This window comes from Colwellia sp. 5_MG-2023 (assembly GCF_030547795.1).
In the GTDB taxonomy this organism is placed as follows: domain Bacteria; phylum Pseudomonadota; class Gammaproteobacteria; order Enterobacterales; family Alteromonadaceae; genus Colwellia.
This window is the reverse complement of record NZ_JAUOPW010000005.1, coordinates 57,672-173,014: the sequence shown is the minus strand read 5'-3', so window position 1 is coordinate 173,014 and position 115,343 is coordinate 57,672. Positions and strand designations below refer to the sequence as shown.

The following is a 115,343-nucleotide window of genomic DNA, read 5'->3' as shown; positions in this document are numbered from 1 at the left end:
ATAAATTTAGCTGTTGTCTCTAGCTTTTCAATTGCTAATGGTGACCAAACCACTTTCAAGATTTGAAACTCTTTAAAACTTGCGCACGTGCATCAGAGTTGGAAATGCCAAGTCCTGTGGAAAGCTGAGCAAAAGCCAACTGTTATTTGTGATGAAATTGATATCAAAAACTAAAAATTTCTTATGAAATAATTTGCTAGGTGAATACTTATAATAAAACGCATTACTATAAGTATTCTTGTAGAATCTCTTTGTTCTCTTTTATTACAAGCTTGTTAATAGGTATTGTGCTTAACGGGGATACTCAGCTCAATGAGCCCTGCTCTTTCAAATTTAAATTGAACAGTTATTTGCTTATCTTGACTAAAATCATCAGGATTAATATTTATAAACATTAAATGATATGGCATAGGTGCTCACACTAGTTCAGAATACGCTTTAATCACACTATTTGACACATGAGTCATGGTTGCCATGCCCGCAGTAATTTGTGTTATATGCAAATGTAAAAAGTCACAATCAACAATACACGCGACTCTGTGGTTACTTAAAAGATTGCAAAAGTTGCCCACTGCAACAGCAATGTATTAAAATTAACGAGGACACTCGCTTATAAAACAATAATTGAAAAGTCTGTATATTCCATTAAAGACTGTTCGCCAGTGGAATATGAACCGTAGGCAGCGTGAAAAAACGTGTCCATTTTAACGGGGTAAAATCATAAAAACTCAAATTATTGAATTAAATGTAACGCAATAAAACCTAATGCCTTATATTTAAAGTATAAAAATTTGAGTGACTGTCCTTTATAATTATTTTTAGGACAACAAATCATACAAAGGATTTATTTTTGAAAAAGTTATTAACAATCATGATCATGTTCACTGTAGGTTTTACTCACGCAGAATCATATATTTCTTTAAAAAGTGACCAAGGAGAATTCATTGGTTCTGGGCAAGAGCATGAATTAACAGGTGACTTTAGTGTTTCCATTGGAGAAAGTCAGATATCAATAAACCATTCAAGTGGGTTTAACTTTTTATTTATTCCTCCAATTGATCGAGATTTAGAACGAGGTGTTTATCTATCAGCAGAAAGAGCCCCTTTTAGAGGGCCTTTAAACCCAAGGATGTCTGTAGGCTCATCAGGTAGAGTTTGTAATACAATTGCAGGTGAGTTTTATATTTATGAGTTGGATTACAGCGGTGATACCCAAATACTTGCAATGGACTTTATCCAATATTGTGATTCTAATTCAGTAAAACTAACGGGTAGCATACGCATAAATTCGGATATTCAAACCCCATATCCGCTACCATTTCCTATTATTTCCAGCAATTCAACTTCTGTCCTTGAAGGAAATAGTTTTGTAATAACAGGCGAAAAATCGGTCTCTAAAGCAAGTAAAATTGAAAGTTACTATTGGGAACAGGTAAGTGGTCCAAAAATCAACATCGCTAGCGTTGTTAACGAAAGCACTGAGGTCGAGGTATTAAATGGCATCGAGCTTGGTGGAGAAGAAATTGTTTTAAAGCTAACCGTGAACAATAATCTGGGGCAATCTGAGTCTATTAAACATACCATTAATGCTAAGAGTAAAAGTGATCCTCGCACATATTTTACTATGGACAGTGAAGCTGGAGACTACATCGGTGCTGATCAAGATTGGTTTTATGATCTTTCAACAAGCTCAATTACAATGTCGAAAAATTATGACAACGGTATCTCTGTTTCAATATCTGGCAGCGAACATTGGTCAGCTGAGTTTGCTGCTCCTGACGAAGTACAATTACAAGTTGGAGAGTATGACTATGCTGAAAGGTTTCCTTTTCAAGATGCTGGTGCTGCAGGTCTAACTATTTCAGGTAACGGCAGAGGGTGTAATAGAAATTACGGCCGCTTCAACGTCACCAAATTAGTGTGGGAAAACGATCAGCCCAAAGCATTCAAAGCGAGCTTTGAGCAGCACTGTGAACAAATGTCGGCACCTTTGTTGTCTGGTGAAGTAGCCGTGAATGCGGTACATGATAGTGTTCCTTATGCAAATGCAGGTGTTGATATTGAAATAAATGAACACGAAGTCGTTAACCTTAATGGATCTGATTCTTTCGACCCTTTAGGTAATATAGTCATTTATAAGTGGAGTACAGCCAATGAAACTGTGACTATAAATAATCATGGGGAATCACGCGCTAATTTCATAGCTCCTTCATTACCAGATAAAGCTGAAAGTAACGATGTACAAGTATCGTTATTGGTGACAGATGATGAAGGATACAAAGCCATTGATAGTGTTAATGTAAGAGTATTGGCTAACAATAGCTCACCTGTAAGCGTCGATGATTATTTTGAAGTGTTGATTGGTGGAATTGTGCAATTAACACCATTAAATAATGATGATGATAGCGACGGTCAAATAATAATTGATTCCATAGAAGTGATTCAAGAGCCTGCACATGGAACTTTAATTATTAATTCTCAAGGGATTATTGAATATTCACATACAGGAAGTTCTACTACCGAAGATACTATTACGTATTCGGTAAAAGACAATGATGGTGCTATTTCAAATGAAGCTACGATAAAAATACAAATCAAAGAGCAAATCAATGTTCCTGAGCCAGAAGCAAAACAATCATCAGGTGGAGGAACCATGAATTTCTGGCTAATTCTATTTATTTTTGTCTCTTTTGGATATAGGCTAAAGGCGAATCGAATGTTGTCTTAACAAGTCATCAAAGCAGGACAAAAAACAGTTGGTTTTACTTCTTCGTCGTTTATTTTAACCAACTATTATTTGCCTCTTAGCAAGGTATTAGGTTTCTTTTCAGAATGGAGTTATAAATAACATAGAAGCAAATATCAAAATCAGTACCATTATGCGTATTTTAGGAGGGTTAGTTTCAACACTATTTTTAGTCATGGTGCTATTTTCATTCTTTTCTAATGAACCAATACCTATAGATGTTGTAATTTCAGTTTTTTTTTATTTTATTTGTTGCTCCTATATGCATTTATGGTTACATATCAGGTAAAGCCCTAGATAAGTTACCAACTATCTTAGTAAGTGCTATTAAAGGCCAATCTCTAAAAGGTTAGGAGTCTCAAACCTAATAAGAAATTCAACAGGGCTAAAAAAGCGAGCTGTTCGCTTTGCTCCATTTTAGCCCTCTATTTTTAACCTGTTAATAGGGCCATTAAGGGTTAAAAGCTCAACTCCACATAATACAAATCGTTATAACACTGAATTATCAGACATTAATCCACTATTTCGTTAAGTTAACGATGTAAGAATAAAATCGCCAAAACGTAAACGTTTTTGATTGTTAAAAAAAACAATCCGGTTAGAGTATTTTGATTAATAAATAATATGAAAACGAGTTATTCTACAAGCTCGTTATTCCTTCCCACTTAATTATGTCTAGCAGTGCCCCATCGCTTTTCTGCTCGTCATTTGTAGAATCCCGAAAAGACCAACCATGACAGCAACAGCGCTAGCTACCAAAACCCCACCGATGGTCGTAATCCATACTCCTGAGATAATTAGCCCTACTGATCCTATTACCCAAATATAATCGCCTGTTGAAAAATACAATATCAATTCTTTTTGTGGCAGAGGAACCCTTGACGCCCAAAGCAGATGAAGGCCATTCAGTATCAATAGAATGCCCAAAATCAGAATGTATGATTGAGGGGCTGGTGACGCGCCACCTAAGTAATTTGCCACTAGGATGGGTTGTAGAGCAAAGAGCATCCCAAAAACTATACAGCTAGTAGCGTTTGCACGCATAATATTTTTTAAACTTAACATAATAGGCCCTCCTATGTATAATTGGTTGACATAGAGCATAAGTGGTGAGGATTTAAATGTCAACTAGGTTTACACATAAAGGAATTCCAATGGTTGAATCTCAGTCGTTGCAGCTCATCCAAAGTGCCCAAAGGCTAAACGATGTGATTACCCAATATATCTCTCAGCGCCTAGTAGAAAAGGGTTATAAGTCGCTAACGCCCTCCCTCCTTTCTTTTCTCAGTGTTCTCGAATGCGGTGTGAACTATGGTTCAGAAATAGCAAGAAATTTGAACGTGACGAGACAGATGGTCGCGAAAACAGTGAAACAGCTCTGCCAGTTAGGATATCTTGAGCAAATAAATGGCGCTGGGAAGCAGAAAGAAATTTGCTTTACAGGGACTGGAGAATACCTAATGTCAGATGCCAGACAATTACTAGCAGAGTTGGATGAAATCCTATTTAAGAATACAAATACTAAAACGCCACAAGCAATTATAGGCGAGCTTAATATAATGATTTGTGCAGTTAATGATCGCCAACACACATAACAAGTTACTGCACTCGGAAAATAAATGACCAAGGAAGAAAATAAAAAAGAAAACACTCTGGCTGACTCTGTGGCAGCAGTCTGCGCTGCTGGATTGACTATTGTGGCAATGGCATTTTTAGGATTATCTAATCCACCCGAGGAAACAGGCTTTTTTCTTCCTCAGGCGCTACTTTACGGGTGCATTTTTACGGTTTTCAATTTCTTTACTTCTAGATTTTTCAAATGGCTATATTCTTAATTTGTTAGGCTAAGAGTTTGATAGAATAATGACACATAACAAGCCAAGTCAGCGGGCATTTTACTCGCTGAAAAACACTCATAAAATCCCCTTCTTGGGGCGTTATATTACTAAAAAAAGTAGAGTTTATTGCAATCATGAAAGTTAAACTATTTACTAAATCATTAAAACCAAAATTAAACTTTTGGATGAAACCTATTGGAAATCAAGATGGTGGATTAGAAGTAAAAATTAACCTTTGGCTTGCATCAAATCCTGATATTGAAATAAAAAATATTACTCAAACTCAAAGTGGCGGTTCATGGATGCCAGCGACAGTTGTGGTAACTGTTTGGTACCAGTAGTAACATAACAAGCTAATAAACAAGGGCAAAAAACAGTTTGCTATTTTTTGCCCTTGTTTATTATGGGGTTAAGTCTCTTAAGGAGTTTCGTGTCAACGGAAATAGAATTCCTAAATGATGACTTTGATAGGGCTGATTACCTTCAGAGTATAGTTTTAACAAAAGCTACAGGTGGTAAGCTTGAAAAACAGCATTATAGTCAAATGCGTAATCACTTTATGGTTAACCCTACTTATTCAAAATTGATACACAAGTTTAAAATTTAAAAATAGTAACAGAAAGATTAACAAGGAAATATGACTAAAGAGACGCTTGCAATGAGTGATTGAATTCAATAAAGGATAATGATGACGATAACTTGCACGCCAACAGAATAAGAGCTAAAGCTATTTTTAGTTAATTACAAACGCAAACAACTGATAGCGCCTACACAAAAAATGATCATAGTTATTTGAGCTGTTATTTACTTTTTATGATTTTATAGCCACGTTTATCACTATAAGTTAGTTTGAATACCTGTTTAACAGGATCATTATATTGAATATGACTAGCAACAATTTCATAACCTGATTTTTTACAGTTTATTTCCTCCATGAACCAGTTATCATCGAGCAATTCCGTGATAAGAATTTCTCCGTTGATACTTAACTCATGAATTATATGCTTAAAACCTTTTGCCTCAAGCACCAAATGATAATTGAGGTACTTACAATCAAACTTACTTGTTGAAGCCGAAGAATAAAAAGAAATGAATAATAACGTAAATAATAAAATAAACTGTAAAATTTTCACGCAAACTCCAATCCTATAAGATTTTATTAAGAAGTAATAAATGGTTGATTAAATGAATAATACAACTACAAAAATCAACCATTTATTGTTTGTTAAAGTGACGAGTTAACTCTTTAGCATTAATATGCCACTTTAGCCTTATTCTTTAGCTTATCTTTAAAAACAGGATAAAGGTTATAAGTTGGATAAAATTCAACTGTAAAGGCTTTCCAAGCGCTTTGCTCTACTGCCAAGTTAACGTCTCTAAGCTTGTGTGCAGGTACTTCTAATGTAACTACCTGGCCAATTCCCATCATCACATACCAGCTTACAACAGTTACGCCTTCTGGCGGGAATTTATCAAAGAATTTCTGCTCTTCTAAAATTTTTTGATACTCTTCAAAACTATTGCTTTGGTCATGTTTTAACAAAACGGTAAGGAGTATTGAGTCTTCCGGCTGTGTCTCAGCTACAGGCGCAGCGATAGACATCAGGCTAGTTAAAAGCAGTACAAAAACTATATATAATTTAAACATAAAATTTCCCAATTGTTAGGCGAATTAACACTTAACAACTTACGATGGTGATTTATTTATAACATCCATGCATTCATAGACCTTATTTAAAATAACTTTTCTATGACGGTACTAATCCGCCATACGTTTTTCCAAGCCACTGACAAATAGCTCGTCCGTCATTAATATAAGCTCTGTTAGTCTTTGCTGATAAGTTAATATTCTGCGGTCGTTCACCCTCAGAAAATATTAGAGCTGGACTATTCTGTAGATCTTCGCCAAGTAGTTTAACCAAGTCATGGCGTGGTCTATCGAAGTCAATTAATTTAATATCAACATGCTCACGCATTTGCGGCTGATAATCAAAGTATCCCATTACCAAAGCACAGTCAGGACAGAATTGATCAGCAGCTTTACCATAGCCTGGTTTTAGTAAAAATAGTTGTGGTTTTTTCATGTTATTCATCCCAATTTTATATAATTATTATTTTAAAATTCAAAAGATTACGGCCTAAATAAAAAACAATTAAGACAACTAAATCAATGTTTAATACTAAGCTGATTTTACTTATATTCATCAGTCTATAATACAAAAACACATCAGCATAATATACCACTTTGGATTACTCTGGCATAGAAACTGTAATTGAATAATTATAACCAATACAATATTGTTAACTTTACTTATCCAAAGTCATTTTTTTTATATAAAATATTTAGACAAACTTGAACAAGCATAATGAATAGAGCTATTAAATTGACTTTAATTAATAATACGCTGGTTTTATAAAAACCAGCGTATATCACTCATTTTAGAAGCTAGCTTTAAGACCAGTGAAGATATATCTACCTTGTGCATCGTAGATTTGTGGATAAGTATTTCCTCGACCAGATGTTTCTGAACCGCCAAAACCTGCAATAGAAGTTAATGGTGGATCTTGATCAAGAATATTGTTTATACCAAACCTTAATTCAATATTATCGTTAATTCTGTAGTTTGCAGATAAATCAACGTAACTTGTTGCATCTAACTCATCAATAATCGGACTTGTATTGTTACCATATTGTAGTGGACAAATTAACTATGCCACGACACTTCACCCGATATTCATTTTTTACAGAAGTATCTCGTTTAATTTTTGTCATTATAAAACACCTGCTCCGCAACTAATTGCAGAATTGATAAAACCTCGTAATTTAAAGATCAAAACTTAGATAAAAAAAAATAAAAATCGATTTTACTTTATTTTCTATTAACCCTTAGGTATATGCTTTATTCTTTTCATCAATTATTAATCCTTATAACAACCAAATTTATGCCAGTTTGAAAACACGACTCATTAAGGATATGTGTATTAATGTAAAAAAGTTATACGTTGGATAATTTTGATACTTTTCAAAATTATTGTTTTGGTTATGCTTTAATAAAATAGTAAGAAGTATTGCGTTTTCCGGATGTGTCTCATTTAACCAAGAAACTCGTTTATAAAACATCTTAAAATAATAATATAAGTTAAATTGTGATTAAAATAAGTACGATAATAACTTATCTACCTGATTCAAATCATTTACGAAGTAATTAATTTAAAAGAAGAGGTGTTTTATATGTGCAAAGTATTAACTATGGTAGTAAGTATATATTCACGATAAAAAATAGCCTAACTTATTATCGTGAATGAGAAAAGTGATATCGATTAATCACTAATAATATTTAAGCTCACAACCGATTTATCACTGCTTTTAGCCTGTGAACGTTTAATTAAATCATATAAATTATGCTGCGAACTTAACATACAATAAATAGCTTTAAAGTAATCTCTTTTATACAGCTCTTGTACTTGTTCTGGTTGAAGGTTATTCAATACATCTTCATTAATCGCATATATACCTCCTGCCTGATGTTTTTCACCTGTAGCAAAGACAAACTCAAATTTTATCGCTTTAATCAAGTTTTGCTGCGTAATAAAGTCAATAAAACTCACCGTTGCTGCTTTTTGTTGTGAATTACTAACTAATTCTTTCGTGATGGTATTAAATAGTTCGCTCGGTTTACCTAATGTGAATAATGAATCGCCTTTAGTTTCACTTAAGTAATCACTTGTTGTATCCGCTGCTACATGCCACTTTTTTTTCTCTGGATCAGTAGCAACTAATGAGAAAGGCCAAGTTCTCATCGCTAAAGGAACATAAGAAGCTTGCCACTCTTGGGGGGAATAATACAAATTTTCATTTTGTATCAAACCAAACAATGCAATAGAAAACAATTGACCATTATTTTTATTTTTTATAAAGAATAATGGAAAACAACTACTTGCAGCAGGGAATTCATGCATATTAATCGGTACTAATTGTTCAGATTGAACATGAGGAAAGTGATGGTTTTTTATTTTTTTAAAATCACCATGTACTTCAATAGTTAACTTTTCGATAGATGTGTTCATCTTAAATCCTTGAAAATCCATATTGCTTAATGCGGTTAATCAATGCGCGATGTTGAGGTAAATTAGCACATAAATTGTATTGTTCTTTCATTTTCATTGCTATCACTTTATCTGCTCTACTTTTCTCATTATACAAATGACCACTATTCGAGAAATCAGTATGAAAGCCCATACCATATAGTACATATTGATAGCTCGCTGCGCGAAAAACGTCAAATTGACTTGGGAAATCATAGTCAGACGGTGCTTCATATTGCCACGCTTCAAGCCGATTTTTAAGTGATGTTGACATAGAGTTTGGATCGCGATTATCAACCCAAAAAGGTTCATCCCTTTTACTTAATACATAATGTAATTTTATAAAGTCGATCACGCCGTTCCAGCGTTCAATAAATGCGTTGTTAAAACGTTGAGCCGTATTTTTTATTGCATTATTATTTGCAGGAAATTGATCCGCTAACATTGCTGCCGATGTTTCAATAAACATTAATGCTGAAGCTTCTAATGGCTCAATAAAGCCCGCAGCTAGACCTATGGCAACACAATTTTTTTTCCAAAAAATTTCTCTGTGTCCGGTTTTAAACGTAATTTTTCTTGGTGTTAATTTTTCAGACTGCTCACCTAAATAATGGTTTAACGTTTTTTCTGCTATATAGTCCGTTGTATGGTGGCTAGAAAATACATAACCAATACCACGTCTATTAGATAAACCGATATCCCAAATCCAACCACTTTCTTGAGCAGTAGATTGCGTATAACAAGGAATAGGACTATCTGGATCAGAATAAGGTTTTTGTAACACTAAGGCACTATCACAAAATATTTGATTACTTTTATCTACAAAATCAACATCCATAGCTTTACCCAGTAAAAGGCTATTGAAACCACTACAATCAACAAAAAAATCACCTTTAATTTCACCTGACTCATAACACAGTAAACTTTGAATATTACCCGTATTATCTTTAATAACGTCTTTCATATCATCTTGAATATACCGAACGTTCAAATTTTCAGTACAGTGTTTTTTTAGCAAAGCACAGAATTTTTTTGCATCGAGGTGATAACCATAATTGGCTATATCTTTGTATTCGGCTGTATTTAATGTTTTTGGCGCGAGTCCATGCTCACATACAGCCTCTTGACAGCTTACAGTAGATGAAAATGATTTTTCACTCCACTTTTCTGACTGCCAGTAAGGAGCTAAATTAATGTGGGGGTAAGCTTTTGGTGTGTTAAATGGGTGGTAATAGAAATCTTGGTTTGAATTATTTGTCCAAGAAACAAATTTGCTAGCTTGCTTAAATGTAGCATCACATTGGGTAATAAGATCGTTTTCACTTATCCCTATTTTCTTCAAGGTTGCCCGCATAGTTGGCCATGTGCCTTCACCTACGCCTATGGTGCCAACCGCTTTTGATTCAATAAGCGTTATAGTGTTACTTGTCGATGATGGACTAAGTTTATTTGCTAATACCCCTGCACTTATCCACCCCGCGGCACCGCCACCAAGAATCACTATATCTTTAATAGCTTTTGGCATTTGTTGTTCCCCACTTACTTCGCTATTAATAGTTAACCTCAACTCAATTTATTTAAACTCAGTTCAACTAATGTAAGCTTTAATAAGTTTATTCTTGAAAATTGAGTTGAGGTTGGTTAGCTTCAAAGCGCACATCACGCTTTGAAGCTATGCCCACTAAAACGTATAACGAGCGCCAAATTTAATGGTACGGCCATAAATTTGAATTGAACCTGGTAAATCACTACGACCTTGGAAAGTGCGATTTTGCTCATTTAACAGGTTATTACCTTCAAGGAACAATTGAGCATTGTCACTTAGGTTATAATTAAACGATGCAGTTACCATAGAAACGGCTTCTCCAGTCGTTTGATAATCATCACCTAATGGACTATAAGGGTCAACAACATAATCACCCGTATAATCTAGTGCAATTTGTGTACTAATTTTGTCTTTTTCATAAATTAATGATAATGAATAAGACGTATCAGCAACACCCGTTAATGGACCCGCTTTTTCACCGTTAACAATAGTACTCGAATCAGTGTACGCATAACTTGCGGTAACACCAAAACCATTCTCGAAGAATTTTTGTATTGCTATCTCAATCCCTTCCACTTCTGCTGAATCACCATTAATTGGCTGTGTAACAGTAAAAGATTCACCTGCGATTGTGACATTGGTCGTATTTGATGTAATAAAACCATCTAAATCTTTTCTAAATGCTGATGCACTCAATAAACTATTTTCGGCAAAGTACCACTCGATCGCGATATCAAACTGATCAGCAAAAACAGGTTCTATATTAGCATTACCACTTATGTCCATTGTAAATAGACCTGATTGCGCATTATCAGTAGTAAGTGGAGCCATTTGATCCAGTGTTGGACGAGACAATGATTGCCCAGCACCAAGCCTCAACAGTAAGTCTTCTTGAAGGTAGATACCAAAGTTGGCAGCTGGCAATAATTTACTATAATCACCTTTAGCTAATTGAGCTGCACTATCTGAATACTCAACATCCCATGAAGGGTTAGCTGCATTTGGATCCACGATTTGAATAGATAATATTTCGTTATATGAATAACCCGCTGATACATCAGTACTTATATACCTAACACCAACATTACCAAACCAACCTTCGCCTTCAAAGTTAGCTTGGAAGTAAGCTGCGGTTGTGTTTTCTTCAATATCATATGAATTTACAGGATTAATTACTGGCTCCCATAATGCAGATTCATTCTCACCAAAGGTTCGTGTGTTACCAGCATAATCAGTAATCGTTTGACCGTCAGATGCAGCTAAACCAGCAGCATAATCAGGGATACTAAAAATAGGGAAAGAGCGTGGTATATCAGCACTGTCACCTTCAAAAAAATTATCAAAAGGAAAATCTCGTACTACATCAGCCCCTACCTCACCAAATGTGAAAGGATAACCACAATAGTTACAAGCACCTGTTTCATAGTTATTATATGCTGTGTTAGTTTTATTTCTGCTGGTGTAAGCTGCACCAAAATCAACACTAGTCAGGTACTCACCATCGAGTTCCCATTCAGCATCCATAGTATAACCAGTTACGGTATCTTCAATGTCACTACCGTCACGAGCAGCCCAATGTGGAGAAAAGTCGTCATTACCAAAATCATCAGAAGTACGACCTTCTGTCCAATTTGGAATATAATCTGGTAGTCCTCCTTCATTTAATTGATATCGTCCTGAATGAGCCCCTGGTGAACCCGCTACCACGAATGTATTTTTACCACCTGAATCACGAGAGGAGTTTGAACGATATACATCGGCTTTTATCGTCAATTCATCTGTTAACAGGTATTCTGCATTTAACGCATACATACTAGTATCTACGGTACGATGCTCATCTAATGTAACGACTTCCATGGTTACATCAGCAATATCCATCCCTGTTACTACATTGCCATCTAATGTGATATTAGATAAGCGATCTTGTGCTTCACTCTCATCAACCATATAAAATGATTGAGCAAAACCCGTTTTATCAGCTTCTAACTTTGTAATTAAAATATCAGCTGTTAACGATAAACGATCGGTTGGTCGCCATTGTAGAGTAGAAGTAATACCATTACGTTTAAAGTCAGTTTCATATGCACCTATGCCATAGGAGCCTGGCATAACCAAATTTTGTTCATTTTCTGTAATAACACCATCTTCATTAACATCGTATTCAATACCATCGTTAACACCGAAAATATAATTATCAAACATATCATCAGATCTTTCTGTGCCTGAAGACGAACTGAAGCCAACAATAAAGCCAAAGGTTTCATCATCGTTGGTATTACTGAACACGCCATTAAATTTTTTACCAATCTCTTCTGAAAAATCGTTATAATCTCCAGTAATAGATACCGCACCATGCATGCCTGGGTTAGTAAACGGTCGTGCTGACTTAAGGTTAACAGCGCCACCAATACTACCTTCAAGGTTCTTACCTTGAACTGTCTTCCATACATCGGCACCACTTATCATTTCAGATGGGATAACATCAAAAGCAAAGTTTCTGCCTCCATCATCTGTTGCCAGAATACGGTTATTTAAAGTAACGATAGTAAACTCAGGGCCTAAACCTCGAATATTAACATATTGAGCTTCCCCACCTCTTGTTCTACTAACCGTAATACCTGGAATATGCGATAAAGAATCAGCTACGTTATCATCAGGAAAACGACCTAATTCTTCCGCAGCAATTGAATCAACAAGTGAATTTGCATCTTTTTTATTAGCCAGTGATTCAGCTAAACTACTTCTTACACCGGTAACAACAATAACTTCAGATTCTTCATCTGCAGTTTCTTGTGCACTAACATTAGCTGTCGCAAGTATTGCTGCGACAGCTATAGACAGCGTTGTTTTAGTAAATTGATTTTCTTTTTTATTTTTCATGACGTGTACCTTCCCTACTATTATGTTTTTTTTATAGTTCACTTAATGTTAATTCCGCCCTAACACCGAAGCAAAACGAAATCAACATCAAAGCTTACAAAAACAATACTGAAGTAAAATGAAACCACTGTCAAGCATGAATATGCACAATAAGAAAGGTAATGAAAGCAATCAAAGATAAATATTCGTAATAATAAGTCAGTGACTATTATTATGTGATATAGATTAAGTAATGAAGCAGAAAACTTGCGGTAATTGAATTAACGAAATGATATGGCTTTGCCATTAATTTAGAATAATAAATCAATAGCAAAGCCAGTAATAAGACCCCTACTCCAGTTATACATTTTATGTTCAGAAAATACAGCTCTGCTGTAGACGCATGAACTTGGTACAACTTATTCTGCCTTAGAATAAAAATTAAATCATGATTTACGCAATCAGTTACCCTTACAACACTAACAGCAGTTACGAAAGTGGATTTTCATGAAGTATCGACGGTTAATATTCACCACTCTTTATAAAACTAACAATTCGTTGCTATTCTATTTTTAGCTGTATTTAAATTTTGATAAATAACCTTTTGATATACATCCAGTAACAGATCCCCCAAAGTACAGCCCATACTAATGCACTCGTAAGCACCTCGGTAGTAAACTGACCTGTCCAAGAAAATAATGCGTAAGTAAATGGATGCAGTATACTCTCAATAAGATCCGCCCCACCTACATGTGCAAAAAGATAAATAAAAATAGAATTCATACTCACAACGCCAAAGAACAGCGGCCATCGCTTGTTAAACTTTTTAATATCAACAATCCAGTATAAAAAAGCCAATGTTAGTATTGACCACCCCCCACTTACGATAACGAACGAAGACGTTGCTATTCGTTTGATAATAGGCGTAATTGGATTTAATAAATACCCTAATATTACAAGCGCACCTCCAATAACAATCATCTTTATAAGCTTATTAGTAGCGGATTTATCTTCCATCAATAACTTACCAATGACCACTCCCCAAACAGTATGAGCAGAAGTAGGTATCATATTAAAAGACACCCAACCACCATTAGAGTCACCACCATAAAGTTGATCTAACCATGACCCAAAATTTTGATTCATCACAAAAGCATGGTTATATCCTTCAACAGAAAAAAATCGATATAAAGCTTCAGTCAGTAATAAAAGACTTATAGAAAAAAGCACTTGGAACCTAATAGAGCGATTTAAAACAAGGTAGGCTATAGAATATGCCCCACCAATTTGTACTAACACATTTTGAAAATAGAAAGTAATTTCACCTGAAGGTATGCAATACAGTACCCATCCCATCACAACGAGTGTTAACGCTCGCTGATGAGTATGCCTTGCAATTCTCTGACTTGTATCTCCCTTCTTTATACGGCTTTGAATCGCATAAGGCAGAGAAAGACCAACAATAAACATAAAGTAAGGCTGAATAAGATCCCAGAAACGTAAGCCATGCCATGGATGATGATGAAATTGGATATTAATTGCAGTGACGAGGTCATTACCAAAAACTTCAGGGGTGAAGTAATTGTATATATTAACAAACTCACCAAGCAGCAAAAACATTGTTAACCCACGAAATATATCTATTGATAATATTCTATCTACGGACTTATTTTCAGCTTGCATTCCACACCTCAACTTCAATCACTATTAATGAGTAGCTCAACTTTATAAAGATTGCTTATTCCAATGACGAACCTTATGCCCTTTCAATGCATAAAATAAAATAAATAAATAACAAGGCAGCATTACCATATATGAACTTTGGGAATTACTCGTCGCTTCAGTTAAAGCACCATAAGCCAAAGGTAATATTGCTCCCCCCGAAATCCCCATAATCAATAGAGCTGAGCCTGTTTCTATATGCTTACCTAAACCACTTAAAGCCATTGGCCAGACTGCCGGCCAAACTAATGCATTAGCAAAACCGAGCAAAGCAACATATAAAACTACATCAGGCAAATAACCTACTTCTTGCCAAAAAATTAAACTAGACCAAACAACTGCACTATCTTTTGGTGTAATCATAATGAGAAAAGTGAGTAGCAAACCTAATACGGCTGACAGCATTAGAGCTGATTCCTGTTTTATAAATCGAGGAATACTGAACATACCAACAATGTAAGCGAGTACCATAAATGCCATGGTATATGAGGTAAGTTGACCAAAATTTTCAACACCAAGTTCTTGACCAAATAAACCGATAGTATCACCAGCGATAACTTCAACACCGACATATAAAAATAATGTAACAACACCTAAAATAAGTTGCGGATAAGCAAAGATAGAATCATTATCATTGTCTTGTTTGCCATCTTGTTTTTTTTCTGTTGAATTCATTGCAGGCAAAGGTGATAGTTTGATAAAAATAGCTAATACAATAAGCGTTGCTGCCATAATCAAATAAGGGTCTGCTAATCGCTGGGCAAGCTCATTTAATTGAATATTGCGCTCAATATCATTGAGTGCTGCTAATTGGTTTTCATCAAATTGCCCCATATTACCTAAAATAAAAGCGGTAAAAATAATCGGTGCAACAACACCCGCACCTTTATTTAGCAAGCCCATAATACTAATTCTAACCGCAGCCGACTCCTCTGGTCCTAAAAGTACAATGTAAGGGTTAGCAGCTGTTTGTAAAATAGTTAGTCCTGTACCCAACATAAACAAACCAAATAAGAATATGCTAAACATGCGTTCATTAGCTGCAGGAATAAATATTAGTGAACCAATTGCCATCACTAATAAACCTAACATCATGCCATTTTTATAACCAGTACGCTTCAATACAAAAGCCATGGGTAATGCCATTACGGTGTAAGCGATATAAAAAGCCATGGTAACAAAGTAAGCCTCCATATGATTTAGCTCACAAGCAATTTTTAAAAACGGAATTAAAGAGCCGTTTAACCATGTAACAAAGCCAAAAACAAAGAATAACGTTCCTATAATGAACATTGGTATCACACTAACACTTTGTCGTATATTTGAATGATTAGTAGCATCCATATTGATTTACCTTATCAAGTTGTATTAATTTCATTGTTACACAAAAAAAAACACTTTGAAAGACCATGAAAACATTTGAAATTGAATACAACAAAAAAAACAGGTAAGAAAGCAATAGTAAGGAGGTGCATCAGTATATGCGTAGAAATGAAAAATAATATAAACATGCAAAACCTTCCTAGGTAACTAAATACTTCGTTAGAACGTTAAACAAGGACACTAAATCAATGGTGAAATGTTGTTAATTGCTATTGAGAAAATTTATAGCCGAAACGATAAATGATAAATGATAAATGATAAATTAAGGTGGAAATCTCAAACAAAATATTCTCATCATCACGGTTTTAATGGCTTGATCTCGAAATTACCAACAGAGTTACTGGCTTATTATCTTTAGAAAAATAAGCCAGTTCTTACTATTAATAATGCACAGAAGGACTATATATGTTGTGCTTAATTGCTTTTAAGTTGCTTCATCATGCTCAATAATTACTTTCTTAAACATGATCACCAATCATTCTTGCTTTAGTAAGCTTAATGAGTATCCGATTGGTGCTAGATGAGCGAATTAAATTAGTATACTTGCTTGCCTGAAATCCATGTTTGTTCAACTGACAAAGAATTGCTCAAAACAACAAAATCAGCCTGACAACCTTCAAATAATCGACCTCTGATAGATTGTTGATTTACATAATTTGCAGGGTAAGCGGTAGCCATATTAATTGCTTCACCTAACTCTATATTAAGAATTTGATGAGTGTTTTTTATCGCAGTAGCCATATCTAAAACTGAACCCGCAAGCCCACCAGTTGGTGAAGTTAACTTACCTCCGTCAAGAATAACTTTCCGGTCAAATAACATAAACTCTTTATCATCGGTACCTAGAGGGGGCATAGCATCAGTAACAAGAAATAGTTTACCTTGAGGTTTCGTTTTAATAGCTAATAGACATGATGCAAAATCAACATGATGACCATCGACGATTAAGCCACAACTGGCCTTATCATTAAGCAGTGCAGAGCCCACGACTCCTGGCTCTCTTCCTTGTAATGGAGACATAGCATTAAATAAGTGAGTAAAACCGTCAGCACCAGCATCAATGGCTTTTTGCGCAGTTTCAAAGTCAGCATTAGTATGACCCAGACAAACTTTAATTCCCATATCAACCATACGTTTAATATCTTCAACGGAAACATTTTCAGGAGCTAAAGTGACTAATATTTGCCCTATGTCTTTACGGCTCAATACTTGCCATTCTTCATCAGTGATTTTTCTAATATATTCCTCACTGTGAGCACCTTTTTTAGCAACTGACAAATGCGGACCTTCAAAGTGTATACCGATAATTCCTATCACATTATTATTAATAGCTTCAGCAATAGCATCTGCTGCTTGCTGCATTACCGATACTTTGTCAGTAATTAATGTCGGTAACATTGCTGTTGTGCCAAACTTTATATGAGCCTGCATTATTTTTTCAATGCCAGCGGCTGTTGGCGTGCTATTCAATAAAACGCCTCCCCCACCATTAACCTGCAAGTCAATGAAACCAGGAACCACCAGACCCGACAGGACCTCATCACTTTTTGATATGTCGTTATCAATTGCTACAATTTTTCCTTTTGAAAGTGTAAAGACTTTATTTTCAATAAAATTTTCACCATCAAAATATTTTTCTACATGTAAACGTTTATTAGTCATTTCAATACCTTCAATAAAATATTAATTAATAGGGTCGATAAAACAGCGACAAGTGTCATAATGCTTATTTTTCAAACTCATGGTTTTTTCCTAAAATAGCAGCACCACGTACACCACTAGAATCGCCAAAAACAGCGCGTGAAATAATAGGAGATTCGATCCCTGTAAATAAATGTTTATTAATCGCAGCTGGAAGCCCCTCAATGATCTCATCGATTTTAGACAAACCACCGCCAACAACGATCATATCTGGATCATAAGATAAAACTAACGTGCTGAATGCTGAACCTAAAAACTCCATATAACAATCAAATGTTTTAATCGCTATTGGATTATTATCACGTAAATCAGTGACAAACTGAGTCGTGCTATTACTATCGCTACCAAAATGTTGATACAACCAACCTAACCCTGGGCCTGCAATATAAGTTTCACTGCAGCCAATTAAGCCACAACCACATTGTCGTGGTTTTATATTATATTTATTTAACAAAGCACCTGATGCCGGTAAATGTCCATACTCACCAGCAGTATTATTTGTACTTTTATACAACTCACCATCGATGCATAAACCGCCTCCAGCACCAGTGCCAATAATTGCCCCATAAACAATAGGCAAATTACGACCTGCTCCTTGATTACTTTCTGACAATGCAAATAATCGACAATCATTAGCAACAGCGACATTTCGTCCTAAAATATTCTCTAAATCTTCTACAATTAACTTACCTGTTGCACAACGGATGTTCGCTGATTTAACCCGTTTATTTTTATCGATAATACCAGGCATCCCAATACCAATACTACCTTGTTGACCTGTACGTTTATCTGCTTCATTAATCAATGTTGTAATTGTATAAAGAAATTCATGATAATTTTCAGTTGGCGTTGGCACTCGCCAACTATCAATCATTTTCATTTCATGATCGAAAAGTCCAATTTCAATTTTGGTCCCTCCAATATCCAAACCATAGGCTATGTTGTTTATAGCTGACATAATATCGTTTTATTTTCCTGAAAATGGGTAGGAAATAGCTATTTCCACCACTAAATTAAGTGAGTTTACTAAGTGTGAATCAAATGGTAACTTTTCTTAAGGTAAGTAATCAATAAGGTGATTAACACTGCTTTCAATTTGGTTTTATTTACTTTTTTTGTACATTAAAAAAAGTGCTTTTATTTCTATTAAAGAGCGAAGAGATCACCTTCAATAAAAAGTAAAAGCACGTAAATATCTATTAGGTCATAATTTAGCTGACAATACCTAACGGTTTAGCTACTTTCCACATACCACGAGTAAAATCAGGTATATCTTTACTGTTGCTACGATCGGCAACAGAAGCCATGCTTTGTGGAAAAATAGATGACCATGCCGCTGCGTCATACACATCTTGATCTAAAGGCTCACCATTACGTAAACAATAAACAATACGATACATCATTAAGAAATCCATACCTCCATGACCACCATTTCGTTTAGCTTCCGCTCCCATACGAACATATAGAGGGTGCTCATATGACTCATACCATTTACTCATATCTTTATCCCAATGATGGAAGCTTGCTTTAGTCGGCTCTTCGCCTTTTTTACCTCCAGCTTTCCATTTGGCTAAATTGTCTTGATATTCTTTTTCATAAATAGCAGCAATAGCTTCAGGCGGTTTTTCTAAGGCAATACGATCAGGGAAACCACCAAAAGTACCATTGGTACCTTGAATCAAATTATGACGTGTATAAGGACGAGGACTTGTTGTATCGTGCTGTACCATGATAGTACGGCCTTTTACTGTTTTTATGATGCTGGTGTTCATGTCCCCAGCAATAAAATTTAATTTATTACGCGCATGATCTTTTGGAAATTCTCGTTGGGCATAAGCAGCACGACCAAGTGCAGGAGAGCTAACAGAAGTAACATAATCAAACCTATCACCACGATTAATATTCATATATTGAGATACAGGACCTAAACCGTGTGTTGGGTACAAATTACCATTATGAGTTGTATGCCAAAGTGTACGCCAAGATCCTGTTTTGCGATCTATTTCTTTCATTTGCCAACGTAGATCGTGAATATAGGCTGCTTCACCATGGAGTAAATCGCCAAAAACACCTTGGCGAACCATGTTCAAGACCATCAGCTCTTCTCGGCCATAGTTAACATTTTCCATCATCATACAGTTTTTTTGTGTACGCTCGGCGGTATTAACTAATTGCCAACATTCTTCTAAACTGGTTGCTGCAGGTACTTCAACAAAAGCATGCTTACCGCTTTCCATCGTTTCAACAGACATAGGTGTGTGCCATTCCCATGGTGTTGAAATAATAACAATATCAATATCATTTCGAGCAAGTAGTTCGCGGTAGCTATACTTAGATCCAGTATAAACATCAGGTGCTTTAAAACCTTGTTGAGTTACATAATCAACAGAAGGACCAATGACAACAGGATCGGTATCACAGATAGCTTTAATTTCAACACCATCTAAATGACAATAATGTTTAACGTGGCCAGCACCTCGTTGACCAATACCAATAAAACCAACTCGAACAACATCCATTTTAGGCGTAACTAAACCTATTACAGATTTACCTTGTGCTTTTGGTGATGATAATTGACTCGCGTCTGCCGCACAGGCAGAAATAACTGCAGTAGAGCCTAAAATAGCAACAGATTGTGCTGCAGTTTTGAGAAAATCACGACGTTTTAAATCTTTCATTAACTGTTCTAACCTTCATTATTGTATTTCATTTGCTTACACTTTACCCATAATTAAACATAAAAACAATAATAAAAATAAAAGAAGTGTAAGCTTTATTAATATACACTTCTTTAAATATCTATCTAAACTAATAATAAAGGCCATATAAGAGACTTCATGAATGTAAATATATCGTCAATAGAAAACCAATAAAAAAAGGTAGTGAAAGAGATAAAGTAAATAGCTGAAGATTATGTATTGCCAAAGCAATATAAAAGGGATTATTCAATAATTATAAAGGTTAGTCTCAAGCAATATTCGTAAAGAAAACCTAAGATGCACATAATATACTTTAAACAACTGATATTACTGCAATAATTTATACTTTTTTCAATTTACTTATACTAAAAATGACAATAAATACATATTCATTCACAAAATAGTTATATAAATAACTAGCAACTAAAAATTAGTCAGCTGTACAATGGTAAGATGAAAATAAACTTTATTAATAATATAAATAAAATCAGCCCAGAACATTGGCAAAAATTAAATAGTTCATCTTGCCCTTTTCTTGATTATGATTTTTTTAATGCACTTGAAGAAAGTCAATGTGTTAATAGCACACAAGGTTGGCAGCCTCATCATTTAGTTTCAACAACGAGCAATGATCTAGCTGCTATTATGCCAATGTATTTAAAAAACCACTCTTGGGGTGAATACGTTTTTGATTGGGATTGGGCTGAAGCTTTTAAACGTTATAACCTAGATTACTATCCTAAACTGGTAGCGACAATTCCTTTTACCCCTGTTACTAGCGATAAGTTACTTACTTCAACTCACCAAATAAGCGATTTCTTTACGCCATTAATAGAGCATTGCCACGAAGAAGACATTAATAGCTGGCACATTTTATACTGCGATAAAGTAACAACAGAATTACCAGACGATGTTTACCAACGTAATACGGTACAATTTCATTGGTTTAACCGAGATTACAAGACTTTTGATGATTTTATCAATACATTCTCTTCACGTAAAAGAAAGAATACACGTAAAGAAAGGTTGTCTATTATTGAGCAAGGTATTGATATACGTTTACTAAAAAAAAATGAAATTACATCAAAAGATCTCGATTTTTTTTATTTAACTTATCAACTTACTTATTTAAAGCGTGGCCACCAGCCTCACTTAAACATTGAGTTTTTTAAGCAAGTAATATCTAAAAAATCCGATAATGTGTTACTAGTTATTGCTAGCCATGAACAAGAAGATATTGCTTGTGCGTTATTCTTTTATGATGATTATCAATTATATGGAAGGTATTGGGGCTGCACTAAACAAGTTAATAATTTGCATTTTGAGCTCTGTTACTACCAAGGTATCGAGTTTTGTCTTAAACATAACCTACAAATGTTCAATCCGGGCACGCAAGGCGAGCACAAAATACAAAGAGGCTTCGAGCCAGTGTTAACATACTCTTATCACTGGATAAAACATCCTGCTTTTAAAGAGATAATTAAAAACTTTTGTCAACAAGAGCGATCGCATATGCTAACTTACCAAAAGCAATGTCAGCAGATGCTACCCTTTAGAAAATCAAATTAATGAGTTAAAAATACAATGAATAAACCTTTTTCACAAGCATCCGAAAACAATAAACAGCCTATTTTAGCTATTTTAACAAATGTACTTTCAAATAATACGCATGTTTTAGAGATTGGCTCTGGTACTGGACAACATGCTACTTACTTTGGACAGCATCTACCACATTTAACCTGGCAAACCAGTGACTTACCTGTTAATCATCCAGGTATTCACTCATGGTTAGATGAAGCAGCATTAACGAATGTATTAAAGCCTATCGTGATTGATTTAAATGAAAATTGGCCAATAAGTGATACAACTATAGATGCAATTTACACAGCAAATACATTACATATAATAAGCTGGGCACTTGTCGTTAAGTTTTTTGAAGGTATTGCTAATAATTTAAAATCTGGCGCTAATGTTTGTATCTATGGTCCATTTAATTACCAAGGAAAGTTTACTAGCGAAAGTAATGCTAACTTTGATTTATGGTTAAAAGAAAGAGATAAAAATAGTGGTATAAGAGATATTGAAGCAATATTAGCGTTAGCCAGCTCAGCAGGCCTTAACTTAGTAGACGATCATACGATGCCAGCGAATAATCGTCTACTAGTGTTCAAAAAACAGTAAAATATTTTTAATCTGAAGGTAGTAACGTAACATTTAGCGCTTTTAAAGACTTAGCAATATCTTCTGCAGCAGTAGCAGGCTTAACATTTTCATCTATTTTTAATATTTTTCCTTCTTTAGATATATAGAAGGTCACTCGGCTTGCTACTTTAAAAACATTAAGTACATCATACGCTTTAGCCGTTGCTTTTGTTGGATCGCTTAACATAGGGAAGTCTGCCGAAGTTTTCTTAGCAAAGTCTAAATTATCATTTAATGGATCAACACTAGCCATAACATAGCGCACATCGTATTCTCTAATGAGATGGCCTTGTTCTACTAAAGATTTACATTCAATTGTACACCCACGAGTATTCGCCATTGGGTACCAAGCTAAAACCACCGCTTGTTTACCTTGATAATCGCTGAGTTGAAAGTATCCCCCTGTAGTAGCTTGTAATCTAAAATTTGGCGCTTGCTCACCAACTTGTAAACTTGTGGCGAATAAATTAAAACTCAATAAAACAGCAATACAAGCACTTATTATTTTTGACAATTTTTTCATAAAACTCCCTCTTTTATATTTACGTCAACAAAAAATTAAACATGATATATATTTTTTATTTTTTATTTTCAAATACAGCTAATACGGTTAACGCCTCATTAAGCAATATTAATGAGTTATCATCAAGTTGATAAAAAACAGTATCATTTAAAACATTAAAGTAGGTTTGTTCATTTATTTCAACATTCATGCAAGCCATTTTTGTTGAGGCTATGTTATTAAATTTTAGTTTACCAAGCCCATTAACCAAATCTTCAGCAACAAAGCGTCCAAAAAAACGATTACACCCAGCAAAACCAGTTACACTATTATCGTTAATATGCAGAGTCATACTTTTTACTGGCATTTCATTTTGCGCTATATTTTCTTTCACGCCATTAAGCTCCCCTAACGTCCAATTTGTAGAAGTAAGCGCAATAGCTGACATAGTGACCTGCTCCATACTTTTTAAATCCTTGTTGTATTGACACCCCATCAATACAACAAGTGAAACGATAAAAGTTAGCACTAATTTTTTCATTGTTATTTTCCTAGTAAATGAATCACCATATTGACATATATAGTGAAATAAAACGATCAAATATTAAGCAGCTTGATAGAGCTCTAATTAATTAGCAATAAAGATTACTTCATAATACTGTTAACAATACGTGATTTTTATAAAGCCGATTTAAAAACAGATAATACCAACCTCACTAACTATGTGATCATTTCTACTTGTTAAAATCACCAACTACATCGTTATTTATTTAATAACTAGTTGTTCACTTAATTAATGAAACTGGTATAAAAATGACTCTGAAAGGCTTTATCAAATATATAAGTGTCTATTGATAATTTACAATAAAAAAAGGGTGAATAATTTAATATTCACCCTTTTTTCATCAACTTTCTTTACAAGGAAAGTAGCTTGAAGCTTAACTTTTAAAAAGTTACTTCTTAGCCAATTTCTCTTTGATACGTGCAGATTTACCTGAACGTTCACGAAGATAGTAAAGTTTCGCTTGACGAACGTCACCGCGACGTTTCACTTCAATTGAATCAACAATTGGGCTATGTGTCTGGAATACACGCTCTACACCAACACCGTTCGAGATTTTACGAACAGTGAACGCAGAATGTAAGCCACGGTTTTTAACAGCAATAACAACACCTTCAAATGCTTGAAGACGTGATTTATCACCTTCAGTAACTTTTACTTGAACTACAACAGTATCGCCTGGAGCGTAATCTGGTAGGTCTTTTTTTAATTGCTCTTGTTCGAGCATTTCAATAATTTTACTCATAATACCTTCTTCCTAGTATGCACAGTCTAAGTGGAACTTATGCGTTTCTTAATAGAAACTAACATTTTATCCTGCTCATCTGTCAGAGCTAGGTTAGTTAATAATTCTGGTCTTCTGGTCCATGTTCTCAATAGAGACTGTTCTTGGCGCCATAAGCGTATGTGTTCATGATTACCACTTAACAAAACTTTTGGTACTGACATTTCATCCCCCGAAGCGGTAGTCAGTACTTCTGGCCTAGTATAATGAGGACAATCTAATAAACCGTTAGAGAAGGAGTCCTGCTCTGCTGATTCTTTATGTCCCAATACACCAGGCACTAATCGTGCTACAGCATCAATTACATTCATCGCAGGCAGTTCCCCACCACTTAAAATGTAATCGCCAACCGACCATTCTTCGTCAATATCTGACGCTAATAATCGCTCGTCTATGCCTTCATAACGACCTGCTATAAATATCAGGCAGTCATCTTGTGCTAATTCACTTACACCTGCTTGGTCCAGTTTTCGTCCCTGCGGCGACAAATAAATAACCTTCGCTTTTCTACCATTTTCTTCTGCTGCTTTACGCGCAAAATTAATAGCATCACGTAGTGGTTGTACCATCATCAACATACCTGGACCACCGCCATAAGGACGATCATCAACGGTACGATGTCGATCATGGGTAAAGTCTCTTGGGTTCCATTTATGAAACTCAATTAACCCACCACGTATCGCTCGGCCTGTCACCCCATACTCAGTGATAGCGTCAAACATTTCGGGAAAAAGGCTTATCACCCCTATCCACATTTTGCTTTTCTTCAATGAAGAATCAACACTAGTCACAAGCTAGAAACCTGGGTCCCAGTCAACACAAATTTGTTTATTTTCAATGCTTACCGATTCAACTACTTGTTCAAAAAGATAAGGGATTAACCGCTCTTTTTTACTAAAGCCATCGTTAAGGTTCGCTTTCACAACCAGTACATCATTAGCGCCAGTTTCCAACATGTCAGATACCACACCAAGATCGTAACCTTGAGTAGTAACAACAGACATGCCGATTAAGTCACGCCAGTAATAATCACCTTGCGATAATTCTGGCAATGAACTCTCATTGATTAATATCTCAGAACCGACCAATGCTTGCGCATCATCTCTGTCATCAATACCAGCAACTTTTACGACTAAGCCTTTGTTGTGCTTGCGCCAATCAGTAATATCTACTGTTCGCGTATTATTTCCTAATTTTAATGACCAAGGAAAATAGTCAAGTATGGCATCGCTTTCATCTGTGAATGAATGAATTCTCAACCAACCTTTGATACCGTAAACAGCGCCTACTTTACCTAAGGTAATTTGATCTTGTGTACTCATAACAACTCACTAATTTCTACTATTGCCTACTAAGTTTGCTATTAAGCTGCTACTTGAGCATCTTTAACTAACTTAGCCACACGATCAGATAAACCAGCACCTTGACCAACCCAATGGTTGATACGGTCTAGGTCTAAGCGTAATTTTTCAGCTTGACCTTGTGCTGTTGGGTTGAAGAAACCAACTTTCTCGATGAAACGACCATCGCGAGAGTTACGGCTATCTGCAACAACAACCTGATAGAATGGACGCTTTTTAGCGCCACCACGAGCTAAACGAATGGTAACCATATCGCCCTCTTATATTTTAGTGTTAAAACGGATTTTCCAGACACTTCCTGTCTATAGGCGACAGAAAAGCTCGCGTATTATACGCTTTTGAGGATAAAAGACAATCCTTATTTGAGTAACAAGCAAAGCTTATAGTAAGTATTACCTTACATTCTTCGCTTTTTCATTAAGTTTATGAGCTAACAATACGGCAATGAATAAATCAAGGCAAGTCGCTCAGTTGAGCAATAGCGGGCTATTAGTATTAAGAGCACCACGCTGTAAAACATTTTAATTAGTTCAAGTAAGTAATAACTGAATAAAACGAGTATTAATATAAGAACAAATATTAATATAAAAATAAAAAATTATTTTCTCCTCACATTTTCTTCACATTCTCTATGGTGTAATTACTCTATCTTTTAAACACGATAAGAAACAACCATGAAAAAAACTTACCTATACCTACTTGCCTTATGTACGCCACTTACTACCTTAGCTAATACTTACATTGGTGCAGGTATTCAAACGAATAACCCAAGCATTCAAGATAATGCGATGAAATCTACGTCGGTGAATAACGTAACACTCAATTTACAAAAAGAAGGTACAAGCAGCGACTTTCATATATTTGCTGGATATAAGTTTGATAACAATTGGGGAGTAGAGCTTGCTTTTACAGCATTTGAACAAAGTACAGAGCTTGAAACAGTCATTGATTATACACAGGAAGAAGAATGGGAAGCTGATGCTGACTATACGCAAATATCAATAGCAGCAACCTATTTATATCCTCTTAACGATAATTTAAAATTAGTTGGTGCTGTTGGTATTTTACATCATGATGCAGACTTTAATGCGAGTTATAAAATTGACGTTGAAAATGGACCTGACATTAATCACATTAATGTTCAACAAAGTGATACCAGTATTGGTGGTCTTGCAGCGATAGGCCTTCAGTATCAAGTCTATAAAAATATTGACATAACAGCTAAAGCTCAATATGCGAGATCAAGCTTAGTAGGTAATGCCTCGTTAATGCTTAGTGCAAGCTATACCTTTTAACTTAATACTATCATTAGGAAAGATCACATGAAAAAAGTAATAATGTTAATCCCCTTAGGCCTTTTATTCTTAACAACGTTAAAACCTGTATTTGCTGAAAGTTTTGGTTATAACCTACATGTAAATACTGATATTGCTTCTATTTTAGAAGACCCTGTTGATGATCAAGATGTAAAGTTAACCGGTTACTTAATAAAAAAAGTCAGTAGTGATAAATACATTTTTAAAAGCGGTGATAAACAAATACGTGTAGAAATAGACAATCATGTGTTTCCTAAACAGCAATTTGATGAAAACACGCTCATTACAATATTAGGTGAAGTAGAAAAAGATTTCTTACAATCACCCGAAATAGACGTAGATGTGATTGAAATTACTAATCCCTAATCAATACGAGTACACTTCAAGCGTAGAATGATGCTTGAAGTGTACCGATTATTTTTAATTTTGAGATATGAATGAAAATACTGATTGTAGAAGACGACATAGCGATAATGGAAACCATTGTTGACTACTTAGATTTGCATGGTCATATTGTTGATTGCGCATACAACGGTGTAGCGGCAATCAGTCAAATAAAAACACAATCATTTGATGTTATTATTATGGACATCATGATGCCAAAGTTAAACGGTATAGCGACTGTTGAACGTTTACGAAATGAGTATTTAATTAATACCCCTATTCTCTTTTTAACAGCCAGAGATAGTTTAGAAGATAAAAGAAAGGCATTTAATGTCGGGGGCGATGATTACTTAGTTAAGCCATTTGCCTTAGAAGAGCTTTTGCTTCGTATTGACTCACTTGGAAAACGTGGACAAAGTGGCAATAAGCAAGCATTAACGGTAGGCGATTTATATTATAATTTACAAACAAATTCACTCTATAGAAATAATGAACCAATTAAACTGAGTAAAATACAGCATCAAATGATGCGTTTATTAATGCAAAAATTTCCAACGGTTGTATCTAGGCAACAAATGATTGAACAAATATGGGGAGATGAAGAGCCACCAAGCGATGCGCTTCGCAGTCACATCTATGCATTACGCAAAGTTCTTAATAAAGGCATCAATACCAACAGTGTAGAAACCTTACACGGTCAAGGATTTAAACTTGTCAACTAAGCCTAAATTATTTAATCGCTTAATTTTAATTTACAGCGCAACAGCCGCCCTTTTTATTGCATTATTTAGCCTAATTATTATTGTGGCTGAAGATCAAATGGAAATAATTAGTTTACAGCATTGGTTGGATGCCGAAGCTAACGTTTATATTCAAAGTGTTAAATCTCTTCATGCCCTCCCTAATAACTCTACGCCGAATATGCCCGTGTTACCTAATCAATATGAATTTGATTTTTATGACAAGGTCGAAAATCTTCCAGAATGGCTAACCTCGTATCAACACCCTGGGTTTTATGAACATCATTTAGGACCGGAAGATAAGCACTTTTTAGTGAGAGAGCACCCTAACGGGAAAGACTTATTTTATATTGTATTTAAAGACAATGCTGATGATTATTTAGATGAATATGAAACTAAACTACTTATATTTTCACTCATATTTGGTACCGCATTACTTGCTGTAATGATAGCTTTAGGTTTTTACTTGGTGAGGCTAATCGCAGTTCCCCTCGTTAAGGTTCAACAAAAAATAGCCCAAATGGCACCCGCTAACCCGCTGTTTGACGTTGATGCTGATTATCAAGAAATAGCGATTATTGAACAAGCACTATTAGATAGTAAGGTACGCATTGCTCAATTTTTTAAACGTGAACAAGAATTTAGCCACTTTGCGGCACATGAAATAAGAACACCACTTATGGTGTTGAAAGGATCTGGCGAAATGCTAACAAGCATTGAATTTAATAATCAATTAGCCACCAAAGCTACACAACGTATTATTCAAGCAAGCAACGACATTAGTTTATTAACAAATACCTTTCTACTGTTGGGAAAAGAACAAATAGACAAACATCACTTTGAAGATATTTCACTTGATCAATTACTTCAGCAAAAAATAGAACAGTTACAGGTACAACTTCTTCGACGAGAATTAACGTTAGGCATTGAAATTGAAAACGATATACATATATTTGCACCACTAGATATGGTGCAAGTGGTGATCAATAATTTATTTAAAAATGCACTTAATTACTCACTCAGTCCAGTAACAGAAAATATTTCTAACATTGATAATGACGTTAAAGCTAATAATAACGTTAAAACTGCAGATCAGATGACAAGTATCAACGTTAAGCTTACAGCTAATAAACTAACGCTATCAAATTTATATGATGCTTCGGATATTGAACCAGGTTTTGGTTATGGTCTTGTCATTATTGAACGTATTTGTGAGCATTTAAACTGGCAACTATGTGTTGATAAAAGCACAACTGTTTTTAACGTTTCCGTCATATTTAATACAGCCAAATGATGGATGATAGGTGATAAATAATAGGATATAAAAAAACCGCTGTAATTGACGATACAACTACAACGGCTTTAGTATTTTATTGCTAAGCTAATCTCAGTGCTAAGCTAAGTTAGGGCTAAAGTTAAATTTTAGGCTAACTAAACTTCAACTCTTTTTTTAAACTTAGTTGCATGCACTATAGCAAGTCCAATTAAAACAATAATAGCGGTAACAGCCCCAATTGGCTTACCAAAATCACTTGATATGTTGAAACCTATTGACGCTGTCATAATATACGACAAGGTCACTGCTGTTGCGATTACTGCTGGTATACTAGCAATCCAATGGAATGTGCCACGGTCGAATAAATATTTGGTTGCAAGCCACAAAACACTGGTAGAAAGCAGCATATTTGAGAAGGCAAAATAACGCCAAATAAGCGAAAAGTCTAGCTTAGTCATAAAGTAGGCAATTGTTAAAATAGGCACAGCAAGCAATAATCTGTTACGTAAACTTTGTGGAATATTAAAAGCATCAACAACCGTTAAACGTAATGAACGGAATGCCGTATCACCAGAAGTAATAGGGAAAACAGCTACAGCAACTATTGCCATAATACCGCCAAATACACCAAGATAACTGTTTGCTACATGGTTAACCACTAAACCAGGACCACCTTGATCAAGCAATACTTTTAAACCTGCATAACCTTCTGGAAATGCAGCAATACCGGCTAAAGCCCATACACAACCAACTATACCTTCACATACCATTGCACCATAATAAACTGGACGAACGTGCTTTTCGTTCGTCAAACAGCGAGCAATAATTGGCGCTTGAGTAGAATGAAAGCCACTAATAGCACCGCAAGTAATGGTAATAAACAGCAATGGCCAAGTAGGTAAACCATCCGGATTTGGCTCTAAAAAGTCATGAGCATGATCAGCTTCAAAGTATGCTAAAAAGTCACCAGCTACCGGTAAGTGCGGCGCGTTAATTAATAATGCGATAGCAACACATGTTGTCATTACAATCATTAATAATCCAAAAAATGGATAAAATTTAGTAATTATTTTATCAATAGGTAATAAGGTTGCAAAAAAGTAATACGCTAAAATAGTTAATACCCAAAAAGTATTATTGGCTAAAATAGTGCCCTCAAAAAAATCTAAATTACTCAGTAAACCTGCCGGGCTCATAATAAAGACTACGCCAACAAAAAATAGTAACATGGCAGTAAATAACAGCATAAAGCCTTTAAACACCACGTTATAATATTTTCCGGCTATCTCAGGTAAACTTTTACCATCTTCTTTTATACTCATAACGCCTGAGAAAAAATCGTGTACCGCCCCACCTAATACATTACCTAAGACAATCCATACTAAGGCAACAGGACCATATAAAGCCCCGAGTATTGGACCAAAAATGGGGCCAACTCCAGCGATATTTAGAAATTGAATTAAAAAAGCACGTACCGGATGAATAGCAACATAGTCAACACCTTCACTAAAGCGTTTTTGTGGTGTATCAATGGTTGAGTCCAAGCCAGCTTGCTTTTCTACAAAAGGACTATAAAACTTGTAGCCCAATATTAGAATAGTAAGACAGATAAAAAAGATGATCATAAAGTACGTTTCTCTTTGTGTATTTGAATATAGAACTGAACGAAAAGGAACGAGGAAATAATTACCGTTCATTTTCAATTTGGAATTAAGCGGCGGACTCTAACAAAAGCAAACTAGCTAAACAATAAGACCTTTAGCTAAGGTTTTGTTTAATAATAAACCACTTCATAATAATAGTTGGCTAATACTGAAGTAACGGCTATTAGCCCTATTAGGTAAGGCCCCACCTACTAATGGCTTTGATAACAGTTATTTAAATTATTAGTAGCTCTATTTTACTAATAACTGCGACTTTAAATCGATAGTCGTCTGAAAGATCCTAGCATCATTAATCTTTTCCATCATGGCCGGATCAGGTAAACAATCTTCATCAACATAATCCGCAAAGTCGCTATCAGGATCAAATACGAGAATATCTAAGGCTAACCTATCCATACCATATAGACCACGATGTATCATATCGGCAGAAAACACTAATAAATCGCCAGCGGCTAATTTAATTTTTTTACCTAATGAAAGTTCATCGCTACTGACTTTCCCTTGCTCTTCTTGTCGAACATTAAACTCTTCATCATTATCCCACCGTCTATGCGTTTCAGGAACAAGCTCAATGCCTAATTCATCAAACAAAGGCACTCTAAGGTGTACTACTTGGGTATTTTTGATAGCTTGCTTTTGCCCTTCAATATCATGATCATATTGACAATCTCTATGCCAAAAGTCTTTTTGTGCTGGATTGACCGGATTGAAAAATAATTGAGTATTCATAAAGGCAGGACTAATAGGGATCAACGATTCCACCATCGCCATAACTTTAGGTGAGCTAATAAAGTTAAACAGTAATACCCTATCGTCAAATGATAAATATTGACTACCGGTAATTAACGAAGAGTTAAACGCCTCTTCTTGATAGAATGTTTCGTTGTCTTTTTTCCATAATTCATGAAACGTTAAAATGGTTTCTCTTAATTGCGAAATTTCAATATCACTAAAGTAATTTCGAATAACAAAATAACCTTTATCGTTATATTTATCTTTTAATTGGCTTTGATTAACAAGCATTAATAACTATTACCTTGCTTAACTACAAAAAAAATCCCCGCTAGCAATAACGAGGATTTCTCTTCTTAATTTATGAAAGCTAACTTATGAGAGTTAACCTATAAAAATCAACTTATAAAATATTTACTTAAAAGATCCTGGCCATTCAGCAGCGATATAAGTAAACACAGTCCATGCCGCTACATTTTGACGCATATGCTCAGGATTCACTTTATCAAAAGTATCATCAGGTGTGTGATGTAAATCAAAATAATCAGTACCATCTTGCATTAATTTTAATGCTGGAACACCGAGCTTAGACAATGGAATCATATCTGGACCACCAGTGGTATCGCCACTACGACGACTAACACCTAAAGTCCCCATTAAACTAGCCATGGTATCAATTACATGTAATGCGTTATCAGAAACATTACTAGACGACTGAAGTCCATAGATAGGACCAGCACCAAAATCAGATTCAGAGCCAATCACATGGTTAACAATAGTGCCATCTTCTTGTCTAGCTTTGGCATAAGCACGCGCGCCAATTAATCCAAGCTCTTCTGCACCCCAAAGTATGACACGAATAGTGCGACGAGGACGTTCCTTAGTATTATTTTTTATCAAAGCAGCTGTCGCCATAGCAATAGCAACACCAGCGCCATCATCAACAGCACCAGTACCTAAGTCCCAGCTATCAAGATGACCACCAATAACGACAACTTCATCAGGAAATTCGCGCCCCGTAATTTCACCGATAACATTTTTAGTCACAATAGGACCAAGATCCTGAGTTTGAACATTTAAGCGAATTTTAGGGGTGTGGCCATAATCAAGTAAACGTATTAATTGATCAGCATCTGGGTTTGATAAAGCAATAGCCGGTACTGCGGTATACCCCATAGCTACGTTAGTAGAGCCGGTATGTGGATTACGATGATCATCGGTACCGATAGAGCGAATTAATAAAGCTTCAGCACCTTTTTGGGCTGCAAGTTCATGACCTTTAGAGCGAGCAATAACCGCTGGACCGTAACCAGCTCCGTCTTTAAACTTCTCCATACGTTTGCTGATAAAAGCTATTTTACCTTTTAAACTACCATCGGTTGCTTTTTCAAGATCAGCATAGCTTTTAAAATGTACAATCTCAGCTTCTAATCCACCTTTAGGTGTTGATTTTGAACGGCCAAGTGTTGTTATAACCATTTTTTGATAAGAAGGTAGTAAAATTTCCGCCGTTTCAGTGCCACGAAGCCAGCCATTCATTTTCACATCTTCGGTATAAACTTTATCAAACCCTAAAGTTTTTAGTTTATTAACTCCCCATTCAATCCCTGCCTTTTCACCTGGTGTTCCAGGATGACGAGCCCCTACTTCAGTGGTAAGTGACTTTAATATTTCATAAGCACTATCATCTTTTATGGCTTTATCACGCAGGTTAACAGTAATATCTTTAATCTCTTTTGATACAGGGATAATACTATCATTACCAAAAGCGGATGTGGTCAATGTGATAGCAGCGATAGCTGCTAATGTAATCAGTTTCATAGAAATCCAGTTTCAAGCTATATTTTAAAGATATAGGTTATAATATTTCAGCCTTTTGTCCAATAATTCATTAATAAAAATTAAATTTTCTATCACCTCACTATACTTACTTCTTAATATTCACGTTAAAATCACAATAGATAAAATTATAAATTAAGGTGATAATGAACGCTTAGACGATTTAACTACCTTCAACAAGCAGAAATAAGAATTTTTATATGAATATGACACAAAATATCATTGCCAGTCTTTGTTTAATTTTAACGTTAACCGCTTGTTGCGGCCCAGATCCGGCAATAAAAAAAATAAATGAAGTTATCAAAGCTGTAGATAAATCAGACGCAAGTTGGAAAACTAAGCTAAACAAGCCTCCTTTGCTTACCTTTACCCCTGAAAAAGATTATTTTTGGGAACTAGAAACAAACCAAGGTAACCTCACCATTAAACTATTTCCAGACACAGCTCCTATGCATGTTTCCAGTACCATTTACTTAACTAAGCTAGGTTTTTATGATGATCTAACTTTTCACCGTGTCATTCCTGGCTTTATGGCACAAGGTGGTGATCCGCTAGGTAATGGAACGGGTAACCCTGGTTATAAATATGATGGAGAGTTTGATAATGAGATGAGTCATAGTGAACCAGGTATTTTAAGTATGGCTAACTCTGGTCCAGGTACTGATGGTAGTCAATTTTTCATTACTTTTATTTCTACTCCTTTTTTAGATGGTAAACATACAATTTTTGGTAAAGTAGTCAAAGGTTTAGATGATAGTTTAGCTAAAATACAAACATTAGGTAGTAGACGAGGCAGAACAAAAGAAGAAATTAAAATTATTAAGGCATCAATCCGTGTTGCCAAAATAAATAAAGCGATCTAAACCGAATAACCAAACGTTATAGTTTTAATGTTATCAAACGATGAATAAATCATACGTTAAACAATCATACAGGAGTACCCACTAAAACAAGTTTTCAAAGGAAACCCTGAATGGTCAATATGTTACAACGATATGGTTGGTTAAGTTTTATTGTCATACTTGCCATATGGTTACCAACCAACGCCATAGCTCATGGTGTTGATGATGATACTCGACGGTTTTTAGAACAAAATTCTGGCGTACAAATCATTCCATTTTTGTATATTGGTGCTAAGCATATGGTAACGGGATACGACCATTTATTATTTTTAGTCGGTGTGCTGTTTTTTTTATATAAAAGTCGTGATATTTTATTGTATGTCAGTATGTTTACATTTGGGCATAGCTTAACCTTATTGTTTGGTGTGCTCAGTGATATTCAAATTAATGCTTATTTAATCGATGCTATTATTGGTTTTTCTGTTGTCTATAAAGGCTTTGATAATTTAGGTGGTTTTAATCACTTCTTTGGTAAGTCTCCCAATACCAAACTAGCAATATTGATCTTTGGTCTTTTTCACGGTTTTGGATTAGCAACTAAGTTAAAAGAGCTTCAATTAGCAGATAATGGATTAATCAGTAATTTAATAGCCTTTAATGTTGGAGTTGAATTGGGGCAATTTACTGCATTAGCCACTATTATTTTAATCATAAACTTTTGGCGTAAACACAGTATTTTTTTACAATTTGCCACGATCACAAATAGTTTACTAATGAGCGCAGGATTTATGTTGATAGGCTTTCAGTTAACTGGTTATTTAATTAGCTAACGCCAATTCTATTACATTGATCCCCTATTCGAATAAAATTTAATTATTAAAGAGATAATAATGTCACAAACACCTCCAAAAAAAATATCATTAGCGAAAAGTGCTCTATTTATGTACTCAGTATACAGTCTAGTATTTGCCATAGCTGTATTGGTTATCGTAATTTTACCTGCTGAATATAATATTGATCCTACCGGTATAGGAAAAAAACTCGGGCTAACTGTTTTTAATGACGTAAATGCAAAAACAACTAAAAAGTCAGAGCGTGCAGGCGAAACAATGACAATAATAGTGCCAGCAGGACGAGGAATAGAATACAAATTCACGATGGAACAATATCAAAAACTTAATTATGAATGGACTACTGATGGCACCCCATTATATTTTGATTTACATGGTGAGCCTACAGGCGATACTAGCGGTTATTTTGAAAGCTATGCGATTGCAACGGCCCATAATATGAAAGGAAGTTTTACCACTCCTTTTGCGGGATCACATGGCTGGTATTGGAAAAACACCACAAATTCTCCTATAACTGTTAAGTTAACAGTAAAAGGTGAATATACGAAGCATGGTCTTAAATAGTTAACATAAATTACGTTCAAAAATAAAATTAACAACGTATTAAAAAATATAGAGGTGCTTCTTGACTAGCATTACACCAGAATTAAACGAATCTATGCAACGTGATGCTGCAACATTGCTCTACGGCAATGCAGTTGCAGGTATAACCATCAGCGCTATCACCTCTAGTTTTTTGGCATTTGCTTTTAATAATCCTGACACTTCCACATTTCAGCTCATCTGGTGGTGTGGCATGAGTTTGTTGCTCACGGCTAGGATGGCGGATGTAATTTGGTGGAAAACCAAATTACATAACACTAAATTCGATGGTCAAAAAGCCGTTAATCGCTTTATTCTAGGTGTAAACCCTACCGCTATCATGTGGTCAATATATTTAGTTTATATGACGATATATAATAACGGCATTGAATTAACAACTTCAATTATTGCTGTTGGTTCAATGGCTGGTGGCTCTGCGACGGTTCTATCGGGTCATAAAAAAACAGCATTATTCTATTCCTTTATATTACTCGCGCCTGGCTCTTTAGGGTTGATAGTATCCGATATTTTTGCTCTAAAAATACTTGGTATTCTTGGTTTTTCCTTTTGTATCGTTATGATACTCATCTCAAAAAAATCTGCTGATTTTACACTTAATACTATAATGTTAAAAAATGAAAACTTGGCATTAATTCAAGAGATGGAAGAAAAAGTTAAACAACGAACACAAAAAATTTACGAACTTTCTAATCTTGACCCTCTGACCGGACTATACAATCGAGCCGCTTTTTTAAGTCATTTAAAAGCTATTATTGAGCAATCTTCTAAAAAGTCAGCTGAACACCCCCAAAAAAATATTGCTCTATTATTTATTGATTTAGATAACTTTAAAAATATCAATGATTCCATTGGTCATAAAGCAGGTGACCAAATTTTAAGAGAAACTTCCGGACGCCTAAAACAAGAAAACCTTAATAACGCTCTTGTTTGCCGCTGGGGTGGAGATGAGTTTCTTATTGCCCTCCCTAATACAGGAGAGGAAAGTGCCATTAAGCAGTCATTACAGTTAATAAAAGAGCTTTCAGCACCCCACTGTATTGATAATAGTATTTTAACTGTTGGAGCAACTATAGGTATCGCACTATATCCGGATCATGCCACAACGGAAGATAATCTTATTCAATCAGCCGATATGGCGATGTACTTTCAAAAGAAAAAAGCTCGTTCAACTGTCGGTGTATTTTCAGAACAAATGGAAAAACTTTATTCACACGAACTTTATTTAAAAAATGAACTTACTAAGGCTATTGATAATCAACAACTACGCTTGGTTTTTCAACCTTTAGTTTTATCGAGTAATCATCATATTTTTGCCTTTGAAGCGCTTTTACGCTGGCAAGTAAAAGGCGAGAATATCACGCCGGATGAATTTATTCCGATTGCAGAGCAATATGGTTTAATACATGAAATAGGTGCATGGGTACTTCAACACGCTTGTATGGAAGCGAGTCGATGGGAGAGAAAACTACAACTAGCTATTTCAGTTAATGTTTCAGTCATTCAGTTTAAAGATGATAACTTTATAAATATTGTTGAAAATGCTCTTTCAACGAGTAAGTTGCCAGCAGAATTGTTGCATATAGAAATTACCGAATCCGTTTTTTCGGCAGATACCAACTCTATTTTGAATCAAATAAAACGTCTTCAAGCGCTCGGGATTAAAGTCTCGATTGATGACTTTGGCACAGGATATTCTTCGCTTTCTGTTATGCAAGATTTAGCGGTAAACACAGTTAAAATTGATCGATCATTTGTAAACAACTTGAATGGTAATGGCCATGCTATCATTTCAGCAGTAATGGATATCGCTTCCTCATTAAATTTCTTAGTTGTTGCTGAAGGTGTTGAAACCGAAGAACAAGCACAAGAACTAACTAAATTAGGTGTCCACTTTCTTCAAGGTTTCTACTTTTCTAAACCCATTGAAACTGTAGATATTCCCGATTTTTTAAATAGTAAGATGAAAGGATTAACCCCTCTACCTTTACCGTAACTTTTACTAACTTTACCTTTTTTAGCTTGTGTGAATAGATATTACTTACTCACATCATAAAACATGGCCTAATCAGTAACTTTTATTATTTTAGGGAAGTAAATATCAAATCGAGTGCCAGTACCAATTTCACTTGTACATAATACTCTTCCTTGCAATTTATCAGTCACAAGATTATGCAGTATATGAAGTCCTAAACCTGTACCACCTTCACCTCTTTTGGTAGTAAAAAAAGGGTCAAAAATATGAATTTTATCTATTTCAGAAATACCACAGCCATCATCCTCAAAAGAAAAATGTATTTCATTGTCAGAAGACTCTTTAACAGAAATAGATATTATTCCGGCCTCTTTATCTTGGAAAGCATGATTAATTGCATTAGTGACAAGATTAGTAAATATTTGACTAAATACCCCACCATAAATACTAGCTTGTATGTCATTATCACAACATAGTTTAAACTTAATATTAGCGCTTTGGGTAACAGGAACTAAACTCACTAATATCTGTTCAATGTATGGCTTTAATTTAATATTTTGCAATTCATCTACGAACTGATCTACAGATACCTCTTTAAAGCTTTTCACTAACTTCGCTGTTCGTGAAAGATTATTCATCACCAACGTATTACTCTTTTCCATTTCCGCAATAAAATGATCAAATTTACTCTTAGTTAACTCTTGATCTTCATAAGATTTCCTGAGCATACTCAAGGTATCCCCTAAATACGAATTAGCGGTAATACTTATGCCAATTGGGGTATTAATTTCATGGGCCATACCGGCAACCATAATGGTTAACGATTCAATTCGTTCAGATTGTATAAGTGCATTACGTTGCTTTTCTTCTTCTAAATTAGTCTTTGTTATTAATAGTAATTGATAATCTTGAGCAACACTATTTGAAAGAATTAACCCAATTAAAGGCACAATAAAAGCTTTGGTAATCAAAATACTAATAACAATAAAGAAAAGTACCCTTACGGTTTTACTCACTAAAGGTTCAAATCTCATTCCACTGTATTCAAACTCATTAATTCCTTGATAAAGAAAATGTGTAAGTGCTTTTTTATCAAACACCGCTGCGTCGAATTCTTGCACTTTCTGAAGAAGATTATCCGCAACAGCAAGATCGTCATGACACACTTGCAGGATATTTTTAGTCCCTATCAACTTCATTATCAATATTTCAAAAGAGCCAATAAGTTCTATACATTTAATAGGTTGCTCTCTCACCAACATTATATCTTTTAGTACATCATTGGTAGATACCGAGTCAACTTCAAATGATTTTACAGTTTTCACTAACTGGGTAATATATTTTTGATGAAAGTAGTTTAACTCATGCATTTTTCCGCCTATTTGAATTTCGTACGCACCAATAATACTTATTAAACTTGAAATGATAATAAGAAAATTTACGATATTCAGTTTCATAGATACAGAAAAACGCTGAGTTTTCTCTGTACCATTGGACTTTAATTTATTTTTCGTCCAGATAGTATTTTTAAAAATCATGTAATGCCATTCAAGGTTATCTGCTCACTAGATTAAAAGTCATTTTAAAAATAACCTTGGTGGGAGTATTTATCAGATATAATTAATATTGTAGGCTAGTGAATATACGAAGTAATGACTTTATCAATACTAGCTTTTTAAAAGCATAGTTGTCTTTTAACAATTTTCCAGTATTTATATATCATTGAAATAAAAATTTATTTTTGAATAAAAAATATAACTAACCTATTAGTTAATAATGAGCTTAGTACTTTTATTGATTTTTACAAAAAATACGACCATGATATGAAAAATCACCTCGGTAATCTTGAGTTACTTTTCACTTGAATAATTATTTAATATTGTGCTTAATATTATTCCGCCTCTTGTTTACTTAATTTTTCCTTATTAATTAGTAGAGTTATTTTATCAATCATCAAGATCAAGCAAGTAGCCAAGACATCCCCTTTGATAGTCCATCCTTAACAAGCTCACTTGCCAATACAAAGCTCAAATTCGCTACATTCAATTTATTTAATTACCTTGAACCACCGAATGCCGCTTATGAGTTCGAACGTATTTTTAGTGCTGAACAATGGCAAAAAAAACAACGTTGGATTAGTGAATATTTAGACGAATATCGACCGGATATTATTGGCTTTCAAGAAGTATTTAGCCCTAATTCATTAAAAGAGCTAGTGGCGAGTCAAGGGTATCAATATTTTGCCGTGGTTGATCAACCTCAAGTAATTGATGATTTTATTTATCAGCGTCCTGTTGTCGCTATTGCCTCTCGTTACCCTATTATTGAAGTATTTTCGGTAGAGCCTAACATTGAGTTTGCCCAAAAATTAGGCTTAACCGATCAGTTTTCTTTTAGTCGTAGAGTATTACGAGCAACAATTGATATTCCTCATTTAGGCAATTGTGATTGTTATGTTGTGCATTTTAAGTCTAAACGTTCAATGATTGAACTGAATGAGCACAATAATAACTTCTCACCTGAGCAGACCATTATTGAAAGTCTAAAAGCACAAATAGCCGGTAGCTGGGGCTCAACAGTGCAACGTGGCAGTGAAGCAACATTATTAATGATGGATATGATACAGCGCCGTGAAGAAACGAATCAACCAATGGTATTAATGGGTGATTTTAATAATACCTTAGCCGATGGGGTGCTAAGCCATATACTCACCAACACTTTACGGTTTGTCTCAACCATTGATCGTGATGCCTATCTGGCTAAGTATTGCTTACATGATGCTTGGGATTTATATCAAGCTGTGCTTGCCAATGAAGGAAAAACTGTTAACAAAGCTGAAGAAACGCGCCCCCCAACACATTATTTTGGCGCAAGTAGCTCTGTACTTGATTACATTTTATTATCTTGTGAATTTGATGCTAATTATCACGACAGTCTTTATGCAGTTAGTGCACATGAAACTTACGATCGCCATTTAATTAATCCCATTTTTGAACGTGATGGCGAAAGTACCGATCATGGCGTGGTCTTAGTATCGCTTACATTAAGATCATAATGGTTAATTATTGCTAATTAATCCTCACAACTAGTCATATTTATTGTTATATAGTGACTAAATAGTAAGAAGCTAAGGCACAAATGTTGATATAATCTCAATAACTAGCGACTAGTGCTATTTTATATCAACACTGATAAATATCATTACTGTATTCTGATAGCTATCAAATATTCTATTTTATCTTCGACATAACTGAACGAGACTGCAATGCCCTACTTACTTTTAATACTGACCACTTTATTTTGGGCAGGAAATTTTGTTATAGGACGAGCAATGCACTCAGTATTGCCACCTATTGTTATGGCGGAGCTTCGTTGGACATTAGCATTGGTGATTCTATTGCCTTTTTTAATACCAAGGCTTATTAAGCAGAAAGCTGTAATATTAACTCATTGGAAAATGCTGACGGTATTTTCAATATTTAGCGTTGCTTGTTTCAATACCTTTATTTATATCGGTCTTACTAGTACAAATGCCTCTAATGCCACAATACTACAATCAGCTATCCCAATATTTATACTAATATTATCTTCAGTATGGTTAAAAGAACGTGTTTCTCTTCAGCAATGGATCGGAGTTACTATTTCGTTAATTGGCGTTTTAATGCTGATAACTCAAGGTCAAATATCTAACCTACTTTCATTGTCATTTAATGTTGGTGATTTATATGTATTAACCGGTGTACTGTGCTGGGCTATTTATTCATTATTATTACGCTGGCGCCCTGCTGAACTTGATGGTTTTACTTTTTTTGGGGTAACAGTGCTTATTGGTTCACTCATATTACTGCCTTTTTCTGCGGTAGAATTTTACTTTGCTGAGCATATTGTATGGGGAAATAAAAGCACATACGCGGTGCTCTACATGGCGATTTTCCCTTCTATCCTTGCTTATATTTTTTGGAACAAAGGTGTTGCCGATATAGGCGCAGTAAAAGCAGGGCTATTTATTCATTTAATGCCGTTATTTGGATTGTTACTCTCTTCAATTTTTCTGAACGAGAAAATTCATAGCTTTCATATTGTCGGTATTCTTTTTATCTTTTCAGGTATTTATTTAGCAATAAAAGCCAAGTTAATTCAGTGATACTGTTTCCCCCCTTTAATAACGATGTCCGGTATTTACTTTTATAGGAATAACTGCACGACTAGAATAACTGCACGATTAATAGCGCATTGCATCTTTTTCTTTAAAAGAAGCAATCAAATCATTAAGCGCTTTTTCACGTTCAGGTTTTGACTCGTTAGGCACTAATCGACAAAACTTTACCGCCTCTATTGCACGGTCATCGCCATAAAGCGTTAATACTTGCTCTAAAAAGTCTTTATTTAATGAAAAAGTAGTGCTTAAGTAATCCAACATAGTAATAAAGCTTGTAAAAGTCAGGCCATCAAATACAAAATTCTCATCCACTACTGTATTTTCAATAGGAACACCATCAATAGATAATTCCCAACCACTAAAATTAACACGCTCTCGAGCAATCAAGAACATTTTCCAACCACTCTTTTTAAAGCCATCGAAGGCACTGCCAGTTAGCTCAGACTCTTGCAGCTCTTTTTCGGTCCAATTAGCCCCTATCGCTAACGCTTTAGCACTTTGTTTTACTATTTTATCTTTAATAAGCTTTTCAAGTATTACAAGTGCACTTGATTCGTTATGGCATCGGTAAGATTTACATTCATCACAAATTGGCATATTGACTGCTTGGCGTGTCTTTAATGTAGTCACAATCGTTTGGTGAGACCCTTCACCACAAAACCAACAAGTAAAACGACAATCGAAGGGGATATCAAGATTTAGTACATGCATACAATATTGCTCATTTTAGATTACCGCAAAGGCATTACTCGTTAGTTAGCTGCTATTTATTATATAGCGTCGTAAATATAAAACACTATCGGTTTATCGATTAAATCCAGGACAACAAACGACTTATTAAAAAATCACCTTAAAACTTAAGGTATTTATTCTATTGCCGATACATAATTAACATCAACTTAGCATTAAAAAATCATGATTAACAATGTATTAAATAGCTCATCTAGCTTAGTAACATCTGTTGCCCAACCAATCAATGATATAGCTCACACTCTCACCGATGAGCTTAAAAATATTGCACCAGAAATAGCTCAAGAGCTGCTAAGTCAATTTGACCAAGAAAAAGTTGAAACATTACTCAAAAAAGAATTTGCCTCTATCCTTACGTTAACGAGTCAACCGGTCACTGTTAACTATGATATTTCCCCTGAAGAATTAGCGATGCGCACTGTATTAACCAGCCAGCAGGAAGGATTGGATAAGAACGAGAATAGCGAAGAGTTAATGAAACGTTTGAATAAGTCGGTAAAAAACATCCACGGCGCTTACGCAAATACTAGTGATATCTTATCGCGTTTAGGGCAGCTAGGTCATGAACAAAAGTCATTTTTAGCATCCAGTGAACAGCGTGTTGAACGAATGTTAGACCCGTTAATGGAAAGCAGCTATCGCGAAATAAATGAGGGTGACGACAGCAATCGTTTTGAACTGTCAGTAAAAACTAAAGAAGGCGATATTGTTAATATAATCTTTAACTCTGCTCAAGGTTATGACGAAGATACAGGTGAAGCGGTTGATAGTTTTGGTATTAGTTATGAAGTTGAAGGAGATTTGTCAGAGGTTGAGCATCAAGCACTCAACCAAATATTGTTAGAAGTTGGCGAAATGGCTGATGAATTTTTTAAAGTCAGTGCAAACTCTTTTGGGCAAAGTTCATACACTAAATATGTACCTCCAGGCCAAGCTGAATTTAACCTAGATTTTTTAGCTAATTTCAATAATGAGCAATTATCTGGCTTTGACATTGCTTTTTCGACTACTGAAAACCAACCTATTGCCGCTTTAGAAAATAGTTTTGAGCTAAGTTATAATTTTGATGAAAAACACAATACACAAGCGCTTTCGTTTAAGTCAAACGCTGGCGTTACCGAAATAGATTTTTCATTAGATATGTCTATTTTTGGTGGTAAAGACGTAGACCAAATGCAGCAATACTTAAGCACATTAGACCAAAACCTTGAAGATAGCCGTTTTAATAGTAATGACAGCAAAGAAAACTCTGCATTTGGTAAGCAAAATGATGCACGTATGCAGCAAGGTTTTGCTGTATTTAAAGACGCTTTTACCAGCATGTCATCAGCTGCCGAGCGCTATAGTAATATCGAGTCAGTCGCCGCTCGCGAATTCACTAATGGCAGAGAAATGGTCGCCGATTTAGTTGATAACATGGTGACTAATGATTCTCGTTATAAAGGCCTTGGTGAAGAAACTAATAACACATTAGGCACGGGGATTTCTAAACTAGCCGATTTTGACGCTAAATTTTCATTTACGTCGGAGCCAGAAGGACTTCGACCTATACATCCTAAAAGTACTGTCGAATTAAGTCAGGTAACCGAGCACTATAAATCAGGTGAACTAAACGGCACAACGCAAAGTAAAACAGTTAACGCTCACTTTGATTATCAAGGTACCCGTCCAGATAATTATGATAAAACTGAAAGTTACAACATTAATACTGCTGTTAAAAAGCAAGAATTAGTAGGTCTTGATCAAGAACACCAAGTAGATATTGATAAAGAAACATACGAATTCAATCCAAAAACAAATCAGTATGAATTAGAAACGGCACTGGTTGAAAGAATAACAAACGAGAGCAGTATTCGCCAAATTAACGATATTTGGCTAGAGAAGAATGAAACTAGTCATGATAAAAAGGAAACTGAGCGTGTTGATTACACCGGAAAGCCTGAAGATTATGAAAGAACAAGTCATCACTCTCATGACAAATTAGTTACGTTGATTGGTGACTTAGACAAGCTAGCAAACAATAAACAGGTTAAACGTGACTACATGATTGACTTAAATAACGTAAACTTTTTTATGGATAATAAACCAGCAACTTAATTGCTCTTAATAAATGATATCTCCCACCCTGATATAAGTTAACGATAAGCCAGTTTTGAAATCAATGCTTAATTGCTTATATTGACTACAAAACTCACTTATTATTCATAATACTCGCTTAGCTAGCTTGCAATTCCGACATAATAAATTGCTTAAATGCTTCTACAGGTTGCGCTCCTGCTGCCGCAACTTTACGGTTAAGCACTACAGTTGGTACTGATGATATACCCAAACGTTGCCATTCAATTTCTTTTTCTTGAACTTCTTTAATTGCATTTTTATTTTCAAGTCTAACACTTGCTTCATTCGCATCTAAACCGACGGCTGAAACTTCTTTGATAAGGACTTCACGGTCTGAAATGTTTTTCTGTTCAGTAAAACAAGCGGCGAATAATCGTAACTTTAATTTGGTTTGAAGATTGTAATCTTTGGCAAACTCCAACATAACATGTGCATCACGTGTATTCACTATCCTCATTTCTTCAAAAAAGTTAAATTGAAAGCCAACCTCATTGCCGCGCTCAGCCATCTCAACTCTAAACTTAGCGCTACTTTCTGGCGTAGAGCCATACTTTCTTGCTGAATGTTCTCTTAAATGTTCGCCTTCTGGTGGCATATCAGGGTTTAATTCAAATGGCTGCCATTCAATTTCAACTTGATCTTGAACACCTAATTCAGCAATTGCTTGCGCTAAGTTTTTATAACCAATAATACACCAAGGACAAACAACATCCGAAATAATATCTATTTTTAGCTTGTCTACCATATATAATTCCTATTAACCTTCAACTCAATTTTTATTAACTGAGTGAGTCTTATTTAATTTCTATAAATGAATTAACACTATTTATTGCACACCTATACCAACAAGAATACTATCAATACTATATTCAAGCTCTGATTTATCAATGCCAGATCGCGCCATCGAAGCAGTCCCCTTTAATATAGTGTATAGACTTAACGCATTGGCTTGAGCATTATTATTTAGCCCTAATTTAATAGCCTCAGCATCACTATTAAACAGTTCGGTATAAACTTGAATTGGCATAGCATCGGCTTCTTTAAGTAACTGCTCTGCTTGTTCAGGAATATCACCGCTTACAAGCTCTGACTGACATAATGCCAAATAACAACCTTTTGCATCACTTGTATCACATTGCATAGCTACAATAGACATCATATGATTTTTTAAACGTTGTTTTAGTGTCACTTTTTCTTCAAAAAGCAGGCTAATAAGTGGCTTCATTTTAGTATCAATATAGCACTGGGTCGCTTTAACAAATAACGCTTCTTTATTACCAAAAGCACTGTACATACTCGGCTTATTAATTCCCATACGCTTAGTTAAATCAGTAAGAGAAGCACCAACATAGCCCTTTTGCCAAAAAACATCCATGGCAGCATTTAAAGCTGTATTTTCATCAAATAATTTTTTTCTACCGCTAGACACAATGACTCCGAATTAAACAACCAAGTATAAAACCAATTGTACTTAACGGTACATTTTAAGTCAAACCTTACCGAAAGGTACAATTAATTAACTAAAGTATTTCTTTAAATTTATAACCAACACCATAAACTGCAGAGATCGGGTTTACCCCCTCTTCTATCTCGTTTATCTTTTTACGTATATTTTTTATATGGGTATCAATATTACGATCTGACATATCTAACGCCTGATTATATATAGCGTTAATAATATCTTCACGAGTAAACACACGACCAACCTGACTGATAAAAAGCAGGAATATTTTAAACTCAACCGCAGTAAAACCTATATCCTTCCCCTTAAGAAGCGCAACATAATCTTCTTTATGTACCTCAAACCCCGATTGATAAATAATATTCATTTTAGTTTGCTGAGTTCTTCTTAACACAGCCTGTATTCTTGCAATCACCTCTTTTGGGCTAAAAGGCTTACAGATATAATCATCAGCACCAAGGTTTAAACCCAATAAGCGATCGATCTCTTCGCTTTTAGCTGTGACCATAATAATAGGGACATTCGAGAACAACCTGACTTCTTTACACAGTGTAATACCGTCTACATCTGGCAACATTAAATCTAACAGAATTAAATCAACATGATTATTTTTTACAAAATTAACCACGTCCTGCCCACTATTAAAATGTTCAGTGCAGTAACCTTGTTGTTTGCAGTAAGCGATTAGAACTTCAGCAATGTGCTCTTCATCTTCAACAATCAGTATTTTATGTGTTGTCATTATATTAACCTACAATAGGAAAGGTAACTTTTACCGCCAAGCCACCTAATGGTGAATCTTGTATAGCAATATCTCCACCATGTGCCTCTGCTATTTGTTTACATAGTGATAAACCAAGTCCTGAGCCGCCATAATCTCTATTTCTTGATTTTTCTACACGGTAGAAACGTTCAAAAAGTTTGGTATGCTCCTCAGGCAACACACCTGGCGCAGAGTCATGAACAATTATCACTAACTCATGCTCAAATTTATTAATTTCTATATTTATTTGTCCACCAGCATGAGTATATCGGCAGGTATTTTCTAATAAGTTTGCAAATAGCTGGTGCAACCTATCTTTATCACCACTAACTAGGCATGAATCTGTATGTTGTAAAGCTTGACTATTAAGCGATAAGTTGTGCTCTTCAAATCTAGGTGTATAACTTTCAATTAATTGTTGAAGCATTTCGCATACGTCAATATCTACCGCATTATAAGTTAAGTTAGCTGTATCGCTGTTAGTTAATTGGGCAAGATCATCAACAATATGACTTAAATTATCAACCTGATTAATGAGTAAACTAATGCGCTTTTCATCAGCAATAAAAACACCTTCTTGCACAGCTAATAAGTGCGAGCGTAGAACAGTAAGCGGTGTTCTTAATTCATGAGACGTATCAGACACCCACTGAAACCGCATTTGTTGATTATGTTCAAGCGTACCCGCCAATTCATTAAAGTTCTTAGATAAGGTCCCTAGTTCATCCTGAGTAAGCGGTTTAATTCTACTGGAAAAGTTTCCTTTATTAAGCTCACTCGTACCGACAACAATTTGTTTGATTGGCTTAATTAAATGTCGAGATAACACAATTGCCATAATAAAAGCCAGGAGAATAACGAATAAGGTGATCAATAAATAATTATGAAGTTGTGCCGATAAAAAAGCTTCAGCTGGACTATTTTCAACTAAATTTGAAGGCACTAAACCGATCCAGCCGATCACGGTATTATTTAATAAAACAGCTTCGATATAAGGGTTTTCATTTATATCAGCCCTACCAACAACAACTTGTTTATTTTCATCATACAAACTGATGCGTTTACCTGTTTGTAATAAATTAGCGGGAAGGTTTACCCATAACATCGATGGTGACTTTTTTTGCGTGGCTGCTTGTTTATTTATTACTTTTTTATTATTAATGCTCTGCGTATTATGGGCAAAGCTAGTATTGTCTTTTGAATATACTTCTGACGTATTTGGATTCTTTTCAGGTGCAACAATAGAACGCCATAGTTGTGTATTGTCACTAATAGGATCCCAAGAGCCGAATTCAGAGTAGAGACTTACAAGTTGTTGCTTAACCTCGTTAAGATGCTTATGTTCTTCTTTTTCAACAAAGTGATTAAACTCTACTGAGAAATTCATATAGATAAACGCAAACATTAAGCCAACTAAGGTTATATTAGTGATGAAAAAAGCTAAAAAGAATTTATGGATTAACTTCATAGGCTCTCTGGTATTTAAGATCATGGCTTTATACTTTGTAGCAGTATTGCATATTGACTATATGCCTACAATTGAGGTTTTCATATAATAGATAGACTTACTCAAATTATTGTTAAGTAAACCTATCTATATATTAAAGAGCTAAAAAGTCATATGAGCAGTAGCGCCAGCACTGAGTAATTTGTACTGAGGCTTAACAAAACTCGTATGAACTGCTCCTAAGCTTTTATGAAATGAAACCGAGAGTTCAGTTACCTTTGAATAACTATGTCTTGCTTGAAAAATAATTTCTCTGGTGTGATCATCATTTTTATCCACAACGGTTCCTAAATAAGCAGTTTCAATACTTATCGGTTTTCCATTTACCGTTAAAAGCATTTTTTGTTTAAGCGCATCAACAATGAAAGCTTCCTGTTGGCTAGCATTTAAATTATCAGGCATTACGGCATCAATATCGCCCAATAACCAAGCCTGATCACTTTGTAAAGCAGCACTAAAATGTTCAAGATCGGTATACATTTTCACTTCTATTTGCCCGTCTCTTAAAATAACTTGCGCAGTTGTCTCATTTAAAATATGAGCACTTAAAGGTATGCTAAGCGTTATAAAATAACCAATACAAGCGAACATTAAAGCACGCAAGGTTTTTGTACATTTCAATTTTCTAACTAACGTCATTCTAGTTACCTCGGTTATTTATTACTGTTGAGATTCAGGTTGCTCAATGGTTGCACGACAAATTAATGTATTTACAGTTTCAAGATCATCACCCCAGATTATCTGAGCATTTTCATCCCAAGTTATCTCGTTATAACCATCTTTTGGCCCTACCGAGGCAGTATTATGTTCAGTTGCATTATCCCAAGATGAATCATCAAAATCAGTTTTTAACCAATTGTTAGGCGCTTCTTTAGACATAAAAGTACAATAGCCTTCGCCAGCAACAGGGTTAGACTCTTGCTCACATAACTTGTTCAAAGGCGCTCGATGAAGTACTTCACATTTCCAACTACTATCTGTAACAGAAACAACTTCATTAGTATCTATATCAGTTACTTGCATAATAAAACCGCCATCACCCATTTGTTGGTTTCTGGCACCTATGTACTCTAACCCTGAATCATTTTGCTTAAAATCTTTAATAATCAAATTAAGCTGGATAGGATAATCCTCAGAAAAGATAACCCTTTCTGCATTAAAAGAACGCTCAGTGGTTATAGAGACTGAATCTTCAATAAGAAGATTTTCACCAACATATGCTGCAAACCAGTTGTCAGCCCATGCTTCTAGCTTAAAATGGTGTTCACCTGAAATGTTTGGATTAGTAGCATTAACAGTGACTAATGGTGTTAAAACATTTTGCTTACGCTTAGGTTCAGACTTAGGTCTGCCTTCTTGCTCTGTAGCTAAATTTTTCGCTGGTTCAGCTTTTGCTTGGTCACTGTTTCTGCAAAAAGTGCCTTCTTCAACTTTACCACCATTACTAATAGTTTTTTGTTTAAAATCATAGCAGCTATCCCCCTGCTTTGATGGCGTATAAGTCGTGAAATACTCTTCACCTTGATATGAATAACGCATAGTACGGCTGCCATCTTTTGACACTGTGTGAGTTAAGTTTTCAACACCACCTGCAGGTGGACGAAGATCAGCTCTTATTCCTTGCGTATCACCACTTAATGGAGCAACTCTAGGTAATTTTGCGGTATCAACTTCACCAACTAAACATTGAATGATATAAGGTGGAGTTACTGAGGTTTGATAACGATAACCAAAAGTGTCATCTGCCTGACCATTACACACATCTAAATCACCTTTACTGATTTCACTGCCGTCAGGATTCTTGTCGCCATACAATGGATAACCATCGTATGCCCAACCAATAATGCTATCATCGTCTTTATTTTTCATAGTCTCAATCATACACGTTGGTGACACATGATAATGATAGTCGTCACCTCGACCAGAATGCCCTCCACAGTTATCTAACTGCCCTAACACTAAGGTATCGTGTTTAGCATCATATTGACTGACATCTAACTCACCTTGCGATGAATAGTCATAAATAGGTACACCATTTACAGCTACGCCAACGGCAGCATCAATAGTGGTTAATGTATCTGCTTTTTTAGGTTCGAGTTTAATCGGTGCTGCATAACCTTGTGCAGGTACGGGAATTTGTTCATTAGTGCCCGTAATGCCTGTCATCATTTCATGATCAGGATAGGTAGAAGATGCAATGTAGGCATAGGTTTCATCGCAAATTACATCAACATTTTTATCAAAACCTGCGTCACTTACCGACTGTTGAATTGTAGTGCAACGAGCAGAATCAATGTGTTTAGTCAAATCAGGTTGAATAAAAGGAGCTGGCTTAGGTCTTTTTTCAACGCCTTTTTTCATCCCACCATTTGAACGTTTATTTGCTCCCCTCTCACCTTTTGCCCTCTGGTTATCACGCTCATAACTTACAGTCATTTGTGCAGAATCTAACGTGATATCTTTCATTGCCGCTAAAAGTGTCTCTCGATCGACTTTTTCATGCTCATTAGAAACACTACGTTCAGGAAAAGTAACCGGCTCAGACAAAGCATAAAGAGTGTAAGTATAATTTTTCACTCCAGGACCTTTAGAGCACGGTGGCGCATATTCGTTTATATCGTTAACACTATTACTACCCAATAAACCGAGTGTTTCACCACTATTTATTTGTGTGGCATCCCCATTGATGTTGTACATCGTCCAGTACCAATGAACACCATCTGGTGCATTATGATGCATAATCAAGGTATAAGATTGTGTAGTTTCAGGTGCCCCACTCCAACTAAAAGGAGGGTGAACACTTTCACCATCACAAGTATAAGTAACAGGTAATTTACCACCGTCTTCCATAGCAGGGCTTATTAAAGTAAACGCGTTAGTATCACTATATTGCTGAGTTAATTCACTACCATTATTACATGCACTTAGTGATAAACTACACACTCCTACCAGTAAAGCTGCCCACGAATTTTTCATCATTTTAAACCCCAATAAATTATGCTTAAACATTAAGAATTCAACGTCAAAATTAACTATAAAAATTAAACGTTAATACTTTATTGTCGTAAGCTTAACCACCAAATGTAGGGCAATTATGTAGTTATATAATTTATTTATCATTTCATTACAGCTATTCTATCTCGAACATAATTAGTTAAAGATGACGCACTGAAAACAATTAGCTGAAATTTTTTACCTTATTCTCCTCTCTTCTTTTAACAAGATTATTATTTTTTTCTATTAAAGGAATGGTGTATGCCCGGGTCATTGATAAAACTATTAACAGGAGTGCTACTTATTGTAGGCTTCACTGTACAGGCACTTGAAATTGAAGAATTAGGCGATGGCTTATACCGCTTTATAGACGATAGACACCGCTCAGTATTTTTGATCACTCCACAAGGTGCCATTGTTACCGACCCTCTTAATAAAAAAGCGGCTACCTGGCTGAATGAACAAATTAAAACGCGTTTTAACGTACCTGTTAAATATGTCATTTATAGTCATAATCACAGCGACCATATTTACGGTGCAGAAGTATTTAAAAGCCCACATACAATCTTCGTTGCTCATAGGTTAAGTGCACAAGATATTAAAAATACTAAAATGAAAACAGTTAGCCCTGATCTAATATTCGATAACGAACTCACACTGACGCTAGGAGATTCAAACGTTAAACTTAATTATCATGGACCAAATGACGGTCGAGGCTCAATAAGTATGTTGTTTGAAAAACAAAAAACCTTATTTGTAGTTGATTGGATAATGATAGGTAGAATGCCATGGCAAAAACTGTGGAGTTACGATATCCAAGGTATGATTAATTCCACACAAGCTGTCCTTCATTATGACTTTAATACCTTTGTCGGTGGCCATGCTGACATGGGTAATAAGGATGATGTAAAACGCTATTTACGTTACCTAAAACAGCTGTACAGTAAAGTTACCGAAGGTATTTTAGCTGGTCAAACGCTTGATGAAATAAAGCAAAATGTCAAGTTAAGTGAATTTAAAGACTTAAGACAATATGAAGCTTGGCTGCCACTTAATATAGAAGGTGTATATGAACGATTAATGGAAGAGTCCGGCATGGGATGGCGAAGTGACTTGTAATAACTACACCATCAATCTAATACCAAAAAGTAATTGAGGTTTGACTCTAGAAGATTTCAAGGAGAAGTCAAAGATGATTTATTTTTGACTTCTTAAATATATTCAGTATTACAACAACCAACGAAAAATTATCGATCGAAAGCAAGCATCTTACTCAGTGGCACTCTCTTCTTCTTTTTCATTCAATGAATCAACAAAGGCCTGCAATCCTTCTTGAACAAGATCGTAAGTGGTATTAATCGTATCACTTACTTCACCTTCTAATACATTCAAACCGCCCAATATGTCTTTCGCTTCACCAAAACCTTGATCAATGCCACTACCGATAACATCCATAAATGCATTAAGAGATTCTTCTTCACTCAGATCAGGATTTTGCTCTCTAAAAGCACCTAAAAATTGCGTACTAAAAGACACAATACGCTCTGCTGTTGCTTCAGGACTAAAATCAAGGCCAGACTCATAAGCATCTTCCACACTGCTTTCAACACCACTTACTTGCAATGCTTCATTAATACCTTGTAAAGCTGCTTTCAATGCTAATGATAAAGGTTGATCACCAAGTGAATTACTAAATTCTAACGTTGATTCAATAATAGCTGCATTAAGCTGTTTCTTTTGAGAAACCGCGATAGACTCCTGAACCTCGCCAGTTTGACCTGTTGTAACTTGCGGGTCTTCAACGCTGTTATTACTGTCTGTCGACTTAGTCATAGAACTGGTATCTTGGCTATAGGGATTTTTTGCCATAACGGTATTCATACTATTAATGGGTGAGCTCATGGTATTACCTTCATTAGTTAGCGCTTATAAAAGTGTATCGGCATTACTAAGTATAACTTAAGATTAAATTGTTTATATTTTATCCCCAATTTATTTCGTCTACTATATTATTTTTAGTCTGTTATTGTGAATATAAAATCACTTTAATGAAGCGATAACGTCTCTGACTTTCAGCATCACAACAATATAACTAAAAAATTCAATGTAAGTCATTTCATTAACTCAGTCCTATAGCCTTAGTTGGCAAAATTCATCTAACTTATTAATTTTAAAATATAAAAATGCTTGAAATTAAAGTTATTACTCTAATAATTTTAAAGTAAATTTTTTTATGATTTGTAACTAACGATTTAAAAGAGAATTAAGACGTTATTAACCTCACTGATATTGCACTTAATTAAATGATTAACAACTGAATAAACAGGCTAAAATAAATTATTTTTTTAAAAAAAAATTGTTTATTAGTGTTGGAAAACATCAAAAATTAAATTAGAATGAACGTTCACCCTAAAAGAGAGATTGGTTAACATGCAGCGTTCACGCGTCATTATTTTTATTATCACTGCTTTAGCAAGTGCAATTGTTTTATCTGGTTGCGAACAAAATCAGCAGGCAAATGCACCGGCTCGGCAGCCTACTCCTGTTGGCGTTATTAAATTAACAAGCCAACCACTAACACTTACAAAAGAGTTACCAGGTCGAGTGACTGCCTCACGAGTAGCGCAAATTCGTCCACAAGTAAATGGTATTGTACAAACGCGCTTATTTACTGAAGGTGCCGAAGTTAAAAAAGGTCAAGCGTTATATCAAATTGATCCAGCAACATTTGAAGCGCAAATAGCAAGCAGTAAAGCCGCTATCAGTAAAGCGCAAGCAAATATTGCTAATGCAAAAGCTAAATCAGATCGTTATGCAGAGCTACTAGAAATAAAAGCTGTTAGCCAGCAAGACTATGATGAAGCAGATGCTAATTATAAAAGTGCGCAAGCTGACTTACTCACCGCACAAGCACAACTTAAAACAGCGCAAATTAATATTAACTATAGTAAGGTTTCATCGCCTATCAGTGGTCAAATAGGTAAATCTAATGTTACAGCTGGAGCTTTAGTAAGTGCTAATCAGGCAACTGCACTAGCAACAGTTACTCAACTTGATCCCATTTATATTGACCTTACCCAATCAAGCAGTGAATTAACACGTTTGAAAAAAGCTATTGCCAATGGCGAGCTCAATAAAGATCTTACTTCACAATCAAAAGTTGAGCTAAAAATGGAAGATGGCTCAGTATACCCGCATCAAGGCACTCTTCAATTTTCAGAAGTAATTGTTGACCCAAGCACCGGCTCGGTCACCTTACGAGCTGAATTTCCAAACCCTGAAAAACTACTGTTACCAGGTATGTATGTTAGAGCTGTCATTGTTGAAGGTGTTAAAGCTAACGCAATCTTAGTACCACAACGTGGTGTTAGTCGTAATAGTAAGGGCGAACCTACAGCGATGGTGGTTAGTAAAAACAACACTGTTGAAGCTCGAGTATTAAAAACTGACCGTACCGTAGGCTCTAATTGGTTGGTAACAAGTGGCTTAAATGATGGCGATCAAGTGATTGTTGAAGGCTTACAAAAAATAGCACCGGGTGCCCCTGTTAATGCAGTGCCAGCCGAATCAATCGCTAAAATTCAATAACGGAGCACATAAATGTCACGATTTTTTATCGATCGGCCTATTTTTGCTTGGGTACTTGCCATTGTTGTTATGTTGGCTGGTATCCTTGCAATTAAGAGTTTACCGATTGCTCAATATCCGTCAATTGCACCACCTACAATTAGCATTAAAGCTAGCTATCCAGGTGCATCTGCACGTACATTAGAAGATACGGTTACCCAAGTTATTGAACAAAAAATGAAAGGCTTAGATGGCTTACTTTATATGTCATCTACGTCTGAATCTAACGGTTCAGCAACATTAACACTAACTTTTGATGCCGATACTGATCCAGATATTGCACAAGTTCAAGTGCAAAATAAACTTGCGTTAGCAACACCGTTACTACCTCAAGAAGTACAGCGCCAAGGTGTTTCGGTTGCTAAATCTGCCCGTAACTTTTTAATGGTTGTCGGCTTTGTTTCAGAAAATGGCAGCATGAGTAATATCGACATTGGTGACTATGTAGCATCCAATGTGCAAGATATCATCTCTCGAGTAAATGGCGTTGGTGAAGTACAATTATTTGGTTCGCAATATGCGATGCGTATCTGGTTAGATCCAGATATGTTACAAAAATATAAACTAACCCCTTCAGACATCAGTGCTTCTATCAGTGCACAGAATGCGCAAGTATCAGCAGGTCAACTTGGTGCTTTGCCAGCAATATCAGGCCAACAGTTAAATGCGACAGTTACTGCTCAAAGTCGTTTACAAACGCCTGAACAATTTGAAAATATTTTTGTTAAAACCAATACTGATGGTTCTGTGGTGCGTTTAAGCGATGTAGCTAGAGTCGAGCTTGGTGGTGAAAGTTATGCCGTTGTTGCACGTTTTAATGGTAAACCTGCTTCAGGTTTAGGTATTAAATTAGCAAGTGGTGCTAACGCGCTTGATACAGGCGATGCGATTAAAGCGGCCCTTGCAGAGTTAGAGCCGCTTTTCCCTGAAGGTTTAGCAACAGTTATTCCTTATGACACCACTCCTTTTGTTAAGTTATCAATTGAAAAAGTAGTCAGTACCTTAGTTGAAGCCGTCGTTTTAGTATTTTTAGTTATGTATCTATTTTTACAAAACTTCCGCGCAACATTAATTCCAACAATTGCGGTACCCGTTGTATTATTAGGTACCTTAGCGGTACTACAAACGTTAGGTTATTCAATTAACACCTTAACCATGTTTGCAATGGTATTAGCAATTGGCTTATTAGTAGATGATGCCATTGTTGTCGTTGAAAACGTTGAACGTGTCATGACAGAAGAAAAACTTTCTCCTCTAGAAGCGACACGTAAATCTATGGATGAAATTAAAGGTGCCTTAGTCGGTATCGCAATGGTGTTATCGGCAGTATTTGTGCCTATGGCCTTTTTCAGCGGTTCTACCGGGGTTATTTATAAACAGTTCTCGGTCACCTTAGTTACCGCGATGAGTTTATCAGTATTGGTTGCCCTAATTTTAACACCTGCTTTATGTGCAACAATGTTAAAACCAAGCCATGTACATAATGATTCATCATTTATTGGTCGCTTCTTTATGGCCTTTAATCGTGGTTTTGATAAAACCAATGCTGGTGCACAAAGTTTTGTTGGTCGTATGATTAGACTAAGCAAACGCTATTTATTATGTTACGGCCTCATTGTTGGTGGCATGATTTATATTTTTGCACAATTACCTTCAGCCTTTTTACCAGATGAAGACCAAGGTATTTTGTTCAACTTAGTTAGTTTACCTGCGGGATCAACAACTGAGCAAACCTTGAATGTAGTGCAAAAAATGGAGCGTCATTATTTAGAAGATCAGTCTGATGCAGTGCGTTCAATATTCACGGTAACAGGTTTTAGTTTCGCCGGCTCTGGACAAAATGCAGCAATTGGCTTTGTTGGTTTAAATCATTGGGATGAACGTCAAGATCCAAACCTTTCTGTTGGTGCCGTTGCAGGTAAAGCAATGGGCTTTTTCTCAACCATAAAAGAAGCCTTTATTTTTGCATTCCCTCCTCCTGCGGTTATGGAGCTTGGTACTGCTAATGGTTTTACTTTATTTTTACAAGACCGTGTAGGACTGGGACACGACAAATTACTCGAAGCGCGTAATATGTTACTTGGCATGGCTTCTCAAAGCCCTGTGTTAGCAGGCGTTCGCCCGAATGGTCAAGAAGATAAACCCGAACTTGAACTCGATATCGATTTAGCCAAAGCCCAAGCACTAGGTCTAACACAATCTGATATTAACAGTACGTTATCTACCGCATGGGGTAGTAGTTATGTGAATGACTTTATTGATCGTGGTCGTGTGAAAAAAGTGTACCTGCAAGGTAGCGCTGAGTCACGTATGGTTCCAGAAGATTTAGATAAATGGTATGTACGTAATAGTAACGGTGATATGGTGCCATTTACCGCTTTTGCTCAATCATATTGGACTTACGGGTCACCTCGTCTTGAACGTTATAACGGTTTTTCAGCAATGGAAATTCAAGGTGCAGCTGCGCCAGGTTATAGTACAGGTCAAGCGATGGATGAAATCGAAAGGTTAGTTAAAAACTTACCTGCCGGTGTTGGTTTTGAATGGACAGGTATTTCATATGAAGAGCGTTTAAGTGGTGGTCAAGCACCATTATTATATGCCCTTTCGCTATTAATTGTATTCTTATGTTTAGCAGCATTATATGAAAGCTGGTCAGTACCTGCGGCGGTTATGATGATAGTACCATTAGGAGTTTTTGGTGCGACCATGGCAGCATTCCTAGGTGGTTTATCAAACGATATTTACTTACAAGTAGGCTTGCTAACAACCATAGGCTTGGCGTCAAAAAATGCAATTTTAATTGTGGAGTTTGCTATTCATAAAATGGATGAAGGTATGCCATTAGTTGAATCAGCCATTGCCGCAGTAAAACTACGTCTACGCCCTATACTAATGACATCAATGGCATTTATTTGTGGTGTATTACCACTTGCAATCGCGTCAAGTGCTGGCTCAGGTGCACAAAATGCACTCGGTATCTCAGTTATTGGTGGTACGTTAGCCTCATCATTAATCGTAGTATTATTCGTGCCATTATTCTTTGTATTAGTACGTCGAGTTTTTCCAGGTAAACATAAAACTGTGGCAGAGGATAAATCATAATGACATTTAAAACATTCAGTTTAGCCAGTTTAAGTGTTGTAGTGCTAAGTGCCTGTCAAATGGCGCCACCACGTGAAGATATTGCCCTGCCAGTACCAGAAAGTTATGCAGTACAAAGCCAACAAGGTGATATTACTGATTTACACTGGCAGCAATTTTTTACCAATGAAAAACTACAAAAACTGATTGAGCAAACACTGACTCATAATAAAGACATTAAACTTGCTGCGCTTAATGTGCAGCAAGTACGTGCACTTTATCAAATTGAAGACTCAGCTTTATATCCATCACTTGATATTGCTGCCTCGGGTACGCGTCAGCGCTTACCCAGCGATTTATCATCTACAGGTAGTGCACAAATTAGTGAAAGCTATTCAGCTACCGTCGGTATGACAGCGTATGAACTAGATTTATGGGGTAAGGTTCGCAATCAATCAGATCAAGCACTACAAACCTTGTATGCCTCAGAGCAAACTCAAACGAGTGTAAAAATTAGCTTAATCTCTGAATTAGCCAATGCCTGGTTAAATTATGCTGCTGATAAAGAACAATTAACACTTGCAATGGAAACACTAAAAAGCCAGCAAGCTTCATTAGCATTAACCGAAAAAAGCTACGCGCTAGGCGCTGCATCAAAGTTAACCTTAGCGCAAATTCAAAGCACAGTGGCCGCGGCAAAAGTTGATATTGCAAATTATCAACGGATGTTAAAACGTGATAAAAATGCACTTGATCTATTAGTAGGCAAACCTGTTGCGGCAGACTTATTACCCATTGAGAGCTTGGATGAAGTACTAAACTTCCCCAATGTTCCCGTTGGTTTACCGTCGGAATTACTTGAACAACGCCCTGATATTAAAGCAGCTGAGTTTAAGTTATTAGCAGCGAACGCTAATATTGGTGTCGCTAAGGCAGCGTTTTTTCCAAGTATTACACTAACGGCAAATGCAGGCACTGCTTCAGCTGATCTTGATAATTTGTTTTCAGGCGGAACTGGCACTTGGAGTTTTATCCCTTCAATAACGATTCCTATATTCAATATGGGGCGTAATCAAGCAAATTTAGATGTAGCACAAACCCAGCAAGAAATTGCCTTAGCCAGCTATGAACAAACCATTCAACAAGCGTTTAGAGAAGTTTCTGATGCGCTTACGGATAGAGAGGGTTATATGCAACAGTTAAGTGCACTTGAAGAGCTATATAACAGTAATAAAGTATCCTTTACACTTTCTGAAGCACGTTTTGAAAAAGGTGCTGATAGTTATTTACAAGTGCTGGATGCACAACGTAATTGGTATAGTGCAGGACAACAGCTTATTAGTGGTAAACAAGCTTATATTACTAGCCAAATTAGTTTATACAAAGCAATTGGTGGTGGTTGGCAACGACCTACTCAACAGAGTAAATAATCGTTAGTGCCACAGAATTAATATTTTATCACTCGTTTATAAGTTCGTTGATTTAACTCATAATATTGTTAATTGAGGTCTTGTAAACTAGTGATAAGTATTAGGTTAAAGGGAAGCTGTGCTTTTCGGAGTTACTATGAAAGAAAAATCTAAAAGACAAACAGATCCTGCGATTGCGCAAGCTCGACGTGAACAAGTTTTATGCGCAGCTGCAGACTGTTTTAGACGTAAAGGTTATCACGGTGCCGGAATGGCCGAAATATCCAAAACGGCGGGAATGAGCGCAGGTCATATTTATAATTATTTTGCCAGTAAAGAAGCCATTATTGAATCGATTATTGAGCAAGATATGGAAACAATGTTCTCAATTTTTCAAGAATTTGAAGATCAATCTGGAGATTTAGTCACAATTTTAATCGATGGCTTAGATCATGCTGTAGATCATCATAGTGATGTCACTCAAAGGGCGCTTAATTTAGAAATGTTCGCCGAAGCTGCACGTAACGATAAAGTTTCAGAGCAACTACAAAAGTCTGACTGCTACGCAAGGAATAAAATGCGCAGCTTATTAGTAGGTGAACGTAGTTTAATAAAAGATCTCAGCGAGAAAGAGCTTGAAAGTCGCATAGAAGTAATGTTTTCAATGATAAGTGGCATTACCTTACGTAGAGCACTTAATCCAAGTGTTGATAAAGAAACCATTTTAATAGCCTTGCGCCCAGCAATGCGTGTACTGTTAATGCCCTTTACTACTGAAGAGCCAATGGAATAGAAAGTTACTTTTATTTCAGTGCTAATATGTCTACAACGTATTATCCAAATAGACTGAAGATAGTAACCCATTCAGTACGAAATAAAACATCAAAAATTCTCTCATTAAAAATTAGTAACAGGTTAATTTTGAGAGAGTTTTTCTCCATAAAGAATCACCTAATACCAGTTTCATTAATTAAGTGAACAAATTTATACGTAGAAAAAATTGCCAAATACAAGGCATTTATTTCAATAACTAGTTGTTCTAATTATTAAATAAATAACGATGTAGTTGGTGATTTTAGCAAGTAAAAATGATCACATAGTTAGTGAGATTGGTATAAACTAAGTTAATCAAGTCAACTGCCTTTTAGCTAAATATCCAATTGCGCTTTTAATACCGGTAGAATTACACTAACCATTTTTAGGTAAAAGAGCCAATACTATTCCAATAACACGAAAACAACCTCACAACAAAATTCCTAAGGCTGAATAAGTCTGCTATATTTTATTGGTTTGATTATAAATTTAGGTACTATATCCACTAAAACTGTAGCTATAACCTTGCATATTAGCTTTGGTATTAACCTTTATTCTTAACTGTTTATATTAAATTTGTGTATTAAATTTGTATATTAAATTTTGCATTCTCCTGCTCACTAATTATAAGAATCGAAAATAAGGAATAAATATGTTTTTCCACTTTACAGGTAAGTCTTCTATCTTCGTTTCGCTTTTAGTGCTCTTGTTATCAGCTTGCTCTTCTAATCCCAAATTAATGCCAACACCAAATGTATTTATAAATACGCCATACTCAGAAAAGGATATCCCAGAGGCGCTACGTGAAACCGGTATGGAGCTGATATATGTTACTGATCGAGGCACCTCCCCGAAAAAAAATATAAAATATGATGCCAGTCGCTCATCATCGATTGCTTACGGTGTTGCCAAAGTAAATTTTGGCGATAAATCACTACCGTGGAATGAATTACTAGTACAAAGTAATCTTCAAGAGCGCTCTACCGACTTAACTTATGTTTTAGAGCAAGTAGACGAGCAAGGACGTTTTCCTTTATCCCCTTATAAATTTAAAATCATAGAAGATCGACTTCAAATTGATGAAGAGATTCTAGAGAAAAAGTCTTTTCATGAAAATCAACTCAACCGCCAGATTAACCAGCGCTTAAAAAACAGTGCAAATAAAGATGTGGTTTTATTTGTACATGGCTTTAATAACACCTTTAACGAATCCGTATTTACCCTTGCAGGTATTTGGCACTTTATGAAACGACAGGGTGTGCCTGTGGTATATTCTTGGCCTGCTGCGGCCAAAGGTTTTAATGCCTACTTTGCAGATAAAGAATCAGGGCAATTTACTATTTTTCATTTAAAAGAAACCTTACGACTACTCTTTAAAAATCCTGAAATAGAAAAAATTCATATCATTGCTCATAGCCGTGGTACAGATGTAGTCACCACAACGTTACGAGAACTAATAATAGAAAATAGAGCCAGTGGTGGAAACCCAAGAAAAGACTTACGTATTGAAAACTTAATTTTAGCGGCTCCCGATTTAGATTTTGGTATTATCAAACAAAGATTAATGGCTGAACAATTTGGACCTGCATTTGGAAAAATCACTATTTACACCTCTCAAGAAGATAGCGCCTTAGGCATTTCTCAATGGTTAACAAATGGCTTGAGTTTTGGACGATTAAATACAAAAGATGTTAATAAAAATGAGCAAAACATCTTTAATTCTGTTGGCAATGTTAGTTTAATTAAAGTACCAAAATCAGGTGGTTTAATCGGACATGATTATTTTCATAGTAACCCTGCGGTTAGCTCTGATCTTATTAACCTGATTTTATACAATGCAGCACCAGGATCAAAAAAGCGACCATTGAAAAAGTTAGAAAATAACTTCTGGTCGCTCGGTTTTGATTATTTAATTAATAAATAAGTATTTTGACGAACTATCAATTATTAGCAAGTTGCTTGGCTTGCGCTTTTAATTGCGCCAAATCAGCTTGATCATAATAACGATTATGTGAAACAACTCCAGTAAGTTTTTGCGTATTACGCACATCAATTAACGGGTTATCACTTAAGAAAATAATATCAGCTGTTTTACCTTTACTCAATTCGCCAAACTGTTCACTTTTACCTAAAAACTTAGGGCCGGCAAGCGTAGCTGATTGTAAAGTTTGTAAAGGTGTTAAACCATAGTCACTAAAAATAGCTAGCTCCTGATGAAGTGATATGCCAGGGTAAATATAAGAATTTAAAAAGCCAGCATCAGTACCTGCAATAATGGACACACCTGCCTGTTGTGCCAACACAAGTAATTGAGCTGTTTTTATAAAACGTTCTTTACGTTGTTTTATTTGCTCAGGAGTATCTTTATTAGCTCTATCGACACGCCATTGATAAGTCGCTTTAAGCCCTTCACCAAGATAATTTAAAAATTCATCATTTTGGTGGTTATCTTCATCAATATAAGCGATAACTTGTCCACCAATTAAGGTTGGTACAACCGCTGTATTATTGTTAGCGAGTACTGCGTACTTACTTAATGCAGTTTTTTTATCAATATTTTCCGTAATGATAGGTAAAGCACTACGGTAACTAAGCTCACCTGAAGCTACTTTTTTTGAGATTTCAGGCTCATTAATAGCTGCTGCTTTTAATAAGTAGGTCATATGTTCTATGGCATCTAATCCGGCATTAGAAACATCGGTAACTGATAATGAAAAAGGAATATGTCCCGATATTTGGTAACCACGTTTCTTAACTTCTTTAACCGCTTTTAAATAAAGTGCTGGTGTTAACGCACTATCGGTAATTTTGATAAAGTCGACATTCATCTCATCAAGGCTATCAATCGCCGCATTCATTTCTTCAACTGTTTCTACTTCAAGATCACCCGGCCAAATAGAATCTTTACCCTCAAGTTTTGGTCCTGAAGTGTAAATGGTTGGACCAACTAACTGGTTGTTATTTACTTGCTCACGCCAGCTTAACACTGACTCACTTAAATCAGCAGCAGCATCTCGAACAGTGGTAATACCGTAAGCAATATACAATGGTAAAAGCTGTTTATTATCTGCAATTAACTCTTTACCACCACCAAAATGTACATGCATATCCCACAAGCCAGGCATAATAAATTGATCATTAGCATCAATATGCTGCTCAACAATATAATTATTTTTTAGTGAATGACTACTGCGTTCAATAATCACACCATCACGAATAGCTAATGACTGTTCTTTATTTAGTTCACCTGTTTTTACATCAACAATAGTGGCATTACTAATCACAATATCAGCGTGTTCTGTGGGTTTAGTGACACAAGCACTAAGTAGCAAACAAGTTGACAATAAAAGTGTATATTTCATATTTTTATCCTAAATTTTTTTATTTAGATTATCACAATCATAAACGGTAACTAGTGGCTTTGAGTTAAAAGGTAAAAAAGATAGGATGACTATTATAAGCTGTTGACTGCTAAAACAAATATTTCCTTTTTACTGTTCAGTTTTTTTAATATTCATTGGCTACTTTTATGTTTTTCACCAAAAAGTCTACAGCCGCTTTTACTTTGGGTACTAAGTAGCGCTGTTTTTGATACAACAAATACACTGCAAAGTCAGAATTTTGCGTGATCGCTAATTCATGCTCAAACTTAAGTTCTTGTAACTGCCCTGATTCTAAAAGTGAAGCGAGTGCCCATCGCGTTGACATAAGAATACCTTCACCATTACAGGCCTTTCTTGCTAACCAAGGACCGTTGTTTGAAATGGCTACAGCGGGCCCTGATACATCATGCCATTGACCATTCATTTTACATAACCAGGGTGTTGGTCCTGCTGGTGTTTTGAAATAAAGCCCTTTATGCTCTTTAAGATCCATTACATTGTTAGGCATGCCGTACTTATCTAAATAGCTTGGTGAAGCAACAGGAATAAAGCCATTTTCCATTAATCGTATTGCTAAAACTCGCTCATTTGGCGCATAGCCACCGCGAATTGCAATATCGACATCATCACGTCCAAGTGTTGATAATTCGTCGCTCAAACTAACATCTAGAACAATTTCAGGATATAACTTACTGAATTCGTCTAACAAAGGTAGTAATATTTTATCACCAAAGCCTACCATCGAACTGATACGTAAACGTCCCATTGGCGTTGTTTGATAGCTACGCACAGTTTCATTACTTTGTGCTAGTTGATTCAATATTTGCTGTACATCTTTATAATATATTTGTCCTACTTCTGTTAGTTTAACAATTCGGGTGGATCGTTTTAACAAAGTGGCTCCTAAACTCTTTTCTAAATCAGCCACACGTCTAGATAATGATGATGGAGGCACATTAAAAACCTTTGCTGCTTTAGTAAAGCTACCCGTTTCAACGACTGTACTGAAATAGCGTATTGCACGAAGTTGATCCAACTTTTTTCTCCATAAATAATTTTTGCACTATTATTGTCTTTAAAGCAATAGTGATTGGTATTTTCACCTATATATCATCATATTTAAATAGGTAATAATAGATTTTAAGTTAAACATTGCAAACTAACGCCGTTGCAATGTTTTAAATACAGACGCTTTAATTGCACTTTGCACAATTAGAAAATTTTCACGTTAATGATGGAATACTGACTTATGATTACTCTGCACGGTTTTGCCGCTAGCAACTATTACAACCTAGTGAAACATGTACTTCTATACAAAAACCTGCCATTTAAAGAACACCTTGTTTATGGGGGTAGTGACGAGTTACTGGCAATCAGTCCAGCCGGAAAAGTACCAGTTATAACAACAACTGAAGGTCTTAACATTTCCGAGTCGAGCGTTATTTGTGATTTTATTGAAGATACTTACCCAACCACAGCACTATACCCTGAAGAGGCTAGTGAACGTGCGGTTGTTCGTCAAATTATGAAAATAGCAGAGCTTTATTTTGAATTACCAAGCAGACGACTTATTCCTTATGCACTGTCAGGCACCGATGCGCCTGAATCAGTTAAAACTGAAGTTCGCCAAGTATTAAAGCACCGTGGAATTAGCGCCTTAAGCCGCTTGTGTAAATTTTCCCCTTGGATTGCAGGTGAACAATTTACCATGGCTGACATTTATGTTTATTACGTCAACACCATTGTTAACACTTTTGCTACTAGTCAACTTGAATGGGATGTACTTGCAGAAGTCGCTGGAATGAAAGAATGGAACAATAAAATGAGCCAATTAACTATTTCTCAAAAAGTAGAGGCCGACCGCCTAGCAAATATGCCTGAGTTTATCGAAAAAGTGACCGCTCAAATTAAAGCAGCTAATGCGAGATAGCAGTAATTTATAAAAATTAATAGCATTATCGCTACCAATAGATTCAAAAAAGTAACAAAACACAATCAATAGCAACAAGGTTATTGATTCAAAATTTATAATTTGCAGGAGCAAAACTCATGACAAAATCAAATATTCAGCTTACTTCAACAATCAGTGAAGACAATAAATTAACATTAGCGCTACAAGACTTAGAAATACCACAACCAGGTGCTGATGAAGTCGTTATTCGCGTAGAAGCTGCACCATTAAATCCATCAGACTTAGCTGTGCTGTTCAGCGTCGCTGATATGTCAACAGCGAAACAATCAGGCACAGAGCAAAGCCCAGCAATTACTGCTGACGTCCCAGCTAAGTTTATGCCTGCAGTTAAAACCCGTGTAGGTAAAGCAACCCCCGTTGGTAATGAAGGTGCAGGAACCGTGGTAGCGGCCGGCTCTTCTCCTGCGGCACAAGCATTAATGGGTAAAACAGTTGCGGTTATTGGTGGTGGCACTTATCGTCAATATTTATGTGCTAATGTTCAAAGCTGCTTAGTGTTAAAAGAAGGGACTACAGCTAAAGAAGGTGCATCTTCTTTTGTTAACCCTCTTACGGCATTAGCTATGGTTGAAACCATGCGTGCTGAAGGTCATAAGGCAATCGTTCATGCAGCAGCAGCATCGAGTCTTGGACAAATGTTGAATCGCATTTGTATTGCTGATGGTGTTGATTTAATCAATATTGTGCGTAAAGCTGAGCAAGAAACCTTGTTGCGTGATATGGGTGCAAAATATGTGATTAACTCAAGCAGCGAAACTTTCCTTGCTGACTTAACTGCAGCAATTATTGAAACAGGTGCAACCATTGCATTCGACCCAATTGGTGGCGGGAAATTAACAAGTGACATCCTTAATTGTATGGAAGTTGCTGCGTCTCGTGATATGACAGAACATAGCGTATACGGCTCAGATACTTTTAAACAAGTTTACATTTATGGTGCATTAGATCGTGGCCCTATTACCTTAAATCGTAACTTCGGTTTTGCTTGGGCTGTTAATGGATTCTTATTATTCAATGCACTAGGTAAACTAGGCACTAAAACAGTGATGGGGATGCGTAAACGTGTTGCCGATGAAATCACCACAACATTTGCTAGCAAATATACACATGAAGTTTCATTGGCAGAAGCACTACAATTAAAATCGATAGCAGCTTACTCGAAACAAGCCACTGGTGAGAAGTACTTGATTACGCCTCAAAAGTAATTGTCGAACAAGAATCATCAGCAATAAAAAGTAACAAAATCTTAGCCGATTAATTTATATGTTAAGCAAAAAGCAGATACTTGTAGCTGTATCTGCTTTTTTATTAACTGATTTATACCCCAATCTGTCATCCCGATTTTATTCAACCACATGCACGGAATTCCGATCAAGTAACCTAATCAATGATAAAATTGAAAACCACTGTATGAGCAAGCCCCCTTTACTTTTACGTTTAAAATCTATTAATCGTGACAGTGTTTTTTGAACTATTCCTACATAAAAACCACTGGGGATGCAGCATTTTTTAGAATGGAAACAACGCTCCAAGCTGCAATAGCATAATCACCTGACTTAATCGTTAAATCTAACGCAACATTATCGCCTTTCACTTCAATCCTATAATCATCGCCAGTAAAGTTAGGCACGGCGTCAATATTAAATTTAGTCGCTTCGGGCCCAGCGCTCGCTAGTGAGGTGGCATAAATCACATTAAAAACATAAGGAAAAACCTCAACAATTTGCTTCGCTGTGCCCGTAAAAACTCTTTCTTGCTCAGTGATCTTCATCAAGCCATCTTTATAAAAAGGTGTTCGAGCAATAAAGCCAGGTGATTTTTTAGATGTTATAATCACATCAATCGGTGTGGCACTCATCAATGCAGCTGTTTGAAGAAGGTTAAACCCTCCCGTTGCACCACCAGCAATATAGATTTTAGTATTATTGTCTGCTGCAACTTTTACAGCCCTTTGATATAACTCAACATCTGCAAATGCTGCCGTAGATAAAACAATAATATGTGCACCATCTGCTAATATTCTTTCAGTATAATCAATGACGGACTCAGCTGATGCAGCTTCTGCAACAAATTCAGGTTTTAACGCCATCAACCCATCAATATCGGTACAAGGTTTACAATTAAAATAATCAGCAAATTGTTTTGTTCTGATTGGATTTCGACCTAATACCGCAATCAGCTCATATTCAGGAAGAGCCCCCTCTTTTATTGCTTGAGCAATAGTTTGACTTAAATAACCACAGCCTATTAGTGCTAACTTCTTTTTCATTTTTAATACTCCTCTTTGTTAATGATTTATTTGCCACCAAGCTAAACATTCACACAATGATGTATGCATTTCGAGATTATTATTGTGCTCAAAGCGCCTCGATTAGCTTTCATGATTAGCAAAATGAAAGTAAAAATTGATATGATTTTCACAATAAAGAGAACCCATTATTGTGTAAGATTATTGATGGACATACACGGCGACACTTTGTTGAAAGTACCGCAGTGTATTTTATGATTTTGTTCGGCTGCTTTATTATTGTTTAATCGGTAAAATTATTGCTAATAACTCAACCTCAGCACAATAACGCCTATAAAAGCAGTTATTAACCCGAGCAACTCTTGTCGAGTAAAAGACTCTTTTAAAATAATACGAGAATAAAGCAAAATAATTAAAATATTCATGCCCGAAATAGCAGAGACTAATCCGGTATTGCCGATGGCAAAAGCTGATATTATTGCAACCATACCCGCTACGTTAGACAAACCAATAAGCAACCCACAAGAAAATGTTTTTATTTCTGACCAATCTGACTGAGTATTATGCGGATCAACAACACCAGTTTTACGTTTTACTATCCAATTCATAGCAAAAAGAAAACTACCAAAACCAAACATTGACGTTAAGGTTGCAAAAGTATCTGCTTCAAGCAAGGTTGACTGCTTGCCTAATAAGTCATTAAAGGCGAAGAATAAAGCCGCAAGTAATCCCCATTGCGCACCTTGTAAATTTGTTAAAGAAATATCGTTAGAATAGCGAATAATATACAAGCCACCAAAAATAATAAAAAAACCAAGTAACTGAAGTGACGTTAACGTTTCACTCCACAACAAAAAGGCAAATGCCAGTACAAATAAAGGTGTTAACCCTGACAAAACACTAATGAGAGAGGCCTTACCAACTGAAAAGCCTTTATGCAAAAAAGCATTAGCGGCAAAAGAGCCAAAACCCAATGCCAAACCAACAACTACATCTGCCCAACCATACCATTGCTGATCTAATAAAATCACGCCTGAAATACTGATAATAAAGCCAACAAAAAACACACCAAATAATAATAAATTACGATTAAGTTTCTTCTGTGATGTCCATTGATACATTATTCCTCGGGCACCGAAAAAAACGGTCGCGAGTAATGCAAAAATTATCCACATAATAAATTGATTCCTTTAAAAAATTAAATTGAAGTAATACTTCTTTTAAATTGCTGACGTAAAATTACATAACTAACACCAACGCTGACATTACACTTAGTTTTACAAATTGATAATCCATACACTATCCATCTAAGTGTTAATTACCTCACCATAACATGCAGTTTATGATGCAGCTAAACGAGTGCAGCCATAGGCGTAATTCAAACGAAGCTAGTATAGTCACTTTCTTCATATTATAAATAAGCACATATGGCACAATACATTGCATAAGTGGTATTTACCTCCATTCTCTCTTTGTCATCCAAAGAGTTATGTTGAATCTACTATTTCATCATGGTGTAAACTCACATTTCTTACCAATTTGTGTTGGTATTAATATAATTCGTTAAAATAATGCTAGTGGCAATTGGTGTAACATTTTTTAACAAATGAATTAATTTATACAAAGCGGTAATTTGCAGCATAAAATAGCGTAACTTCAGTGATTTCATAGCCATGTTTCTTTCAACATCAATTTCAGCATTCCTAAAATTTTATAATCACATAAAAATAACAGTTATAACTTTACCATTTCGTTGAGAATAAGTATCATTTGCATAATTATTCTATTAACTCTACACAAAGGAAAGCAATTCAAATGAAATTTGCCTTAATCCAAACAAAAAAGATGGTCGCTAGCTTAATATTACTTGCTAGTTTTAGTACTTTTTCTGTGCTTGCCAATGGTGAGGTCGGTGAACATGTTAATCACCTTACAGCCAACCTCAAAAAGTATGAAGAAGAAGTAAATTGGTTATCAAGTAAAACAGAAGGTATTATTGCTGCCTATCAAAAAAGTGGGGCTAAAGCAGCTCATGCAGAAGCATTAATGGAACACTGGGAAGCAGTTGATTTTCATGCAGCTATTGAAACCAACTATGTGCTAATATACGCGTCAATTTGGCAAGGTTTGTATGGCGTAAAAGATAGTATTGATAACCAGTCACCTATCGAAAACGTAAAAGTTGAGCAAGCTAAATTAGAAAAAGCATTATGGCAAGCATTAGGTGCAGTTAAAATGGCTGCTAAATATCAAGACGATGGTTTATTAACCAAAGTTAAAACAACTGTTGATGCACCAAAAAATTCAATTGAAGCACTAGCAGTAATTGATACCAATTTACATTCTGTTGTAGCAAAATATGCTGAAAAATTAATTGATACTTCAACAAATATGGTACATGACACATACCTTAACTTATTTGAAGGTGTTGAAGGCGAACTTATCGCTTTAGATGCAAGTTTAGTTGAAGATTTAGAAAAAGATTTTAACGTAACGTTACCAAAAGCAATTAAAGAACAAAAGAGCGTCGAAAAAGTACGTGAAATTGTTCTGGCTATGACTCAAAAAATTAGTAAAGCAAAAGCTTTATTAGAAAAAAATGCAAAAAACAAAAAGGCTGTATTTTAAGTTATGCAACGTAGAACCTTTATTAAAACACTTTCTTATTTAGGTGCAGCAAGCGCCTTTCCTTTTTTATCTGCTCGTGGTTTTGCTGCGATAAGTAGTGCTATTCCAGTCGCTGAATTACCGGAATTAAAAGGAGAGTTAACCCTATATCTCGGTAGAGGTGAAGGTGGTTTATATGAAGATGTTTTAGATGCAATAAAAAAGCGTAATCCTAACTTTAATTTACGCATCCGCCGCGGACCAACAGCCGCTTTAGCAAATATGATCATGGCAGAAGCTAAAGCCGGTGTTAGTCAGGCGGACCTCTTTTGGGCGGTTGATTCTGGTGCTATTGGGCAAGTAGTTGATGCTGGTCTTGCGCAAAAACTACCTGGTGATTTAACACAACAGTTACAACCTGAATTTCGTTTTAGTCATTGGGCACCTATTTCAGGACGCATTAGAACCCTACCCTATAATCCTGATCGTATTAGCGCAGCGCAAATTCCTGATAGTATTATGGCCTTACCCGATACTGACTTATCCATTGCTTGGGCGCCAGCTTATGCTTCATTTCAATCTTTTATTACCGCTATGCGTTTAATTGAAGGTGATAAAGCCACAACACACTGGCTAAAAGGAATGAAAAACAAAACTAAACAATATGCCGGTGAACTTGGTGTTGTTATGGCCGTTGAACGTGGTGAAGTTGATCTAGGCTTAGCGAACCATTATTACACCCTAAGATTAAAATCAGGTAAACCTGATGCTCGATTAGCATTAGCATTCACAAAGAATGATGCTGGTTGTTTAATCAATGCTTCCGGCGTACTAGCATTAAAAGAAGGTAAAACGGCGACTGATTTTATTCGCTATTTATTATCTAAAGAAGTGCAAACATATTTATCTACCGAAGCTTATGAACTACCTCTCGCGGGTCAGTTACCAACACCTGCTGGTATTCCAAATTTAGCTCAACTTTCTCCACCTAATGTTGACCTAACTAAGCTTGCTGATTTAAGACCAACAATAAACTTAATGCGTAAAGCTGGCATAATATGACCCGTTGGCCATTATCGTATACTATTTCTTTAGTTATTGCTTTATTAGCTTTTTTTCCCGTTATTATTCTATTTGCGTTGGCATCTGACAGCGTACAAATGTTTGATATTCGAAACCTAGAAATATTAAGCAATACCTTATTGTTAATGCTATTCACCGCTGTGGGCGCGGTACTCATAGGTGTACCATTAGCGTTACTCGTTACCTATGTAAAAATTCCATGGCGAAAGTTTTGGTTAATTCTGTTAGCAGCACCACTTGCCCTACCTAGCTATTTAGGCGCGTTTACTTTTTATGCCGCATTTGGCACTGGCGGCGAAATAGAAAATGTCACCGGAATCGCCACACCTGCACTTAATGGTTTATTGGGCTCTAGCGTTATCATGGCTTTATATACCTATCCATTCGTTTTATTGAGTACGCGCGCAGCGTTAAGTAGTTTAGACGCGAGTCAAGTTTATGCTGCAAGAACGTTAGGAATGCCACTACTATCAAGCATATGGCATGTAGTATTGCCTCGTATTCGTAATGGTATAGCAGCAGGTACATTACTCGCTGCCATGTACGCGTTGTCTGATTTTGGCACTCCAGCCATTATGGGATTAGATACCTTTACCCGTGAAATTTATGTTGAATACAACTCTTTTGGTTTAAGCCAAGCGGCTATGTTGTCTTTACAGTTATTAGTAGTCGTTGGGTTAATTTTATACTTAGAATCAAAAGTTAAAGGTAGTCAAGAGCCTCCAGGTCGACACTTAACTTTTTGGCCTAAACCTTGGCAAGCTAATTTATTATTATTAACAACTTTACCAATAGTGATGTTAGCAATTGTTCTGCCACTTGCAATTTTCTCTTTATGGTTATGGCGTGAAGGCACTGGTAACTTTGATTTTACTTATGCATTAAACTCCGCTTATGCATCCTTATTAGCCGCATTTTTTGCCGTAATATTGGCTTTACCTTTAGCTTATGCAGCGATTAAAGGTACAATGGGTCGTATTATGGAGCGGATAACCTTTATTGGTTTTGGTATCCCGGGCATAGTAATGGGTACAGCCTTAATCTATGCAGGTTTACAATTACCATTTTTATACCAAACACTCGCTTTATTGATATTAGCTTACGTATTAAGATTTTTACCGCTAGCCGTAGGTACAATACGCAGCTCTACCGAAAGCTTAGACGGCTCACTAGTAAACGCAGCACGCGTACTAGGGGCTAGTCCAAAAGAAGCCTATCAACGTATTACTTTGCCCTTAACAATGCGTGGCATAGTTGCCGGAGGTGCTTTAGTTTTTCTTGAAGTAATGCGTGAATTACCAGCCACTTTGCTACTTGGCCCTATTGAATTTGAAACCTTAGCGACTTATTTATGGCGTGTCTATGAAGCCGGTTATTTTGGTCGAGCTGCCATTCCAGGTTTAATATTAATTTTCATATCAGCGCTAGGTTTAGCGCTTATGTTTAGTACAGAACGCTGGAATAGTGTTGAATTAAATGAGGAAGAACAGCGTTAATGCTCACAATCAATAACTTATCAATCAAGTATGGTCATACGACCGTAATAGACAATTTAAATTTAGAATTAGCTAGTGATGAGATACTTATGCTAGTGGGCCCTACTGGCTGTGGTAAATCAACAATTTTAAAAGCACTTGCCGGTTTAATACCTATTGCGCAAGGTGAAGTATTCCATAAAAATTGGATCGCCAATGTAAAACAACAAATTGCCCCTGAAAAACGTAATGTCGGTATGGTGTTCCAAGATTTCGCCCTATTTCCACATTTAACCGTTGAAAAAAATATTGGCTTTCGATTAACTGACACTACTGAAGCTGACCGATGGATAAAAACCCTAGGCTTAGAAGCTTTTCGTCATGTTAAACCAAGTAACTTATCAGGTGGTCAAAAACAACGCGTTGCATTAGCACGAACGCTAGCGCATCAACCTGCGTTTATTTTATTAGATGAACCGTTATCTAATTTAGATGCAGCACTAAAAGATGACTTACGCTGGGAAATTCGTACCGCCTTAAAAACCGCCGGTATTCCCGCTATTTGGGTAACTCATGATCAAGAAGAAGCCTTATCTGTTGGCGATCGTATTGGTGTATTGCGCGCAGGAAAATTAGAGCAAATTGACAAACCTGAGTTTTGTTATAGCCACCCTGTTAATCGCTTTGTTGCACGTTTTTTAGGAGAAGCAAATTTTCTTTCCGCTGAAATCGCGACAGGAAAAAACCTAATTGTGTCAGATATCGGTTTTGAACAAGTAGTAGAGCACGCACAACTGAGTGGCCATGTTGATTTATTATTACGACCAGAAGATCTTTTAGTACAAGAAGATGAGCAAGGTAATGGCAAAATAGTATCAATGCGTTATGAAGGAAGTAGTCGTTTATATCAAGTTGAAATAGGTGAAAAATTACTTAAGATAAGAACTCACCACGACGTAAGTTTGCAGCAAGGACAATCAGTGAGTGTAAAAATAACAACAACCAGACCTTTAACAGTATTTGAACAATTATAAATACGGTTAAAGCTTTTAATAAAACGTTATTTTTCCTATTTATCACTATATAAATTAAGACTTAGTTAGCTTAACTCGTGACTGTTTTTTCTGCTAACACAACACGATTACGCCCGTTGTTTTTTGCTTTATAAAGCGCTTGATCAGCTGATTTATATAAAGCATCAAACGACACTCTATTTTCAGATGTACATGTTAAACCAATGCTTGCTGTTATTTTAACGCATGAGTTATCAGGCAAGTTAATCGCTAACTCTTCAATCGTTTTCTTTATGCGATGAGCAATAACTTCCGCCTCTTCTAAAGAAGTGTTAGGCAATATTCCAATATACTCTTCCCCACCTAAACGAGCCACACAGTCAACATCTCTAAGCTCAGATTTAATAGCATTAGCGCACTCAATAATTAAAACATCTCCCACATCATGACCAAAGCTATCGTTTACTAATTTAAAGTTATCTAGATCAAGAATAAATACACAAAGATCTTGTTTATGCCTTTTATACAGTGCGATGTAAAGGTTAAAGGAAGACATTAACCCACGTCGGTTAAGCAAAGATGTTAGTGCATCCGTTTTAGCCTGCTTAGCCAATAGGTGTATCATTTTCGTTCTATTATCCGCATAGGCCCATGCGAGTATTGTGCCGCAAGTTAATGCTCCCGCAGCTGCTACAATACCATAAATATTAAAGCCCTTTTCAGGGTAATAAACAGAAAAATAAATAAGCGCAACAACAAACAACACATTAAGAAATATTGAAAGGATAAAAGCCTTTTTATTCTCTAATAATAAGAAACAAATAAAGGGGAATAACGACAACCAAACAACGTATCCATTAGCAGAGGGGCTAGCAAAAGTGCCAACCATAACAACTAAAGCAACCGTCACAATTCCTAAAATAACGGGCCATAATTGGGCCGGCCTTTTTGTTTCTATACGGTGTATTATAAATAATACAATAGCGCCAATAGCTTCAACAGCACTATCCAAATACAAATCGAATAAAAAATAATCAATAAAAGAAAACAGCAGTAAGAATGAGCAACCAATAAAAGAGCCAATAAAAATAAAACGCCGATATCCTTCAACATCAGCTAAATCATCTGTATAAATGTTATGCAAATGTTCTTTCATTTATTTCCTAACTCAGCTCTGTATTTAAAAAACAATATAATGATTCTATTTATAGGGGATAATAACACTACGGCACACAATTATTGTAAAAAAAAGGAATATTTTGACCTTTAACTGATTAACTGTGCATTACTGTAGCTGAAACTTCATTTATTTTCTTCTCGATTTAGTTGGCTTCTTACTGTTTTTCTTAACCTGTTTTTTGATCGCCTTTTTAACAGGCTTAACCACTTTTGAAAATTCTTTATGAAAAGGCTGTTCGATAACAACCGGGATAACTTGCCCTATGCTATTTTCAATATTATTTAACTGTCTTACATCATTTTCTACAGCAAATGATATGGCCATACCATTTTTACCAGCACGAGCCGTTCGGCCAATGCGGTGTATATAGTTTCTTGGATCTTCAGGAAGATTATAGTTAATTACTAACGTAATATTATCAACATCAATACCACGAGCAGCAACATCAGTCGCTACTAACACTCTTAAATTAGCATCTTTAAAGTTCTGTAACGCTTCCTCTCTCACTGCTTGTGTTTTACCACTGTGCAAGCTAGCAGCCGTTATTGACGCTTTTTCTAGTGCTTTAACAATAATATCTGCACCATACTTTGTTTTACAAAAAATGAGTACTTTTTCATAGGCAGAATTTTCGAGAATATTAAATAACAAAGGTACTTTATTCGCTTTTTCAAGTTGATATACACTTTGATTAACCAAGTCAATGGTAACGGTTTCAGCCGCTATTTGAATTTTTGTTGGATTATTTAAGATAGCCTCAGCAAGTATTTCTATTTCCGCAGGCATGGTTGCTGAGAACAAAAGCGTTTGTCGGCTTTTCGGCAGTTTAGATATAATGGTTTGAACATCTTTAAAAAAGCCCATATCTAACATAGTATCGGCTTCATCTAGCACAAACACTTCTAACGCTTTAAAGTTTATATCGCCCGTTTCAATTAAATCTAATAACCTTCCAGGGGTTGCCACTAAAATATCAAGTCCGGCTGCGATAGCGTCAACTTGACCTTGTCTTCCTACACCACCATAAACAACCTTAGTTTTAAGTTCTAAACCCTCAGAATAATCATCAATATTTTCCATTATTTGCGAAGCAAGTTCTCGGGTAGGGGTTAAGATAAGCGAACGTGTGCTCTTAGCCTTAATATCTATTTTATTGCGTCCAAATTTATTGATAATAGGCAATGAAAAGGCCGCAGTTTTTCCTGTTCCTGTTTGCGCTATACCAAGCAGATCATCCCCATTAATAAGGGCTGGAATACATTCTTTTTGGATCGGTGTAGGCTGTTTATAACCTTTAAGATTAACACGGTCAATAATTGACTCTAAAAGTGAAAATGCTTGAAATTCTGACATGCTGGCTCGGTATACTTTAATTGATAGCCTACTATTCTAACAGAATGCTTTAACATGGTTAAGATGTATTAAAATAGGCTTGCTAACGCTCCCTTAACGTACGTGTAAGATTAATTTAGTTAAATAAACCGCTATATAGTGGTAATCACCATTTAGTTTGTTAATATTTTATATTATAAAACATATTAAAAATACAACGCCTATTAAAATCCTTTTAAATCAAACACATAAAACATTGGCATAATTACTGTTATAAGAACCTTATCAATCAATAAACTATAATAAAATTACAGGATACTGACATGAACAGCATAACCAAAAATATAACTAAAAACATAAGCAAAACATTAATACTTTGCGCGATACTGGCTTCTTCCTCATTAGTGTTTGCAGCATCAAACCCCGTCATCAGTGAAGTTGAGTACGAACTAAACGATATTGAAAACCTCTCGTTAGACTTTGATCATACTAAAATTAGTATTACAGCAAACGAAAGTGACTTAATTTTACTTAGCATGGAACAAAAGCTAAAAAAAGGTAAGGCTGAGTATTGTTTACAAAAATTCACAAAAGACCATAGCAGTAGCACATTAAAACTATCGGCTGAAATTAAAGAATTGAGTGTTTGGGGAAGTAATTGTTCTGTTGAACGTAAGCTTGTTATTCAACTTGGCAAAGGAAGCATAAATAATCTACTTATCAAGCATTCACATGGTTCAATGACTCTTGATAACGCCAGTTACAGTGAACTTACATTAAATGCTAGTCATACTGAGGTAGATATCGCCAATTTACAAGCAAAGCAAGCTGAGTTGGAATTACACCATGGTCGTTTAGCTATTAAAACGATCAATGCAGATCAATTAATTCTTAATGGTAGCCATAGTACTTTAGATATTGATAAGGCCGTAGGCAATAAAATGGAAGCGCAGTGGCGTCATGGCAAGGCTGATATTGAAGAGAGTCAATTTGACCAAGTTGAGTTTGATAGTGCTCATTCAAAAATTGATTTTGTAAAACATAAAGGCCAAATGACGGACGTTGAAGCTGCGCATAGTAATATTCGCGTCAATACAACAGACTCAGAACGTATCGTATTAAGTAATAAGCATGGACCAATATACTATGAAGGTGATGCTAAATTTATAAAGGCAAAAAATGCGCATGGGCAAATCAGCTTAACACAAACATCGTCAGCAAGGTTTGAAATTGAAGGACGAAACTCACATGGTAATATCGTTGTTAAAGTGCCTACTGAAAGCACCTATCAGTATTCTTTAGACTCAGACGATAAATCTTTCTTTACTAAAGCTACGCAAGCTGAGACCGAAAGTAAAAGCCAAATTAACTTAAAAGTTTCTCATGGAAAAGGCGTTGTTAAAGAAATTTAGCGGTTAGACTTAGTAACTAGTTTACTATCTAAGCACAAGTACATTACTGTTATAAATAACATAAATAAGATCTGAGCCGTTTTAAAAATAAAATGAATTATACAAAGCGTATAAATGCATTAATTCGGCTCAACCCTCGTTTAACTTTTATATATTTTAAACTAACATGGCTTGAATTAAAGTAAAATCACACGAAATTCTGACGTATACTTTAATGAATAACGAATGCTTCAACCTACTTAAAGTCTATTCAAGCAGTTTTTTAAACAACCGCACGCAAACAATAGTCGTGAAAAGTAATTAAATAATAATTAAAAAATAATTCAGTAACCAAACGCTCATCCTCCTTTGTTTTTTTAGCCATAAAAGGCTAAAATCAACGATTTAGCCAAAAAAGGCTAAATTTGCATTATTAGCCAAAAAAGACTAAATTACACTCTATGTGTAGCAAGGAATTTTAATGTGAAATCTACTTATAAACCTATCTCAGTAATCAGTGGCGATATTATCAACTCAACGGAGCTAAGCTCTGAGCAATTCGAACGACTGCTTACACGGATCAAAGATATCCAAACATGGATCAACGAAGGTAATAAATCAAATGTACATAGTATTGAACGAGGCGACGAATTTAAAACCGTAGTACATGATATTGAGAACGCACTCAGATACACTATTATCTATCGCGTTGCTATTAAAGCGCTAGGTAAGAAATTTGATAGCCGTATTAGCTTTGCTATTGCTTCAAATGCTGATCTACGTGAGTCTGTTTCTGAATCGATGGGGGAGGCATTCGTTCTTTCTGGTCGAGGATTAAAGAACTTAAAAAATGATAGACTGTATTTTGACTCTGATCACTTAGAGCTCTCAGAAAACTTTAATTTACTCTTTAAATATTTAGATAGACAACTAACTGAATTAACTGCACGCCAATGTGAAGTTATGCTACCAATGCTTAGAACAAATGACGCTTTATCAGTAAATGAACTATCAAGTAGGCTTAATATTGCTGCTGCGACAGCCAGTAAATCACTTAAAGCATCAGGTTGGTCACTAATCAGCGAGTTAAATTACCGATTCATAAACCGAGTTATAGGTCTCAAACATGTTTGATTTTTTTGATACGCTAATCCCTTTTTTACTTGTACACATCATTGGTGATTTTTATCTACAACCCAAAAAATGGGTAGATGCAAAAAAACAAAAAAAACATCGCGCACCTGAGTTATATTTGCACTCATTATTACACGGTGTCGTGCTATTAATTCCTGCCATGGCATTAGGCCTTAGTTGGCAATCAACAAGTTTCTTGGTCGTTATTGTAGCCATAAGTCATTTTTTTATAGACCTATGGAAAGTATCTACACCTAACGGTCATAAGTTTTCCTACTTTGTTATTGATCAGACTTTACATATATTTGTACTAGCAGGTATTTCATTTCACATGACGGACGATTTAACTATTGGCTCTATGATACAACATGAAAAGTTTTCTGATGCTATCATGATCATATTTGCTTATTTGATCATCCTAAAACCAACGTCCATTGTGATTGGTAGCATATTGAAAAAGTATCCGATTTCAGCAACCAATAATGAGGCAAGTGTTAATGGCCTTATCGCCGGCGGTAAGTTGATAGGTTATTTAGAACGAGTACTAATACTCACCTTTACACTTGTTGGGAGTTATGCGGCAATAGGGTTTGTATTGGCTGCTAAATCAATATTTAGATTCGGTGAATTGAATAAATCTGACGATCGAAGTATGACTGAGTATGTGCTAATAGGATCGTTAGTGTCGGTAGTAATCACAACACTGTTAGGAACCGTAATATCGCTTGGTTTAGATGTAAAAATAAAATGAATAATACAAAGTGTATAAATAAAAGTACTCTTTTGCGCACGATCATGTAAATAAATAGTGTCGCCTCACGATGGACCCCAAGGAAAACGATGCTTTGTTTACGTTATAAGCCAACATGTTCGCTTAATTCACATCAATGCTCAGCGATATCTAAGCCCCAGATAAAAGCTCATATCACTAATGCATAAAAACAGATAAACGCCTCCTCGCATGCTTTCATGCCTGTTAAATATTTAGTAGTTAAGTTTTTGTTGATTAAACTTTTAGTGATTAAATTGCTCAAACTTTACAGCTAATTCTGATGCTATTTTATCTTGCCCTTTCATTTTTAATACTTCGATTATACATTCTATGGTGCATAACCCACCTTTAGCTTGATTAGCCCTAAGTTTGTATAAAGAATCATTTGTCGTTTTCAACGTAAATTTCGGCGCATCTTTTAAATAAGGGCTGTGATTGAAAATTTTCTGTGACTCCTGCCACGTACCATCAATAATGATAATATTTTCATATTCTTCAATGCTTGCCTGTAATTCTGTCGAAGGTACTTCTGATGAAGACTTTCCTTTAGAATACAATAACAACGCCTGATTGTTTTCTATTAGTTTAGTCAGGCCTTTATTAGGATTTACTCTTTCCCAGAGTATACGTTCAACAATATCATTAGAATTACCTATCGCAAGAGAGCCAGTATTAGTTCCTCTATGTAACTCACGCTCATGTGTCAGTAAAAATATTTTCATTTATTTATATATTTATGCAATATTCCGCTTTAAATTCTTAAGCGTACTTTACACCACTACCCTCTCCAATAAAAACAAGCACTCTTCCGTAACGTTATTCACTTACTATTAACTGAATTAAACGCATAAGTCTGTCAATATTTAGGAAACTTGTTACAATGCTGTTTTTATTTTAGCTAAACTTTAGGCAAACAATGGATAACAGTAATGACCCACTTCATGGCGTAAAACTTGAACAAATCTTAACCGAACTAGAAAAAAAAATTGGTTGGGAGCAAATGGGTGAGTTACTTAACATTCGTTGTTTTATGAATAAACCACGTCTTAAATCAAGTTTAAAATTTCTGCGTACAACCCCGTGGGCGCGCAGTCGAGTGGAAATTTTATACCTAAAAACATTTTGTAGTAAGCATAAAGAAACCGGAAAAATAATCAGAGCGATACTCGCGCAAGATAATAAAGTGGCACAAACGACGTCTAAAAAGCCTGATACCAGCAAGAACACTCCTTTTGTTTGGCCAACAGCGAAAAAGAAATAGATTTATGCCTCATGCCCTTATTAAAAGCAGAGGTAAATTTGCTGTCAAATATTTTTAAGTAGTTTCTAAAATAAAAAAGGCATTAACAATAAAAAACTACCTTATCGTTAATACCTTTTTTACACTGTGTAATAAGACTTAAAGCGCCAAATCTAAACCTTCAATGATATATAAGCGATTGCCGTCAATGTCTGTTTGCCCAGCATCAAGGTATTTCTGTTCAAGTACACCACCAGATGCCCAAGTAGCAAAATCATCATCGTTTATTACACCAATAGTACTATCGTTGATTAACCACATACCTTCTAACTTGTCGTGTGGATAGCCAGTTTCTGCTACAAGATCAACTAACAATGTTTTGCTGATAGTGTGAATGCCAGCACTTTCAATTGTTGACCATCCATCAGCTTCTAACGCAACTTCTTCTAGGGTTTTTCCGTCAATTAACAGGCCTAATGCATCATCTTGTGTAATATTTGTACTTACTGAAACTGATTCAATGTCAGTTGCATTACTGATGTCGATTCTATAAAGATGCTTCATTGCTGAAATATCTTTATTGTAAAAACTACCATCACGCTCAATCACAACAAAATCAGTGTTACTTAATGCAACAATACCTGATTGTGAGTTTTGATTTTTTTCTTGTTTGTATAAATATTGACTTACAGCACCGTCTGTTAAGTTAACCGTTACAATACGTACAATGTCGTTATCTTTTACTGCACTACTTGGGTTGTAAATAGTAGATTGCATTATACCAACCAATGTTGTTTCATCAGGCGTAATAGTTAAACCTTCCATGCCGCGGTTCGCACGTCGATTAGCAAATTCAGCAGGTAAAGTGAATATATTACGTGTATCGTCAGCAAAAGCATTAATACGACCAATTTCAACACCTTCAGCATTAAAGTGAACCATATGGGGACCATACTCATCACTTACCCAAAAGGTTCCGTCAGACAGTGCCACTAAACCTTCGCCATCTAAGCCATAGTCATCTAGTTTAATTGGATTAGTTGTTTCATTAAACGCTAAGCTCATGTCAACTACAATAACATTACCATCGGCGTCATACGGTGTTTCACCAGTGCCACCTAATGCAGCTGTATTAGGTAATCCTGATATTTCTGTACCGTCAGGACGTTTTAATAATATGTCCTTAATTTTTTTAACATCGCCATTTTCTTGTAACTCAAATAACCCTATACGCGGTATATAATCGGGAGTAGGAAATTTTTTACCGGTACCTTGCTCGCCTGTAAATGCCGCATTTGGTCCGCGATCTGTTAATGCATAGAATTGTGTAGGCTCTGTTGGATGAGCTACCATATCTGAGCCAAAGCCCCCGTTTCTAATTTCCATAAAACTTCCAGACTTTGCACCATTATCAATATCAGAGCGCATAACTGAATAAGGTAATGGAGATCCTGATGACGTGATTGGGTTTGCGTCACAGTTTGTGCTAGTTGTTGTTATCTCAGAGTCAGCTAAAACATTATCGCTATTACTATCTAAACCAGAGGTTACCTTTAGACCACCAAAAAAACATTCGCCATTACCTAGATTTAAGGCTTCATGGTTAATTAAACTATTTAACCCAGAAGAACCTTGAACACCATCTTTACCTTGTGAGCCATCATCACATGCCGTTAAATATAGGGTAGCCATTAAAGCAAATGCTAGTTTTGTATGTTTCATATTTTGCCTGTTATTTAGTTAAATAAATCATTAGTCGAAATTTTCGACAAATATTAAAGACCTAGCATTACAGAGTTATTACGTTTTTATAGCAAGATTGTGAATTTACGGCAGATTAATGAAAGGGAGAAAATAGGGTCAGAGCCATTTAAAATATAGTGACAGCTTGAATAAAAATAACTAGCAAATGTCACCGCCCCCTTTTACCGTAAAAGTGGCACAAACGACTTCTAAAAAGCCTGATACCAGCAAGAATGATCCCTTTGTTTGGCCAACACCGAAAAAGAAATAGATTTATGTCATATTCAAGACATTAGGTATGAATAAATAGGATCAAAACCGTTTTAAATATAAAATAAACTATACAAAAAGTATAAATGCATTAACTTGGCTTTGATCTCTTTTCATTATTTTTAATTATATGTTACCTTTTATTAGTCGCCTTTTTTGTGCTTATGAGGCTTAAGTGATGGTTTATTACCGGGTGTTTCCTTATTATCCCGTTGACGCCTATCTGGTTTTCCTGTTGAATCAGCAATTCTTTTTGGCCCTGGTTTAATTCCCATAATTTTCTCCATTTTTTTGTGCTGCCTAAATTATACGCTATAGTAGCGAATAGCAGTCACTCATAAGATATGGGGGTTTAATAACCAATTTAAAGATATAACCATTATTTGATCGGTTTTTTTTCACATAAGGTTACAAAGTAAAAAATTAATATTCAAAAAATAAAACTATACAGCCTACTTCTGCTATGACCCGATTACATTACTATTGATGAAATCGATTAATAGGAATATCTATGCCTTTTAATAAACCTTCATCGTCTTGTAGTTTAGCCCCCTTTATTATTTGTAAAGGTTTAAGGCAACTTGGAAGGTCAACAAGTCTCCCTGACTCTTTATCATCACCTGAAAATAGATTTATTAAACGGTATTCCTTTTCATATTGCCAATGCATAGTTTTTGATGTCAGTAGTCGTGTTAAAGATTCCTCCGGACATAGTAAAAGCTCCCTAGCTGAAGGTATTATTGGTGCAGTTTGATAAATAACTGGATGGATACTTGTATCTTGCTCCTCGTCATACTCATACTCTACGCAAAAACCTTTATGGCTATCGGCGTAATGCGCCCAAAGTAAAGGCTCATTAATTTCCCCAGAAAAAAAACAGCAAATGCCAACAGAGTTAATTATTTTCTCCCTAATAGCACTTACATAATAAGATCTCCGTATATCTGCTTTTAAACCAGGGGTTTTAGCCTGTTTGATGTAGTTTTTTAAATCTTCTATTAGATTTCTATAAAAAATAGAATTAGAATAATCAAAGTTTTCAGGATATGAAATATTTATCATACTTTGTAATTTATCGAAGTACACCTCAGTAAACGAAGGCATGTAAATAGCAGGAAGGCGACAATCATGGAGATCATTAAACTCTTTAGGGCTTGAAATCCATAATTTTTTATTAATAATAGTTTCGCAGCGATCTGCCTCTAACTTTTCAAATCGATAAAGTTTCAATATCTAATCCTCTGCTTTTCACTTCATTCAAATAATACATACTACTAAATTACGTAAGTCCATTGATAGCTCACTTATTTCGACCTTAACTAACTCAATAGCTAAGGTCAATAAAATGAATATGATAAATAAAAAAGGCGAATCATTCCTGATTCGCCTTTGTTAAATTAATTACAGATTTTCATGAAAAATAACTAATCAATATATGTTTCAATCGGAGGACAAGAACACACTAAGTTTCTATCGCCATAAACATCATCAATACGATTAACCGTTGGCCAGAATTTATTCGCTGCAACACTCGCTACAGGGAATACTGCGTCACGAATAGAGTAAGCTCTATTCCAGTTAGCGTCAGTAATATCGGCTAGCGTATGTGGTGCATGATGTAATGGGTTGTTTTCTAATGTCCATTCGCCTGACTCAACTTTGCGTACTTCATCACGAATACATACCATTGCTTCAATGAAACGGTCAAGTTCAACTTTAGATTCTGACTCAGTTGGCTCAATCATTAACGTGCCTGCTACAGGGAACGACATGGTAGGTGAATGGAAACCGTAATCAATCAATCGTTTAGCAATATCCATTTCAGTTACGCCACTGGCTTCTTTAATTGGGCGTAAATCTACAATACATTCATGGGCAACGCGGCCATTGGTGTCTGTGTATAATATTGGGTAATGTTGGCTTAATTTAGTCGCTAAGTAATTCGCGTTAGTAATTGCATACTTACTTGCGGCTGTTACACCCTCTTTACCTAGTAATGCAATGTAAAGGTATGAAATACATAATATGCCTGCACTACCATAAGGTGCTGCTGATACTGCGCCATTGCCAGCGGTTGTTTCGTCAACATTAATTAATGCGTGATCAGGTAAAAATGGGGCAAGGTGCGATTTAACGCCAATTGGTCCCATACCAGGGCCACCGCCACCGTGTGGAATAGCGAATGTTTTATGTAAGTTAAGGTGTGATACATCTGCGCCAATAAAGCCTGGAGATGTAATACCCACTTGTGCGTTCATGTTTGCGCCATCAAGATAAACTTGACCACCGTTGTCGTGAACAATGTTACAAATTTCACGAATAGTCGTTTCATATACACCGTGTGTAGACGGGTAAGTGATCATGATACATGAAAGATTTTCAGCCAATTCTTCTGCTTTGGCTTTTAAATCAACCATGTCAACATTGCCTTTTTTGTCACAAGCAACAACAACCACTTTCATACCAACCATGTTAGCTGATGCTGGGTTAGTACCATGAGCAGAGGCAGGGATTAAACAAATATTACGATGTGAATCGCCACGGCTTGCATGGTATTTATGAATAGCGATTAAACCGGCATATTCACCTTGCGCACCTGAGTTAGGTTGCATCGACATTTTGTCGTAACCCGTTAATTCAACTAGCCATTCAGCTAGTTCATCAATCATTTTCTTGTAGCCAATTGCTTGGTCTTGAGGAGCAAACGGATGCATGTTGGCAAATTCAGGCCAAGATACCGGTATCATTTGTGCCGTTGCATTTAACTTCATGGTACAAGAGCCAAGTGAAATCATTGAATGATTCAAGGCTAAATCTTTGTTTTCAAGTCGTTTAATGTAGCGCAACATTTCTGTTTCGCTGTGATACGAGTTGAATACTGGGTGTGTTAATATTTCAGATTCACGTACTAGTGATGCTGGAATCGACGTTGAGCCTTGCGTCACTATTTGTGCATCAAGCCCTGCTACGTCTAAACCGTGATCAGCACCTAATAAAATAGTAAACAACTGAGCAACATCAGCACGTGTTGTTGTTTCATCAAGCGAAATACTGATTTGACCTTCAACGTCGGTACGTAAGTTAACGCCCGAGATTAAGGCACGTTCAACGATTTCAGCTTTGCTGTTCGTGTTAGTGTCAGCTACGTTAAACGTAAGCGTGTCAAAGTAGTTATCATGAAGAGGCGCTAAACCTTTAACACGTGTACCTGTTGCTAAAATGTCAGCAAAACGATGAATACGGTTTGCAATTGTTTTTAAGCCTTGAGGACCATGATATACCGCATAGAAAGCAGCCATGTTCGCTAATAATACTTGTGCTGTACAAATATTTGAGTTGGCTTTTTCACGACGAATATGTTGCTCACGCGTTTGCATAGCCATACGAAGTGCGTTGTTACCGCGAGTATCTTTTGAAACACCGATAATTCTACCCGGTAAAGAACGTTTGTATTTATCACTCGTAGTAAAGAATGCTGCATGTGGTCCGCCGTAACCCATTGGAACACCAAAGCGTTGGCTTGAACCAATTACCGCGTCAGCACCTAATTCGCCCGGCGCTTTTAATAACACTAAACTCATAATATCGGCGGCAACCGCAACAATACCTTTGTTCGCATGAATTTTTTCAATTAAGTCGCTAACGTCAGTTACTTCACCTGTTGCACTTGGGTACTGAATAAGCGCGCCAAAAACATCGTGCTCTGGCGCTTCATTCGCTGGTGCAACAATTACGTCAAAACCAAACATATCGGCACGTTGTTTTACAAGGTCGATAGTTTGTGGGAAAACATCACTTGAGATAAAGAACAAGTTAGATTTTTTGTTTTTAGATACACGTTTAGCAAGCGCCATTGCTTCGGCCGCAGCGGTACCTTCATCTAATAAAGAAGCACTCGCAAGCGGTAAACCTGTTAGGTCGATACACATTTGCTGATAGTTAAGTAGCGACTCTAAACGTCCTTGTGCAATTTCTGGTTGGTATGGCGTATAAGCCGTATACCAACCTGGATTTTCTAGTACATTACGCGTAATAACATTCGGTGTTAAGGTACCGTAATAACCTAAACCTATGTATGAAGTGTTTACTTTATTTAAGTTAGCAACAGCTTTTAAATCAGCCAATGCCTGTACTTCTGTTTTGCTATCACCAATTGCGGGTAATTGTGCTAAACGAATATCATTTGGAACAATTTCGTCAATTAATGCATCAACTGATGCAACGCCCATATCATTAACCATAGCCTGAGTTTGCGCTTCACTTGGGCCAATATGTCTGCGGATAAAATCTTGAGTTTGCTCTAATTCTGCCAACGGTAATGAGGCAAAAGAATTAGTTGGTGATTGAGAAGTCATATCAATTTCACTTAAATAATTGTTTTCATAACAATGGAAATAAAAGAAAGCCTAAAACATAATCGCTTAAAGGCTTAATGTTTAGCTAAGATAATCAATATTTAGGCAAAGCCCTCAAGGTGATTATCGTGACTAAAGTTTTTCATAAACAGTCGATGTTTAGGCAATGCGCTGAAATTATGAGTCGAATGAGCTTAGTGGGCTAAGTGATTTTGACGAATAATGAAGCAACGCAGCATAAACGCTGAATGTGACTGAAAATTAATCTTCGTCGATAGAGTTAGCGTAACCGTCAGCGTCTAATAAGTCAGCTAATTCAGCTTCATCGTCTAACTTAATTTTAAATAACCAACCGTCACCAAAAGCATCAGAGTTTACTAACTCAGGTGAATCTTCAAGATCTTCATTCACTTCAACAATTTCACCTGTTACCGGTGCATAAATGTCTGAAGCCGCTTTTACTGATTCAGCAACAGCTACATCATCACCAGTGCTAACTTCATCGCCAACGTCAGGTAATTCAACAAACACCATATCACCTAATAAATCTTGTGCGTGTTCAGTAATGCCGACAGTAACAATACCGTTACCTTCATTACGTACCCATTCATGTGAACTTGCATATTTTAATTCTGAAGGAATGTTGCTCATTTTTATTTTTCCTGTTAGTTAGATTTTATTTTTTTAAAGTAAATAATTTAAAGTAAATAGCTTCAAATAAGCTGTTTAAATTTATAGCACAATGGCTAGTAAATAATAGTATAACGATTCAATAATTGTCATTACGATAAAGCAAAATAAATACAAATATTAACGTTATTTACTGTAATTTTTTATATCTCGAAATTAGAAAACTTTTTTGCCGTTACGTACAAAGCTAGGCTTGGTAACTGTTACTTTTACATTTTTCTTACGCATTTCAACTTCGATCACATCACCTACTTTTACGCTACGTGGTACACGTGCTAACGCAACGCTGTGACCTAATGTTGGAGAGAAAGTACCTGATGTTATTTCACCATTACCAAATTCAGTAACAACTACTTGGTGTGAACGTAAAATACCTTTTTCTTCTAGCACTAAACCAACAAGTTTAGGTTGGTCGCCCGCCGCTTTTTGCGCCGTTAATACATCACGACCAATAAAGTCACGATCTTCTGGCTCCCAGCTAATAGTCCAAGCCATGTTAGCGGCTAATGGTGATACTGTTTCGTCCATATCTAAGCCATATAAGTTCATGCCAGCTTCTAATCTAAGCGTATCACGAGCACCTAAGCCACAAGGAGTTACATCTAAATCAAGTAATTTTTGCCAAAAGTTTTCTGCTTCAGCTTCAGGAACAATAATTTCGTAACCTTCTTCGCCGGTATAACCCGTTGTAGCAATAAATAAATCGCCCACTTGTACACCAAAGAATGGTTTCATACCTTCAACTGCAGCAATTTGTTCAGGTGTTAGTAAGTTAGCAACTTTCGCTTTGGCTTCAGGACCTTGAACAGCAATAATGCCAAATTCAGGACGTTCTGTGATAGTGGCATCAAAACCTGCTAATTGCTTTGTCATCCACGCAAGATCTTTTTCACGAGTAGCAGAGTTAACAACTAAACGGTAGTTAGTGTCGGAAAAGAAGTAAATGATTAAATCGTCAATTACACCACCGGCTTCATTTAACATGCCAGTGTAAAGTGCTTTACCTGCAACAGTTAATTTAGCAACATCATTGATAACAAGGCGACGTAAGAAAGCTTTTGCATCAGGACCTTGTACATCAACAATAGTCATGTGAGATACATCGAACATACCTGACTTTTGACGAACGGCATTATGCTCTTCTATTTGAGAGCCATAGTTAATTGGCATATCCCAGCCATAAAAATCAACCATTTTTGCGTTAGAAGCTAAGTGTTTTGCATGTAATACGGTTTTGTTAGTCATACGTCATTCCTAAAGAAGTCATACTTTACGTAGTTACACCTGAAATTGTATGGTGACAAACAATTAAGGTGCTCATAAAATTTGCACAGATTATAGCCCTTGGATTCTGCTTATTCAACAAAATATAACCATAAATACAAATTTAAAACCAACTTTAACAACTATACAGAATTTAATTTCAAAAAAGGTTGTTTTAAAAAATTAATCCTTGTTATTTATTGTGAATTACAAAGATAGCCGCAATAAATTTTATTAGTGAGCGAGAATAGTAAGATTCTGAATCAAGTTCAGAATGACGGACGAGGAGTTTAGAATGAGCACGAAGTGTTCAGAATGACTACGGCGAGTTCAAGGTGACACAAAACTACCATTCCGTTGGTTTTCGATTTCGTCATTCCGTTGGTGGCTTAATATGGAATCCCATGCGTATGGTTGAATAAAACCGAGATTCTGAGCACTTTGAGCTACACAGCATAACGATTTAGATTCTGAATCAAGTTCAGAATGACGGACGGGCGTTTAGAATGACCACAGAGTGTTCAGGATGACAAAAAAAACCGTCATTCCGTTGGTCATTTAATATGGAATCACATACAGTTAGCACTAAACAATCATTGCCGTTTCGGTTGTGCTAGCTCAGGTAAGTCACTTTTTAAACCAAGAGCTTGTTCTATCAAGTGTTTTTTGGCTGGTTTGAAGTTATTAAGTAAACTCATACCAACGCCTCTAAGTAATTGAAACCCTGATTGGTTTATAGAAAACATTTGTTTAATCGCTTCCATCGCAGCAATCATTTCAATAGCTTCACTTTTTCGATAACGTGAAAATGCTTTCAGTTTTTTTGGATCCGCCAGTGTTAATTCATCACCACTGTCGGTATCAATAGTGCTAGAAAGTGTTTGTGCTAATGAAGCCGCGTCTAACAACCCTAAGTTCACGCCCTGCCCTGCTAACGGATGAATAGTGTGTGCCGCATCACCAATTAACACCATGCGATCTTTAACAAAATCTTGTGCTAACCGCATTGTTAATGGGTAAGCAAAGCGCTCACTGATTAATTCAATAGTGCCAAGTTTCCCATCACTCGCTGCCGTTAACTCTTTGGCAAAATCAGCAGGCGATAATTTGATTAAGCGTTCAGCTTCTTCAGGTGACGTTGAATAAACAATTGAACAGGTATCACTGTTTTTAGGAAAAAGTGGTAAAAAAGCTAAAGGTCCAGTCGGTAAGAACACTTGCCAGGCGGTCTTCTTATGACCTTGCGAACATTTAACTGTAGCGACTATTGCATGATGATCGTAATCTCGACTGATCATCGGTATATCCATTTGCTTACGTAACCAAGAATTAGCGCCATCAGCACCTACAACTAACTTAGCGATCAGCGGCACTTGCATTGAGCTATTTACAGCGTTGTTACCCACTTCATTACTCGTTGCAGGCATTTCAAAGCTAGCAAAAGCTTCACTATCGCCTACCGTTATATTGGCAAGTTTACTATCAGTAAAAAAACTTATGCCTTCATCTGCTTGGGCTTTATGCCATAAAACATTACGAATCACTTTGTTTTCAATAATAAAACCTAAGTTTTCATTTTGGGGAAATTTATTAAGATCATTAACAGAAAAGTCTAACTTGCCTATGCCAGCTTTATCCCAAATATGCATACCTTGATAAGATTGAGCGCGTTCAGCAATAATAGTTGACCAAACATCTAAGTGCTCAAATAAAGTCTGACTTGCAACATTAATAGCACTTACGCGCACTTCCGGTTCAGCCGTTAGCTCAGAAATAGGTAAAGTGTCTGCAATGGCAATGGTTAAGTTGCTCGTTTTTCTTAATGCCAAAGCGAGTGTTAACCCAACCATGCCAGCACCAACAATTAACACATCAAATTTTTGCATTTTTATTCTCTTATTTTAAACTTGCTTGATTGGCTACAGCCTAATCTAGGTAGCCTATTTCATTCAGTTAGCTTAACGTAAACTACCGTAACTTAAATTAGTAACCCATCAACTTATTCACTAAAGTATTTTTAATGGGCGAAAAGTAATTCATGACTTTTAAGCCAACATTTCTACCCGCCACCAAAGGCATAAAATCATTAGAAAATAACGTAACAAGGGAGTCAGTCAATTGGATAACTTGTTTTTGATCCTGCTGACGCTTTTGCGCATACTCATTAAGTGAAGCAAAACGGCCAATATCTTTTTGTTCTTGCAAACTTTTCTCAATAAGCTCTCGCATTTGCTGTACGTCTCTTAAACCTAAATTAAACCCTTGCCCTGCAATAGGGTGAATAGTGTGCGAGGCATTACCAATAAGCGCCATACGGTGATAAGTTTGCTGTTCTGCTTGCAGTAATACGAGTGGAAAAACATTTCGTTTACCCACGTGAGTAATTTCGCCAAGCCAACTACCAAACTCACGCTCTAATGTTTGTTTAAAATCGTGATCCGATAGTGCTAAAATTTCTTCTCTTTGCTCTGGCAACATAGTCCACACTAACGAACAACGACTATCACCACTTACATCAATTCTTGATTGCGAGCTCAACTTAGCTAACGGTAACATCGCGATTGGGCCAGATTTAGTAAAACGCTCGAAGGCTTTATGTTGATGTGAATTTTTAGTAGCAACATTAGTAATTAATGCCACTTGTTGATAATCACTGTGGTTAGTTTTAATGCCGGCTAATTTACGACAAGGGGAGTTTACGCCATCACAAGCGAGTAATAAATTAGCATGTAAAATCTGCTCTGAGCCAAGTACTACCGCTACTTGTTCGGTAGAAGCTTTTAGTTCATCGCTATTTAGTGTCGAACCTTGCCAATGAATATCAACAATAGAGTCTGGTGTAAACCAGTGAATATTGTTTTTTGATGCGAGTTCTTTTAGCTGGGCTTGACCAATTAACGCCATTTCAATGACATAACCTAAGGCTGAAACCCCATGCTCTTGCGCTTCTATTCTGGCTTTGCCGTAATAACCTTTATCAGAAATATCTATTTTTTCAATCGCACATGCATCACTAGATAAATGCTGCCACACCCCCATTTTTTTTAAATATGATGCGCTGCCGTGCGAAAGCGCTAAAACACGAGCATCGAATAGTGATGAAGTACTATTATCTTTTCCACTTACTCTGCTTTCTTTATTTACTGCATTACATTGTGCTGACTCTGTGGGTGTGGTCTCTTGCTCTCCTCTCTCTGTTGCTGTCGGCTTTGTTGCTTCAACAATGGCAATAGAAAGCAAGCTACCATCAGCTTTTTTCAAATCAGCTAAACTTAATGCCATCAGACTGCCAGAAAGACCACCACCTGAAATGATAATATCAAAAGTGTTACGCTTATTTTTCATTAGTTTAATTAGCCATTAATGCTTCAATATCGGCAATAGTTTCAGGGCAATCTTGTGTTAAATTTTCACAGCCCAGCTTAGTAACAACAATATTATCTTCAATACGAATACCAATACCACGCCATTTCGCATCAATTGTTGTATCGTCAAGTGGCATATAAAGTCCAGGCTCTATGGTTAACACCATACCAGGGATAAATTCTCGGCACTGTTGTCGTGATTCATTCATCTGATAATCACCAACATCATGCACATCTAAGCCAAGCCAATGCCCTAAACCATGAATAAAGTATTTTTTACAAACCTTTTCTTCTACTAGTTCAGCTACGTTACCTGACAGTATGCCTAGCTCAACTAAACCTTTCGTTAAGCATTCATTCGCAATTGTATTTAACTTAATAAAGTTGGTGCCTGGTTTAATTGCGGCAATCACTTGTGATTTTGCTTCAAGCACTAATTGATAAAGGAGCTTTTGCGGTTCGGTAAATTTACCGTTAATAGGAAAAGTTCGAGTGATATCCGCCGCATAGCCAGACAACTCACCGCCAGCGTCAATAAGCAATAGCTCATTATCATTTAGACGATCGTCGTTATTGGTATAATGCAAAATATTCGCGTTATCACCACCAGCAACAATAGTTGCATAAGCCGGGTGACGAGCCCCGTGACGCGTAAATTCGTGTAATATTTCATTTTCTATTTGATATTCAAATAGCCCAACTTGAGTTTGCTGCATTGCTCTTTTATGCGCGAGAATAGAAATGTAGTTTGCTTGGCGCATCAATTCAATTTCATTGGTACTTTTAATTAAACGTTGTTCATCAATCAATGGATTCGCATCAACTAATTGCGAAGGTGCTTTCACACCTTGGCGCACTGCTGATCTGACTTGTGCTAATAAATCAAACACTTTTTGAGTGAGTAGCTTATCGTCAAAAGCAAAGTAAACTTGTGTTAGACCATTTAAGTATTGTGAAATAAGATCGTTTTGTTCATCAAGCGTAAAGCATTGATCAAAGCCATACTCTTGACAGGCTTTTTCTTGTCCTACTCTCCGGCCATGCCACACTTCTTGAGCTTTATCTTTCGGCAGCGAAAATAAAATTGCTTGTGTTTTATTATCACGCTTTAGTAACACTAATAATGCATCAGGTTCATTAAAACCGGTTAAATAGTAGAAGCTCTTATTCTGACAAAAATTAAATTCAGTATCATTACTTCGAGTAACTTCACTGGCAGCAGAGAATAATGCCAATGAATTATCTGACATTTGTGAAAAAAAGCGCTCACGGTGCTGTTTGAAATCACTTATCGACAAACTTGCCAAACCGGGTAATTTATTTTCTGTTCCTGTCATATATTCTACTTCTTTCATTTTATTACTGCGGGTATCAATAAGTTTTCATCAGTAATTCATTATCAGTAATGGATATCTGTAGTGCTAATGTTTGACTAATGTATTGTGCTATTTTTTTGAGTTTTCTCGCTTGCTTGGGTCGATAATGTACCTAATTCGCTAAAGCATAATAAAGCAGAAATGCGTACATATTCATTTATTTCAAAATAGGCTTGCTCAGTGTCTTCATTTTCTTCCATATCATCAGATATATTGGCTATTTCAGAAAAATCAGTAAGCACTTCTTTTACTTCTTCAGAAAGAACAGGGTTATCTTTTTGTTGTAAGCCAAAGCCTAAATTAAACCCTTGCACCCAAACACCTAACGCATGACCGCGCTCAGCAATAGAATCGTCGTCATCAGGTAGCATTAACTGAAAAGTGTATGCATCATCAAGAATATCAGTCCATAATTCAGTGAACATTTGCTTAATCGTTGATTTAACTTTGTTCGGTAAGCCTTCACCATTATTAAACAAGTCATTTATCATCGTTAAATAATTAGCATCGTCAACCGGAAAACCTGCACAGATTAACCCCGTTAATACCCCATGAATTTCACTGGCGTGGGCTTTAACATTTTCGGTAGTGATATCTGCCTGTGTGCTAGCAAAGTCTAACGTCTTGTTTACGGTCATATTTTCACCTGATATTTTAACTGAATGTTTGCAGAGCGTGACTCATTACAAATTATTTTAAAGAAAAAGAGCTAAGTAGCTATTCTAACATTGCCCTAGTTAAAAGACATCAGCACAGCAGCAAACTTTGATGACAAATTTAAAGGAATTAACTTAAATCAGCGGCATATTTTCTTAAAATCTCAAGTGGCACTATCTCAAGCGCCTTAATATGCGTTTTTTTAAGATAAACTCGTGGCGCCTTATCATCCATTTCAGCCTGTAGCCACCGAGCAGCACATAAACACCAAGTATCCCCTGGTTCTAATCCTTCAAAACCAAACTCGGGAACGGGTGTAGATAAGTCATTCCCTTTAAGGCGAGAATATTCTAAAAACTCAGCTGTTGCTTTAATACTAACGGTATGTGAACCAATATCTTGCTCACAGGTGTTGCACATATTATCGCGAAAAAAACCGGTAACCGGCTTACCCATACTGGCTTCAAGTGGTTCACCAAATACATTAATCGACTCATCCATTTCCATAATTTATACCCTAAAATTTTCAAGCTAATATTGACGAAGCATATAGCCATTAAAAAAATGAAATCAATATACCAAACAACACAGTGAAACGCTAAGTTACAAATAAATTTGTAACAGCTAGATAAAAATGTATACAAAATATGGTCATTTACTTGCATAGAAAGATCAGCACAGTTATAGTGCAAGTTAATCTGCAATTTATTCTATGTTGTTCAATAAGCTTGGAAATTATATAAAATGACTCAACGGACTGTTGAAATAAATGTGCTCGACCGTAAACTAAAAGTGGCTTGTCCTATTGGACAAGAAAGTGCTTTATTAAGTGCTGCCGCTGAGTTAAGTGATCGCTTAACTAATTTACGTAACAGTAAATCAATTGCGACCCCAGAACAAACATTATTAATGACAGCATTAAATCTAACTAATGAGTTACTACTAACAAAACAACAACTTAAAACAGAAAAAGAAGAAAACAATCAAAAAATAGCGTTATTACAATCCACTATTGAACAAGCATTAGCCCCTGCGAAAAAACACGCTTAGTTATTTTTAATTAAGCTCATATTCTGCCACAACCTACTGGCAACTGGTCCAAGTAACCTAGACTTCAGTTTTATCACTTGATAATTTAATGCTAAATATGTTTCTACGTCACTTAGTTTTAACGCAATGAGTTCTTTTGATTTTAATTCGTTTTCAATCATATATTCAGGTAAACGCCCCCAACCTATACCACTCATAATTAACGTTTTTTTGGTATTAAAATCATTCACATACCAGCAACGCTGCCCTGTTTGTACACTATAATTGATTCCCTGACTGCTCTGCCCTGAATCTTGTACTACAATTTGATATTCATCTTTCAACGCTTCTACTGACATTAACGCTGGGTGACGCTCTAGTAATGCAGGTGATGCTACATTACATAAGCCGCCTTGATATAGTTTTTTTGCCTCGTAATCACCTGACTGTAACGCTAAAAGATCAATCGTTGTTAAGGCAAGATCAGCCTGTTCAGACTTCACGGCTTCTAATGCCCCATTAATATATTCTTGTTTTAAAATGATCTGTGTATGAGGAAAGTCATGACGTATTGATTCAAGTACAGGCAAAATTCTTTTTAGATCATAAGAGGCTTCAATTGCTAAAGTAACTGCGGCCTCATTGCCTATCGCTAAAAAAGAAGCAAGTTGTTTTATTTGCTTTGCCTCATTCATTAAACGCTGGGCATGTTGATAAATTTGTTTACCATTATCTGTTAGTACTAAACGATAACCTTGGCGATTAAATAACTGTAAACCTAATTGTGCTTCCAGCTGCTTAAGCCCTTGACTAACCGCTGGCTGAGTTTTAAATAGCTTTTCACTAGCCTCTTTAAGGCTGCCTAACTCAGCAACTTTCACCAACATTCTTAATTGTTCTAATGTCATTTATTAATCAACTTTTCATGAATATATTATTAGATTACCAATAATTGTAGTTAAGCTAAAGTTAACAAGTTACAAACAAATATTCAATATTAATTAAGTTTTTATATTGTAATACTGTCGGCTAAGTAATGTTTGGATACATTTTATAGAGAGCTAAAGTACTCTCTTTGCCCAGTAATAGAAAATTATGGAGTTAGCATTGAACAACACAAAAGCAACTTATGGATTTATTAGTGTTTTTTTTCACTGGTTGTCTGCAGTCACTATCTTTGGCTTATTTGGCTTAGGCTATTATATGGTTGATTTAACCTATTATAGCCCATGGTATAAAACCGCCCCTGACTTACATAAAAGTATAGGTTTGATATTTTTTGCTGTAATGCTACTTAGAGTAATTTGGCGATTTAAACAAGTAACGCCAGATCATCTAGCAAGCCATAGCTCGCTTGAGAAAAAAGCAGGTAAAGTGACCCACCTTATACTTTATGTGCTGATATTTATTATCATGATAATGGGGTATTTAATTTCAACAGCGGATGGGCGAGGAATAGAAATATTTGAAATGATAACTATACCAGCACTGGGATCTATCATTGAAAATCAAGCGGATGTCGCTGGATTTATACATAAATGGTTAGCATATTTACTGATAGGGCTAGCGACATTACATGCGTTAGCAGCACTAAAACATCACTTTATTGATAAAGATGACACTTTAAACAGAATGATTGGCAAACGCCAAAAAAACGGAGAATAACTATGAGAAAACAATTAACAAAATTAGCACTTACATCGGCGTTTGTTGCAGCCACCTTCATGCCAACGGTCAATGCAGCTGACTACATTATTGATACTAAAGGTGCACATGCTTCAATCAACTTTAAAATTCAACATTTAGGCTATAGCTGGTTAACCGGTCGTTTTGACAAATTTGGCGGTTCTTTTAGTTATGATGAATCAAATATTGCCGCATCAAAAATTGAAGTAAATGTTGATACGAGTAGTATTAACTCAAACCATGCTGAACGCGATAAGCATTTAAGAACTGGCGACTTTCTTGATGTAAGCTCATTTGCTAATGCTAAATTTGTTAGTACTTCTGTTGCAGATAAAGGTAATGGTAAATTAGCCATTACAGGTCAATTAAGTTTGCACGGTGTGACTAAAGAAATCGTTATTGATGCAGAAACTATTGGTGAAGGTAAAGATCCGTGGGGCGGATACCGTGTAGGTTTTAGCGGTACAACAACGATAGCGTTAACTGATTTTGCAATTAAAATGGACTTAGGTCCTGCTTCAAAAACTGTAGAATTGAATCTACATATTGAAGGTATAAAGCAGTAAAGCTAAGGTTATCTAGTAAGAGTAGTGGTTAATGGACGTTAATATTTTTTCTTTAACCACTGCTTATTCAATAGAAATGTCACTCGCACTATCTTCTTCATTGAAGTGTGTAATTTACGTTCGCGTGTGCAAGATGATATTCAAACATTACTTACCGGTATAAATTACTGAAGCTGAAAAGAATGTAAACGCAGGTTCATCAGCAGCACGAAACTTACCGGTATATCCTGCATTTACTTGGCAGTAGTTAACCTAAGCCCGGTTTAACCAATTTTGAGGAACTAAATAGTGGTTAAGCTTTGCTTCATCACTATTCTCTTCAGCTTTAAAATTATATTCCCAACGTGCTAAAGGTGGCATCGACATTAGAATAGATTCTGTTCTGCCACCTGATTGCAAACCAAATAATGTACCTCGGTCAAACACTAAGTTAAATTCAACATAGCGACCGCGACGGTATAACTGAAATTGTCTTTGCTCTTCAGTGTATTCATCATTTTTACGACGATTGATGATAGGAACATAAGCGTCGATGAAGCCTTGTCCAACGGATTTAACATAATCAAAGCTTTTTTCAAAACCCCATTTATTTAAATCATCAAAGAATAATCCACCTACGCCACGAGTTTCATCACGATGTTTTAGGTAGAAATATTCATCACACCATTTTTTATAATCATCATAAACATTTTCACCAAAGGGTGCTGATAAGTCATGAGCTACTTGATGCCAGTGTAATACATCTTCGTTGACAGGATAAAATGGTGTTAAATCAAAACCGCCACCAAACCACCACACTGGGGCTTCTCCTTCTTTTTCAGCAATAAAAAAGCGTACATTGGCATGAGATGTTGGAATATGAGGATTTTTAGGATGAATAACTAAAGAGACACCACAAGCTTGCCATGTTCGGCCGGCTAACTCGGGTCTATGAGCCGTTGCTGACGGTGGTAATTTATCACCTGAAACAACTGAAAAATTAACACCACCTTGCTCTATAACAGTGCCGTCAGTCATTACTCGCGTACGACCACCGCCACCTTCTTTGCGCTTCCAATTGTCTTCAATAAATTGGCCACTGCCATCGGCTTGTGCTAATGCTTGGCAAATACGATCTTGTAACGTTTTAAAATAACCAATAACGTTCGATATTTCAGGAACTTCATTGGTAGGGTTTAAGGTGCTCATAAAATAAGGGATATCCATCAAAACAACGAGTAATGAAAATAATTATATCATTATTTCATTAACCTAAACTACTAATCCCCTGCTGTATTTTACCTAGCTTGCCATTAGCATTAATTACTTTAAATTTTAAATCTCTTAGTGAATATGGTCGATAACCACTAACCAAGTTAAACCGTTCAATAACAGTATGGTGAATAATAGGAATATGCTTCGATTTAGCATCGTCAATATTTACCCTAACTAAGCGAGGTGCCAAGGTTGCTGCGTTTCTATTCGTTCGAATTTGGCTATGTAATGTGCCATCGACCAAAGGCTTGATATTAAGATCATCAATACAGATACTATCTTGCGCCCCCGGTACTTTTAATCCAGCAAAATCAATTTCGTTAATATCTTGTATGCTCAATTTATCACGCACACTATCAAGCATAAATTGCAAAGTAATATCAGACAAACCATCAAACCAGTAACTACCACCAATATCAGAATGCACACCGGCAAACCATATTTCGGTCACTCTTTTATCATAATTAAATAAAGTTGGTTGAAACAAAATTCGTTTCTCATCCAGTGAAAGTAAATGCACCGCTTGTTCAACATGAGCACCAAGAGTGCCATTTTCAAAGACAATACCACTGGCAGGGAAAGTATCCGGATTTAAATCTAACGAACCACGTGTTGCGGCAACAGTATCAAACACGCCTAAAAACTTAACCTTATAAGGCAAATGTGCAGCAAACATGCGTGCAATAGCAGCACCACGACTAAAACCGAAGATATAAATAGCATCTCCTTCAGAAAAATGTGTAGATAGATCGGCACGCGCATTGGCGATAATATCATCCATATCGCCATAAGGCGGCGCAAACATTGCGTTGAATTTACGTTTAAGCCAACTACCGCGAGTACCAACACCACTGTAGTAAAAGCTTTGTTGTGCTGTTGTAATTGTATTTACAGAATTCCTTTTAACATTTTTTCTGGCATTAAATGAATTAAGCTTACCACCAAAAAAAGCATGTAGTTTTAATACATTACTGATACTAGAGTCTTCAAAAAAATCATCCGCATCTTGAGGTGAATTACATGTGCCATCAAAACAGAAAATAAGCTTTTTCATAAATTATTCCTTTAAAGTATTAGTGGATACTAAGTTGGTTAAATTTATTCCTTCCACTAAATAAAGTCTAAAATAGTGGTTATTTCAAGCAGTTCTTTACTGCTCATATCAACTTTTAGCCTTCTCCCTCTAGTCAACAACCCTGTGAGACTGGTAGAATCTACCTCATTATTTTTATGAAAATGAAAAACGAGAGATTGAATAATGGGAAGAGCTTACCAAAACAGAAAATTATCCATGGCAAAAACTGCCGGAGCAAAAACCAAAGTCTATTCAAAGTACGGTAAAGCGATTTACGTTTGTGCTAAGAATGGTGGTATAGATCCCGATGGTAACCTTGCTTTACGTGGTTTAATTGATAGAGCTAAAAAAGACCAAGTACCTACACATGTAATAGAAAATGCGATAAAAAAAGCATCAGGTACGGGTGGTGAAGATTTTGAAGAAGCACGTTATGAAGGTTTTGGCCCTGGTAACTGTATGGTAATTATCGATTGCTTAACGGATAACGGCAACCGTACCATTAAAGATGTTCGTCAATGTTTTACTAAAACCAATTCTAAAATCGGATCTTCTGGTACGGTTTCACATATGTTTGATCACCAAGCAATATTCGCTTTTAAAGGTGAAGACGATGAAGCTGTTTTAGAAAATTTAATGATGGCCGACATTGATGTGTCTGACGTTGAATTAGAAGATGGTATTATTACTGTTTATGCACCACACACTGAGTTTTTCAAAATAAAAACTGAATTTGCTAACTCTATGCCTGAATACGACTTAGAAGTTGAAGAGATCTCTTGGGTTCCTCAAACTTATATTGATATTGAAGGTGAAGAAGATTTAGCTAATTTTGAGAAATTCATTGCCATGTTAGATGATTGTGACGACGTACAAAATGTTTATCATAATGCAGAAATTAAAGACTAAATAAACGCGTAACATTGTTGCTCTAGTCGCCATATCAAGCCTATCTTAGTGATAGGCTTTTTTATTTACATTTATTAAACATGACTTTGTTGAGCCGAACATGGTTGAATTCGAGCCTAAAACGCTTCATCGACATTAAACGTCATTTCTTCCTGGCTAACAGGATGCCTTAACGTTAACCTTTGTGCATGAAGGTGTAAGCGCTGAGCAATATTGTCATTGTTATTTCCATATAAATCGTCACCCAATATTGGCGTATTTAACCCTTGTGGATGAGCACAATGAACCCTTAATTGATGTGTTCTTCCTGATTCAGGGTATAAATATAACTTTATTTTTTTATCGGTATGTTCAATAACTTGCCAATGGGTTTTCGATGCTTTTCCAGCCTCAAAACACACTAACTGTCGGGGTCTATCGTCCAAATCACCTCTTAACGGCAGATTAATTTCCCCTTCACTTTGTTCAACTATTTTATCAATGTTAGCCGCTACTTTATTTTCAAGTAATGCCACATAACGCTTTTTAATAGTACGATTAATAAATTGTTGCTGTATGTTTTTTTGTGCCCGTTTAGTTAACGCTAATACCATTACGCCTGAAGTAGACATATCTAATCGATGCACAATTAGAGTGCCCGTTGCTTCTGGAAACTGTTCTTTTATTCTTAGATAAACAGAATCTTCAATGTTTTTACCGGGCACAGATAAAAACTCATGCGGTTTATTAACCACCACAATATCGTTGTCTTGATAAATAATATCTAACGCTTTACCTTCTGCGGGGTTAACCAATAAAGGGTTATCATCTAATGTCATGCCCTCTAGCATATGCGCTAAAATTGGTTGACATTTACCAGAGCATGCACCATAAAACTTTTTATGTTGACGTATTTCAGACTTAGGCGCCCGACCCCACCAAAATTCGGCCATCGCTAGTGGTGTCATATTATTCATAAAAGCATATTGTAATAATTTTGGTGCGGCACAATCACCAGTACCTGCTGGTGGCATTGGATGGCGTGTGTCTTGAAATAATTCAAGTAAATCTCTTTCAACGCCAGCACTGTTTAATAAACTATACTGTTTAAATAGTTTTTTTTGTAACCTTGTCGACAACCGTTTTCGTTTATTTTTAACGGCATCAACTTCATCAGTTAACGCGGTTAATTTTTCTTGCGTTGCTGTTATTAAATCAAGCCAATGCTGTTTTAACGCTTTTAATTCATTTTTATCATAAACACTTTGTTTTGCTAATTCTTTCAGCTGCTGTGCTAACTGTTCTTCAGTAAAATCATCCCTTACTTGGCTACGTTTAGCTTTTCTCGTTTTCCGATTAAACGCCATTTTTTCATGCTGCTGAGCAAGCTGTTCTTCTTGTTGAATAGCAAGTGATGTAAGTTGAGATTGGTACTCTTCTAACTTCGGGTTAACTAAGAGTTGCTCGAGTTCATGATTAAGTCGATTGATAATAATACTGTCATCGTGATACCACTCGGCTTGATCATTAAGCTCAAAAACAGCTGGTACAAAGGTCATATTATTTTTAAGCGAAGCTTGTTGAATAGAAAGATCAAAGTGTTTTCCTGAAAAAGCAATAAGATAACCTATGTCACCTTGCTGATTTTTTACTAACAGCACGCCAAACATTTTCCCTTGTTGTTCAAGCTCTTTTGACAGTTGTTGATGGTTTTCAAGTTGGTTTTGTAATTCTGTTGCCGCTAATAAGCACAATGGATGAGGATCATAGCAAAATGGGAAAGTAAAACGTTCGGGTAGAGTGTAATCTTTTATATTCTGACTAAAAGCGTTAAAACAAGTTTTCGGGTAGATCATAAATTTCCAAGGGTCTTTATACGGCTAGGCGATTTTACAACAAAATAATCTCTAAATTATAGCATCACTTAACACCATTAACCGTTAGTACTTTTTAGGTATAATAATTGACATAGTTAGGTGTGTATTCAACTAGCTTGGCATAATTGTCAGGTGAAGTAAGCCCTTTGGTTCCCCAATTCATTGACATCTTAAATAAATCTGACTGTTCATCTTGCATTTGCACAATACTCATTAAAATTTCTTTGTCACTTTTACCCTTTGCACGCCCCTGACTAATAAGATCTTGTTCTAAATTTAACACATTCTGGTGTGCTTGTTTTAATGGCTCTTGTAAACGATTTATTCTTTCGGCTATTTCAAAACCATTATCGGCATTCATAATTTCATTTAAATTAATCGCCGCCATTGACGGCATTCGTCCGATTAAGGAATCAACCTTTGCGGTTAGTTCTTCAGGTGAAGCGTTTTCAATAAAAGAAACTGCATATTTTCGGGTATCGTAATGAACGATAGCCTTGGTTTCTTGCGTGTTATCTGCCGAAATTTGTTCAACTTTATTGGTATTGTTTCGAACTTGTTGAACAGCATAGTGTTGTGAACTAATTGAATTTATCACTTATCTTCCTTAATCGGTTTTTTCATTCCTATTGATAAGTAATCTGTTATGTACATAATAAAATGACAGACTAATATGATGATTTAACTCTTTACGATACTAAACTAAAGAGCAAATAGCGTACCAACCCTCGTCAGCTATAAATTGTTAGCCGTGTATTGATTTACTCAATATGACCCAATAAAAACGGCAAAAAGTGCCTTTGAGTATTTTTACATCGGCAATAAATTGCCATTTATTTGTAATTTATATGGTAAGAACAATCATAATTATTGATGGTTAACAAGCGCGACAAAACATAAGTGGTAATGGTACATTTTTTGCTAAATATTGACTAAGAATCTGTATATTTATATGACGTAATCAAGTATCGAGGATAAAATGGAAGTCACCACTACAAATTTTCAAATTCATTCACAAAATGTGCAACAAACAAATAACACAACAGCTAACGCTAGTAATACTGGCACTACTTTTTCACAAGTTTTTGCCCGTTATCAATCAGCTAGTGCACAAAGTACAACTCCTGAAGAAATAAAGGAAAGTGCTGTATTTAAGATGAATACAAGTAAAGGTGATCAAACAGCCATTAATCTAGATGAATATCTGACTCCGGGACAGCAATCAACGCCAGTGAACTTGGATGATCTACCGTTATTACTTCCTACGACCCATAACATTGATACTTTGTCGAAATATTCACAAGAACAATTCAAAGACTTGTTGGCGCAATATAACATTCCATCGCCGCCAGCAACCGTAGAATTTGATAATCACGGTCAGGTCGTTTTACCTGCGGATTATGCTTATGCCGACCAATTAAAACAGGCATTATCTGAAAATCCAAAAGTTGAAAATGCACTACGAACAACGGCTGCTTTAGCAAGTCATTACGCCGGCATCATGGAAGGACAACCCTTTCGTGATGAAATGTCTACCGCAAGAACCCAAGCAGACAGAGACAGAATAATTGAAAAATATAGCGAATTATTTGACGATAATCGCCCTAGTAAGCAAATTATTTTAACCTTCTTAGAAAATGGCAATATGTTGGTAGGTAAGAAAGAACAGTAGTAAAAAGAGGATACCACCGAGGAAATTAAGCAAATGCCAATTAAAAAAGCCTCATAACGTTAATGATAAACCAACAACAAAACGACGGCCAAAATCTTCTGCTTTCATTAATGAAGCGGCGGCATCTGTTTTAGCGGTACTAAAAATGGGTTCATTGGTTACATTAAAAACATCCACCCGTAAGCGTAAACTATCTGAATACAGCCAGCTGAAGCTTAAATCCGTACTAGTATAAGCTTTAATATAGCTATCAGCATTGTTTGTCACATCCCTATCAGTAAGGAATTCACTCCGATGGTTAACATTCAGTCCAGCTTGCCAACTATCATCACTGACAACAAAACGTACGTTAGCGGTAAAATCGGAAACACCGTCAATTCGAACATTACTCTCATCTGGCGTGGTAAAATTTGCGTTGATAATACGTGTTATATTAGCGCCTACACTACTTTCTGAAAACCAAGCACTACGCAATGGTAGTAACCAGTGAATACTTGCCTGTAAACCGTTAATATTACCAGCGCCGTCATTTGTTCTTTGTAATGAGTTGTATTCTATATCTTGGTAATTAAAAGACTCTTTTTGTTCTACAATCAAGTTATCTATATTATGATTAAAGCCCAACAATTGAGCATTTAATGATGTTTGTAACCAGGTAACAGAAAACGTAGTCGTATTTGCGACAACCGGTTGTAAAGCAGGATTCCCCAGTTCAGCATAAGGCAAACCACCAGAGTTCACATGAACTTTAGGATTTAAATCCGAGTAATTCGGACGATTATAAGAACGGCTATATCCCGCCCGCCACTGCCAATATAAAGACGGTTGCCACAGAATATTTAATGACGGTAACCAGGTTACAAAACTAAGGCTATCGTTGAGTGGAAAGACAGCTTCAGTTGCTGCATTTAATTGCGCCCCCGCTATTTGACTTTTCATATCACTATAGCGAAGCCCTGTATCAAATGACCAATGCCCTAACTGCCATTGCGATTGTAAATATCCCTCTTTTGAAACATAAGTTACTTTATAACTATTGAGTAAATCATTATCAGTAACACCTCCAAAGGGTAAACTTATATCGTACAATTGAAATAAATCACTTTTTGGAATCAGCCAATCTTGCGTATCTGAATTCATAAAGTCAGCGGAAAAAAGATCGGGAATAGATTCTAGCCATCGGCCATCTAATTTAGGTAATGTCGCTAAAGCAGAAACCGATAAACTTACATCACGACGGGTATATTTATACGCTTGGGCTGAATGTAAAAAACCAAAGTTTAACGTTTTCAATCTTTTACCCAAAAGAGAATCCCCAGTTGAATCCCATTGACTATCAATGCCCCATTCATCTACTTTATTCAATACATTAATGTTACGTTTACTCATCTGATTAATATTTGAATAACTACTGACCAGTTTTAGATTACGATCAAAGGTAAACTGATCAACCGAATAGTTTTGTAACTCAACAAGAGCATCCATCGGCGAGAGCCCTACATGTACTCGAGAAATAGGCTCTTTAGTCAAACTGTTAGCTACACTATGACTATAAAATGGTGTTATTATTAAGCGTTGATGAGGTTGCCACTTCATGTCTGTTTGAAAGGTTTTATTAGCATAATAGAGTGTTGACTCTTCACGGCTAGATTTGCCAGTAACATTTGAAAATATAAACTGATCTAAGCTATTTTTATTATGAATTGCCTTTGCTTGGGCCGACTGACTTAATGGATTTATCGATAGTCGATATTCATCAAAAGCAAAATCAGTTTCAGAACGAAACCACAATGTATTAATCGTTAATAGTTCGCTTGGTTGCCATGCTAAAGCACTATAAATCGTTGCTCTAATACGATCTTCATTTTCAATGGTTAGTGCCAAGCCATCCGTTGGCACTAAAATATCATCATCAATATCAGGCCACTGATAAACATTTAATGCACCGCCATTTTCCCCCCAATGCCAAGACTCAAATTGAAACTGACGCTGCAGTCGACTTTCATAATTCATCTTCACAATTAAACCGACGGTATCATCGGCAAATTTAGTATTTGCAGTTATTCCAAAACTAGGCTGAAGATCTCGCTCTCCCTCTAACGCAGCAACCGTCAACCTGACGTCTAGGTTATTTTTATGATAGTCCAATGGGGCATCGCTAAATAAATTAACGGTTGCACCTATTGCACCGCTAGGTAACCGAGGATCAGCAGTTTTAGAAACAGCGACATTTGAAAATAACCCCGCGCTAAAAATATCAAAACGATGCGCTTTACCATATTGATTTGAATTGCGAACATTTTCAGTATTAGCAAGACGACGGCCATTAAACAGCGTTAATTGATACTCTGCGCCTAACCCCATCGCATTAATATTAAGTGCCTCACCACGATCTCGAGTAATACTTAGTCCTGGAACCGCTTGTAATGCTTCAGCTAAATTTTCAGCAGGTAATTGGGTAAGCATAGCGCCTAAAATAAAATCGGTTTCGCCTGCATTATTACTTTTTATTAATTGTGCATAATCAACGGACTGTTGATATTTATCATTATATCTCTCAGTTAACGACCCCGTTGGCAATTGTCCAATAACAGTGACTTCTTCTAATTGATTTACTGAATTTTCAATTGATTTTTTAGGGATATTATTAACGTTATAAATGAGAATACCTGACGAGGTTTGCTTCCAGTTAAGCTGGTGCGATTTTAGCCAAGTCGTCAACTGCTTATTAAAATCAATACGATTAATGTCGTTATTTGGGGCACTACTTGCTTCTACCTCGACCCCTTCAAGTAATGATCTGTCATAAATAATCGCGATTGAAAACTTCTCAGAAAAATTGTTGAGCTGTTCAATTAAACTAACCCGTGCCGCATTAACATAAAAAGACAAGCCACATAACATGGCACTTAAGGCTAAATATAAAAAACGTTTCAACATTTATAGGCCCCGAAAAACGTAATCAAAACAGCATAGTAATAGTGCAAATATATTAATCAGTAGAGGACAATATAATGCTGTCATCAAAAGTATTGATTGAAAGCTTATTTAATTGCGCAATAAGGGTTAACGCACCAAGCACATCATTCGTTTTAAAACGTCCACTAACCCGTAAATTGGCATCAACCTTACTCAGTACAACTGGCCTTTGAGCATAACGATTAAGTTGATAAACAGCATTACTAATAGAGACATCGTCAAAATTAAGCCAACCAAGTTGCCAATCAGGTTGTTTGGCTGTAAAAGTAGAAACAATTATATTATTGTTATAGACACGTGCTCGTTGTCCTTTAACCAGTTCAATCTGCTGTTTACCGTCAATAGTCTTTACGGAAACTTTCCCATGAAAGACATCTATATTTGTTTCACCTAAGGTATTATTCACATTAAAGGCAGTACCAAGCACACGTATAGTCGCGTTACCGACTTCCAGTGTAAAAGGTCTTTCAATATCTCTTTTTATTGAAAAATAAGCTTCTCCCTTACTTAATAGTGCAGTTCTTGATTGACTATTTTCACTAAATTTTAACGTTGAATGTTGATTTAAAGCGACTTTAGACTCATCAGACAAAATTAAATTTTCAGCATCATTACCACTATAATACTGCGCAGCTACACTAGCTGGAGCAGAAGTCGTAACGTCTGATTTGATAAAATTAAAGCTTATAAAAGAAAAAATAACACTCGCAGCTAAAGCGCCTCCCCATGTCCAAAGCTTAAGTTTGCGAGGTTCTTTTACAAGGAGGTGAACCTCTGCTTCTTCCTCTACTTTTTGTAAGGCTTCAATAAGCGCAGGATCATGCCAAATCTGTTGCGTTAATTGCTCATTGTTAGCGTTTTTTTTGGATGTCGATACCATTAAATGTCTCAATTTTTTAACTTAAACTTATTCTTATAACTAACTATGTTTCATTACTAATATGAATGACGGTTTAATCTCTACTAAGGGGACAATCAATTATTAATTAATGTTGATATAGCGTTTTTCAACATATCCATAGCACGCGATATATGCTTTTTGACCGCTTCTTCAGATACACCTAAATTTTTTGCGATTAATTGCCGACTTTCACCATGTAACCGACGACGAATAAAAACGTCACGACGCAATGGTGACATTTGCATTAACACTTGCTGATATAACCGCATACGCTGTTCATGTTCGAGTAAGTTTTCAAGTGATAAAGCTTCACTTTCTGGATCATGTTCAAGACTTTCTGGAAATTTTTTTTGATCTCTATGATGATCAATAACTAAGTGTTTCGCCATGCGAAAACCATACGCAAGTAAGTTATCTATATGCTCCGTATTTTCTATTTTTAACGCCTTTAACAAAAGCTTTTGAAATAAATCATCAGCATCAGCATGATCATCTACCGACCGACGAAAAAATTCCTGAAGCGAATTTTGGTTCGCTATAAAGCACCTAACTAATGGTCCATGTTGCTGAGTATTTTTACTAATAATCGGTGATGACATTTTAGTGAGGGACATGATTCTCTTTTTTGTATAGTTATTTACAGCGTCAAGTTATTAATCAATGAGCATTAAAATGGCGCTAATATTCGCTTAGAAAATACAGGTTTATTATGATGATTTAATGACAATTTTATGAAACTTCTGTAGTAAAACTGACATAAAAGTTTCATCAAATATATACGTCCCCTTTTCATTTTATGTTGCGTCTTTAGTGGAGAAATAACTTATTAAATCTTAATAAATACTAACAAATAGGAATAACGTAATGTCTAACCGAATGTTTCAACTATCGCCATTAGCACTTGCTTTAAGTACTTTATTTATAAGCCAAGTTCACGCACAAGAAAATGATTCAAATGAACACGCTATGGAAGAAGTTGTTGTTACCGCTAGCTATTCAAAAAGCTTAAAAAAGGCAGTCGATTTAAAACGCGAAAATATCGGTTTTTCTGATTCGATTGTCGCATCTGATATCGCAGACTTCCCAGAACAAAACTTAGCAGAGGCATTACAAAGAATGCCAGGGGTAACAATTGAACGTAATAAAGGTTTAGGGCAAAAAGTAAATGTTCGAAGTTTACCTAGTGATTTCACCTTTGTGTCTATTAATAACCTGGCAACAGCATCTGGTAGTGGTGGGCGTGACGTAGAATTTGATATTTTTGCCTCAGAAATAATTCAAAGTGTTACTGTAAAAAAATCACCTACTGCCGCAGATGAAGAAGGTGGTATTGCTGGTTCGGTTGATATTAATACAGCAAGGCCTTTTGATTACAATGAACGTAAAATTGTGGTTTCACTAGAAGGTGCTTATAACGAAATATCAGAAGAAACTGATCCTAAACTTGCCCTATTAGCTAGCGATACCTTTGGAGATTGGGGGGCATTAGCATCTTTCGCATACTCAGAACGTACCAACCGTTCAGACAGTAATTCAGGTATAGATTTTCGCCCTATTTCTCGTTGGTTAGAAAAAACCGGTTCATCGCAATTTCAAGCTGACCAAACAGCAGAAGTATTAGAGCGTGATGCAGGTATAATAATTAACGACCGATTTGATGATGATGAGACTAGCCGAGTTGTCTTTTTGAATAAAGTAGGTGATCGCGCTTACTTAACAGAGCAAGAAAAATGGGGGGCTACATTATCTTTGCAATATAAACCTAATAGTAACTTTAGTTTAACGTTAGATGGTTTAGTGGGAAATTTTGATGACCATGAAGACGAATACGATGCAGCAGCCTACACAGCATCAAGTATTAGTTCGCTTGAAAAAGTACATGCATATGACAATACAACCCTGTCAGAATATGGAATTACAGTAATAACAGATGCTGATTACGCTGCTACACAACATGAGCTTTTAAGTAAAGAAAATAGCAACAATACTGACTACCAACAATATAGTCTGACAATGGATTCATTACTTGGACAATGGGATATTTATGGTGTAATTGGTTATAGTGGTGCTCAAAAAACATCAGAAAACACCAATTTAAAGCACACAGCTTACCGTGCAACACGCTCTCGTTATACGAGTACAGGCGCAGAGACTCTTTCAAGTGATAACGCCGAAAGTTTTGATATGTACAATACACCCGAAGCTTATTTATTTGATTATAATGAAGTAAATATTGAAGATATTTCAGATGACAAATATGCCGCTCAATTAGACTTTTCACGCCAATTAAACTTAGCTTATTTACCTTCATTATCAAGTATTCAATTCGGTGCTCGCTATACCGATAAATCAAAAGAACGTAACTACGGCTCTAACCGTGTCACAGGTCCAACTGCTGGCGACTCGTCATGGGTAGGTACACGCACATTAGCTGACAGCCAACTAACAAGTATTTCAGAACTAGTCTCAGGTGGCGAATACTTACCTGAAGTTTCATCAAAAGTAGATTGGAGCCAAGTATCAAATAGCTATGCACGTAATGAATTAAGATACGACGGTTTTACCGTTGATTTTGAACCTGATCAATTTTATCAAGTTAAAGAAAAAACCTCTGCCATATATGCTATGGCAGATTTTTCTTTTCATATTGGCAAAATGCCCGCAACCCTAAATGCTGGTGTTCGTTATATTGATACTGAGGTGATTTCGTCTGGTTACCACCAAATACAAGGTAGCGATGGTACAACGAGTTACACATCCGCCCCTATATCAAAAAGCGGTAACTACACTGACTTATTACCAAGCATAAACTTCTCTCTTGATCTGAGTGACAACTTAGTCTTACGTGCTGCTGCATCCGAAACTCTTATTCGCCCAGCCTTAACTGACATTGCTTACAAGCGAACAGTCAGCCTAAGTGAATTTAAATACCGTGATGGTAACCCTGATCTACAGCCAACGTATGCCGACCAATGGGAAATGGGCTTAGAATGGTACTTAGAAAAAGGTGGTTTATTAGCCATTTCTTACTTTGAAAAAGAGATTAAAGGCGTAGTGCGAGAATCATTAACTGGCGTTGTTAATGATGTAACTAAATACAATGATAACGGTAGTATTGATGGTGTGTACGACTTTGATATTTATCAAAAAGTTAATGCCGAAGGTGCCTACGATGTCAGTGGTATTGAATTAATTGCACAAATTCCATTTGGACGTTTTCACAGTACATTAGAAGGGTTTGGTGTTAATGCTAACTACACTTCTTTAGATAATTCATTAACAGGCTCATCAGATTTAGGTATTCCAACCCCAGCAGAAGGTCTAGCTGACGAAACTTACAACGTAACCTTCTATTATGAAAACCTCAATTTCGATGCTCGTATTTCTTACAACTATAAAGATAAATATGTTGAATATATAGAGCGCGATATATATCCAGTTTATCGTGATGCTTATGGTCAAACAGATATTTCTCTTGGCTATAATATTAACGACACAATTAAAATGACATTAGAAGGTATTAATATTACAGACGAAGCCACTAAAGGCTATACACTTGATTCTGCTTTCCCGACAATGTATGAGTTTTCGGGTAGACGAATATCACTAGGTTTGCGTGCTATTTTTTAAATAACGTTTAAAAAACAGGGATCATTATGATCCCTGTTTCTACATAATTAAAAAATAATAAACTTAACTCATTGATACGGTTGACAGGAACTAAGCATGAAAGCCTTACTACTCATCATTAGCTTAATAAGCATAACAACACACGTACAGGCTAACACTAAAACCCAAGTCGCTTTTATACCAGACATTCATTTTCATGATATTTACGGCGATTTTTCTCAACAAGGGTTTAAGGGGATTCAACTAGCGAAAGATATCCCACCGGTGAGTATTCGAAGTATGAGATCGCAAATTCATTCTACACGTTTATTTAATGAAAATTACTTTGCTTTAATTACCACACTTAACGATATTGCAGCTAAGGGTATAACACTTGTTGCTCTACCGGGTGATTTTACCGACAATGGCCAACTTGTACACCTTTATGGTCTAAAAAAAATTCTTAATAAATATACAAAAGAGTATGGTATGCGTTTTTTTGCCATTCCTGGTAATCATGATCCGGTAAAGCCATTTAAAAGTGCGGGTGGTAAACCTGACTTTTTAAATGAAAAAGGACAAGAACTAGCTATTTATTCAACAGAGCACCTTCGTTGCACCAAGAAAGTGCTCAACAACACAAACATAAACATAAACACTGATAATAAAAAAGTAATATGCAGTGACGATATAGCGCATGGAGGCTACAAAGAAGTAGTTGAGATTATGGCACCTTTTGGACTAATGCCCAGCAACAATGAACTTTTATGGGAAACGCCGTTCTCAAAAGGCCCCTCATTAGCTGAACGTAGCTACGTGCAATGCGCCGAAAATGATAAAAGCAACTGTATAAATATCCCTGATACTAGCTACTTAATTGAACCCTTAGCAGGCCTTTGGTTATTAGCTATTGATGCAAACGTATATATCCCTCAAGTAAAAAATGGTGTATTTGATTTTCAAGGCTCGGGGAATGCAGGATATAACAAAGTACTTTCCGAAAAACCTTTTCTACTCACTTGGATCAAAGAAGTAGTACAACGTGCAAAAACACAGAACAAAACATTAATCGCATTTAGTCATTTTCCAATGGGTGAGTTTTATGACGGTCAAACAGAGTCAATACAAGCATTATTTGGTAATACAGCTTTTCAACTAAAACGTGAACCTACAAATGACACTCGAAAATTACTCGCTGAAACAGGCTTAAGACTGCATATTGGCGGACATATGCACATGAACGATACATCAGTAATTAAAAGCAAAGAAAACACACTATTTAATATTCAAGCGCCATCAATTGCAGCATATCGACCTGCTTACAAGTTAGTTAGCATAGAAAACAGTTACGCGACTGTAAGCACGGTAACTATTGATAATGTTAAACACTTTAATCTTCTATTTAGCGCGTATCAAAAAGAACATAAATATCTGTTAAAGCATGATCCTGAACACACCTGGAATAAAGAAATTTTAAGCGCTAATAATTACCAGAATTACACTAAAATGCACTTGCAAGCACTTGCTAAATGGCGGTTTATACCTCGTGAATGGCCAGCAAGTTTTCGTGATGACGTCCTTAAACGCTCATTATTTGATACGTTAATGTTAACTAACAACCTTGATCATTGTGCAACAGAAGATCCGCCTTGCTTGCCAAGCGAATCTACCTCACAACGGCTAAATACAAAACAGCTTCACGCTCTGAAAAATACAACCGTATTCGATTTTATTTCAGACTTTTATTTAGTGCGTAATGCCGGTTCACTAGCCTTTGCCGACATTTCAGAAGAAACTCAACAAATATATACAACAATGGGTACTTTGCTTAAAGGAAATAATTCTTGTAGATCAAAAAACCTAGCAGACTCAACCTTAAACAACCTTTGCCAAGTTACAGATGCTTTAGCACGTGCTTTTGTCATTTACGAAAAATTCAGTAATGCACTACTCGATAGTTGTTTAGTGATTGATTTGTCATCACAAGCTCCTATACAACATTGCGCCATTAACAATACCGCTATTAAACGTCATTCAATGTAGGATTATTTCTGTATATGAGTATTACTATTCTATGCTCTTAATTGGTTGAAAAAGCGAAACTGATATTTTTTAACAAACGCTGTAGATGTAAATGATGAATAAACTTAATAGAGTAAAAATAAAAGGCTCTTAAGCTAAGTTCAGGTTGATTACTAAAAAGAAAAACACCATGATAACTATTCTTAATTATTTTGATGGAATTCTTTATGGCTGGCGCTAGTTTACTTACTTTACTTGATGATATTGCCATGTTGCTCGATGACATTGCAGTGCTGTCTAAAGTAGCAGCTAAAAAAACAGCAGGTGTTCTTGGTGATGA

Annotated in this window: 98 protein-coding genes (1 of these 98 only partly in view); 42 read left to right on the top strand and 56 right to left on the bottom strand. The window is 36.0% G+C overall.

The window, feature by feature from the left end; genetic code table 11:
* Positions 1-850 precede the first annotated feature (850 nt).
* Positions 851-2,728 carry an Ig-like domain-containing protein gene (locus tag Q4496_RS06350; protein ID WP_303610099.1) on the top strand — a complete coding sequence of 626 codons (1,878 nt, stop codon included), beginning with the start codon at positions 851-853 and terminating at the stop codon, positions 2,726-2,728.
* A gap of 693 nt (positions 2,729-3,421) precedes the next feature.
* On the opposite strand, the gene Q4496_RS06345 is transcribed toward Q4496_RS06350, so the two are convergent.
* Entirely contained in the window at positions 3,422-3,811 is a 390-nt protein-coding gene (locus Q4496_RS06345; RefSeq protein WP_303610098.1) for a hypothetical protein, read from the bottom strand.
* A gap of 89 nt (positions 3,812-3,900) precedes the next feature.
* On the opposite strand from Q4496_RS06345, the gene Q4496_RS06340 reads away from it, so the two are divergent.
* The 4 genes from Q4496_RS06340 to Q4496_RS06325 all read left to right on the top strand — a co-directional run bounded on the left by Q4496_RS06340 (position 3,901) and on the right by Q4496_RS06325 (position 5,191).
* Entirely contained in the window at positions 3,901-4,341 is a 441-nt protein-coding gene (locus Q4496_RS06340) for a MarR family transcriptional regulator (RefSeq protein ID WP_215974322.1), read from the top strand.
* A 24-nt stretch (positions 4,342-4,365) separates the two neighbouring features.
* Complete coding sequence (locus Q4496_RS06335) at positions 4,366-4,581, top strand: hypothetical protein (RefSeq protein ID WP_215974323.1); 216 nt, start codon at positions 4,366-4,368, stop codon at positions 4,579-4,581.
* A gap of 137 nt (positions 4,582-4,718) precedes the next feature.
* Positions 4,719-4,925: a hypothetical protein gene (locus Q4496_RS06330; RefSeq protein ID WP_303610097.1), complete on the top strand. Its 207-nt coding sequence runs from the start codon at positions 4,719-4,721 to the stop codon at positions 4,923-4,925.
* Between the two features lie 89 nt (positions 4,926-5,014).
* Positions 5,015-5,191, top strand: coding sequence for a hypothetical protein (locus Q4496_RS06325; RefSeq protein ID WP_303610096.1), 177 nt, complete (start codon positions 5,015-5,017; stop codon positions 5,189-5,191).
* A 193-nt stretch (positions 5,192-5,384) separates the two neighbouring features.
* On the opposite strand, the gene Q4496_RS06320 is transcribed toward Q4496_RS06325, so the two are convergent.
* From Q4496_RS06320 to Q4496_RS06270, 11 genes are all read right to left on the bottom strand, one after another.
* Positions 5,385-5,717, bottom strand: a complete 333-nt coding sequence (locus Q4496_RS06320) for a hypothetical protein (protein ID WP_303610095.1) — start codon at positions 5,715-5,717, stop codon at positions 5,385-5,387.
* A gap of 119 nt (positions 5,718-5,836) precedes the next feature.
* Positions 5,837-6,232, bottom strand: coding sequence for a hypothetical protein (locus Q4496_RS06315; RefSeq protein WP_303610094.1), 396 nt, complete (start codon positions 6,230-6,232; stop codon positions 5,837-5,839).
* Positions 6,233-6,332: 100 nt separating this feature from the next.
* Positions 6,333-6,668 (bottom strand): DUF3088 family protein, encoded by a 336-nt coding sequence (locus Q4496_RS06310; RefSeq protein ID WP_303610093.1) that lies wholly within the window; start codon positions 6,666-6,668, stop codon positions 6,333-6,335.
* Positions 6,669-7,905: 1,237 nt separating this feature from the next.
* Positions 7,906-8,652 (bottom strand): SapC family protein, encoded by a 747-nt coding sequence (locus Q4496_RS06305; RefSeq protein WP_303610092.1) that lies wholly within the window; start codon positions 8,650-8,652, stop codon positions 7,906-7,908.
* 1 nt (position 8,653) lies between these two features.
* Positions 8,654-10,195, bottom strand: coding sequence for a tryptophan halogenase family protein (locus Q4496_RS06300; protein WP_303610091.1), 1,542 nt, complete (start codon positions 10,193-10,195; stop codon positions 8,654-8,656).
* Positions 10,196-10,351: 156 nt separating this feature from the next.
* Complete coding sequence (locus Q4496_RS06295) at positions 10,352-13,096, bottom strand: TonB-dependent receptor (protein WP_215974334.1); 2,745 nt, start codon at positions 13,094-13,096, stop codon at positions 10,352-10,354.
* A gap of 561 nt (positions 13,097-13,657) precedes the next feature.
* Positions 13,658-14,758, bottom strand: a complete 1,101-nt coding sequence (locus Q4496_RS06290) for an acyltransferase family protein (protein WP_303610090.1) — start codon at positions 14,756-14,758, stop codon at positions 13,658-13,660.
* Between the two features lie 42 nt (positions 14,759-14,800).
* Positions 14,801-16,141 carry a sugar MFS transporter gene (locus Q4496_RS06285; RefSeq protein WP_303610089.1) on the bottom strand — a complete coding sequence of 447 codons (1,341 nt, stop codon included), beginning with the start codon at positions 16,139-16,141 and terminating at the stop codon, positions 14,801-14,803.
* A gap of 573 nt (positions 16,142-16,714) precedes the next feature.
* On the bottom strand, positions 16,715-17,842 hold the full coding sequence (gene nagA / locus Q4496_RS06280; RefSeq protein ID WP_303610088.1) for an N-acetylglucosamine-6-phosphate deacetylase: 1,128 nt from the start codon (positions 17,840-17,842) through the stop codon (positions 16,715-16,717).
* 64 nt (positions 17,843-17,906) lie between these two features.
* Positions 17,907-18,839, bottom strand: coding sequence for an ROK family protein (locus Q4496_RS06275; protein WP_252727664.1), 933 nt, complete (start codon positions 18,837-18,839; stop codon positions 17,907-17,909).
* A 253-nt stretch (positions 18,840-19,092) separates the two neighbouring features.
* Complete coding sequence (locus Q4496_RS06270; protein ID WP_215974337.1) at positions 19,093-20,559, bottom strand: Gfo/Idh/MocA family protein; 1,467 nt, start codon at positions 20,557-20,559, stop codon at positions 19,093-19,095.
* 474 nt (positions 20,560-21,033) lie between these two features.
* On the opposite strand from Q4496_RS06270, the gene Q4496_RS06265 reads away from it, so the two are divergent.
* On the top strand, positions 21,034-22,149 hold the full coding sequence (locus tag Q4496_RS06265; protein WP_303610087.1) for a GNAT family N-acetyltransferase: 1,116 nt from the start codon (positions 21,034-21,036) through the stop codon (positions 22,147-22,149).
* A gap of 15 nt (positions 22,150-22,164) precedes the next feature.
* Entirely contained in the window at positions 22,165-22,761 is a 597-nt protein-coding gene (locus tag Q4496_RS06260; RefSeq protein WP_215974339.1) for a DUF938 domain-containing protein, read from the top strand.
* Positions 22,762-22,768: 7 nt separating this feature from the next.
* On the opposite strand, the gene Q4496_RS06255 is transcribed toward Q4496_RS06260, so the two are convergent.
* The 6 genes from Q4496_RS06255 to rpsP all read right to left on the bottom strand — a co-directional run bounded on the left by Q4496_RS06255 (position 22,769) and on the right by rpsP (position 26,242).
* On the bottom strand, positions 22,769-23,305 hold the full coding sequence (locus tag Q4496_RS06255) for a redoxin domain-containing protein (RefSeq protein ID WP_215974340.1): 537 nt from the start codon (positions 23,303-23,305) through the stop codon (positions 22,769-22,771).
* 55 nt (positions 23,306-23,360) lie between these two features.
* Positions 23,361-23,825, bottom strand: coding sequence for an META domain-containing protein (locus tag Q4496_RS06250; protein WP_303610086.1), 465 nt, complete (start codon positions 23,823-23,825; stop codon positions 23,361-23,363).
* 412 nt (positions 23,826-24,237) lie between these two features.
* A complete protein-coding gene (gene rplS / locus Q4496_RS06245; protein ID WP_215974342.1) occupies positions 24,238-24,591 on the bottom strand; it encodes a 50S ribosomal protein L19 in 354 nt (117 codons plus the stop codon).
* 26 nt (positions 24,592-24,617) lie between these two features.
* Positions 24,618-25,385: a tRNA (guanosine(37)-N1)-methyltransferase TrmD gene (gene trmD, locus Q4496_RS06240; protein WP_215974452.1), complete on the bottom strand. Its 768-nt coding sequence runs from the start codon at positions 25,383-25,385 to the stop codon at positions 24,618-24,620.
* Between the two features lie 39 nt (positions 25,386-25,424).
* A complete protein-coding gene (rimM, locus tag Q4496_RS06235; RefSeq protein ID WP_215974343.1) occupies positions 25,425-25,952 on the bottom strand; it encodes a ribosome maturation factor RimM in 528 nt (175 codons plus the stop codon).
* Positions 25,953-25,993: 41 nt separating this feature from the next.
* On the bottom strand, positions 25,994-26,242 hold the full coding sequence (gene rpsP, locus Q4496_RS06230) for a 30S ribosomal protein S16 (RefSeq protein WP_076420269.1): 249 nt from the start codon (positions 26,240-26,242) through the stop codon (positions 25,994-25,996).
* A 423-nt stretch (positions 26,243-26,665) separates the two neighbouring features.
* Here rpsP and Q4496_RS06225 point away from each other — a divergent pair, with 423 nt between their 5' ends.
* The 4 genes from Q4496_RS06225 (at position 26,666) to Q4496_RS06210 (ending at position 29,725) form a co-directional block, all read left to right on the top strand.
* A complete protein-coding gene (locus Q4496_RS06225) occupies positions 26,666-27,286 on the top strand; it encodes an AcfA family outer membrane beta-barrel protein (RefSeq protein WP_159819046.1) in 621 nt (206 codons plus the stop codon).
* A gap of 27 nt (positions 27,287-27,313) precedes the next feature.
* Complete coding sequence (locus tag Q4496_RS06220; RefSeq protein WP_303610085.1) at positions 27,314-27,673, top strand: YgiW/YdeI family stress tolerance OB fold protein; 360 nt, start codon at positions 27,314-27,316, stop codon at positions 27,671-27,673.
* Between the two features lie 71 nt (positions 27,674-27,744).
* Positions 27,745-28,413 carry a response regulator transcription factor gene (locus Q4496_RS06215; protein ID WP_215974345.1) on the top strand — a complete coding sequence of 223 codons (669 nt, stop codon included), beginning with the start codon at positions 27,745-27,747 and terminating at the stop codon, positions 28,411-28,413.
* Positions 28,403-29,725, top strand: coding sequence for a HAMP domain-containing sensor histidine kinase (locus Q4496_RS06210; RefSeq protein ID WP_215974346.1), 1,323 nt, complete (start codon positions 28,403-28,405; stop codon positions 29,723-29,725). Before Q4496_RS06215 ends, Q4496_RS06210 begins: the two co-directional genes overlap by 11 nt.
* Before the next feature lie 137 nt (positions 29,726-29,862).
* On the opposite strand, the gene Q4496_RS06205 is transcribed toward Q4496_RS06210, so the two are convergent.
* From Q4496_RS06205 to Q4496_RS06195, 3 genes are all read right to left on the bottom strand, one after another.
* Positions 29,863-31,332 carry a carbon starvation protein A gene (locus tag Q4496_RS06205; protein WP_215974347.1) on the bottom strand — a complete coding sequence of 490 codons (1,470 nt, stop codon included), beginning with the start codon at positions 31,330-31,332 and terminating at the stop codon, positions 29,863-29,865.
* Between the two features lie 270 nt (positions 31,333-31,602).
* Entirely contained in the window at positions 31,603-32,394 is a 792-nt protein-coding gene (locus Q4496_RS06200) for a phytanoyl-CoA dioxygenase family protein (RefSeq protein ID WP_215974348.1), read from the bottom strand.
* Between the two features lie 123 nt (positions 32,395-32,517).
* Positions 32,518-33,924: a M20/M25/M40 family metallo-hydrolase gene (locus tag Q4496_RS06195; protein WP_303610084.1), complete on the bottom strand. Its 1,407-nt coding sequence runs from the start codon at positions 33,922-33,924 to the stop codon at positions 32,518-32,520.
* Positions 33,925-34,142: 218 nt separating this feature from the next.
* Between Q4496_RS06195 and Q4496_RS06190 the strand changes: the two genes are divergently transcribed.
* The 4 genes from Q4496_RS06190 to Q4496_RS06175 all read left to right on the top strand — a co-directional run bounded on the left by Q4496_RS06190 (position 34,143) and on the right by Q4496_RS06175 (position 38,231).
* The gene (locus Q4496_RS06190; RefSeq protein WP_303610083.1) at positions 34,143-34,805 is read left to right on the top strand and encodes a peptidylprolyl isomerase; all 663 of its coding nucleotides are present in this window, start codon (positions 34,143-34,145) and stop codon (positions 34,803-34,805) included.
* 119 nt (positions 34,806-34,924) lie between these two features.
* Positions 34,925-35,614, top strand: coding sequence for a HupE/UreJ family protein (locus tag Q4496_RS06185; RefSeq protein ID WP_252727685.1), 690 nt, complete (start codon positions 34,925-34,927; stop codon positions 35,612-35,614).
* Positions 35,615-35,674: 60 nt separating this feature from the next.
* A complete protein-coding gene (locus tag Q4496_RS06180; protein WP_303610082.1) occupies positions 35,675-36,199 on the top strand; it encodes a hypothetical protein in 525 nt (174 codons plus the stop codon).
* 61 nt (positions 36,200-36,260) lie between these two features.
* A complete protein-coding gene (locus Q4496_RS06175; protein WP_303610081.1) occupies positions 36,261-38,231 on the top strand; it encodes a bifunctional diguanylate cyclase/phosphodiesterase in 1,971 nt (656 codons plus the stop codon).
* Positions 38,232-38,299: 68 nt separating this feature from the next.
* On the opposite strand, the gene Q4496_RS06170 is transcribed toward Q4496_RS06175, so the two are convergent.
* Positions 38,300-39,748: a sensor histidine kinase gene (locus Q4496_RS06170; protein WP_303610080.1), complete on the bottom strand. Its 1,449-nt coding sequence runs from the start codon at positions 39,746-39,748 to the stop codon at positions 38,300-38,302.
* A 440-nt stretch (positions 39,749-40,188) separates the two neighbouring features.
* On the opposite strand from Q4496_RS06170, the gene Q4496_RS06165 reads away from it, so the two are divergent.
* Both Q4496_RS06165 and Q4496_RS06160 read left to right on the top strand, forming a co-directional pair.
* Positions 40,189-41,265 (top strand): endonuclease/exonuclease/phosphatase family protein, encoded by a 1,077-nt coding sequence (locus tag Q4496_RS06165; protein WP_215974455.1) that lies wholly within the window; start codon positions 40,189-40,191, stop codon positions 41,263-41,265.
* 210 nt (positions 41,266-41,475) lie between these two features.
* Positions 41,476-42,354, top strand: a complete 879-nt coding sequence (locus Q4496_RS06160) for a DMT family transporter (protein ID WP_215974353.1) — start codon at positions 41,476-41,478, stop codon at positions 42,352-42,354.
* A gap of 78 nt (positions 42,355-42,432) precedes the next feature.
* Here the strand turns inward: Q4496_RS06160 and Q4496_RS06155 are convergent, their stop codons facing one another.
* Positions 42,433-43,080 (bottom strand): hypothetical protein, encoded by a 648-nt coding sequence (locus Q4496_RS06155; protein WP_215974354.1) that lies wholly within the window; start codon positions 43,078-43,080, stop codon positions 42,433-42,435.
* 204 nt (positions 43,081-43,284) lie between these two features.
* Here Q4496_RS06155 and Q4496_RS06150 point away from each other — a divergent pair, with 204 nt between their 5' ends.
* Positions 43,285-45,216, top strand: a complete 1,932-nt coding sequence (locus Q4496_RS06150; RefSeq protein ID WP_303610079.1) for a hypothetical protein — start codon at positions 43,285-43,287, stop codon at positions 45,214-45,216.
* Between the two features lie 118 nt (positions 45,217-45,334).
* Here the strand turns inward: Q4496_RS06150 and Q4496_RS06145 are convergent, their stop codons facing one another.
* The 6 genes from Q4496_RS06145 to Q4496_RS06120 all read right to left on the bottom strand — a co-directional run bounded on the left by Q4496_RS06145 (position 45,335) and on the right by Q4496_RS06120 (position 51,948).
* Positions 45,335-45,982 carry a DsbA family oxidoreductase gene (locus Q4496_RS06145; protein ID WP_303610078.1) on the bottom strand — a complete coding sequence of 216 codons (648 nt, stop codon included), beginning with the start codon at positions 45,980-45,982 and terminating at the stop codon, positions 45,335-45,337.
* An 81-nt stretch (positions 45,983-46,063) separates the two neighbouring features.
* Positions 46,064-46,666 carry a TetR/AcrR family transcriptional regulator gene (locus Q4496_RS06140; RefSeq protein WP_215974357.1) on the bottom strand — a complete coding sequence of 201 codons (603 nt, stop codon included), beginning with the start codon at positions 46,664-46,666 and terminating at the stop codon, positions 46,064-46,066.
* A gap of 91 nt (positions 46,667-46,757) precedes the next feature.
* Positions 46,758-47,441, bottom strand: coding sequence for a response regulator (locus tag Q4496_RS06135; protein WP_215974358.1), 684 nt, complete (start codon positions 47,439-47,441; stop codon positions 46,758-46,760).
* 4 nt (positions 47,442-47,445) lie between these two features.
* A complete protein-coding gene (locus tag Q4496_RS06130; protein WP_303610077.1) occupies positions 47,446-48,954 on the bottom strand; it encodes an ATP-binding protein in 1,509 nt (502 codons plus the stop codon).
* Between the two features lie 117 nt (positions 48,955-49,071).
* Complete coding sequence (locus Q4496_RS06125; protein WP_303602685.1) at positions 49,072-49,608, bottom strand: hypothetical protein; 537 nt, start codon at positions 49,606-49,608, stop codon at positions 49,072-49,074.
* A gap of 21 nt (positions 49,609-49,629) precedes the next feature.
* Complete coding sequence (locus tag Q4496_RS06120; RefSeq protein ID WP_303610076.1) at positions 49,630-51,948, bottom strand: YHYH protein; 2,319 nt, start codon at positions 51,946-51,948, stop codon at positions 49,630-49,632.
* Between the two features lie 276 nt (positions 51,949-52,224).
* Between Q4496_RS06120 and Q4496_RS06115 the strand changes: the two genes are divergently transcribed.
* Positions 52,225-53,082, top strand: a complete 858-nt coding sequence (locus Q4496_RS06115) for an MBL fold metallo-hydrolase (protein WP_303610075.1) — start codon at positions 52,225-52,227, stop codon at positions 53,080-53,082.
* Between the two features lie 150 nt (positions 53,083-53,232).
* On the opposite strand, the gene Q4496_RS06110 is transcribed toward Q4496_RS06115, so the two are convergent.
* Positions 53,233-53,865 carry a DUF5610 domain-containing protein gene (locus tag Q4496_RS06110; RefSeq protein ID WP_303610074.1) on the bottom strand — a complete coding sequence of 211 codons (633 nt, stop codon included), beginning with the start codon at positions 53,863-53,865 and terminating at the stop codon, positions 53,233-53,235.
* A 528-nt stretch (positions 53,866-54,393) separates the two neighbouring features.
* On the opposite strand from Q4496_RS06110, the gene Q4496_RS06105 reads away from it, so the two are divergent.
* The 5 genes from Q4496_RS06105 to Q4496_RS06085 all read left to right on the top strand — a co-directional run bounded on the left by Q4496_RS06105 (position 54,394) and on the right by Q4496_RS06085 (position 62,820).
* Positions 54,394-55,551: an efflux RND transporter periplasmic adaptor subunit gene (locus Q4496_RS06105; RefSeq protein WP_303602682.1), complete on the top strand. Its 1,158-nt coding sequence runs from the start codon at positions 54,394-54,396 to the stop codon at positions 55,549-55,551.
* Between the two features lie 12 nt (positions 55,552-55,563).
* Positions 55,564-58,695 (top strand): efflux RND transporter permease subunit, encoded by a 3,132-nt coding sequence (locus Q4496_RS06100; protein ID WP_303610073.1) that lies wholly within the window; start codon positions 55,564-55,566, stop codon positions 58,693-58,695.
* Complete coding sequence (locus tag Q4496_RS06095) at positions 58,695-60,104, top strand: efflux transporter outer membrane subunit (RefSeq protein WP_303610072.1); 1,410 nt, start codon at positions 58,695-58,697, stop codon at positions 60,102-60,104. Before Q4496_RS06100 ends, Q4496_RS06095 begins: the two co-directional genes overlap by 1 nt.
* Before the next feature lie 136 nt (positions 60,105-60,240).
* Positions 60,241-60,876 carry a TetR/AcrR family transcriptional regulator gene (locus Q4496_RS06090; RefSeq protein WP_215974364.1) on the top strand — a complete coding sequence of 212 codons (636 nt, stop codon included), beginning with the start codon at positions 60,241-60,243 and terminating at the stop codon, positions 60,874-60,876.
* 672 nt (positions 60,877-61,548) lie between these two features.
* On the top strand, positions 61,549-62,820 hold the full coding sequence (locus tag Q4496_RS06085) for an alpha/beta hydrolase (RefSeq protein ID WP_215974365.1): 1,272 nt from the start codon (positions 61,549-61,551) through the stop codon (positions 62,818-62,820).
* Positions 62,821-62,836: 16 nt separating this feature from the next.
* Here Q4496_RS06085 and Q4496_RS06080 read toward each other — a convergent pair whose 3' ends face one another.
* Positions 62,837-64,258 (bottom strand): amidohydrolase family protein, encoded by a 1,422-nt coding sequence (locus Q4496_RS06080; protein WP_303610071.1) that lies wholly within the window; start codon positions 64,256-64,258, stop codon positions 62,837-62,839.
* Between the two features lie 145 nt (positions 64,259-64,403).
* The gene (locus Q4496_RS06075) at positions 64,404-65,315 is read right to left on the bottom strand and encodes a LysR family transcriptional regulator (RefSeq protein WP_303610070.1); all 912 of its coding nucleotides are present in this window, start codon (positions 65,313-65,315) and stop codon (positions 64,404-64,406) included.
* A 213-nt stretch (positions 65,316-65,528) separates the two neighbouring features.
* On the opposite strand from Q4496_RS06075, the gene Q4496_RS06070 reads away from it, so the two are divergent.
* Positions 65,529-66,209, top strand: a complete 681-nt coding sequence (locus Q4496_RS06070; protein ID WP_303610069.1) for a glutathione S-transferase family protein — start codon at positions 65,529-65,531, stop codon at positions 66,207-66,209.
* Positions 66,210-66,328: 119 nt separating this feature from the next.
* Positions 66,329-67,456 (top strand): zinc-binding dehydrogenase, encoded by a 1,128-nt coding sequence (locus Q4496_RS06065; RefSeq protein WP_215974369.1) that lies wholly within the window; start codon positions 66,329-66,331, stop codon positions 67,454-67,456.
* Positions 67,457-67,728: 272 nt separating this feature from the next.
* Here the strand turns inward: Q4496_RS06065 and Q4496_RS06060 are convergent, their stop codons facing one another.
* Both Q4496_RS06060 and Q4496_RS06055 read right to left on the bottom strand, forming a co-directional pair.
* Positions 67,729-68,520 (bottom strand): aspartate dehydrogenase domain-containing protein, encoded by a 792-nt coding sequence (locus Q4496_RS06060; protein WP_303602673.1) that lies wholly within the window; start codon positions 68,518-68,520, stop codon positions 67,729-67,731.
* Between the two features lie 281 nt (positions 68,521-68,801).
* Positions 68,802-69,674, bottom strand: a complete 873-nt coding sequence (locus tag Q4496_RS06055) for a DMT family transporter (protein ID WP_215974371.1) — start codon at positions 69,672-69,674, stop codon at positions 68,802-68,804.
* A gap of 640 nt (positions 69,675-70,314) precedes the next feature.
* Here Q4496_RS06055 and Q4496_RS06050 point away from each other — a divergent pair.
* Genes Q4496_RS06050 through Q4496_RS06035 form a run of 4 tightly spaced genes read left to right on the top strand, consistent with a single transcriptional unit; the run spans position 70,315 to position 74,698 of the window.
* Positions 70,315-71,127: a hypothetical protein gene (locus tag Q4496_RS06050; protein WP_303610068.1), complete on the top strand. Its 813-nt coding sequence runs from the start codon at positions 70,315-70,317 to the stop codon at positions 71,125-71,127.
* 3 nt (positions 71,128-71,130) lie between these two features.
* Complete coding sequence (locus tag Q4496_RS06045) at positions 71,131-72,168, top strand: extracellular solute-binding protein (protein ID WP_215974373.1); 1,038 nt, start codon at positions 71,131-71,133, stop codon at positions 72,166-72,168.
* Positions 72,165-73,685, top strand: a complete 1,521-nt coding sequence (locus tag Q4496_RS06040; protein WP_215974374.1) for an iron ABC transporter permease — start codon at positions 72,165-72,167, stop codon at positions 73,683-73,685. Before Q4496_RS06045 ends, Q4496_RS06040 begins: the two co-directional genes overlap by 4 nt.
* Complete coding sequence (locus tag Q4496_RS06035) at positions 73,685-74,698, top strand: ABC transporter ATP-binding protein (protein WP_303610067.1); 1,014 nt, start codon at positions 73,685-73,687, stop codon at positions 74,696-74,698. The genes Q4496_RS06040 and Q4496_RS06035 overlap by 1 nt, the downstream gene beginning before the upstream one ends.
* Before the next feature lie 70 nt (positions 74,699-74,768).
* Here the strand turns inward: Q4496_RS06035 and Q4496_RS06030 are convergent, their stop codons facing one another.
* Together Q4496_RS06030 and Q4496_RS06025 are read right to left on the bottom strand one after the other, a co-directional pair.
* Positions 74,769-75,833 carry a GGDEF domain-containing protein gene (locus Q4496_RS06030; protein WP_303610066.1) on the bottom strand — a complete coding sequence of 355 codons (1,065 nt, stop codon included), beginning with the start codon at positions 75,831-75,833 and terminating at the stop codon, positions 74,769-74,771.
* A gap of 150 nt (positions 75,834-75,983) precedes the next feature.
* Positions 75,984-77,210, bottom strand: coding sequence for a DEAD/DEAH box helicase (locus Q4496_RS06025; protein WP_215974377.1), 1,227 nt, complete (start codon positions 77,208-77,210; stop codon positions 75,984-75,986).
* A 302-nt stretch (positions 77,211-77,512) separates the two neighbouring features.
* On the opposite strand from Q4496_RS06025, the gene Q4496_RS06020 reads away from it, so the two are divergent.
* The 3 genes from Q4496_RS06020 to Q4496_RS06010 all read left to right on the top strand — a co-directional run bounded on the left by Q4496_RS06020 (position 77,513) and on the right by Q4496_RS06010 (position 80,465).
* On the top strand, positions 77,513-78,601 hold the full coding sequence (locus Q4496_RS06020; RefSeq protein ID WP_215974378.1) for a DUF4097 family beta strand repeat-containing protein: 1,089 nt from the start codon (positions 77,513-77,515) through the stop codon (positions 78,599-78,601).
* 462 nt (positions 78,602-79,063) lie between these two features.
* On the top strand, positions 79,064-79,714 hold the full coding sequence (locus Q4496_RS06015) for a hypothetical protein (RefSeq protein ID WP_215974379.1): 651 nt from the start codon (positions 79,064-79,066) through the stop codon (positions 79,712-79,714).
* Positions 79,707-80,465: a DUF3307 domain-containing protein gene (locus Q4496_RS06010; RefSeq protein WP_215974380.1), complete on the top strand. Its 759-nt coding sequence runs from the start codon at positions 79,707-79,709 to the stop codon at positions 80,463-80,465. Before Q4496_RS06015 ends, Q4496_RS06010 begins: the two co-directional genes overlap by 8 nt.
* A gap of 263 nt (positions 80,466-80,728) precedes the next feature.
* Here Q4496_RS06010 and Q4496_RS06005 read toward each other — a convergent pair whose 3' ends face one another.
* Positions 80,729-81,208 (bottom strand): tRNA-uridine aminocarboxypropyltransferase, encoded by a 480-nt coding sequence (locus Q4496_RS06005; protein WP_303610065.1) that lies wholly within the window; start codon positions 81,206-81,208, stop codon positions 80,729-80,731.
* A gap of 194 nt (positions 81,209-81,402) precedes the next feature.
* Here Q4496_RS06005 and Q4496_RS06000 point away from each other — a divergent pair, with 194 nt between their 5' ends.
* Entirely contained in the window at positions 81,403-81,747 is a 345-nt protein-coding gene (locus Q4496_RS06000; protein ID WP_303610064.1) for a VF530 family protein, read from the top strand.
* A 138-nt stretch (positions 81,748-81,885) separates the two neighbouring features.
* On the opposite strand, the gene Q4496_RS05995 is transcribed toward Q4496_RS06000, so the two are convergent.
* The 11 genes from Q4496_RS05995 to Q4496_RS05945 all read right to left on the bottom strand — a co-directional run bounded on the left by Q4496_RS05995 (position 81,886) and on the right by Q4496_RS05945 (position 95,952).
* A complete protein-coding gene (locus Q4496_RS05995) occupies positions 81,886-83,448 on the bottom strand; it encodes an esterase-like activity of phytase family protein (protein ID WP_215974383.1) in 1,563 nt (520 codons plus the stop codon).
* Between the two features lie 434 nt (positions 83,449-83,882).
* Positions 83,883-84,014: a hypothetical protein gene (locus Q4496_RS05990; RefSeq protein WP_303610063.1), complete on the bottom strand. Its 132-nt coding sequence runs from the start codon at positions 84,012-84,014 to the stop codon at positions 83,883-83,885.
* Between the two features lie 205 nt (positions 84,015-84,219).
* A complete protein-coding gene (locus Q4496_RS05985; RefSeq protein WP_303610062.1) occupies positions 84,220-84,969 on the bottom strand; it encodes a DUF2971 domain-containing protein in 750 nt (249 codons plus the stop codon).
* A 194-nt stretch (positions 84,970-85,163) separates the two neighbouring features.
* Entirely contained in the window at positions 85,164-88,094 is a 2,931-nt protein-coding gene (gene gcvP / locus Q4496_RS05980) for an aminomethyl-transferring glycine dehydrogenase (RefSeq protein WP_303610061.1), read from the bottom strand.
* Positions 88,095-88,355: 261 nt separating this feature from the next.
* Positions 88,356-88,745 carry a glycine cleavage system protein GcvH gene (gene gcvH / locus Q4496_RS05975; RefSeq protein ID WP_215974387.1) on the bottom strand — a complete coding sequence of 130 codons (390 nt, stop codon included), beginning with the start codon at positions 88,743-88,745 and terminating at the stop codon, positions 88,356-88,358.
* Positions 88,746-88,940: 195 nt separating this feature from the next.
* A complete protein-coding gene (gene gcvT / locus Q4496_RS05970) occupies positions 88,941-90,029 on the bottom strand; it encodes a glycine cleavage system aminomethyltransferase GcvT (RefSeq protein WP_215974388.1) in 1,089 nt (362 codons plus the stop codon).
* Positions 90,030-90,640: 611 nt separating this feature from the next.
* Positions 90,641-91,933: an FAD-dependent monooxygenase gene (locus tag Q4496_RS05965; RefSeq protein ID WP_303610060.1), complete on the bottom strand. Its 1,293-nt coding sequence runs from the start codon at positions 91,931-91,933 to the stop codon at positions 90,641-90,643.
* A gap of 97 nt (positions 91,934-92,030) precedes the next feature.
* On the bottom strand, positions 92,031-93,392 hold the full coding sequence (ubiH, locus tag Q4496_RS05960) for a 2-octaprenyl-6-methoxyphenyl hydroxylase (protein ID WP_303610059.1): 1,362 nt from the start codon (positions 93,390-93,392) through the stop codon (positions 92,031-92,033).
* Between the two features lie 4 nt (positions 93,393-93,396).
* A complete protein-coding gene (gene pepP / locus Q4496_RS05955; protein WP_303610115.1) occupies positions 93,397-94,749 on the bottom strand; it encodes a Xaa-Pro aminopeptidase in 1,353 nt (450 codons plus the stop codon).
* 95 nt (positions 94,750-94,844) lie between these two features.
* A complete protein-coding gene (locus Q4496_RS05950; RefSeq protein WP_215974391.1) occupies positions 94,845-95,426 on the bottom strand; it encodes a UPF0149 family protein in 582 nt (193 codons plus the stop codon).
* A gap of 148 nt (positions 95,427-95,574) precedes the next feature.
* Complete coding sequence (locus Q4496_RS05945; RefSeq protein ID WP_215974392.1) at positions 95,575-95,952, bottom strand: DUF2237 family protein; 378 nt, start codon at positions 95,950-95,952, stop codon at positions 95,575-95,577.
* Between the two features lie 237 nt (positions 95,953-96,189).
* Between Q4496_RS05945 and Q4496_RS05940 the strand changes: the two genes are divergently transcribed.
* Complete coding sequence (locus Q4496_RS05940) at positions 96,190-96,495, top strand: cell division protein ZapA (RefSeq protein WP_215974393.1); 306 nt, start codon at positions 96,190-96,192, stop codon at positions 96,493-96,495.
* Here the strand turns inward: Q4496_RS05940 and Q4496_RS05935 are convergent.
* Positions 96,492-97,382: a LysR family transcriptional regulator gene (locus tag Q4496_RS05935; RefSeq protein WP_215974394.1), complete on the bottom strand. Its 891-nt coding sequence runs from the start codon at positions 97,380-97,382 to the stop codon at positions 96,492-96,494. The genes Q4496_RS05940 and Q4496_RS05935 overlap by 4 nt on opposite strands.
* 199 nt (positions 97,383-97,581) lie before the next feature.
* On the opposite strand from Q4496_RS05935, the gene Q4496_RS05930 reads away from it, so the two are divergent.
* Together Q4496_RS05930 and Q4496_RS05925 are read left to right on the top strand one after the other, a co-directional pair.
* Positions 97,582-98,139 (top strand): cytochrome b, encoded by a 558-nt coding sequence (locus Q4496_RS05930; RefSeq protein ID WP_252727674.1) that lies wholly within the window; start codon positions 97,582-97,584, stop codon positions 98,137-98,139.
* A gap of 2 nt (positions 98,140-98,141) precedes the next feature.
* A complete protein-coding gene (locus Q4496_RS05925; protein WP_215974396.1) occupies positions 98,142-98,726 on the top strand; it encodes a YceI family protein in 585 nt (194 codons plus the stop codon).
* A gap of 252 nt (positions 98,727-98,978) precedes the next feature.
* Here Q4496_RS05925 and hemF read toward each other — a convergent pair whose 3' ends face one another.
* Positions 98,979-99,914, bottom strand: coding sequence for an oxygen-dependent coproporphyrinogen oxidase (gene hemF, locus Q4496_RS05920; protein ID WP_215974397.1), 936 nt, complete (start codon positions 99,912-99,914; stop codon positions 98,979-98,981).
* Between the two features lie 58 nt (positions 99,915-99,972).
* Positions 99,973-101,034, bottom strand: a complete 1,062-nt coding sequence (locus Q4496_RS05915; protein ID WP_303610058.1) for a DUF2235 domain-containing protein — start codon at positions 101,032-101,034, stop codon at positions 99,973-99,975.
* A gap of 204 nt (positions 101,035-101,238) precedes the next feature.
* Here Q4496_RS05915 and Q4496_RS05910 point away from each other — a divergent pair, with 204 nt between their 5' ends.
* Positions 101,239-101,964 (top strand): YebC/PmpR family DNA-binding transcriptional regulator, encoded by a 726-nt coding sequence (locus Q4496_RS05910; RefSeq protein ID WP_215974399.1) that lies wholly within the window; start codon positions 101,239-101,241, stop codon positions 101,962-101,964.
* A 116-nt stretch (positions 101,965-102,080) separates the two neighbouring features.
* On the opposite strand, the gene Q4496_RS05905 is transcribed toward Q4496_RS05910, so the two are convergent.
* Entirely contained in the window at positions 102,081-103,799 is a 1,719-nt protein-coding gene (locus tag Q4496_RS05905; RefSeq protein WP_303610057.1) for an RluA family pseudouridine synthase, read from the bottom strand.
* Between the two features lie 94 nt (positions 103,800-103,893).
* Entirely contained in the window at positions 103,894-104,418 is a 525-nt protein-coding gene (locus Q4496_RS05900) for a hypothetical protein (RefSeq protein WP_303610056.1), read from the bottom strand.
* A gap of 381 nt (positions 104,419-104,799) precedes the next feature.
* Here Q4496_RS05900 and Q4496_RS05895 point away from each other — a divergent pair, with 381 nt between their 5' ends.
* Positions 104,800-105,492, top strand: a complete 693-nt coding sequence (locus Q4496_RS05895) for a hypothetical protein (protein WP_215974403.1) — start codon at positions 104,800-104,802, stop codon at positions 105,490-105,492.
* Between the two features lie 51 nt (positions 105,493-105,543).
* Here Q4496_RS05895 and Q4496_RS05890 read toward each other — a convergent pair whose 3' ends face one another.
* From Q4496_RS05890 to Q4496_RS05880, 3 genes are all read right to left on the bottom strand, one after another.
* Entirely contained in the window at positions 105,544-108,432 is a 2,889-nt protein-coding gene (locus tag Q4496_RS05890; protein WP_303610055.1) for a TonB-dependent receptor, read from the bottom strand.
* Positions 108,433-108,484: 52 nt separating this feature from the next.
* A complete protein-coding gene (locus Q4496_RS05885) occupies positions 108,485-109,351 on the bottom strand; it encodes a FecR family protein (RefSeq protein ID WP_215974405.1) in 867 nt (288 codons plus the stop codon).
* 95 nt (positions 109,352-109,446) lie between these two features.
* Complete coding sequence (locus Q4496_RS05880; RefSeq protein WP_215974406.1) at positions 109,447-109,986, bottom strand: RNA polymerase sigma factor; 540 nt, start codon at positions 109,984-109,986, stop codon at positions 109,447-109,449.
* Between the two features lie 250 nt (positions 109,987-110,236).
* On the opposite strand from Q4496_RS05880, the gene Q4496_RS05875 reads away from it, so the two are divergent.
* The 3 genes from Q4496_RS05875 to Q4496_RS05865 form a co-directional block, all read left to right on the top strand.
* Positions 110,237-113,002, top strand: a complete 2,766-nt coding sequence (locus Q4496_RS05875; RefSeq protein ID WP_303610054.1) for a TonB-dependent receptor — start codon at positions 110,237-110,239, stop codon at positions 113,000-113,002.
* Positions 113,003-113,098: 96 nt separating this feature from the next.
* Positions 113,099-115,024, top strand: coding sequence for a metallophosphoesterase family protein (locus Q4496_RS05870; RefSeq protein WP_303610053.1), 1,926 nt, complete (start codon positions 113,099-113,101; stop codon positions 115,022-115,024).
* A gap of 206 nt (positions 115,025-115,230) precedes the next feature.
* Positions 115,231-115,343, top strand: the start of a protein-coding gene (locus Q4496_RS05865) for a DUF808 domain-containing protein (RefSeq protein ID WP_303610052.1). The gene runs 841 nt beyond the window's last position; only the first 113 of its 954 coding nucleotides appear in the window; it begins with the start codon at positions 115,231-115,233; the stop codon falls past the right edge of the window.

What these genes read in the sequence shown, in the direction of transcription:
- Q4496_RS06025 (WP_215974377.1), bottom strand. Translation starts at nt 77,210, where the DNA reads ATGTCAGAATTTCAAGCATTTTCACTTTTAGAGTCAATTATTGACCGT.
- trmD (WP_215974452.1), bottom strand. Translation starts at nt 25,385, where the DNA reads ATGTGGATAGGGGTGATAAGCCTTTTTCCCGAAATGTTTGACGCTATC.
- Q4496_RS05875 (WP_303610054.1), top strand. Translation starts at nt 110,237, where the DNA reads ATGTCTAACCGAATGTTTCAACTATCGCCATTAGCACTTGCTTTAAGT.
- Q4496_RS06120 (WP_303610076.1), bottom strand. Translation starts at nt 51,948, where the DNA reads ATGATGAAAAATTCGTGGGCAGCTTTACTGGTAGGAGTGTGTAGTTTA.
- Q4496_RS06135 (WP_215974358.1), bottom strand. Translation starts at nt 47,441, where the DNA reads ATGACAACACATAAAATACTGATTGTTGAAGATGAAGAGCACATTGCT.
- hemF (WP_215974397.1), bottom strand. Translation starts at nt 99,914, where the DNA reads ATGAGCACCTTAAACCCTACCAATGAAGTTCCTGAAATATCGAACGTT.
- Q4496_RS06095 (WP_303610072.1), top strand. Translation starts at nt 58,695, where the DNA reads ATGACATTTAAAACATTCAGTTTAGCCAGTTTAAGTGTTGTAGTGCTA.
- Q4496_RS06020 (WP_215974378.1), top strand. Translation starts at nt 77,513, where the DNA reads ATGAACAGCATAACCAAAAATATAACTAAAAACATAAGCAAAACATTA.
- Q4496_RS06110 (WP_303610074.1), bottom strand. Translation starts at nt 53,865, where the DNA reads ATGAGCTCACCCATTAATAGTATGAATACCGTTATGGCAAAAAATCCC.
- Q4496_RS06080 (WP_303610071.1), bottom strand. Translation starts at nt 64,258, where the DNA reads ATGAAATATACACTTTTATTGTCAACTTGTTTGCTACTTAGTGCTTGT.
- Q4496_RS06265 (WP_303610087.1), top strand. Translation starts at nt 21,034, where the DNA reads ATGAAAATAAACTTTATTAATAATATAAATAAAATCAGCCCAGAACAT.
- Q4496_RS05925 (WP_215974396.1), top strand. Translation starts at nt 98,142, where the DNA reads ATGAGAAAACAATTAACAAAATTAGCACTTACATCGGCGTTTGTTGCA.
- Q4496_RS05910 (WP_215974399.1), top strand. Translation starts at nt 101,239, where the DNA reads ATGGGAAGAGCTTACCAAAACAGAAAATTATCCATGGCAAAAACTGCC.
- Q4496_RS06305 (WP_303610092.1), bottom strand. Translation starts at nt 8,652, where the DNA reads ATGAACACATCTATCGAAAAGTTAACTATTGAAGTACATGGTGATTTT.
- Q4496_RS06040 (WP_215974374.1), top strand. Translation starts at nt 72,165, where the DNA reads ATGACCCGTTGGCCATTATCGTATACTATTTCTTTAGTTATTGCTTTA.
- nagA (WP_303610088.1), bottom strand. Translation starts at nt 17,842, where the DNA reads ATGACTAATAAACGTTTACATGTAGAAAAATATTTTGATGGTGAAAAT.
- Q4496_RS05945 (WP_215974392.1), bottom strand. Translation starts at nt 95,952, where the DNA reads ATGGAAATGGATGAGTCGATTAATGTATTTGGTGAACCACTTGAAGCC.
- Q4496_RS06125 (WP_303602685.1), bottom strand. Translation starts at nt 49,608, where the DNA reads ATGACGTTAGTTAGAAAATTGAAATGTACAAAAACCTTGCGTGCTTTA.
- Q4496_RS06090 (WP_215974364.1), top strand. Translation starts at nt 60,241, where the DNA reads ATGAAAGAAAAATCTAAAAGACAAACAGATCCTGCGATTGCGCAAGCT.
- Q4496_RS06180 (WP_303610082.1), top strand. Translation starts at nt 35,675, where the DNA reads ATGTCACAAACACCTCCAAAAAAAATATCATTAGCGAAAAGTGCTCTA.
- Q4496_RS06100 (WP_303610073.1), top strand. Translation starts at nt 55,564, where the DNA reads ATGTCACGATTTTTTATCGATCGGCCTATTTTTGCTTGGGTACTTGCC.
- Q4496_RS06330 (WP_303610097.1), top strand. Translation starts at nt 4,719, where the DNA reads ATGAAAGTTAAACTATTTACTAAATCATTAAAACCAAAATTAAACTTT.
- Q4496_RS05895 (WP_215974403.1), top strand. Translation starts at nt 104,800, where the DNA reads ATGGAAGTCACCACTACAAATTTTCAAATTCATTCACAAAATGTGCAA.
- Q4496_RS06155 (WP_215974354.1), bottom strand. Translation starts at nt 43,080, where the DNA reads ATGCATGTACTAAATCTTGATATCCCCTTCGATTGTCGTTTTACTTGT.
- Q4496_RS06145 (WP_303610078.1), bottom strand. Translation starts at nt 45,982, where the DNA reads ATGGTAGACAAGCTAAAAATAGATATTATTTCGGATGTTGTTTGTCCT.
- Q4496_RS05915 (WP_303610058.1), bottom strand. Translation starts at nt 101,034, where the DNA reads ATGAAAAAGCTTATTTTCTGTTTTGATGGCACATGTAATTCACCTCAA.
- Q4496_RS06010 (WP_215974380.1), top strand. Translation starts at nt 79,707, where the DNA reads ATGTTTGATTTTTTTGATACGCTAATCCCTTTTTTACTTGTACACATC.
- Q4496_RS06150 (WP_303610079.1), top strand. Translation starts at nt 43,285, where the DNA reads ATGATTAACAATGTATTAAATAGCTCATCTAGCTTAGTAACATCTGTT.
- Q4496_RS06190 (WP_303610083.1), top strand. Translation starts at nt 34,143, where the DNA reads ATGAATATGACACAAAATATCATTGCCAGTCTTTGTTTAATTTTAACG.
- Q4496_RS06035 (WP_303610067.1), top strand. Translation starts at nt 73,685, where the DNA reads ATGCTCACAATCAATAACTTATCAATCAAGTATGGTCATACGACCGTA.
- Q4496_RS06030 (WP_303610066.1), bottom strand. Translation starts at nt 75,833, where the DNA reads ATGAAAGAACATTTGCATAACATTTATACAGATGATTTAGCTGATGTT.
- Q4496_RS06275 (WP_252727664.1), bottom strand. Translation starts at nt 18,839, where the DNA reads ATGTCAGCTATAAACAACATAGCCTATGGTTTGGATATTGGAGGGACC.
- Q4496_RS06070 (WP_303610069.1), top strand. Translation starts at nt 65,529, where the DNA reads ATGATTACTCTGCACGGTTTTGCCGCTAGCAACTATTACAACCTAGTG.
- Q4496_RS05990 (WP_303610063.1), bottom strand. Translation starts at nt 84,014, where the DNA reads ATGGGAATTAAACCAGGGCCAAAAAGAATTGCTGATTCAACAGGAAAA.
- Q4496_RS06195 (WP_303610084.1), bottom strand. Translation starts at nt 33,924, where the DNA reads ATGAAACTGATTACATTAGCAGCTATCGCTGCTATCACATTGACCACA.
- Q4496_RS06260 (WP_215974339.1), top strand. Translation starts at nt 22,165, where the DNA reads ATGAATAAACCTTTTTCACAAGCATCCGAAAACAATAAACAGCCTATT.
- Q4496_RS05885 (WP_215974405.1), bottom strand. Translation starts at nt 109,351, where the DNA reads ATGGTATCGACATCCAAAAAAAACGCTAACAATGAGCAATTAACGCAA.
- Q4496_RS06295 (WP_215974334.1), bottom strand. Translation starts at nt 13,096, where the DNA reads ATGAAAAATAAAAAAGAAAATCAATTTACTAAAACAACGCTGTCTATA.
- Q4496_RS06115 (WP_303610075.1), top strand. Translation starts at nt 52,225, where the DNA reads ATGCCCGGGTCATTGATAAAACTATTAACAGGAGTGCTACTTATTGTA.
- ubiH (WP_303610059.1), bottom strand. Translation starts at nt 93,392, where the DNA reads ATGAAAAATAAGCGTAACACTTTTGATATTATCATTTCAGGTGGTGGT.
- Q4496_RS06050 (WP_303610068.1), top strand. Translation starts at nt 70,315, where the DNA reads ATGAAATTTGCCTTAATCCAAACAAAAAAGATGGTCGCTAGCTTAATA.
- gcvP (WP_303610061.1), bottom strand. Translation starts at nt 88,094, where the DNA reads ATGACTTCTCAATCACCAACTAATTCTTTTGCCTCATTACCGTTGGCA.
- Q4496_RS06335 (WP_215974323.1), top strand. Translation starts at nt 4,366, where the DNA reads ATGACCAAGGAAGAAAATAAAAAAGAAAACACTCTGGCTGACTCTGTG.
- Q4496_RS06225 (WP_159819046.1), top strand. Translation starts at nt 26,666, where the DNA reads ATGAAAAAAACTTACCTATACCTACTTGCCTTATGTACGCCACTTACT.
- rpsP (WP_076420269.1), bottom strand. Translation starts at nt 26,242, where the DNA reads ATGGTTACCATTCGTTTAGCTCGTGGTGGCGCTAAAAAGCGTCCATTC.
- Q4496_RS05965 (WP_303610060.1), bottom strand. Translation starts at nt 91,933, where the DNA reads ATGCAAAAATTTGATGTGTTAATTGTTGGTGCTGGCATGGTTGGGTTA.
- pepP (WP_303610115.1), bottom strand. Translation starts at nt 94,749, where the DNA reads ATGACAGGAACAGAAAATAAATTACCCGGTTTGGCAAGTTTGTCGATA.
- Q4496_RS05940 (WP_215974393.1), top strand. Translation starts at nt 96,190, where the DNA reads ATGACTCAACGGACTGTTGAAATAAATGTGCTCGACCGTAAACTAAAA.
- Q4496_RS06215 (WP_215974345.1), top strand. Translation starts at nt 27,745, where the DNA reads ATGAAAATACTGATTGTAGAAGACGACATAGCGATAATGGAAACCATT.
- Q4496_RS06290 (WP_303610090.1), bottom strand. Translation starts at nt 14,758, where the DNA reads ATGCAAGCTGAAAATAAGTCCGTAGATAGAATATTATCAATAGATATA.
- Q4496_RS06005 (WP_303610065.1), bottom strand. Translation starts at nt 81,208, where the DNA reads ATGAAAATATTTTTACTGACACATGAGCGTGAGTTACATAGAGGAACT.
- Q4496_RS06255 (WP_215974340.1), bottom strand. Translation starts at nt 23,305, where the DNA reads ATGAAAAAATTGTCAAAAATAATAAGTGCTTGTATTGCTGTTTTATTG.
- Q4496_RS06065 (WP_215974369.1), top strand. Translation starts at nt 66,329, where the DNA reads ATGACAAAATCAAATATTCAGCTTACTTCAACAATCAGTGAAGACAAT.
- rimM (WP_215974343.1), bottom strand. Translation starts at nt 25,952, where the DNA reads ATGAGTACACAAGATCAAATTACCTTAGGTAAAGTAGGCGCTGTTTAC.
- Q4496_RS05890 (WP_303610055.1), bottom strand. Translation starts at nt 108,432, where the DNA reads ATGTTGAAACGTTTTTTATATTTAGCCTTAAGTGCCATGTTATGTGGC.
- gcvH (WP_215974387.1), bottom strand. Translation starts at nt 88,745, where the DNA reads ATGAGCAACATTCCTTCAGAATTAAAATATGCAAGTTCACATGAATGG.
- Q4496_RS06170 (WP_303610080.1), bottom strand. Translation starts at nt 39,748, where the DNA reads ATGATTTTTAAAAATACTATCTGGACGAAAAATAAATTAAAGTCCAAT.
- rplS (WP_215974342.1), bottom strand. Translation starts at nt 24,591, where the DNA reads ATGAGTAAAATTATTGAAATGCTCGAACAAGAGCAATTAAAAAAAGAC.
- Q4496_RS06300 (WP_303610091.1), bottom strand. Translation starts at nt 10,195, where the DNA reads ATGCCAAAAGCTATTAAAGATATAGTGATTCTTGGTGGCGGTGCCGCG.
- Q4496_RS05995 (WP_215974383.1), bottom strand. Translation starts at nt 83,448, where the DNA reads ATGAAACATACAAAACTAGCATTTGCTTTAATGGCTACCCTATATTTA.
- Q4496_RS05880 (WP_215974406.1), bottom strand. Translation starts at nt 109,986, where the DNA reads ATGTCCCTCACTAAAATGTCATCACCGATTATTAGTAAAAATACTCAG.
- Q4496_RS06310 (WP_303610093.1), bottom strand. Translation starts at nt 6,668, where the DNA reads ATGAAAAAACCACAACTATTTTTACTAAAACCAGGCTATGGTAAAGCT.
- Q4496_RS05905 (WP_303610057.1), bottom strand. Translation starts at nt 103,799, where the DNA reads ATGATCTACCCGAAAACTTGTTTTAACGCTTTTAGTCAGAATATAAAA.
- Q4496_RS06205 (WP_215974347.1), bottom strand. Translation starts at nt 31,332, where the DNA reads ATGATCATCTTTTTTATCTGTCTTACTATTCTAATATTGGGCTACAAG.
- Q4496_RS05950 (WP_215974391.1), bottom strand. Translation starts at nt 95,426, where the DNA reads ATGACCGTAAACAAGACGTTAGACTTTGCTAGCACACAGGCAGATATC.
- Q4496_RS06055 (WP_215974371.1), bottom strand. Translation starts at nt 69,674, where the DNA reads ATGTGGATAATTTTTGCATTACTCGCGACCGTTTTTTTCGGTGCCCGA.
- Q4496_RS06250 (WP_303610086.1), bottom strand. Translation starts at nt 23,825, where the DNA reads ATGAAAAAATTAGTGCTAACTTTTATCGTTTCACTTGTTGTATTGATG.
- Q4496_RS05935 (WP_215974394.1), bottom strand. Translation starts at nt 97,382, where the DNA reads ATGACATTAGAACAATTAAGAATGTTGGTGAAAGTTGCTGAGTTAGGC.
- Q4496_RS06315 (WP_303610094.1), bottom strand. Translation starts at nt 6,232, where the DNA reads ATGTTTAAATTATATATAGTTTTTGTACTGCTTTTAACTAGCCTGATG.
- Q4496_RS06085 (WP_215974365.1), top strand. Translation starts at nt 61,549, where the DNA reads ATGTTTTTCCACTTTACAGGTAAGTCTTCTATCTTCGTTTCGCTTTTA.
- Q4496_RS06270 (WP_215974337.1), bottom strand. Translation starts at nt 20,559, where the DNA reads ATGAAAGATTTAAAACGTCGTGATTTTCTCAAAACTGCAGCACAATCT.
- Q4496_RS06185 (WP_252727685.1), top strand. Translation starts at nt 34,925, where the DNA reads ATGTTACAACGATATGGTTGGTTAAGTTTTATTGTCATACTTGCCATA.
- Q4496_RS06130 (WP_303610077.1), bottom strand. Translation starts at nt 48,954, where the DNA reads ATGATCTTAAATACCAGAGAGCCTATGAAGTTAATCCATAAATTCTTT.
- Q4496_RS06200 (WP_215974348.1), bottom strand. Translation starts at nt 32,394, where the DNA reads ATGCTTGTTAATCAAAGCCAATTAAAAGATAAATATAACGATAAAGGT.
- Q4496_RS06105 (WP_303602682.1), top strand. Translation starts at nt 54,394, where the DNA reads ATGCAGCGTTCACGCGTCATTATTTTTATTATCACTGCTTTAGCAAGT.
- Q4496_RS06345 (WP_303610098.1), bottom strand. Translation starts at nt 3,811, where the DNA reads ATGTTAAGTTTAAAAAATATTATGCGTGCAAACGCTACTAGCTGTATA.
- Q4496_RS06340 (WP_215974322.1), top strand. Translation starts at nt 3,901, where the DNA reads ATGGTTGAATCTCAGTCGTTGCAGCTCATCCAAAGTGCCCAAAGGCTA.
- Q4496_RS06060 (WP_303602673.1), bottom strand. Translation starts at nt 68,520, where the DNA reads ATGAAAAAGAAGTTAGCACTAATAGGCTGTGGTTATTTAAGTCAAACT.
- Q4496_RS06220 (WP_303610085.1), top strand. Translation starts at nt 27,314, where the DNA reads ATGAAAAAAGTAATAATGTTAATCCCCTTAGGCCTTTTATTCTTAACA.
- gcvT (WP_215974388.1), bottom strand. Translation starts at nt 90,029, where the DNA reads ATGACTAACAAAACCGTATTACATGCAAAACACTTAGCTTCTAACGCA.
- Q4496_RS05870 (WP_303610053.1), top strand. Translation starts at nt 113,099, where the DNA reads ATGAAAGCCTTACTACTCATCATTAGCTTAATAAGCATAACAACACAC.
- Q4496_RS06045 (WP_215974373.1), top strand. Translation starts at nt 71,131, where the DNA reads ATGCAACGTAGAACCTTTATTAAAACACTTTCTTATTTAGGTGCAGCA.
- Q4496_RS06000 (WP_303610064.1), top strand. Translation starts at nt 81,403, where the DNA reads ATGGATAACAGTAATGACCCACTTCATGGCGTAAAACTTGAACAAATC.
- Q4496_RS06285 (WP_303610089.1), bottom strand. Translation starts at nt 16,141, where the DNA reads ATGGATGCTACTAATCATTCAAATATACGACAAAGTGTTAGTGTGATA.
- Q4496_RS06160 (WP_215974353.1), top strand. Translation starts at nt 41,476, where the DNA reads ATGCCCTACTTACTTTTAATACTGACCACTTTATTTTGGGCAGGAAAT.